We start from the raw sequence: 111,760 nt of genomic DNA on the forward strand, positions 1-111,760 counted from the left end.
TCGAAAGACTGAGCTTTTTGTTTTTGCGTTTAAAAAGAACCCCGTCCCGAAAGGTACGGGGTTTTTTGCTGTGTGGGGTATGCCTCCCCGGTGGCGCTGCGCTTACCGGGACTACGGATCCGACATGGGGCTACGCCCCTGTGGCGCGGACAAAATATGCAGCACCGACTCAGGGAAAAATATCGTCTGAAGTTCTGCTACTGCTTCGCTAATCCGCCAACCTGACGCCCTCCAGGCGGGTGGTGTCAGAAACCTGCAACACGGGTATGGTGAATAAACAACCTCTGCAACGCTGCGGAAAAAATACCTATCTTTTTGCCTCGCCAAATACTGAGAATTACGCGCGTGGTGTGGTCGATCGTATCGTGAATTTATCCAATGATACGAGTCGAAAAATAATTATCTGTAGCAACGATTAAATATCTCTCTCTATTTCCGCGCTATTATCTTGTGCTCTGCGAAATAATAGCGATGCTTCTTCTTTAGGGATATTAATGCGTTAGCGAAATTACGAAATTATTTCCGCCGCTGAGGACTTCACTCCCCATTTATTGCAACAATGGGTATGCATCTTGCCGGTTTTTGGGCTTGATGCGCTATATCATTAACACTTTGTTAACTTGATCTGGTTTATATGACAGCAAATTTGATATACAAAGAGGGATGATTGCCTGTATGGATGCTGCCCGACGTACCTTGCGCTATCTGCACTGGTTATCGGCTGGCAATATGAGAATAGAAATGAAAATCCTGCTTAACTGGTCGCCGTTGCGCCGGCTCTTCACCTACCTTCAGGAGCGCTTTACCTTTCTGGTGCTGCTCTGCTGGCCAGCGATAATCTGGCTGTTCTGCCGGGTCGGCGTGTGGCTGACGGATAACCTGTATGAACTGCTGGGGAAATCACCCGCCCAGTCCTTCACTGTCTATCTGCAGCCGTTTATGACCCCCGGCACGCTGCTGCGCATCTCCATCAGCTGGGTGGTGCTGCTGTTCATTCTCTTCAGCATGGCGATGGCCTTCACCTGGGGTCTTCGCCACTTTATGAATCGCCACAAATAAACCATTCGGGCCGCCGGGAGTCGACGGCCCTTCTTAAGCCCTTACGCCATCTGACCAATCGTTTTGCGAAAACGCAGCAGGGCGATAGTAAAGAACACCGCTCCGATAGCCAGCAAGGTTAAGAACTGCGGCCAGACGATACTGAAGCTGGCGCCGCGGTACAGAATCGCCTGCGCCAGACTGACGAAGTGGGTGGTCGGCATGGTCAACATGATATCCTGAACCAGCTGCGGCATACTTTCCCGCGGCGTGGAGCCGCCAGAGAGCATCTGCAGCGGCAGCAGCACCAGGATCATCAGCAGCCCCAGCTGCGGCATCGAGCGGGCGAGGGTGCCCATAAAAATGCCGATCGAGGTGGTGGCGAACAGGCTGAGCGCCACCCCCAGCATAAACAGTGGAATCGACCCCTCAATGGGCACCTGCAAAATCCCCTGAACCATCAGCAGCAGCGACAGCCCGGAGACCACCAGCACCACAAGCCCCATCGACCAGATCTTGGCCATCATGATCTCAAACGGCGTAACCGGCATCACCAGCAGGTGCTCGATGGTACCGTGCTCGCGCTCGCGGATCAGCGCCGAGCCTGTGAGGACAATAGCCAGCATGGTGATGTTGTTGATGATCGCCATCACCGCGCCAAAGCGCTCCTGTTCCAGGTTAGGGTTAAAGCGCATTCTTACCGCCAGCTCTACCGGCAGCACGCTGTTCTCCCGGTAGCGGGCAATGAAGCCGTTTACTTCGCCGTGAATAATATTCTGGATATAGCCGTTGCCGGTAAAGGCCTGGCTCATGCGCGTGGCGTCGACGTTGACCTGCACTTCCGGCTGGCGGCCGGCCAGTACATCGCGCTGGAAATTTGGCGGAATATTGATGGCGAAAGTGTAGCGCCCGGCATCCAGGCCGGCGTCCATCTCATCGGCGGTGATCAGCTCCGGTTCGAGAAACCAGGGGCGGTAGAAAGCGTTAATGATGCGTGAAGAGAGCTGCGACTTATCCATATCGGCAACCGCAATTGGCGCCAGGTGCAGCGAGCCGGGCATCACCGTAGCTGAGGAGTACACCGACACGGTAAAAGCAAACACGATCAGCGCCAGCATCGCTTTATCACCCAGCAGGCTGCGCAGCTCTTTGACGCCGAGGTTATAAATATTACGTAATCCGCGCATCACCCCTCCTGTTTCTTCAGCAGCAACACGCTCAGCCCGAGCACCAGCGGCACCGCAATCAGTAGGGGAATAAAGGAGCCCCACAAATCGCTGAGATTCAGCGCTTTGGAGAAGGTGCCGCGGGCGATAGTCAGGAAGTGGCTGGTCGGGTAGATTTGTCCAATCCAGCGCCCGGGGCCTTCCAGCGACGCCACCGGATCGATCATCCCGGAGAACTGGGTCGCCGGGATGAGCGTAATGATGGCGGTGCCGAAGATGGCGGCGATTTGGCTCTTCATAAAGGTTGAGATCAGCAGTCCCAGTCCGGTGGCGATGGTGACATAGAGCAGCGCCGCCAGGCTCAGCGTCAGGAAGCTGCCCTTATGTGATACGCCAAAGACGAAGACCGACAGCGCGCACAGCAAAAAGAAGTTAAACATTCCCAGTACGATGTAAGGCACCTGCTTGCCGAGCAGGAATTCGCTGCGGGTGGTCGGCGTCACGTACAGGTTGATGATCGACCCGAGCTCCTTCTCGCGTACCACGCTCAGGGCGCTGAGCATCGCCGGGATCATCATCAGCAGCAGCGGGATCACCGCCGGGACGATGGCCGGCAGGCTCTTCACGTCCGGGTTATAGCGATAGCGGGTCTCAATGGAGATGAGAGAGGTAGCGCGCTGCGGACTGCTCTGCCGGGCGGCCATCTCCTGCAGCCAGGCCAGATGCATGGCCTGCACGTAGCCGCGCACCGTTTCCGCGCGGTTTGGCATTGCGCCATCCACCCAGACACCGATTTGCACCGGCGTGCCGCGGGCGATATCGCGGCCAAAGTTCGGCGGGATCTCTATCGCCACCGCCAGCTCGCCGTCGCGCATTCGCCGGTCGAGCTCATCGTAACTGCGCAGCGGCGCCTGTTCGATAAAGTAGCGTGAGCCAGCGATATTCTGCGACCAGCCCTGACTGCTGAGGGTTTGATCGCGGTCGAGCACGGCAAAGCGCAGATCCTCGACGTCCATGCTGATCCCATAGCCCATGATAAACATCAGGATCACCGTTCCCAGCAGCGCCAGCGTCGAGCGCACCGGATCGCGGCGCAGCTCCAGCGCTTCGCGGCGGCTGTAGCTGAACAGTCGTTGCAGACTGAAGGCCCGGCGCGGGGCCGCGCGTTCTGGATGGGATGCTGCAGCTGGCGCAGGTTCCTCAGGAGCTGCGGCGGTTGGCTGCGCCTCCTGGAGCCAGGCGATAAACGCCTCTTCGAGGCTGGCGGCACCGCGCTGCTCGACCAGCGCCTGTGGCGTATCGCTGGCCAGCACCTTGCCGGCGTGCATCAGCGAGATGCGGTCGCAGCGTTCTGCCTCATTCATAAAATGGGTGGAGATAAAAATGGTCACCCGATCCTGACGCGCGAGGTCGACCATCAGCTGCCAGAACATATCCCGTGCCACCGGATCGACCCCGGAGGTGGGTTCGTCGAGGATCAGCATTTCCGGGCGATGGATGACCGCCACCGCCAGCGACAGACGCTGACGGATGCCCAGCGGCAGGGCGGTAGGCAGGGCGTCTTCCACTTCGCTGAGCATGAAACGCTCGCTCATTTCCGCCACCCGCCCGGGGATCTCGCCGTCCGGAATATGAAACAGGCGGGCGTGCAGTTCGAGGTTTTGCCGGACGGTCAGTTCGCTATAGAGCGAGAAAGCCTGCGACATATAGCCCACCCGCTGGCGGGTGGCGATATCTTTCGGGTCGACCGGCTGGCCGAACAGCCAGGCTTCGCCTTCGCTGGCGGGCAGCAGGCCGGTGAGCATCTTCATGGTGGTGGATTTGCCGCAGCCGTTGGAGCCGAGGAAGCCGAAGATTTCACCGCGGGCGATGCGGAAGTTAACGTGGTCGACGGCGACGAAGTCGCCAAAGCGCATGGTCAGCCCACGGGCTTCGATGGCGATCTCTTCCTCGCGGTCGTCGCGCGGCGGGATTACCACTGCCGTATGCGCCTGGCGCTGCGCTTCCGGCAGCAGGGCGATAAACGCCTGCTCCAGCGTCTGACTGCCGGTCTGCGCTTTCAGCTCCGTAGCGGTACCGGTCGCCAGCACCTCGCCGGCGTTCATCGCCACCAGCCAGTCAAAGCGCTCAGCCTCTTCCATGTAGGCGGTAGCCACCAGTACGCTCATCTCCGGCTGGCGCTGACGAATGCTGTCGATAAGCTCCCAGAACTGCGCCCGGGAAAGCGGGTCGACGCCGGTGGTGGGTTCATCGAGGATCAGCAGCTGCGGGTCGTGGATAAGGGCGCAACATAGCCCCAGCTTTTGCTTCATCCCGCCGGAGAGCTTACCCGCCGGGCGATCGCGAAACGGCGCCAGCCCGGTGCTCTGCAGCAGCTCGTTGATACGAGATTCGCGTTCGGCTTTATCGTGGCCAAACAGGCGGGCGAAGAAGTCGACGTTTTCATACACCGAAAGGGTGTGATAGAGGTTTTTCCCCAGCCCCTGCGGCATCCAGGCAATCTTCGGGCACACCTCGCGGCGGTGATGAACGTCACGCATATCCCCGCCGAGCACCATCACGTTACCCTGCTCAATAGCCCGCGCCCCGGCGATGAGAGAGAGCAGGCTCGATTTGCCGACGCCGTCCGGGCCAATCAGGCCGACCATGCGCCGCGCCGGGATCGCCAGACTGATATCCCGCAGCGCCACGGTGGTGCCAAAGCGCTGGCCAACGTTGTCCAGCCGGGCGACGGGGGGCGAGGTATCCTGTGGCGTCAGTATCATTGCGGCAACCTTACCGTCAGGGCTTCAGGCCAGGACAGCTGGTTATCCAGCCGCACGTAAGCCATGCCGGGCAGACCGGTTTTGACATACTCCAGGTGCTGCGCCAGCAGCTCCGGCGGGATACGCGCTTTGACGCGGAACATCAGTTTGAGACGCTCGTCGCGGGTCTCCACCGTTTTCGGCGTGAACTGGGCGACGCTGGCGACAAAGCTGATATTGGCCGGGATCACCAGATCCGGCGCGGCATCGAGGATCAAGCGCGCTTCGCTGCCGAGCGCCAGCAGGCCTGCCTGTTCGGTGGGCAGAAAGAAAGTCATATAGACGTCGGCGAGATCGACCATGTTCAGCACCCGGCCACCGGCGGCCAGGACTTCGCCGGGCTCGGCGACGCGATACTGAACGCGGCCGTCGCGGGGGGCTTTCAGCTCGCTATCGTCAATATCGGCGAGGATCCGCCGCTCGGTCGCCTGGGCGGCTTCGACGCGGGTTTGCGCCTGAATAATGCTGGTGCGGGCGGCCTCGATGGCGGCGCGGGCGGCAGAGACCTGGGCTTTCGCCGACTCCAGCGCCGCGCGAGCGCTCTCCGCCGCCGCGCGATCGTCATCCAGTTGCTGAGCGGAGACGGCGCCGCGCTGGGAGAGAGTGTGCGAGCGGACGTGACGTTTCGCCGTGGAGTCGAGCTCCGCCTGACGCTGCTTCACTACCGCTTCGCTGGCGCGCATTTCACTTTGCCGCTGATCGAGCAAGGCTCTGGCGGCCAGGACCGCGCTTTCCGCTTCCTTGATTTGCGCGGCGGCTTCAAGACGCTGCTCGTTCAGTACACGGGTATCCATTCTCGCCAGCACCTCTCCCTGGTGCACGCACTGACCCTCTTTGACCAGAATGGTGTCGATACGCCCGGCGATTTTGCTGGCAATATCCACCTCGGTGGCTTCGATTCGTCCGTTGCTACTGGCAAAACCCTCCGGGAGGCCCGGCGGGTGCAGCAGCCACCATGCTGCGGCGGCGAGTACCACCAGTAAGCCGACAAAATACCCTGTCCAACGTTTCTTTATTTTGTCCATACGCGACTCGCTTGATTCCCTGTGCGAAGTGATACGCGTGTCTTCTCCGGCGGGCGGAGCGTCCTCCTTGCGAAGGACGAATGAGTGGGGAAGGTCCGCTGACGCCGCGCTCTACCGCGTCGATGCGCAGCCGAACGCTGTACTACTTATGTGGTCATCATCAGCGATCCTGGCCTTAATGAAACACGCATAGTGAGAGCTACCGTTAACGTGATAGTAACATCCGCGGCGGTGTTGTCCACACTAAAGGAAGGGTCTTGTCGGCGCGTTAACAAAATATCCACTACCGGAAACCTTTCATCAACTCAGAACAGGACCGGCAGCCCCAGACCTCGTTTCACCTCATGCAGCGTCTGCTGCGTCAACTGGTGGGCGCGCTCGCTGCCCTGACGCAGCAGCTCCAGCAGCATCCCTTTATCCTGAATAAAGGTGGCCCGCCGTTCGCGGATCGGCGCCAGGAGCGCCTGCAGGCAGGTTTCCAGTTCATTCTTACACTGGCGATCCCCCAGCCCGCCGCGCTGATAGTGGGCTTTCATCTCAGCCACCAGTGCCTTATCGCTATGGAAAGCGTCGAGATAGGTGAACACCACGTTGCCGTCGACATGCCCCGGATCGCTGACTCTCAGGTGCGTCGGGTCGGTATACATCGCGCTGACCGCGCGGTGGATCTCCTCTTCACTGGCCGATAACGTCAGCGTATTGCCCAGCGATTTCGACATTTTGGCGTTGCCGTCGACGCCCGGCAGGCGGCTCACTTCGCTGAGTAGCGCCTTGCAGTGGCGCAGCACTGGCGCGCCGGTGAGGCTATTCATCTTGTGGACGATCTCGTTGGTCTGCTCAATCATCGGTAGCTGATCGTCGCCCACTGGCACCAGTTCGGCCTTGAAGGCGGTGATATCGGCCGCCTGGCTAATCGGATAGGCGAGAAAGCCCACCGGCAGCGAACGGGCGAATCCCTTCTGGGCAATCTCATTTTTGACCGTCGGATTACGTTCCACGCGGGCGACGGTGACGATATTCATATACAGCGCGCTGAGCTCCGCCAGCGCGGGCAGGGCGGACTGCAGGCAGATCGTGGTGAGCCTGGGGTCAATGCCGACGGCCAGATAATCGGCCATCACTTCGAGAATATGATGGCTGAATTTTTGCGGGGTGCTGCCGTTGTCAGTGAGCCCTTGCAGGTCGGCGATCAGAATAAACTGCTGGTGGTCGTGCTGCAGCGCGACGCGCTGGCGCAGCGAGCCGACGTAGTGGCCAAGATGTAGCTGGCCGGTGGGGCGGTCGCCAGTGAGGATGGTTTGCGGATGGTTCATCAGGGACTCCTTATCAGACTGTTCAGCCGAAAGACGTCCTGAAAACACCAAAGCCGCCTTCCGGCGGCTTTGAAAATGGAAACGTGTATCGTGCCGCCTGTTATGCAGGCAGCCACCAACGGCGGGGATAGGTTACGATCGCGTTTCTGTTCATCTTTTTATCCTGCCACGGAATAGGCCAAGAGCGCAATCAAAAACCATATGATTTTGCTGGTATTATTTTTTTGTTGTTTTGCGGTAAATGACCAGACGGGAAAATAGGTTTTCTCATAGACCTGATAATTATTATGGAACAATAAAGTATGTTGCAGGCTTTTTGTGAAAAAGCTCACGTCACAGGATTATAGTATTATTATCCATATTTATAGCTGGATATTACCTGTCTGCTGTTACAGCTTGTGTTTATTCTCTTCTAAATTATTAACATTATTACTATTTATATCTTTTTCCATTTTGCGTCATACCCCTGTCTGACTACAACGTATTGAGGCTAATTATTATGCATAAACGTCTGGTCGTTAATATTTTTTCATCCTTGCTGTTGGGGGCTGCGCTTATTTCCGCGCCGGTATATGCGGCGGAAAAAACGGTAGTCAATATTTCAAAAGTAGATGGCATGCCATGGTTTAACCGGATGGGTGAAGGGGTAGTCCAGGCTGGGAAAGAGTTTAACCTCAACGCCTCTCAGGTTGGGCCGTCCAGCACCGACGCGCCGCAGCAGGTGAAAATTATTGAGGACCTGATTGCACGTAAAGTGGATGCCATCACTATCGTGCCTAACGATGCCAACGTGCTGGAGCCGGTATTCAAAAAAGCCCGTGACGCCGGCATCGTCGTGCTGACCAACGAATCGCCCGGGCAGCCGAGCGCCAACTGGGATGTGGAGATCATCGATAACGAGAAGTTCGCCGCTGAATATGTGGAGCATATGGCCAAGCGGATGGGTGGCAAAGGCGGCTACGTTATCTATGTAGGTAGTCTTACGGTACCGCAGCACAACCTGTGGGCCGATCTGCTGGTGAAATACCAAAAAGAGCATTATCCGGACATGCATGAAGTCACCCGCCGCATGCCGGTAGCGGAAAGTGTTGATGATTCCCGCCGTACCACGCTCGATCTAATGAAAACTTATCCGGATTTGAAAGCGGTGGTCTCTTTTGGTTCGAATGGTCCGATTGGCGCGGGGCGCGCGGTGAAAGAGAAGCGTGCGAAAAACAAAGTTGCGGTCTACGGGATGATGATCCCATCGCAGGCGGCCTCCCTCATTAAGAGTGGTGATATTACAGAAGGCATTACCTACGATCCGGCGACAGCCGGCTATGCCCTCGCGGCCGTCGCCAGCACCCTGCTGAACGGCAAATCCATTGAGCCAGGATTTGAACTGAAAGAGCTCGGTAAAGCGGATGTCGATAGCGACAAGCATATTATCCGCTTCCATAAAGTGCTGCTGGTAAATAAAGACAATATTGATTCGCTCTACTAATCCATCTTCCGGGGCGCCTGGCGCCCCGGCTTAACCTGCCAGGGGATGCTATGGAACCTTTCCTTTCCCTTCGTCACGTCAGCAAAACCTTCCACGCCAACCGCGCGCTCAATGATATCAGCATCGATTTTATGCCCGGGGAAGTACACTGCCTGGCCGGGCAGAACGGTTGCGGGAAGTCGACGTTGATCAAAATTATCTCCGGCGTCTATCGCCCGGATGAGGGCGCGGCGATGGAGCTGGGCGGCAAGACGTGGCCCAGACTGACGCCTGCGGCCTCTGTCGCCCATGGGATCCAGGTGATTTATCAGGATCTGTCGCTGTTTCCCAATCTCAGCGTGTGGGAGAACATTGCCATCAACCACTATCACCGCGGCGTGCTGGTAAAGCGCAGCGAACTGCGGCGCAGTGCGGAGCAGGCGATGCGGAGTATTAACGTCTCGCTACCGCTTGATGCCACCGTTGAGTCGCTCTCCATCGCCCGCTGCCAGCTGGTGGCGATCTGCCGCGCGCTGGCGCAGGACGCCCGGCTTATCATTATGGATGAACCCACAGCCTCATTGACCCATCAGGAAGTGGAGGGGCTACTGAATGTCGTGCGCCAGCTACGTGAGAGGGGGATCTGCATCGTCTTCGTTAGCCACCGTCTGGAAGAGGTCATGGCCGTATCGGATCGCATCAGCGTGCTGAAGGATGGCAATCTGGTCGGCACCTTACCGGCGGCAGAGGTGACTACTCGGCGACTCGGTTTTCTGATGACGGGCCAGGAGTTTGATTATCAGGTGCGCGACCTGTGGCAAGGGAAGGGCAGCACGCCGGTACTGGAAGTGCGCAATCTCAGCCGCAAGGGGGAATATCACAACGTCTCTCTGAAGGTCGAAGCCGGAGAAGTGGTGTCGATAGTCGGCCTGCTGGGTGCGGGGCGAACAGAGTTGTGCCTGAGCCTTTTCGGCATGACCCGCCCCGACAGCGGCGAGATCCTGATAAATGGCCAACCGGTGCGGTTGCGTAGCAATCAGGACGCTATCCGCCACGGTATCGGCTATGTCTCTGAGGACCGTATGTCACGCGGCCTGGTGATGAGTCAGTCGATTGAAAATAACATCATCAGCACGGTGTTTCATAAAGTGAAAGGCACTTGCGGACTATTGAGTGACAGTAAAGCTCAGCAACTGGTCGCGAGAATGGTCAACGCGTTGACCATTAAAGCGCCGGATACGCATTTGCCGGTGAATACCCTCTCCGGCGGCAATGCCCAACGCGTCTCTATCGCCAAATGGCTGGCGATCGCCCCTAAGCTGCTGATCCTTGATAGCCCGACGGTGGGGGTGGATATCGCAAACAAAGCCGGGATCTATCATATCATCAGCGATTTGGCTGCCCATGGCATCGCCGTGCTGATGATTTGTGACGAGATCGAAGAGGCGTGGTACCAGAGTCATCGCATCCTGGTGATGAAGCAGGGCGAATTGACACATAGCTTCCTGCCGGACAGCAGTAACCAACAGCAGATAGCGGAGGTGGTTAATGGCTAATCTGTTGAAACAACATGAATTCTGGTTAGGTATGTTTATTATCGCGCTGTGCCTGATGCTGGGCTGGCGCAGTGAGGAATTTTTCACTTTCGGTAATATTTACGACCTCGCTAATAACTACGCGATGCTGACTATCCTCGCCTGTGGCCTGTTCGTGGTGCTGATCGCCGGCGGGATTGATATCTCCTTCCCGGCCATGACCATTATCGCCCAGTACGGTATGGTAGTGATGCTGCAAAAAGTGGGCGGCAACTTCGCGGTGGCCTTTGTGCTTGCCGGCGGTATCGGCGTGCTACTGGGGCTGGTTAACGCGCTGTTGGTCAATCGTCTGCGGGTCCCCTCGATCATTATCACCATTTCCACGCTCAATATTTTCTACGGTTTGCTGCTGTGGTTAAGCAAAGGTGTCTGGCTCTATGACTTCCCCCCGTGGTTTGAAAAGGGGATCATGCTGTTCAAATACACCGCTGCCGATGGTTACGATTACGGCCTGGGGCTGCCGCTGCTGACGATGATAGCGGTGGTGTTGTTGACCGCGTTTATCATGAATTTCACCACCGTTGGCCGCAAGATCTATGCCATGGGCGGCAACCGGGAATCCGCCAGCCGCGTCGGCTTCAGTGTGCTCCGCCTGCAGTTGTTCGTTTATGGCTATATGGGGCTGATGTCGGGGGCCGCAGGTGTCGTGCAGGCATGGACAGTGATGACTGTCGCGCCGGATTCATTGCTGGGCTATGAGCTGACGGTGCTGGCCGCGGTGGTGCTGGGCGGTACCAGCCTGATTGGCGGGCGCGGAACCCTCACCGGTACGCTGCTGGGGGTGATTTTACTGGCGGTGATGCAGAACGGCCTGAACCTGCTGGGGGTCTCCTCCTACTGGCAGACCCTGATTACCGGGGCGATCATCGTCGTCAGTATCAGCGTAACGGCCTGGAGCCAGCATCAGAACCGGAGCTTGTTATGAAAAAATCATGGCGCAATAACGTTGAGTTTTACCTGATCGGCCTGCTGCTGCTGACGGTTATCGCCTTTAGCATTGCCATGCCAAACATCTTCTGGTCTGTCACTAATTTCCAGTCGATTGCCTCGCAAATGCCGGTGTTGGGGATCCTGGCGCTGGCGATGGCAATGACCATGCTTTGCGGCGGCATTAATCTGTCAATTATCGCGACCGCCAACGCCTGCTCGCTGGTGATGGCCTGGGTAGCGACAAGCTATCCACCGGGTGCCGCCACTGCGCTGGCGACGCTGCTGGCCGGCGGAGGGGCGGCGATGATCATTGGCCTGTGCAACGGGATACTGATCGCCGGGATCCGTGTTTCGCCGATCCTGGCGACCCTCGGTATGATGACCCTGCTCAAAGGGATAAATATTTTGATCACCGGCGGCAGCGCCATCGCTAACTATCCTCAGTGGGTGCTGTGGCTGAATCATGCCCAGTGGTTTGGTATTCCGCTACCAATGTGGCTTTTTGCGGTGGTGGCGATCGGGCTGTGGGTGCTGCTGGAGAAAAGCCCGCTGGGTCGAGCGATCATGTTGATCGGATCCAACGAGCGGGCGACCCATTATTCCGGGATCAATACCCGACGGGTGTTGATGTGGGTATATGTCATCTCGGCCCTGCTCTGCGCTGTGGCCGCGTTTCTGATGATGTCGAAGCTGAACTCAGCCAAAGCGTCTTATGGAGAATCGTATCTGTTGGTGTCGATCCTCGCGGCGGTGCTTGGCGGCGTGAATCCGGATGGCGGCAGCGGGCGCATCGTCGGGATGGTGCTAGCGCTGTTCCTGCTGCAGATCATTGAGAGTGGGTTCAATATCCTCGGTATCAGCCCCTATCTGACGATGGCGCTGTGGGGGGTATTGCTGCTGTGCTTTATCCAGGCGCGAGGCATGCTGGGGCTGGAGAGAGTCGGATAAACTACCCATCCTCGGTGGCGAAGACGGGCAGCGTTTGTCTGCTACTCGCTACGCAGATGCACCGCCAGGCCGCTTTGCCCCGGCGCCAGCTCCGGGCGCAGCGTCAGCGATGGGATCAGATAGTCGCCATGATTTTGCCGGCGAAATGGAATGGGCTCAGTTTGCCACAGCGTGTCCAGCCGCCCGGCCAGGGTGGCGCACTGGTTGGCGAACTGCGCGGCATCGGTTTTGTCCGTGCGGTAGAACACCAGCGGCGGAAGCACCTCGAAGCCGGGATAGAACAGCATACCGTGCTGAATGGGGAACAGGATGTCGTCGATGGAGCCATTGATCCCGCGCGGTGAATAGTGTTCCGCCCAGCCGCCGGCGGTGACGATCAGCATTGCCCGCTTGCCGACGAAGGTGCCTTCCCCATAGCGATCGCCCCAGTGGCGGTCGCTGTGCTCGCCGACGCCATAGGCAAAGCCCCAGGCGTATACCCGGTCGATCCAGCCTTTCATGATCGCCGGCATCGAGAACCACCACAGCGGGAACTGAAAAATCACCGTATCGGCCCACAGCAGCTTTTCCTGCTCGGCTGCGATATCCGCGCTTTGAGTTCCTTGCGAAAAGGCCTGTTTTGAATCAAGGGTAGGACGCCAGAACTCGCCGACCGGCGGCGCGCCGCTGTCGTCGGCGTCATACCCGGCCTTCCAGCGCATGGCGTAGAGATCGGACACCTGGACTTCATGACCGGCCTGCTGCAGATGACGGATGGCGAAATCTTTGAGTCCGCCATTGAGGGAGCGCGGTTCCGGATGGGCGTAAATCAGCAGTACTTTCATAACATCACCTCTGAAGTGGGAAGATCTGCAGAGTAGGAAAGCTGGCGCTATAGTAGAAATTAATTACTTCAATCCCAGGTATAGCTGTGATTAATTTACATCGTCTGGATCTCAATCTGCTGCGCACGCTCGACGTGCTGCTCAGTGAAAACAACGTCACCCGGGCGGCGCAGCGACTGAATCTGTCGCAGCCGTCGGTGAGTATTCAGCTCGCCAGGTTGCGGGAGATGTTTGCCGACCCGCTGCTGATGCCGGGCCCGCGCGGCATGCAGCCCACCGCCCGCGCCGATGAGCTTCGCCAGCCGCTGCGCGCCGCGTTAGCCGCGCTGGAGCAAGCGGTGGCGCCGGTCAGCCCTTTTGATCCGGCGACGGCGGCGGAGACCTGGCGGGTGGCAGCGACGGACTATATGGCCTCGGCGATCCTCCTGCCGATGCTGGGCAGGCTAAGCCTGGCCTCTCCCGGCAGTCGGCTGGCGGTATTTGAGCTCCAGCCGGCGCGCCTGGAGCAGCAGGCGGCCAGCGATGAAGTGGATCTCTGCTTCCATACCCGCGAGGGCGCGCCGCCGGGGCTGCATCAGCGCCTGCTGTTTCGCGAGCGCTACGTGCTGGCGGGTCGGGCCGGGCATCCGGCGCTGCGGCAAGGGTTGAGTCTGGAAACGTTCTGTCAGCTGGAGCAAGCGATCGTCTCCCCGGACGGGGGCGGCTTCAGCGCAGCGACCGATACCGCGCTGGCGAACCTTGGCCTGACGCGGCGGGTTGTCCTCTCCGTGCCACATTTCCTGTTTATGCTGGAGACCCTGTGCAACAGCGATTTGGTGGCGATGCTGCCGGAGCGGCTGGTGCGCGGGCAGAGCGGGCTGGCGGTCGTCGAGCCGCCGCTGGCGGTCGCCGGCTTTGAGATGCTGATGCTGTGGCACGAGCGCTGGCACCGCGACCCGGCGCATCAATGGCTGCGCCAGTTCATTGTGAATTCACTGGAGGAACAGACATGCTGAGCGGACTGAATCACCTGACCCTGGCGGTCAGCCAGCTGGCGCCGAGCGTGGCGTTTTATCAGCAGCTGCTGGGTATGACGCTGCACGCCCGCTGGGAGAGCGGCGCCTATCTCTCCTGCGGCGATCTGTGGCTATGCCTGTCGCTGGATCCGCAGCGGCGCATCACCCCGCCGGAGGAGAGCGATTACACCCATTATGCGTTTAGCATCAGCGAAGCCGATTTCGCCTGCTTCGCCGCTCGCCTTGAGGTTGCCGGCGTGGCGGTGTGGAAGCTGAACCGCAGCGAAGGCGCCTCGCACTACTTCCTCGACCCCGACGGCCATAAGCTGGAGCTGCACGTCGGCAGCCTCGCCCAGCGTCTGGCCGCCTGCCGCGAACAGCCGTATAAGGGGATGGTGTTTTTTGACCAGTAAAGCGCTTTGCTGACGCGGGATCATCCGTAGCCCCGGTAAGCGCAGCGCCACCGGGGAGAACAGGTTGCACTTCACTCCATCGCCACCTTCACCGCTTCTCCCAGCTTCACCATCACCGCTTTATGTTTCTCGGTCGGCGGCAGGGCGCAGTTGATCCTGACGCAATTGCGATACTTGCCCGCCGCGGAAAACAGCGAGCCCGGCGCGACCTGGATCTTCAGCCGGCACAGCTGTTTGGCGACACAGACCATATCCACCTGCTCCGGCAGCTCCACCCACAGCATAAAACCCCCCTTCGGCCGGGTGACGCAGATCCCGCAGGGGAAAAATTCCCGCAGCCAGCAGGTATAGATCTCCATATTGCGCTGATAGATCTGCCGCATCCGCCGCACGTGACGGTGGTAGTGGCCTTCGCGAATAAAGTTACAGGCCGCCAGCTGAGTGGAGGGGACGTTGGTGCCGCTGGCGGCGTACTTCATCTGTAGCAGCTTGTCGTAGTAGCGACCGGGGGCGATCCAGCCGATGCGCAGGCCGGGGGCGATGGTTTTGGTAAAGGAGCTGCAGAGCATCACCCGACCGTCGATATCCCAGGAGTGAATGGTGCGCGGGCGCGGGTACTCGGTAGCCAGCTCGCCGTAGATATCATCCTCGAAAATAACGATATCGTGGAGCTGGGCCAGGTTCAGCACTGCGCGCTTGCGAGCGTCCGGCATGATAAAGCCCAGCGGGTTGTTGCAGTTCGGCACCAGGATCACCCCTTTGATCGGCCACTGATCCAGCGCCAGCTCCAGGGCCTCGATGCTGATCCCGGTTTCCGGATCGGTGGGGATCTCAATCGTCTTTAATCCCAGTCCGCGCAGCATCTGCATGGTGCCGTAGTAGCAGGGGGATTCCACGGCGATGATGTCCCCTGGCTGGCACACCGACAGCAGGGCCAGCGACAGCGCGCTGTGGCAGCCGCTGGTGAGCACCAGATCGTCGGCAGTCACCACCGATCCGCCGTCGAGCATCAGGCGGGCGATCTGCTCCCGCAGCTCGCGGCGCCCGGCCAGTTCGTCATAGTTCAACACCTCAGTGAGGTTGTGCTGGATCGCCCGGCTCAGTTCGCGCCAGATGGGCTTCAGGCTTGGCTGCGTCACGTCCGGCGAGCCGCCGCCGAAGGGGATGATCGTTTTATCGTAGCGGGCGTCGAGCATGGTCAGCACCTGATCCCACTGGGTGATCTCCACCGGGCGCTGCACCGGGCGCGACATCGGCGGCACCGGCGGCTGGGCCTTGCGGGGGGCGACGAAATAGCCCGATCGCGGCTGCGGCACAATCATCTGCTGCTGCTCAAGCAGCTGATAGGCCTGCTGGACGGTGCTGATGCTGACGCCGTGCTCCTGGCTCAGGCTGCGCACCGACGGCAGCTTTTCGCCGTGGCGATACAGGCCCTGTTCAATGCGTTCGGCCAGCAGCGTCGCGAGATGTTGATAGCGGGTCATGTGTATCCTTAATTGCCGCCATACAGATGGAATAACCAGTACAGATGGCCGTAAAAAGTGGGGTCTGCTGTACGTTTTAGCTAATCTGTATGTTAAAGAAAAGTGTTTTGTGAATCTGTATTCCTTACCCCCAAATCCGTGAAGATAAAGCCTCTGGCAAGGTGAGGAGGTAGAGGATGGAATTTCACGAGAACAGGGCAAGACAGCCATTTATCGGTTTCGTACTGCTGGTGCGGTTTGTCAAAAAATGGTGGCTTCAGGAGCAAACGCGCAGAGCTTTGCAGAAAATGAGCGACGAACAGCTGAAAGATATCGGCCTGCGTCGGGATCAGATCAATTAAAAAGTGCGGTTTTTTTCAGACATCATTTCTTCTTTGCCCCGGTAAGCGCTGGCGACGCCGGGGAAACATTCACGAAATTTATCAATTGATGCGACGCGACCTTCCGTTTCTTGATACTTACCCTGATAAGTATTATTTTCTTCTCAATAATGAGAGGAAAAGCTGTGACTGAAGACGAACTGTTTGCCCGCCGCCCGCTGGGGATGCGGATGGCCATGGTGGTGCGCCAGTGGCGCGCGATTATTGACTCCGCTATCACCGATACGGGACTCACCCAGTCCAGCTGGACGGTGCTGATGCAGCTGCATCAGCTGGGAGACAACGTCTCGGTCAGCGAACTGGCGGAGGTGCAGGGGATTGAACTGCCGCCGCTGACGCGCACCCTCTCATTACTGGAAAAGCAGGGCTATCTGTTGCGTTCCACATCGCCATATGACAAACGCATTCGCCTGCTGAAGCTGACCGCCGAGGGGCGGGCTATTCTGGAAAAACTGAGCCGCGTGATCGAGACCTATCAGGAGCGCGTAACCCAGACCATCCCGGAGGCCGACCTCGCCACCTTCAGCGCCACGTTAAATCAAATCGCCTGCCGTTTGCGGACTATCCGCGAAGAAGATAACAAGATCTAACACACTATGATGACGCCTGAACAAAAATTTGCCCGCTGGGTACGGGTGAGTATTGCCGCTTTTCTGGGAATATTCGCCTGGTTTATCGTTGCCGATATCTGGATCCCGCTGACGCCGGACTCCACCGTCATGCGCGTGGTGACCCCGGTTTCGTCGCGGGTCTCCGGCTATGTCTCGCACGTCTACGTGCATAACAATAGCCAGGTGAAAAAGGGCGACCTGCTGTATGAGCTCGACCCAACGCCATTCATTAATAAAGTTGAAGCGGCACAGATCGCCCTTGAACAGGCGAAGCTGAGCAACCAGCAGCTGGACGCGCAAATCGCCGCCGCCCGCGCCAACCTGCGCACCGCGCAGTACACCGCCCGTAACGATAAGGTCACGCTCGATCGCTATCAGCGCCTGAGCACCATGCAGAACGTCTCGCAGTCCGATCTCGACAAGGTGCGGACCACCTGGCAGACCAGCGAGCAGTCGGTCTCGGCGCTGAACGCGCAGATCCAGAACCTGCTGATCCAGCGCGGCGAGCGCGACGATAAGCGCAACGTCACCCTGCAGAAATACCGCAACGCGCTGGAGGAGGCGCAGCTGAACCTGGCCTGGACCAAAGTGCGTGCGGAAACTGACGGCATGGTTAGCAACCTGCAGCTTAACCCGGGGATCTACGCCACCGCGGCGACAGCCGTGCTGGCGCTGGTCAACAACAATACCGATATCGTCGCTGACTTCCGTGAGAAGAGCCTGCGCCACACCGCGGTAAACACCGATGCGGCGGTGGTTTTTGACGCCCTGCCGGGGGAAGTTTTCCCGGCGCACGTGACCAGCAGCGATGCCGGGATTCTGGCGGGGCAGGAGGCGGTTAACGGACAGCTGTCGCAGCCGGAACAGTCCACCCGCTGGGTGCGTGATGCCCAGCGAATGCGCATTCACGTCGCGCTGGATCAGCCGCTGGCGAAACCGCTGCCGACCGGCGCCCGCGCCACGGTGCAGCTGTACAATAGCGAGGGACCTTTCGCCCGTACCTTCGCCGGCCTGCAGATCCATCTGGTGAGCTGGTTGCACTATGTCTATTAATACCCTGGCGCACGTCTTTACCCCGCACGGCAATATCGTCTACACGGCGAATGATTTTCGCCAGACGGTGCGTATCGCCGTGGCCGGGACCATTGCGCTCAGCATCTCCACCTTCTACGACGTGCAGTACGGCGTATTTTTTGTGGTGTATCCGCTGATGCTGATGTCGCTGGTGCCGGTGTTCAACCGCCACGTCGCCCGCCAGTTTGTGTTCAGCGCGGCGGTGAACTGCGTCGAAATGGTGCTGATTGTCGGTTATCTGTCGCAATGGCCGGTGATCATGACGCTGGTGGTGTTCGCCCTGTACGTGATGCGTTTTCGCTTTATGAGCCAGGGGCCGCTGTTTCTGCTGGGGTCGATGGGGGTGGTGTGTCAGAGCACGATGCTCAACTTTATGAGCTACCCGACCAGTAACTGGCACACCCTGATGTTCTCCAACATGGAAGCGTGCGTGCTGGCGGTGGCGCTAAGCGCGCTGCTGCATTACCTGATCCCGGACGTCGAGCCGCGCAAGCCGCCGCCGCGCCTTGAAAAAGACGCCGCCCGCATCCGCCACGAGTCGCTGCTCTCCGGAACGGTGGCGACGATCATCTTCGTGGTGTTTCAGATCTGCGATCTCAGCGACTCGCTGTCAGCGCTGATGGCCGGGATCCTGATCCTGTTCCCGATGCACTATCGCGGGGCGGTGATCAGCTCGATCTGGCGCGTGGCGGGGGTGGTGCTGGCCTGTCTGTATATTCTGGTGGTGCAGTTGATTATCTATGACTTCAGCAACCACATGGTCCTGATGATGCCGCTGATTGGCCTCGGGCTGGCCTTCAGCGCCCGTCTGCACGTGATGGAGAAAGTGGGCGCCGGGGTGGGCTTCGCCAGCATCACCACCATCGGTATTATGTTTGGCCAGAATCTGCATCCCTATCAGGATCTGGTATTCAGCGATCTGTACCGCATCACCTCGGTAACGGTCTCGCTGGTGGTGACGCTGACCCTGGTCTTTCTGATGCACCGCCTGCTGAACTGCTTCGCGGCGACGCGCTTTGTGGTAAGCGATTAACCTGCCGATGGGAAGGTGGCGAGACAGCGCCACGCTTCCCCGTCCTGCTGATACAACGCCGCCGTCTGTTCCGGGACGATCCAGGCTCGCGCGTCGGCTTCCGTCCCCTCAAGCAGGATGCACAGCCCGCAGCCGCTGCGCAGCTGGCGGGGAATATCTTTGACCTCGAAGGTCATTCCCGCCGCCTGCAGGGCTTTGCGCGTGCGCACCACTCCCACCGTGGAATGAAATAAAAACAGAAACGTTGTCATCCGCGCCTCCGCTGGCGCTGGCCGATCAGCGCCGCGCCGATCGCCCCGGCGAACTGGGCGTCGGGATGGGTTGTCACCGCCATGCCGACATGGCTTTCCAGCATGCGGGCAAAGGCGGCGCAGTGGCTGACGCCGCCGGTAAACAGCAGCGGTCCCTGCGCCGATAAGCGGCCGATAAAGTTCGCGCTGCGCCGGGCCATGGCGTTAATCACCCCCGCCAGAATCGCCTCCGGCGCGACCCCGGCCGACCGCAGGCTGATGACTTCCGATTCGGCGAATACCGTACACATGCTGGTGATGGCGTGCGGTTCCACGCCGTCGGTAATGACGTCCAGCTGTTCGACGCTGGCGCCGAGGGTTCGTGAAATGACCTCCAGAAAGCGGCCGGTGCCGGCGGCGCATTTGTCATTCATCAGAAAGTCGCTGAGGTTGCCCCCGGCATCCAGCTGGATAACCTTGCTGTCCTGGCCGCCGATATCAATCACCGTGCGGGTGTCCGGCGCCAGCAGGCGGGCGCCGAGACCATGACAGGAAATCTCCGTCACCTGTTTATTGGCGAAATCCACCAGCTGGCGGCCATAGCCGGTGAGGGTTAAAAAGGGCGTTTCCGCGAGGCCAGCGCGCAGCGTCTCCCAGGCCTCATGGATGGCGTCGGCGGGGCGAAAGGGGGTCGGGCAGAGGAAACGACGCGTAATCACCCCGTCCGCCAGCAGGATGCCTTTCGTGGCGGTGGAGCCGGAATCAATACCAACCGTGTAGATCACGCCTGCTCCTTACAGCATTTCGATAAAGGCGGCGACGCGGGTGCTGAGCTGGCCGAGGTCCGCTGTCGAATAGTCGGTTTCAATCGCCATATAAGGAAGGTCGTGCTGCTGGCGCAGATGGCGTTTAATGGCCAGCGATTCCACGGCATAGGTATGGCAGGCCTGCAGGATGACGTCGATTACCCCGTCGGCCTGGTACTCCTCCACCATCTGGCTCAGCAGCTGCAGGCGCTGATCGTTAGGGGAAATACAGGAGCAGCCGATGGCGAGATATTTATCGGTTAAGGCGTCGTAGACGTCGCCCTCTTCCGCCACGCAGCGCTCGGTCGCCTTCGCGCCGGTGCAGTTTTCATAGCCCACCACCCAGCCGCCGTTTTCTTCGATGGCGCGAACCACTTTCTCCGCCGCCCCGCCGATCGGGCAGCCGGTGATCAGAATGCGCGGGCGTGAGGCCAGTCGTTTACCCTGCCGCCACTCCTGACGGATGCGCTCCGCCATGGCGTTGAGCTCGTCAATCAGCGCGGTTTTGTCGAAGCGGAAGGTGGCGCCATACACCACTTTCAGGATGTCGCCGCCGCTGAGCGCCGGCGGATTGAGCTGCCCGAGACGATAAAAGTGGGCCAGCGCCCGGCGTTCGCGGTTTTTCAGCACGATGGCCTCGCGCAGCGCCGCCTCGCTAATCGGCGCGCCAAACTGCGCCTCAATCACCTGCTGCAGGCGCAGGATCTCCGCTTTCCACAGGGCGCGGGAGGCCGCGTCGCTGGCGCTGTTCGGCAACTGCATCACGTGGACCGCCTTGAACTCGGCCATGTACTCGTACATTTTCTTTTTACCGTCGCAGGTGGTTTCCCCAACCACCAGGTCAGAGAAATAGAAGTAGGGGCATTTATCGGTTTTGCCGAAGCCGTAGCTGCTTTTGATTAACGGACAGAGGTTGCGCGGCAGATCTTTTTCCGCTTCCTCGATGGTTTCATCGGAGGTGGAGCACAGCGAGACCACCACGGCCCCCGCCGCCATGGCGATCTCCTGAGGCATAAAGGTGCAGTAGGTGCCCACCAGCGGCACGTTCTGCTCTTTAAGATCCATGACGGTGAGAAAGCCCTTCTGGCGAGCTTCCGAGAACTGGTCAAAAATGGCGGGTAGATCGGTGATAAGCGACATGGTTTTCCTTCCCCGTACACGGGAGATGCTGAAAGAGTCGCCATTATAACCCTGTTGTTTGTATGCTTTTATTGATCTCCTGCGTCTGCGCGCGGCGTTAATAGACCTTCTTTAAATCCATCTCTTCCTGGATCCGCTCGCTCCATGCCAGATGGGTGCGGATGGCTTCTTCGATACCGGCGTTGTAAAACAGCGGCCCCAGCTCCTGGGCGATAAAGTCGACAAAAAATTCAGCGTCAAACTGCTCCAGTTCGAGGTTAAATGTCTCTTCGCAGTACTTGCTGAGCCTGTCGCGCAGCAGGTCGCGCTGCGCCGGGCTGAGTTCAATCTCACTCATGATGGGGCTTTCTCCGTAAAAGGGGTCACGACTGCCGGGCTTCAATGACCGCTTGCGCGCACTGACGCTGGTGGCGTAACAGTCCGGCGAGGCAGCAGGCGGCGGCGAGCCCCGCGACCACCGCCAACAGGTGGAAGGGCAGTCTCCCGCCATGGAACCACAGCCAGCGCGCGCCTTCAATCGATAAGGCGCTGACGCTGAGGATCACGATATTCAGCGAGGCGGAGACCGTGCCTTTCGGCAGGTCGTTGGAAAAGAGGGTAAAGCGGAACAGCGTCGGGAAAATCAGCCCGATGCCAAAGGCGTAGAAGCAGGTGCCGAGCACCGACCACAGCCAGACGTGCGGCCAGGCCAGATTCCCGACGATCAGGATGGCCAGGCCGAGCATCTGTACCGGCACCGCGCTCAGCACAAAGCGCGGACGGGTGGGATCTTTTACCCAGCGCGCCACCGACAGGTTGGCAATGATGACGGCGCTGAAGACCGGCACCTGGCTCCAGGCGAACTCGCTGGTGGTCAGCCCGCCGGCGTCCATTAAAATCACCGGCGATACCGCCACCCAGCTCATCAGCGGAATATAGCTCAGCGACAGCGTGGCGGCGCCGAGCAAAAAGATGCGGTTGCGAAAGACGTTGCGAAAATCGCGCAGCACGCCCAGGGGGCTGAACGGCACATCGCCGCGGCGCACCGTCTCCGGCATGGTCAACAGCAGCCCCAGCCAGGCCACCAGCCCCATGGCGGCGATAATGCCGAACAGCGCTTTCCAGTGGATAAAATGCATCAGCGCCGCGCCGGAGAGCGGGCCGACGATCGGCGCCACCAGCACGACGGAGGTGATCACCGCCATCAGCCTGATCGACCTTTTTTCCTCAAAGGCTTCCTGTACGGTGACGTAGCCGACGGTGGCGATAAAGCAGATGCTGGTGCCCTGCACGAAGCGGGCGATCAGGAACTGGGTCATGGAGGTGGTGAACAGCGTCGCCAGGCAGGCGAGGGTGAAAATCAGCGCGCCGGTGAGCAGTACCGGACGCCGTCCGATCCGGTCAGAGAGCGGCCCCAGCAGCCACTGCAGCGCCATGCCGCCGGCCATATACAGGCTCACCGAGGCTGGAGCCAGCGCCACATCGGCGTTGAAATCCCGCACCACGTGCAGGATCCCCGGCTGGATCAGGTCGGTGGTGAGATAGGCGGAAAAATCATACAGAATAAGCGCCGCCGGGAAGAACAGCGCGGCGGCGTGCCGGGTTAGCCAGCGGGTCAACCGGTGCATCATCTCGCCCTCCCTGTGGAATATTTTTCAGCGCTATTGTTCAGATAGTATCATTGCTAACCAATATGCAGATGCAGCAGCGACGGGATCTGCGAGAGCAGCCACAACAACAGGCCGATGGTTCCCCCCACCAGGGTGCCGTTGATGCGGATGAACTGCAGATCTTTACCGATATTAAGCTCGATCTGCCGCGACATATCGCGGGCGTCCCAGCTCTTCACCGTGTCGCTGATATGCCGAGTGAGGAAGGCGGCGAACTCCGGCGCCACCCGGTGCGCCGCCTGCTCCAGGTGTTCGTTAAGCGATTCGCGCAGCGCATCGTCGCGGAGTAAGGTTTCACCGAACCACTGGCCAGCCTCGGCGATGCGCTGCTTGATACGCGAGTCGTCGCTGCTGATATCGTTTTTTACCCAACCGCGCAGGTCGCCCCACACTTCGCCAAGATAGCGGTTGAAGGTCTCATCATTTTTCAGCCACGCTTTGATGTTATCGGCCTTCTGCGCCAGTTCCGGGTCGGATTTCAGGTTATCGATTAGCTTTTGCGTCGCGCGGTTAAAGGTCTGGCGGATCTGGTGGGTGCGATCGTGAGTGACCTCGTCCAGCAGGGTATTCACGGCGTCGGTGACCATCTCGGCGCTGTGCTCGCCGAGCCACTCGGTGGGTAATAGCCTGGCCTTCAGCGGGTGTTCGGTCTCCAGCCAGCGCACGATGCCGCGGGCGATAAAGGCGCGGGAGCTGTCGCGCTGCAGCAGGGCGATCAACTGATTTATCAGCGAATCCAGCAGCTTTTGATGGCGGTTGTCGCGGGTCAGCCCCTCCAGCATCATGGCGCTGGTCTGCGTCAGGTCGACCTTATCGATCGCCTTATGCACCGCGCGCCGCAGCAGGCGCTGAATGCGGGCGTCATCGGTCAGTTCGAGAAAACCGCTCATCACCTGCAGCAGGTGCTGGCCGACCCGCCGGGCGTTCTCCGGCTGGCTGAACCAGTTGCCGAGCATCAGAGCTGGTTGATAGCGGCGGATCAGCGCCACCAGCGACGGGGTATCTAGGAACTTCTCTTCCACAAAGCGGCCGAGGTTGTCGGCGATGCGATCTTTGTTGCGCGGGATAATCGCGGTATGGCGGGCGACAAAGGGCAGCGGAATACGACGAAACAGGGCCACCACCGCAAACCAGTCGGCCAGCGCCCCGACCATCGCCGCTTCGGAAATGGCCTTCAGAGCGCTGACCCATGGCGTCGGCGGCAGCAGCAGGGTGGTGATAAATAGCGCGGCGGCGATCAGCAGCAGCGAAAGCGCCAGCAGTTTGGCGCGTTTCAGTTCAGCGAGTTTTTCCATAAACTTAAGCATATAACCTGACGGCGAGGTCGTGCAAAAATCGCCAGATAATCCACAGACCGAACATCATCAGGATCGCCCCCGCCGCCCGCTCGACCCGCCAGACGATGGCGCTCAGGCGGTGCTGCACCTGCGGCAGCGCAATCGCGCTCACCAGCAGTAAATCCCAGAAGAACACCACGCTGACCATCCACAGGCCACTTACCGTTTGCTGCAGCAAGGTAACCGCCGGCCCCAGCAGGGAGGTCATCAGCGCCAGATAAAACAGCGCGTTCTTCGGGTTGAGCAGCGATGACCCCAGCCCCAGCAGCAGCAGCTTGCCGAACCCCGGACACGATGCGCGAACGCTCTCCACCGCCAGCGCCGCGGGACGGCTGCGAATCAGCAGGCTGCCAATCCACAGTAAATAGCCTGCGCCCAACAGCTCGATGAGCAAAAACAGCAGCGGCGCCTGGCGCAGAAGCCCCCAGCCAACGATGGCCAGGACAATATACAACGCATTCCCGGCGGCGATACCGAGACACAGTCCGAGGCTGCCGCGGATCCGGTAGCGTACAGCGTAACCGACCAGCAGAAAAAAATCGGGGCCCGGGCTGAGCAGAGCGACAAAGTGGGACAGGGCTAACGCCGGAAAGGCGGCGGGGAAGAGAGTCGATAAGGTATGCATAGTGGCCTCGATAATGGTGCTGAGGCCACCCTACGCCAGGTGGAAAATTACTTATTGTCGGAAATTGATCGGCTTTGCGCATACTGCCGCGGCGTGGCGGCGGTATAGCTGACGAAGGTTTTATGGAAATGGCTCTGATCGGCAAAGCCGGCCTGATAGCCGACGTCGGCAATAGGGTCCCCGGCACGTAAGCGCGTTTTCGCATATTCAATGCGCGCCATATTGATCAAACTGGCGGGCGTCAGGCCGGTATCCTGTTTCACGGCGCGGATAACGGTCTCTTTACGTAGCGCGCTGTCGTGGGCCAGCTTATCCAGCGATGGCGGCGCCGGCAGATCTGTCGCCAGGCGCTGAAACAGCAGGGCGCTGGCGTGATGTGGCGCCTGCGGCGCGGCGGCGCACAGCGGCAGCGCGTGCAGGAGCTGCGCCAGCCGGGCGGGCAGTTGCTCAATGCGGCCGCGGCTCATCAGGGCGACAATCTGCTGGAAGCAGGCAAAGAGAGGGCTGTCGCGCAGCAGCGGCTGCGGCGAGGTGATACTGGCGCCAGGGGGAATATCTGGACGCTGCGCATGGCACCATGCCGCCTCCAGGTACAGCATATGATAGCTGCGCGGCCGGTCACGCAGCGGATTACAGCTATGCGGCGCGTGCGGCGGGATCACGATCAGATCCCCGGGCTGCAGGAGATATTCCTGACCATTGCACAGGCAGCGCGTTTCACCGTCGATAATCGCCCCCACCGAGAGCTGCGGGTGGCTGTGGCGCTTATAGGCCTGACGGCTGCGCCAGGTGCTGCGCAGCTCCAGCCACGGCAGGCGATCGTCTCGCCAGAAGGTTTGGGGAATATCTCGGGTATGGTTCACCGCATCGACCTTTGCTGAGGGGATAAATCGTTTATAGCATGCTGCGCCGAGGCTGTCGCCCGCCGGGATTTGCGTACCGCGTCGAAAAAGGATGTCACGCTTGCAGTCCGGGGAAATATGTTTTCGTCGCGGAATGTAAAATCCCGGTTTCCGGGGTGTCAGCGACATTCATGGGAGGTAGAGTCCCTGCAGGATAAGCAGGCAGGGATGAGCCGATGGCAAAGGGCACCACCTCGACGCCGCATGATGCGGTGTTTAAACAGTTTCTCACTCAGGCCGACATCGCGCGTGATTTCCTGGCGATCCATCTACCGCCTGCGCTGCGTCAGCGCTGCGACCTCGATACCTTACAGCTGGAGTCGGCAAGCTTTATCGAGGAGAGCCTGCGGGCCTGGTACTCCGATGTGCTGTGGTCACTCAAAACCGCGTCTGGCAAGGGATACATTTATGTGGTTATCGAACATCAGAGCTCACCGGACGTGCAAATGGCTTTTCGCCTGATGCGCTACGCCATCGCCGCGATGCAGCGCCATCTGGATAACGGTCATACCAGACTGCCGCTGGTGGTGCCGATGCTGTTCTATCACGGAGCGACCACGCCATACCCGTGGTCGCTCAGCTGGCTGGACTGCTTTGCCGATCCACAGCTGGCGAGGGAGCTTTATGCCTCGCCCTTTCCGCTGGTGGATATCACGGTGATCCCCGACGATGAGATCGTTCGTCACCGGCGGGTGGCATTACTCGAGCTGATACAGAAGCATATTCGCCAGCGTGATTTAATGGCGATTGTTGAGCAGCTGACGACGATTTTACTTAGCGGTGACGCTAATGACAGGCAGATAAAAACGCTGTTTAATTATCTACTGCAAACTGGCAACGCGCGTCGCTTTGGCCGGTTTATCCAGGAAGTGGCGCAACGGGTTCCTCAGCACAGGGAGAGATTGATGACCATCGCCGAACGATTACAGGAAGTGTGGCGCAGAAAAGGCAAGCGTGAAGGACAGCATGCCGAGGCGCTGCGCATTGCCCAGAGGATGCTGGCCGACGGCATTGCCCGCGAGACGGTGGTGAAAATCACCGGCCTGACCGCCGACGAGATCGCCGCGCTGGCGCATTGATAACGCCGGGACGGCCTGACGGTCGCCCCGGTTAGCCACCGTTATGGAATATTCCGGATATACCTAACTTTACCCGCATCGCCAGCCATCTCGACTACCCTTAATATCCTTAACGGCATTTTTGACTGCCTTAATAGCGATAACAAGGAGACATGCGATATGGCCTATCAGACGGTGAATCCTGCGAACAATCAGCTTATTAAAACGTACCCGGCGCACAGCGATGCGGACGTGGAGGCGGCGCTGCGGCAGGCGGATGCGCTCTATCATTCTGCCTGGGCGAAAGGCGATATCGAACCGCGCCTGGCGGTGCTGCATAAGCTGTCGGATCTGATCGACAGCCGGGCGGAAGATCTGGCGAAAATCGCCAGCGAGGAGATGGGGAAACTCATTAAGCAGAGCCGCGGCGAAGTGAAACTGTGCGCGCAAATCGCCCGCTATTACGCCGATAACGCCAAATCGATGCTGGCGCCGGTGAAATATCCCACCGAACTCGGCGACGCCTGGGTTGAACACCATCCCATCGGCGTATTAGTGGCGGTGGAACCGTGGAACTTCCCCTATTACCAGCTGATGCGCGTCCTGGCGCCAAACCTGGCGGCCGGGAACCCGGTTATCGCCAAACACGCCAGCATTGTGCCGCACTGCGCGGAGACCTTTGCTCATCTGGTGCGCGAGGCCGGCGCACCAGATGGGGCGTGGACCAATCTGTTTATCTCCCAGGATCAGGTGGCGAAGATTATCGCCGACGATCGTGTGCAGGGCGCGGCGCTGACCGGGTCGGAAAAAGCTGGCAGCGTGGTGGCGGCGCAGGCGGCGAAGCATATTAAAAAATCGACCCTGGAACTCGGCGGCAACGATGTGTTTGTGGTGCTCGACGATGCCGACCTCGATCGCGCGGTGAAAATCGGCGTCCAGGCGCGGCTGAACAACGCCGGCCAGGTGTGTACTGCCGCCAAGCGGTTTATCCTGCATGAGAACATCGCTGAGTCGTTTCTGACGAAATTTAGCGAGGCGTTTCGCCAGGTAAAAATAGGCGATCCGCTGGATGAAAGCACCACGCTGGGGCCGCTCTCCTCTAAAGATGCGCTGGAAACCTTAAGCAAGCAGGTTGGCGAGGCGGTCAAACACGGCGCCACGCTGCATCTGGGCGGCAAGCCCGTGGCGCGAGACGGCAACTTCTTTGAACCCACTATCCTGACCGGTATCACCCGCGACAACCCGGCGTACTTCGAAGAGTTCTTTGGCCCGGTCGCGCAGATCTACGTGGTGAAAAACGATGAGGAGGCGATTGCGCTTGCCAACGATTCTCACTATGGCCTGGGCGGCGCGGTGTTCAGTCAGGATATCGAACGCGCTAAACGGATGGCATCCGCCATTGAAACCGGGATGGTCTATATCAACTGGCTGACCGATACCGCGCCTGAACTGCCGTTTGGCGGCGTGAAGCGTTCCGGTTATGGCCGGGAGCTCTCCGATCTCGGCATCAAAGAGTTTGTGAACCAAAAGCTGGTGGTGGTTCGCCGCTAAGCCCGACCATAAAAAAACCTGCCATCCGGCAGGTTTTTTTATAATAGATTTATTGCACTTCGACTTTATCCCAGCCGCTTTTGAACATACAGCTGTCGACTAAGGTCTCCCGCTGATATTCATTCGCGTCTTCTACCGTATAACTTGTTTCAACATCCTGTTTCTTATGCTTTTTGTCGGTTTTTTCTGAACTGGACCCGGTCACCACGTTATCCGGAGGGAGATCGACCAGGGCCTGCGCTTCACATTCGGTGAGCTTTTTATGCATGTCGGCATCGCTTAAACCCGGCTTCACCCAGGTATACTGAGTGCAGCCGGTGAGCAGCAACGCCAGGCTCAGCGCAGAGAGCGCGGCGAGACGTGATTTCATCAGAAGGTAATCCCGCCGCCCACGTAGGCGCCATCAATCAGGGTGTGGTTTGGGCGGCCCTCTTTGCCGTCAACGCTCACGTGACGGTAACCGACCTTCAGGGTCAGTGGACCAACCGGGGACCAGCTCACGCCGCCGTTCGCCTCAACATAGTTTTTCACGCTGTTGTTCAGGCCGTCGGGCGCGACATACCCTTCGCCAAACACGTGGATGCTGTCGGTCAGGGCCACGTTCACTCCGCCGCCGACCGGAAACGCGACGCCGTTATCGCCTTTTTTCGGCCCGAGGTAGATAGCTTTCGCGCCAGCGTTGAGCATCACCGGGCCAACTTCCAGATTGTAACCCGCGCCAACGCCGCCGGTCTGGCTACCATCATCGGTATTCTTCAGCCAGTGGCTTTCGGCATACAGGCCGGAAGAGGATTTACCCATTTCCATATTCAGGTTGGTAAAATTCTTACCTTGTTCAACGGTAAACCCCATTGCCATGGCGGAACCAGAGACCGCGGTCAGGGCAGCAACAATCAGGATGTTAAGCTTTTTCATGGTTTGCTCCTCGTCATTAAATTTGTCTGAGGGCACCTTAACAATCGATGTTTACCTCTGCAAATGTGACTTTCGTCGATTTTTTATGCTGTGTTTGTCAGGCAAGTGTTTTGAAAATGTTGTAATGACGTTGGGTTATGGCGAGGTCAATCATCAAATTTGGTCTGTTTAGCCGCAGTTTAATGGGTGGGCTAAACAGAAACTGAACAGGGCGGGCATTAATTATTAAGCATCCTATTCATTGAATTTCTTATTATTTCCAAAAGTGTTTCTGCTGTTACTTATAAAAACGTTGATTTACATTTTTCGACGCGATGACGACGTTTTACCCCTGTCTTTGACGATGTACGGGGAGAGAAGGGGGCCTGCGCCTTAGCGCGCAGGCGGGCAGATTAGCGTCGTAGCCCGGCAAATGCCGCGCGAATCTCCTCTTCCGGCAACTGAATGCCGATAAACACCAGCGTGCTGTGCGGTGTTTCCTCGCCCCACGGGCGATCCCAGTCGGCGCTGTAGAGGCGCTGCACGCCCTGGAACAGCAGGCGATTTGGCTCGCCGTCGATCCACAGCATCCCTTTATAGCGCATCAATTGCTCGGCGAAGGAGAGCAGCAGGTTTTCCATTACTCGCGACACTTCGCTGATATCCACCGGGTAATCCATCTCAACCACGATTGATGACACGTCGTTTTGCTTCTCTGCCATAAAGTGGAAACGCGGTTTGCTGTTAACGACGTTTTCTTCCAGCATAAAGCCGCTGGTGTTAAACAACTGGCTAAGATCGATATCGCCCTGAATGACGGTATAAATCGGCGCCCGGGCATTAATGCGCGCCAGCCGTTCGCGCAATTTTTCGGTGTCGCCGGCAACATCAGTTTTGGTCAGCAAAATGCGGTCTGCGTAGCCTACCTGCGACTGGGCGATGGTGAACTGATCCATCTGCTGGTCGGCATGGACCGCATCCACCAGGGCGATCACGCCATCCAGCAGATAGCGCTCGCAAAGCACCTCGTGGGAGAAAAAGGTCTGGATGATCGGCCCCGGGTCGGCCATGCCGGTGCATTCAATCACCAGCCGGTCGAACTCGATTTCACCGCGGTCGCGGCTGTCGAGCAGATCGAGCAGGGCGTCTTCCAGTTCGTTGGAGCGCGTACAGCAGATGCAGCCGTTGGTCAGGGTTTTAATCTGCGTGGCGCGGTCGCCGATCAGCTGATCGTCAACGGCGACTTCGCCAAATTCATTTTCAATCACGGCGATTTTAAAGCCGTGCTGTTCGTTGAGAATATGGCGCAACAGGGTGGTTTTACCTGCGCCGAGAAAACCGGTGAGTAGGGTGACTGCAATCGGTGCCATTATTGCCTCCATTAACAGCAGCGGACGCCGCCTTTGCCGTCGCCGCCGTAGCGGGCCTGCTGGCGTTCGCGGAAGAATTCTTCATAAGTCATGTACGGCTGATCCGGATGGTTGGTTTGCATATGGGTGACGTAGTTGTCGTAATCCGGAATGCCAATCAGCATTTTCGCCGCCTGACCGAGATATTTTTTTGCCTGACCTAAGTTACCAAACATTGTAAGTTCCAGATAACGAATAAAGCCGGATGGCGGCTAGCGCCTTCTCCGGCCTACGTTGATGCGCTTTTTTGTAGGCCGGATAAGCGTAGCGCCATCCGGCATTGGGGTTAATGATGTGACGAGGTCTTCACGCCGCCTTCCGGTACCGGCACGTACGGGGTCTCTTTGTCGGTACGAACTTTATTGTTGCGGACAGTGAGCCAGGTTTTGATGCCGTAGAAGATGATGCTGTACACCACCACCAGGAACAGGATGCTCAGGCCGGCGTTGGTGTAGTTGTTGACCACGATATGGTTCATGTTGGCCACCTGCTGGGCGGTCAGCTCGCCGCCGGAAGCGATCTTCTCTTTATACTGCTGAGCCATAAAGAAGAAGCCTTCCATCTGCGGGTTGGTGCTGAACAGCTTCAGGCCCAGCGCCCAGGTGGTGCACAGTAGCAGCCACGCAGCCGGGATCACGGTGACCCAGATATATTTGGTGCGCTGCATTTTGACCAGCACCACGGTGCCAAGCACCAGCGCCACCGCGGCCAGCATCTGGTTAGAGATACCGAACAGCGGCCACAGGCTCTTCACGCCGCCCAGCGGGTCGACCACGCCCTGATACAGCAGGTAGCCCCACAGCCCGACGCAGCCGGCGGTACCGATAATCCCGGCGACCAGCGAGTCGGTTTTTTTCAGGAACGGCACGAAGTTACCCAGCAGATCCTGCAGCATAAAGCGGCCTGCGCGGGTCCCCGCATCCAGCGCGGTGAGGATAAACAGCGCTTCAAACAGGATACCGAAGTGGTACCAGAAGCCCATATCCGCCATCGGGATGATTTTGTGGAACACATGAGCGATACCCACGGCCAGCGTCGGCGCGCCGCCCGCGCGGTTCAGGACCGACGGTTCGCCGATATCTTTCGCCGTCTGCAGGATTTGCTCAGGTGAGATCACGAAGCCCCAGGAGCTGACGGTCGCTGCCGCGTGAGCGGTGACATCCCTCAGCTGGGCGGCAATCAGCGCCGCGTTTTCACCGCCCATTTCGTGCAGGTTCGGCATGGTGATGCCCAGACCCGCCGGCGGGGTGTTCATCGCGAAGTAGAGGCCCGGTTCGATAATCGATGCCGCTACCAGCGCCATCACCGCCACGAAGGACTCCATCAGCATTGCGCCGTAGCCGATAAAGCGGGCGTCGGTTTCGTTGGCCAGCAGCTTCGGCGTGGTGCCGGAGGCGATCAGGGCGTGGAAGCCGGAGACCGCGCCGCAGGCAATAGTGATAAACAGGAACGGGAACAGGGCGCCTTTCCACAGCGGACCGGTACCGTCAATGTACTGGGTCACCGCCGGCATTTTCAGGTCCGGGTTAAGGATCACGATACCCAGCGCCAGGCCAACGATGACGCCGATTTTCAGGAAGGTCGCCAGGTAGTCGCGCGGCGCCAGAATCAGCCATACCGGCAGCAGAGCCGAGATAAACGCGTAGCCAATCAGGGTAAAGGTGATGGTGGTGTCTTTAAAAGTCAGCGCCGGGCCCCAGTACGGGTCGTGGGCAATCACGCCGCCGAAGTAAATAGACGCCACCAGCAGGACGATACCGATGACCGATACTTCGCCTACGCGGCCCGGGCGCAGGAAGCGCATGTAGATCCCCATGAACAGGGCAATTGGCACCGTCGAGCAGACGGTGAAGACGCCCCACGGGCTTTCCGCCAGCGCTTTCACCACGATCAGCGCCAGCACCGCGAGGATGATGATCATTATCAGGAAGCAGCCGAACAGCGCGATGGAGCCCGGTACGGGACCCATCTCCTGTTTGATCATCTCGCCCAGCGAGGCGCCGTTACGCCGTGAGGAGATAAACAGCACCATAAAGTCCTGTACCGCGCCTGCCAGCACGACGCCCGCCAGCAGCCACAGGGTGCCCGGCAGGTAGCCCATCTGCGCGGCGAGCACCGGGCCCACCAGCGGACCGGCGCCGGCAATCGCGGCAAAGTGGTGGCCAAACAGCACGTAGCGGTTGGTCGGCACATAGTTCAGGCCATCGTTATTAATGACCGCTGGCGTGGAGCGCGTCGGGTCAAGCTTCATCACCTTCTGCGCGATATACAGGCTGTAATACCGGTAGGCGACGAGATACACGGAAACCGACGCCACCACGATCCACAGGGCACTGACGTGCTCACCGCGGCGCAGGGCGACGACTGAGAGGCAAAATGCCCCGATGATCCCGAGAATCACCCAGGGTATGTGCTTGAATAGTTTTTTGGTATCCATAGTAAAACCTGGCGTTAATGAGATGAATAATTGGCCGAAGCCGTCTGGTTTTAAGTAAGGGTTGATAGAGGTATTGATTAGCTAGGCTGTCTCCGATCTTGCCAGACCGGCGCGCGCGTAAAGATGAGTAAATGGGTGAGTGGTTATATAGGAGGTTAAGCGGTTACTGGAAGGGGTAAGCGGTTGGCTACGAAGTGAACAGGGCGGGATTATGTGATTGTGATCACAGGAGATTGTGGCCTGAGACGCTGTGGGTTAACGCTCCTCCCCAACCGGGGAGGAGCAGACAAGGCGATTACACTGCGACTTCCATTTCCATCATTACCGGGTGGAAGCGGCGCTTAAAGTAGATCAGCCCGTGGCCCTGCTGGCTCAGGGTTATATTCCTGATTTCTACCAGATAGACCAGGTGGGTGCCGATGGTTTGTACCTGGCTAATCTCCCCTTCGAGACTGGCCAGCGACCCCTTCAGCACCGGCTGCCCGAGCGCGCCCTGCTGCCAGCCGCTGAGGGCAAAACGCTCTTCCATCGTCACCCCGGTCATCCCGGCGAAATGACGGGCCATGATTTCCTGTTCATGGTTCAGCACGTTGATGCACAACTTGCCGTTGCCCTGAAACACCGGGTTCATCGCGCTGTTGGCGTTGATACACACCATCACCGAGGGCGGCGTATCCGTCACCGAGCACACCGCCGTGGCAGTAATCCCGCAGCGGCCGGCTTCGCCTGCGGTGGTGACCACGTTAACCGCCGCCGACAGGCTGGCCATGGCATCGCGAAAACGCAGGCGTTGTTCATCTAATTGCATTATGACCTCCCGCTGCGAATTACTTCAGCAGCTTATCCAACATGTTGATATCAGCGTTATTGTGCAGATGCGGCACCGTCCAGCCGTTCTGGTCGTACTCGGACAGGCAGCGGTCGACCATCGCCATCATCTTGTCCATATTGCCGGAGCTCTGCGCCTGGCGCAGACACTGCAGGCGAATCTCATCCTGGCTACCGGAGTAGTTGATTTCATACAGCTCGTGGCGGCCGCCGAATTCGCTGCCGATGGCGTCCCACATCAGTTTGAGGATCTTGATACGTTCAACGTGATCCATACCGTTGGAGCCGCGCACGTACTTCGCCAGATACTGGTCAATCTGCGGATTGTTCAGATCGCGGGCGCTGGACGGCAGATAAATCAGGCCGCTGGTGACGTTGCGCTCGATGATGTTCTTGATCTTGGCGTAGGCCATCGGGGCCATCACGCGATAGGTCTGCAGCGCGGCGTGATCCGGCAGCCATGCGCCGTTGACCCACGGCGTCGCTTCCGAGCACATGGAATCGCTCAGCGCCCAGAACATGTTGCGCCATGCCACCACTTCGCCGAGGTCGGCCTGCACGCCGCGGAACTCGAGGGTGCCGGTACATTCCAGCGAGCGCTTCAGCAGGGCGGTGATAAAGTCCAGTTTTACCGCCAGACGTACGCAGGCCTGCAGCGGGTACATGCGGGCGAACCCCCCTTCCATGGTCCAGCGGCGGCAGCGGTCGAAGTCGCGATAAATCAGCACGTTCTCCCATGGGATCAGCACCTTATCCATTACCAGAATCGCGTCGTTCTCGTCGAAACGGCTGGAGAGCGGATAGTCGTACGGGGAGCCGGTCGCGCCGGCGACCATCTCATAGGAGGCGCGGGAGATCAGCTTGACGCCTTCGGCGTCCATCGGCGCGACGAACATCAGCGCGAAGTCCGGGTTTTCGCCCATCACCTGCGCGGAGCCGAAGCCGATCATGTTGTAGTGGGTCAGCGCCGAGTTGGTGGCCACCACTTTCGCGCCGCTGACGATGATCCCGGCATCGGTCTCTTTTTCCAGCTTGATGTAGACGTCCTTCACTTCATCGGCCGGCTTGTGGCGGTCGATCGGCGGGTTGACGATCGCATGGTTAAAGTACAGGCCGGTTTCCTGAATGCGGGTGTACCAGTTGCGGGCGTTCTGCTCGAACTGGCCGTAAAACGCCGGGTTGGCGCCCAGCGCGCAGCCGAAGGCGGCTTTGTAGTCCGGGGTGCGGCCCATCCAGCCGTAGCTTAAGCGCGACCACTCGGCGATGGCGTCGCGCTGCTGGCGCAGATCGTCGGCGCTTTTCGCCACGCGGAAGAATTTATGGGTGTAGCCGCCGCTGCCGGTATCAGTGCCCCAGCACAGGGAATCCTGCATCTCCGGTTTGTGCAGCGCATCGTACAGTTGAGCGACGGAGGCCGCGGCGTTACGGAAGGCCGGGTGGGTAGTGACATCCTTCACGCGCTCGCCGTAGATATAAATTTCGCGGCCATCCTGCAGGCTTTTTAAATACTCTTCGCCAGTTAACGGGCGTTTCGCGTCGGCGCGGAAATCTTCAGGTTTCATAGGGGCCTCTTCAGTATTTATCGGAAAATGATGTTAAATATATGTTTTGTTTTTGTTGTTCAATTGAAGCGGTTATTGCGCTTGTCGTGAAGGGACGTTTGCGACAACGACGGGTACTTTTCAGGCGGGAGTGAATTTTGTGATCTCTGCAGCGTTTGCCGGCTGGCGCGGCGCTGAACCGACCTGTGGACCATCGCCCGGCAGGCGCAGCGCCAGCGGGGAATTACGATACCGGTACTTTTTGCGCCCGGTAGCTGCTGGGCGAGCAGCCGACCTGGCGGCTAAAAAAGCGCGCAAAATAAGCGGGGTCTTTAAACCCCAGCTGCCAGGCTATCTCATTGACGGCGCTATCGGAGAACAGCAGCAGGCGCTTCGCCTCGCGCAGCTGGCGGTCGAATATCAGCCGTTTGGGCGAACGGTTGGCAAAGCGGCGACAGATATCGGTCAGCCGCGATTCGGTCAGGTGCAGCTCCCTGGCGTAATCCGGTACCGTCCAGTGCTGATGGTAGTGGCTGTCGATCATCTGGTTAAAGCGCTGGAAAAGCTTCAGCTCGCCGCGCATGCCGCTGGCGGCGTGATCGTCGAGCTTTGCGTTACGCAATAGCAGGGTAAAGACCGCCTGCGCCAGCAGCGCCAGGGTGTGCTCGCGCCCCGGCAACTGGGCGGTGGATTCCCGGCGGATCAGCTGCCAGTAGTGGGCCAGCGCCGCCAGCTCATCGGGTTTATCCGCCAGCGACAGACAGATCCCCGGCAGGCCGAAGGTCTCCCGCGTGCCGGGATAGAGCACCTCCAGCAGCGGCCAGATGAGTTCTTCGTGCACCGTCAGTACATGGCCATCGCTATCGGACTCGGTAATAAAGGCGTGCGGCACCGAGGGCGGCGTTAACACAAACAATGGTGCCTGCACCGAATAGCGATGGTCATCAAGCTGCAGCTCAATCTGCCCGGTATCAAGATAGTGCATCTGGAAATAGCGGTCGTGGCGATGCGCCTGCATGTCGCGGCCAAAAAAGGCCGCCATGCGGGAAAACGACTGATAGTGCACCTCCTCGGTGCCCAGGCTCTCGTCGTAATCTTTATTGATATCGATATTGGCGATGGAATGCTGGCACATACCCGCTCCTTAGTGGCCTTTCTGCGCCGCTAAGCCCGGCGCGGGGGCGGCGTCCTCACGCTGGCTCATTGGAATGCGGGTGAGCACCAGCGCGCCGACAATCAGCAGCCCGGCGACAAACCACAGCCCGGAGCTAAAGCTGCCGGTGGTATCGCGCAAAATGCCGATCAACAGCGGGCTGACGGCAGAGCCGACGTTGCCGATGGCGTTGATCACCGCCAGCGCCACCGCGCGCGACTGCAGGCTGATCACCCGATCCGGGGTGGTCCAGAAAATGGCCATCGCGGTAAAGGATCCCACCGAAGCCATAATAATGCCGATCAGCTGGATCAGGCTGTGGTGAGTTGCCGAAGCCAGCAGCCAACCCGCCGCGGCGAACAGGTAGGGCAGGATGGTATGCATCTTGCGCTCTTTGCGCCGGTCGGAGCGGCGGCTCCACCAGATCATGCCGAAAATAGTGCAGAACTGCGGGATCGCCGCCAGCAGGCCAATCATGATGTTGCTACTGCCGGTGTTGAAGCTCTGCAGGATCTGCGGCGTCCAGATATTTATGGCGCTCAGGGTATTGGTCAGGCAGAAGTAGGCCAGGGTATACATCAGCACCGCTGGCGTCAGGACTTCGCGCAGCGTGGAACGCGGCGAAGCCGGAACGACCGCCGCATTTTCCCGTTCACGATCGATCATCGCCTTCAGCGCCTGTTTTTCTTCGCTATCGAGCCAGTTGGCTTTATCCGGCGTGTCGTTGAGGAAGAACCAGGTGACGACGCCGAGCACCACCGACGGCAGGCCTTCCAGCAGAAACAGCCACTGCCAGCCCTTCAGGTTCCACAGGCCGTCGAGCGCCAGAATATAGCCGGAAAGTATCGAGCCGAGCATCATGGTCACCGGCATGGCGATCATAAACAGGGCGTTGGCGCGGGCGCGATGGTAGGCCGGGAACCACCAGGTCAGATAGACGAGGATCCCTGGTAGGAAACCAGCCTCGGCGATGCCGACCAGCATGCGCAGGATGTACAGCGTATGCGGGCTGGTGGCGAACATGGTACAGGTCGAGGCGATCCCCCAGACCACCATGATCCCGGCGATCCAACGGCGCGCGCCAACTTTCGCCAGCATGATATTGCTGGGGATCCCGCACAGTACGTAGGTGACGTAGAACAGCGTCGCCGCCAGGCCGAACATGGTGGAGGTCAGACCGAGGTCTTTGCCCATCGTCAGGCCGGCGAAGCCGATATTAATGCGGTCCAAAAATGAGAAAACAAAGAGAACGAACAGGAAGGTGATCAGGCGGCGGAACAGCTTTTTGATCACCCGGTTTTCTACTTCAACGGCTTTATTATCATTGTGTTGCAGGGTAGAGGTAGTCATGTTGCGCTCCACATTATCCGTTCAATAGACGGATTTATTGTTATCGGTTGTGGTCGTTGCGGTGTGGGTAAACCGGGCCGCCAGCGCTTCTGCGCCGCGGGCCAGCAGGGTGGTATCGACGCCGACGGCGACGAACAGCGCGCCCAGTTCGAGATAGCGCTTCGCCAGCTGTTCATTGGCCATCAGGATCCCCGGCGCCTTGCCGGCCTGACGGATTTGCTGGATGGCATCTTCAATGGCGGCCTGTACTTCCGGGTGCTGCGGATTGCCGCCGTGACCCATATCGGCGCTGAGGTCCGCCGGGCCGATAAACACCCCGTCCACCCCGTCGACATCGAGGATCTGCGGCAGATTTTTCAGCGCTTCGCGGGTTTCAATCTGTACCAGGACGCACATCGCGTCGTTGGCCTGGTGAAGATAATCCGGCACCCGGTTCCAGCGCGAGGCGCGGGCCAGCGCGCTGCCGACGCCGCGAATGCCGGCGGGCGGGTAGCGGGTGGCTCTGACCGCCAGCCGCGCTTCATCGGCGTTCTGCACCATGGGCACCAGCAGGGTTTGCGCGCCGATATCCAGCAGCTGTTTGATCTGCACCGGGTCGTTCCACGACGGGCGGACCACCGGCTGGCTGGGGTAGGGGGCGATGGCCTGAAGCTGGGTCAGCACCGTTTGCACATTGTTAGGCGCGTGTTCGCCGTCGATCAGCAGCCAGTCGAAGCCGGCCCCGGCCAGCAGTTCTGCGCTGTAGCTACTGCACAGCCCCAGCCACAGGCCGATTTGCGGGCGCCCGGCCTTGAGCGCCGCTTTAAAAGCGTTGTTCATGTTGCTCTCCTCAGACAAAGCGGCAGCTGATGGCGCCCATGGTGCCGTAATCAACGTGGAAGGTATCGCCCTTGCGCGCCGGGACCGGACGGGTGAAGGAGCCGCCGAGGATGATTTGCCCGGCTTCGAGCTGGACATCGTACGGCGCCAGTTTGTTGGCCAGCCAGGCCACGCCGTTGGCCGGGTGATTGAGCACCCCCGCGGCGACGCCGGTCTCCTCAATCACGCCGTTGCGATACAGCAGGGCGGAGATCCAGCGCAGATCCAGCTCGTCGGGCTTGATCGGGCGGCCGCCGAGGATCACCCCGGCGTTGGCGGCGTTATCGGAAATGGTGTCGAACACTTTACGCGGGCGCTGGGTTTCCGGGTCGATGTTGTGGCAGCGGGCGTCAATCAGCTCCAGCGCCGGGATCACGTAGTCGGTGGCGTTGTAGACATCAAACAGGGTGCAGTTCGGGCCGCGCAGCGGTTTGGCCAGCACGAACGCCAGCTCGACTTCGATACGCGGAACGATAAAACGGTCGGTGGGGATATCGCTGCCGTCGTGGAAGAACATATCGTCAAGCAGCGCGCCGTAGTCCGGCTCGCTGATCTGCGAGCTGGCCTGCATGGCTTTCGAGGTCAGGCCGATCTTGTGGCCTTTGAGTACGCGGCCTTCGGCGATCTTCATCTCGACCCACTCGCGCTGTACGGCGTAGGCGTCCTCAATGGTGATCGACGGATAATCCAGCGAGATCGCGCGGATCTGTTCACGCTGTTTTTCGGCCTGATTCAGCCGCTGGGCAATCAGGGTTCGGGTCTGTTTATCGAGCATAGTGATTCCTGTGGCATTGTATTGCCGGATGGCGCTTCGCTTATCCGGCCTACAAATTCATGGCCGCTGTAGGCCCGGTAAGCGCAGCGCCACCGGGCAATTTGCACGTTATTTAAATAAGGCGTGCACGTTGTTCTGTTTGTAGTTCAGCGTCGGATCGAGCTCTTCCATGGCGAACGACAGCGCCAGGTAGCGGCTCTCCATCAGCGCCGCGAAGTGGGATTTGATCAGCGCGAACAGCATATCTCCCACGTCCTGACGGCTCTCCAGACTGCGCCCGGAGCCGATCTTCAGCGTCATATGGACAAAGGCGTAATCCTGCCTGCCGTCGGCCATCTGCCAGGTATCCAGCCAGTGGGCACGGCTGCGGATCCCGCCGATCGGAAAGATGCCGGTAGCGGCCAGCGCCTCGTTGACTTTGGCGAACAGACCAGGCAGATCGGCCTGCTCGCGGATGTTGTCGGTACATTCGGCGATAAAATGCGGCATGGGGCCTCCTTACGCCTGCGCCGGCAGCGGGAACACGGCGTTAACCTGGCCGGTGCCGGAGCTGGCGAACAGCTCGGTGATAAACTCCACTTTGCCGTCGTATTTATCCCAGCCCAGCAGGCCAAGCAGCATCACCGTGTCGTGCATATTGCCTTCGCCGTAGCAGTAGTCGGCGTACTCCGGCAGCATGGTGCAGAACTCTTTAAATTTGCCCTCGCGCCACAGCTTCACCACCCGCTCATCCATCTGATGATCGAACTCGCGGGTATAGCTGTTCATCCCCTCTTCGGCGCGCTGATCGTCGATAAAACGGTGCGACAGCGAGCCGCTGGCCAGCACCGCCACGGTGCCGTCATATTTCTCAATGGCTTTGAGGATCGCTTCGCCCAGCCTGCGGCTGTCGGCAAAGTCATGGACGGTACAGAACGCCGAGATAGAGACCACTTTGAAATGCTTATCGCTGTTCATGTAGCGCATCGGCACCAGGGTGCCGTACTCCAGCTTCAGGCTCGGAATATTGTGCGCTTTGGCGCGCACCCCGAGCTTCACCGCCTCGTCGGCGATGAGCTGACCCAGCTCCGGGTTGCCGTCATAGTCGTAGGTCATGTCGCGAATAAAGTGCGGCAGTTCGTTACTGGTGTAGACGCCCTGGAAATGGTCGGCGCAGTTGATGTGGTAGGCGCTGTTGACCAGCCAGTGGGTATCGAACACGATGATGGTATCGACGCCCATTTCCCGGCAGCGCTTGCCAATTTCTTTATGCCCGTCGATAGCGCCCTGGCGGCAGCCGTGGTTTTTCCCCGGCAGCTCAGACAGGTACATCGACGGCACGTGAGTGATTTTTGCTGCTAACGCTAACTTACCCATATCAGACTCCCCATTTCGGGATCGGATGGTCGCCCATCGAGATGCAGACGTTTTTCATTTCGGCGAACACTTCAAAGCTGTACTCGCCGCCTTCGCGGCCGGTGCCGGAGGCCTTCACGCCGCCGAACGGCTGACGCAGGTCGCGGACGTTCTGGGTGTTGACGAACACCATCCCGGCTTCAATACCGCGCGCCAGACGCAGCACTTTGCTGACGTCCTGGGTCCAGATATACGACGCCAGGCCGTATTCCACATCGTTCGCCAGGCGCAGCCCTTCCGCCTCGTCTTTGAACGGCAGCAGGCAGGCGACCGGGCCAAAAATCTCTTCCTGCGCGACGCGCATGCGGTTATCGACATCCGCCAGCACCGTCGGGCGCAGGAAATTGCCGGCTTTCAGATGCGCCGGCAGGTCGGACGGTTTATCCGCGCCGCCGGCCAGCAGGGTCGCCCCTTCTTCAATGCCGAGGCGGATATAGCCGGAGACTTTCTCCCAATGTTGCTGGCTAATCAGCGCGCCGACCTGGGTGTTCGGGTCGGTTGGATCGCCGACGCGCAGGCGGTTAGCGCGCTCGGCGAAGCGTTTAACGAACTCGGGGTAGATGCTCTGCTGAATGAAAATGCGCGAGCCGGCGGTGCAGCGTTCGCCGTTGATCGAGAAGATGGTGAACAGCGCGGCGTCGAGGGCGCGCTCAATATCGGCGTCTTCGAAAATCAGCACCGGCGATTTGCCGCCCAGCTCCATTGAGTACTTTTTCAGCCCGGCATTTTTCATGATGTTGCGCCCGGTGGCGGTACCGCCGGTAAACGATACCGCGCGCACGTCATGGTGGCGTACCAGCGCATCGCCCGCCGTCGCGCCGTAGCCCTGCACCACGTTCAGTACCCCCGCCGGAATACCCGCTTCCAGCGCCAGTTCGCCCAGACGGTCGGCGGTCAGCGGCGACAGCTCGGACATCTTCAGCACCGCGGTATTCCCCAAGGCCAGGCACGGCGCCACCTTCCAGGTGGCGGTCATAAACGGCACGTTCCACGGCGACACCAGCGCGCAGACGCCCACCGGCTGCACCAGGGTGTAGTTCAGCATCTTGTCGTCGACCGGATAGGTCTTACCGTTCATCTGCTGGCACACTTCGGCGAAAAACTCGAAATTGTGGGAGGCGCGCGGGATCAGCACGTTTTTGGTCTGGTGGATAGGCAGACCGGTATCGGCGGTTTCCATCGCCGCGATCTCCGGGATGTTCTGATCGATCAGATCCCCGAGGCGGCGCATCAGACGCGCGCGCTCTTTCATCGGCAGGTTAGCCCACTTTGGGAAGGCCTCTTTCGCCGCCGCTACCGCCTGATGGACTTCGGCTTCACCGCCGGCGGCGACTTCCGCCAGCACTTCGCTGGTGGCCGGGTTGGTGGTATGAAAATAGTCTGTGCCGGCAACGTTTTTACCGTTGATCCAATGGTTAATCTTTTTCATGACAGTGTCTCCTCATACGCTTGCTGGCTGATGATATGGTTGACCAGGCGGCCCACGCCCTCGACTTCAACGATCACCTCGTCGCCTGGCACCACGTCGGACAGCCCTTTCGGCGTGCCGGTGGCGATCATGTCGCCCGATTGCAGGGTCATAAATTCGCTTAAGTAAGCGATGAGAAACGGGATGCTGAAGATCAGATCGGCGGTGGTGCCCTGCTGGCGCAGCTCGCCGTTGACCCAGGTGCGCAGGGCCAGATTATGCGGATCCGGGATCGCCTCTTTGCCGACGATCCACGGGCCGATCGGCGTCAGGGTGTCGCGGCTTTTCACCCGCAGGTTTGGCCGGTAGTAGTTTTCCAGATAGTCGCGGATCGCGTAGTCGTTGCAGACGGTATAGCCGGCGACATAGTCCATGGCCTCGGCTTCGCTGACGCGGCGGGCGGTTTTACCGATCACCACCACCAGTTCAGCTTCGTAGTGCATGTATTCCACGTTATCCGGGCGTACCGACTGCTGCTGGTGGCCAGTAAAGGTGTTTGGCGCTTTGATAAATACCAGCGGCTCGGTTGGCGGCTTAAACGCCAGCTCGCTGGCGTGGTCGGCGTAGTTCAGCCCCAGCGCGAACAGCGTGCCGTCGGCGGGCGGCAGCCAGCGGAATTCACCTTCTTTCAATACCGTGCCATCGTCCAGGCGCACCTGGTCGCGTTCATCGACCACCGCATCGCGTACCTGTCCCTGCCATTCAATACGTGCCTGTTTCATGCCAGCTCTCCTTCTGCGACAACCGGGTTTTCCAGCGCCGGGAAGCCCTCGGCGAGAATGCGTACGCGATCGCCGGGACGCAGCGTAACGCGGGAGTGGGGCGTACCGATGAGGATCGCGTCGCCGGGATTGAGGGTGGCGAAATCGCTCAAGGCGCTCAGCAGCTGCGCGGCGTTACGCTGCAGATCGCCGGTATGCCAGCTATCCGCTTCGCGGCCGTTGATTTCGGTGATGATGGTCAGGTTATCGACGTTGCGCACCGGCGACAGCGCGCCGACGGGGCAGAAACCATCGCGGCACTTGGCCTTGATCGCCGGGCGATAAAAACTCTCTTCCGGCAGGCTGACGTCGTTCGCCAGCGCGTAGCCGGCGATATAGTTCGCCGCCTCTTCCGCCGCCACCTTGCGCGCGGTTTTGCCGACAATCAGCGCCACGGTGGCGCCGCTTTGCACGGTTTCGCCCTGCGGATAGGGGATCGCCTCGCCATCGCCAATCACGGTATTGCGCGGCTTGATAAACCAGACCGCGGTTTTCGGCGGCGTTTTGTAGGGGGGCTGTTGAAACGCCTCGCGCCAGGCGTCGAGCTGGCTGCGATGATTGAGCGCAACGGCGAAGATGGTACCTTTCATTCACCACTCCTCTGGGACTGATTTCGGTTCAAAGGGATTTCGTTAATATATTAATGATCATCTTTTATGCTTTGCGATGAGGTTTAGCAACTGGAAGTGAATGTTTTGTGATCGGATTAACACAATATTTACACTTCAATAACTTATTCGTTATTAATCAAATGGTTGAATATTTTTCTGGGAAAGGCTGGTACTTTTCAGGTGCAGAAACCGGTTGTACATGGCAGGATTAAAGCTAATTATTAAGTTATTAATAAGTTTTAGATGAGGCCGTTGAGGGGATACTATGCATGATTCATTAACCATTGCCTTGTTGCAGGCGCGTGAAGCGGCGATGGCCTACTTTCGACCGATCGTCAAACGACACAATCTCACCGAACAGCAGTGGCGGATCGTGCGTATCCTCGCCGAACGTCCGTCAATGGACTTTCACGATCTGGCTTTTCGCGCCTGTATTCTGCGCCCCAGTCTGACCGGGATTTTGACGCGCATGGAGCGGGATGGACTGGTGTTGCGGCTGAAGCCGGTTAACGATCAGCGCAAGCTGTACGTCTCGCTGACGCCTGCCGGAACCGCGCTGTACGAAAGCGCCCAGGCGGAGGTGGAAGAAACCTATCGCCTGCTGGAGGCTCAGTTCACTACGGAAAAGCTGCAGCAACTGACCTCGCTGCTGGAGGAGTTTATTGCGCTTGGCGTCCCTGCCGGGCGCGGTGATGAAGAAGAGTAGCGGTTACGGCTCGGCGCTCAGCCTGGCGAGGGCAATAAGCGTTTCCGCACGGGCGGGAGACAGCGGCTCTCTCGGCTGCGGCAGCGGCCAGCCATATAGCCAGCGGGCGCTGGCGGCGCAGGTGCGCCCCTGACAGGCGCCCATTCCGCAGCGCTGGGTAAGCTTGGCCTGTAGCCAGTCGTCGGCGGCTGCCACATCGCCGCAGCGCACATCTTCGCAACGGCACAGCAGGCTCTCCGGCGTCGCCGCGTTTTTCAACGACTCCGCCAGCCGGAAGGTGCGGTTGATGGCCGTGGCGAAGCGCTGCCAGCGGGCGCGACGGGCAAATAACGCCTGGGCCTGCTGGCTGGCCCCGGCGGCGGCATACCCGGCGATTTCGCCCTCCGCCAGCGCCAGCTCGCTCCCGCCGAAACCGGTGCACTCCCCGGCGGCGTAAATATCCGCGAGGCTGGTCTGCTGCCAGCGGTTAACCTGGATCGCCTCCTGCGCCGTGGCGCAACCGAACAGCAGCCCCGTCTCGATATTGGGCACCAGCCCGTAGCCGATAGCCAGCCGATCGCAGGCGACAGTCCGCTCGACGCCGCGCTGGCGCAGCGTCACGGCTTCCAGCCGCGTTGTACCGTGAGCGCGGATCGCCTGGGCGCCGCTAAGATAGCCTTTCGGGGCCAGCGTCGCTAACTGGCGCAGCTTCTGCGGCCAGCGCCACAGCCCGCTGGTGAAGCGCAGCAGCGCCGGGAGCGGTGCTTGCTCAACGATATTCGTTACCTGGCCTCCGGCCTTGTTCACCGTATCCGCCACCGCCAGCAGCAGCGGGCCACTGCCGGCAATCACTACTTTTTCGCCTTTCAGCGACAGGCCATGTTTGATCTGCGCCTGCAGGCCGCCCGCGCTGGTCACGCCGGGTAAGGTCCAGCCGGGAAAGGGCAGCGACAGCTCGCGCGCGCCGCAGCAGAGGATCAGTTTCTGCCAGTAAACCACGCCACCGCCGTCGGCGGTTTCAAACAGCACGCTGCGCGCGGAGGGGCGGGCAATCAGCCGCGCGCCGTTCACCACCCGGATGACGGCAGACGCGGCGATGGCGTCGCGGTAGCGCCGGGCCAGGGCGGGCAGCGTCGCCTGCGGGCCGGCGCGCCAGATTTGCCCTCCGGGGGCGGGGTTATCGTCGAGAATAATGACCTGTTTATCGCAGGCGGCGGCAGCGAGGGCTGCCGCCATGCCGGCGGGGCCGGCGCCGAGGATTAAAATGTCACAGCGCAGCGTGTACATAGCGGCTCCTTTCTATTTGCATGCCGGCCCGGCACAGGGTCTGGCAGGCCAGCACCCGCCGGCCGTCGACGGTGATCCGGCACTCCTGGCAGACCCCCATGCCGCAAAACGGCGCGCGGGGGTCGCCATTAACCGCTTGGCGGGTGGTGGGATCGCCGGTCAACGCCAGCGCTGCCGCCACGCTGATACCTTCCGGCACCGTCAGCGCTTCGCCATCGACAGTGATATTGAGCGTGCTATTCATGCGATCGCCTCCTGATGGTACAGACGGGCCGGGAGCCAGGCCTCAGGCGCCAGCGGGCAGCGTTCGCCGAGGATCTGCGCCGCCAGCAGCTCAGCCGTCGCCGGGGCGGTGGTGACCCCCAGTCCTTCATGGCCCAGCGCCAGCCATACACCGCGGCGCGTGGGGTGCGGGCCGATCAGCGGATTGCCATCCTGCGAGGCGGCGCGCAGGCCGCTCCAGCAGCGGATGATATTCAGCGTCGCCAGCGCCGGCACAAAATGGCGGGCGCGGTCGAGCATCTGCCCCAGCAAGGGGAGATCCAGCTGGCGCTCGCGATTATCGAACTGGCGCGAAGAGCCAATCAGCAGCTGGCCAGTGGGCCGCGGCTGCAGGTTAAACGCTACCGAGGTACCGCCGCCGTGGGCGCTGGCGCCGTAGCCCAGCTCAACCAGCTGGTGATGCACCCGCGGCCCGTAGCGATCGGTAATTGCCAGCTGACCCTTCCTGGGCCGCAGCCAGTTTTCCGCCAATAGCGTATTGGCCTCCAGGCCGCAGGCCACCACGATGGCCCGCGCCTGTAGCCGTTTGCCGCTGGCGAGCAGCACCTGCGGTTCGGTAATCGCCTGCGCGCTGTCGTGCAGGCAGGTGAGATGGTCTCCGGCATCGGCCATCAGCCAGCGGGCGACGTTTGGCGCGTAGACGATGCTGTCGCCGGGTACCCATAGCCCGCCGGCCAGCCCGCTGCGCAGCAGCGGCTCGCGCCCGGCGATCTGCTGTGGGGTCTGCAGTTCGCTGTGGATCTGATAGCCAGCCAGCCGCCGCTGTTTTTCACCCGCGACGGCCACCTCTTCTTCGCTTTCCGCCAGCCACAGCGTGCCGCAGCCGCGCCAGGCGCAAGTGGCGGGCATCCGCGGGGTGATGGCGCGCCAGCGCGCCAGCGACCACGCCGACAGCGCCAGTTCGGCGGGGTCGTCATCCATGCACACCAGATGGCCCATACCCGCCGCCGTGGCGCCGGGTTGACCGTCATCGATAATCGTCACTTTCTGCCCCCGCTTCGCCAGCTGCCACGCGCAGGCGGCGCCGATGATCCCGGCGCCGATCACGATGACATCGCACGGCTTCACGGCGCGATCCCCCAGCAGAAGGGATCGTCCGGGTTGAGGATCAACTGGTTATCGCCGCACACCCAGGCTTCGCCGCGGATCGTTGGAATGATGCCTGCGGCGGCGCGCTGGTAGCTGGCGGTAAACTGGCTGCCGATGATGCTGGCCTGGCGCCAGATCGCTCCCGGCTGGAGTTTGCCATCCTGCGCCAGGCAGGCCAGCTTGGCGCTGGTGCCGGTGCCGCACGGCGAACGATCCCAGGCCTTTCCTGGACAGAGTACGAAGCTACGGCTGTCGGCGGCATCGTCATCGGCGAACAGCTCGATATGGTCGATAACGCCGCCGTCGTCGCCGCGGATCCCCGCGGCCTCCAGCCCCTCGCGCACCGCCCAGGCGTAGTCGGTGAGCTGTGGAATGTGCGCCGGGGTAATGGCGAACGGGTGATCGTTAATCAGGAAAAACCAGTTGCCGCCCCAGGCAATATCGCCGATGACGGGACCCCGCGCGGTCTCCACGCGGACCTGCTTTTTCCAGCGGCGGGCCGGGACGTTTTGCACCGATACGCTGCCATCGTCGTGCAACGTGGCGCTTACGTCGCCGACCGGGGTTTCAATCAGATGAACGCCTGGCTGGATACGGCCAAGCCACGCCAGCGAGGCGATAAGCCCGATGGTGCCGTGGCCGCACATATTCAGAAAACCGGCGTTGTTGAAGAAAATGACGCCAGCGGTGGCCGCCGCCGAGACCGGTTTGCAAAGCAGCGCGCCGACCAGCACATCGCTGCCGCGCGGTTCGAGAATCACCGCCTGACGCCAGCGATCGAAGTCACGGGCGAAACGGTCGCGACGCTCCGCCATGCTGCCGCCGCCGAGGTCGGGGAAGCCGTCAACGATCAGGCGGGTGGGTTCGCCGCCGGTGTGTGAATCAATGGCTCTCAGCGTAATAGGGGGGCGTGGCGCGGTCATTCTGCTCTCCGGAAGTTAACAATATGTTTCATCATGCTGGCGCAACCCGTGACGGGCGGCTTGAACGCTTTCGGCAGAGATAATGACGAAATCGGCATAATAGCGCCGGGGGGATGTTCATTTGGTGCATAATTATTTCTTATTAATCATTCTGTTAATGGCGTGGTAAACCGAAAGTGGCGATTGCGCCAGTGGATAAACCAGGGGAAGGCGTAAAGCGGATCCAGGATCGCAAAACCGGCGGTTGCCGCTTGAGGTGTTAACAGGAAGTGAATAAATATCCTTCGGTCACTTACCATGAGGAAGCCCTATGATCGGTGTGTCTGAAGCGGCGCCGCCGCGCGCTGTTAATCAACCGGAGCTGGCGGTCGATGAGCTGAGCCAGATCTGCGAAGGGCTGGCGCGCCAGCGGCCGGAGAATATGGCGGCGCTGCTCAATGCCCTGGCGCTGATCGCCCCCCTGCTCAATGCCATCCCCAACGTGGTCTTTTTTATCAAAGACAGCGAAGCGCGTTATCTGCTGGCGAATCTGACGCTGGCCCGCCGCTGCGGTTTCAAAACCGTCTCCTCGCTGCTGGGGAAAACCTCCGCCGACGTCTTTCCTTCCGCGCTGGGTCAGGGTTACACCGAACAGGATCTTCGGGTATTGCGGGAGGGCGTGACCCTGCGCGACCAGCTGGAAATGCATCTCTACAATGGCCGGGAACGCGGCTGGTGCCTGACGCAGAAGCTGGCGCTGCGCGATGTCAGCGGACAGGTGATCGGCATGGCCGGGATCTCTCACGATCTGCAGGAGGCCCACGCCCGCCATCCGGCGTGGCAGCGGCTGGCGATCGTCGACGATCATATCCGCCGCCACTATTACCGGCCGATCGCCATGGAAGAGCTGACCGCCTTGAGCGGGATGTCGATTGCGCAGATCGAGCGCTACTGCAAACGGATCTTCCATCTCACGCCGCGGCAGATGATCCACAAAGTGCGTCTGGAAAAAGCCACCGAATTGCTGGCCGGCGACACGCCGATTACCGATATCGCCTTGCAGTGCGGCTATACCGATCACAGCGCCTTCAGCCGCCAGTTCAAAGCGATGACCGGCTCGACGCCGCGCGATTTTCGCCTGACGCTGCAGGGATAACGGCTGGCTCACACTTTTGTCGACTGTGCTAATTTCGTCATCGGATTAAGGGAAAACCGACAAGCCGCCGGTTCCGCGACGCGTCAATCTGTCAGTGAATATTCACCAATCATTCACCTCGACTTAACAAAATGACGACAAGGAACCGAGCATGAGCAATAAAGCGATTCACTGGAGCGGCGTATTCCCGGCGGTTAGCACGCAGTTTCGTAGCGATTACTCCCTCGATTTAGACGCCACCCACGCGGTGATGAAAAACCTAGTCAAAGATGGCGTTTCCGGGCTGGTGGTGTGCGGCAGCGTAGGGGAGAACACCTCCCTGAGCTCCGATGAAAAATTGCAGATTATCGAAGTGGCGAAGGATGCCGCCGGCGGCAAAATTCCGGTGATCGCCGGGGTGGCCGAGTTCACCACCGCCTTTGCCCAGAAGATGGCGAAAGAGGCGGAGCGCGTCGGCGTCGACGGGATCATGGTGATGCCGGCGCTGGTCTACTCCTCAAAACCGCATGAAACCGCCGCTCACTTCCGCAGCGTGGCCACCGCCACCGACCTGCCGATCATGGTCTACAACAACCCGCCGATTTACAAAAACGACGTGACGCCGGACATTCTCGCCACCCTGACCGATTGCGACAACATCGTCTGCTTTAAAGACTCCTCCGGCGATACCCGCCGCTTTATCGACCTGCGTAACACCGTTGGCGACCGCTTCGTGCTGTTTGCCGGGCTGGATGACGTGGTGGTGGAAAGCATCGCCGTCGGCGCGGAAGGGTGGATCTCCGGAATGTCCAACGCCTTCCCGCGCGAAGGGGAAACGTTATTCCGTCTCGCCCGCCAACAGCGTTACGAAGAAGCGATGGCGCTGTACCGCTGGTTCATGCCGCTGCTGCATCTCGATGCACGTCCGGATTTGGTGCAGTGCATCAAACTGTGCGAAGAGCTACTCGGACGCGGCAGCGCTGTGACCCGTCCGCCGCGTCTGGCGCTGGAAGGCGAAACGCGCCAGCAGGTGGTGGCGATCGTGGAACAGGCGCTGGCGACTCGTCCTGCCCTGCCGGACGTTGGCCTCTGAGCACAGGAGTCAGTATGAATGCATCTCAAACCACGGCGGGACGGCAGTTTATCGCCGGACGCCGCGTTGCCAGCGGCGAAGCGACGCTATTGAGCCTGCGGGCGGTGGATGGCGAGGCCACCGGCCATCGCTTTTATCCGGCTTCCCACGCGGAGGCCGCCCAGGCCGCGGAGGCGGCGCAGCAGGCGTTTGCCATTTATTCACAGACCGCGCCGCAGCAGCGGGCGCACTTTCTCTGCGCCATTGCCGATGAACTGGACGCGCTGGGGGAGGCGTTTTTTGCTATCGCCGAACAGGAGACCGCGCTGCCGCTGGCGCGGCTGCAGGGCGAGCGGGCGCGAACCAGCGGCCAGTTGCGGATGTTTGCTGGCGTGATCCTGCGCGGGGATACCTTCGCCGCCCGTATTGATACCGCCTTAGCCGACCGTCAGCCGCTGCCGCGCCCGGACCTGCGTCAATATCAGCAGGCGTTAGGGCCGGTGGCGGTGTTTGGCGCCAGCAACTTTCCGTTGGCCTTTTCCACCGCTGGCGGCGATACCGCCTCGGCGCTGGCGGCTGGCTGCCCGGTGGTGGTGAAGGCCCATGCGGGCCATATGGCCACCGCCGAGCTGACCGCTGACGCGATCGTCCGGGCGGTCGCGCGGTGTGGGTTACCCGGCGGCGTATTCAATATGATTTTCGGGACGGATATCGGCGCCGAATTAGTCCGCCATCCAGCGATTCAGGCCGTTGGCTTTACCGGCTCGCTGGCCGGCGGTAAGGCGCTATATCAGCTGGCGCAGCAGCGCCCACAGCCAATCCCGCTGTTTGCTGAAATGTCGGCGATTAACCCGCTGATTATTCTGCCGCAGGCGCTGCAGACGCGGGCCGAGGCGCTGGCGAACGAGCTGGTGGCGTCATTTACCCTCGGCGGCGGCCAGTTCTGTACCCGTCCGGGGCTGATTCTGGCGCTGCGCGGCGCCGGACTGGAACGCTTTAAGTCGGCGCTGTGCGCGGCGGTAGCGGGCTGCGCGCCGCAGGTGTTGCTCAATGCGCCGACCCTTCAGCACTACCGCCAGGGCGTGGCGGCGCTGGCGGCGCATCCGCGTATCGAGAGGCTGGCGAGCGGCCTCGCCGCCGGCGCCGGGGAGGCGCAAACCCAGCTGTGGCAGGCTCAGGTCGAGGATCTGCTGGCGCAGGATACGCTGCTGCAGACCGAAGTTTTCGGCCCGCTATCGTTGCTGGTGGAAGTGGACGACGCGGCCCAGCTGCAGGCGGTGGTGAAAGCGCTGCAAGGACAGCTCACCGCGACGCTGCACGCGGAGGCGGACGACGGCCCGCTGGCGGCGAGTCTGCTACCGCTGCTGTGTGAGAAGGCCGGACGGGTGCTGTTTAACGGTTATCCCACCGGCGTGGAAGTGTGCGATGCGATGGTCCACGGCGGCCCATGGCCGGCGACGACCGATGCGCGCGGGACGTCGGTCGGCAGTCGGGCGATTGAGCGTTTTCTGCGCCCGGTCTGCCTGCAGAATGCGCCGGCCGCCCTGTTACCGCCGGCGCTGCAGGATGCGAACCCTTTAAACCTGCTGCGCCTGGTCAACGGCCAGTGGACCCGGGAAGCGATTTCCTCCTCTCATTGACGCAAGGGCATCACCATGACCATTCACACTACGCATAACAGTCAAACCCGCGTTGCGGAGTCGGGTAAGTTTAAAAAACAGCTGACCCTGACCGACCTCACCTTTATCGGCCTGGGGGCGATCTTCGGCTCCGGATGGTTATTCGCCGCCAGCCATGTGGCATCCATTGCCGGTCCGGCCGGTATCGCGTCGTGGGTGATCGGCGGCTTTGCGGTGCTGCTGCTGGGGATTGTCTACTGCGAGCTGGGGGCGGCGCTGCCGCGCGCCGGCGGCATTATTCGTTACCCGGTCTTTTCCCACGGTGAGCTGATGGGTTATCTGCTGGGGTTCATCACCCTGATCGCCTTCTCCAGCCTGATCTCGATAGAAATTGTCGCCGCCCGGCAATATGCCGCGGCCTGGTTTCCGGCGCTGACCCAGCCGGGCTCCAGCTCGCCGACGCTGCTGGGGTGGGGGGTGCAGTTCCTGCTGCTCTGTTTCTTCTTCGCGCTGAACTACTACAGCGTCAAGACCTTCGCCCGCTCGAACAACTTCATCAGCGTGCTCAAGTTTCTGGTGCCGCTGCTGGTGGTGGTCACGCTGTTCGCCTTCTTTAAACCTGAGAACCTGCATGCTCAGGGCATTGCGCCGTTTGGTATGTCCGGGGTGGAAGCGGCGATCAGCGCCGGGGGAATTATCTTCGCCTATCTGGGACTGACGCCGATTATCTCGGTGGCCAGCGAAGTACAAAAGCCACAGCGGACTATCCCTATCGCGTTGATTTTATCAGTGGTGCTGTCGACGATTATCTACGTGCTGCTGCAGTTGGCGTTCCTTGGCAGTATTCCCACCGAGATGCTGAACGGCGGTTGGGCCGAAGTGAGCAAACAGTTCTCGCTGCCGTATCGCGATATCGCCATTACCCTCGGCATGGGCTGGCTGGCCTTTATGGTGATAAGCGATGCGATCATCTCCCCGAGCGGCACCGGCAATATCTATATGAACGCGACGCCGCGGGTGATCTACGGCTGGGCGAAGGCGGGTACTTTCTTTAAAGCCTTTACCCATATTGATAAAGCGTCCGGTATTCCGCGCCCGGCGCTGTGGCTGACCTTTGGGCTGTCGATTTTCTGGACGCTGCCGTTCCCCTCCTGGGAACAGCTGATAAGCGTGGTGTCGGCGGCCCTGGTGCTGAGCTACGCCATCGCCCCGGTGACCGCCGCCGGGCTGCGCCGCAACGCCCCGGATCTGCCGCGGCCGTTCCGCGTGCGCGCCTTCGGCATCATCGGCCCGGTGTCGTTTATGGTCTCGGCGCTGATCGTCTACTGGTCCGGCTGGAATACGCTCTCGTGGCTGCTGGGGCTGCAGATCGTGATGTTTGTGGCGTATGTGATGTGCAAAGGCAAGGTGCCGGAACATACCGTGAGCCTGGCGCAGCAGGTGAAGTCTTCGCTGTGGCTGATCGCTTTTTATGCGTTGATTATCCTCTTTTCCTGGCTGGGCAGTTTCGGCGGGCTTAATGTTATTGGTCACCCCTGGGATACGGTGCTGGTGGCGGCGATGTCGCTGGGGATTTATTACTGGGGCGCGCGCAGCTGTCTGCCGCAGGCTAATTTTAGCGGAGACGAAGAAGAGTAAAGGAGAACAGTATGGGGTCGGTAACTCTATCGTTACCAGAAGCTTATGACCTGGCGCTGGCGGTGCTCAGCGCCAATGGATTCAGCGCCGACCACGCGGCGGCCATCGCCCGTAACGTGGCTGCCGGGGAGCGCGACGGCTGCGCTTCCCACGGCCTGTGGCGGCTGTTGGGCATTGTCGATACCTTGCGTAAAGGTAAGGTTTCGCCTGATGCCGAGCCGCAGATCCACGACCAGGCGCCGGCGATTGTGCGGGCGGATGCCGGGGGCGCCTTTTCGCTGCTGGCCTACGAACGCGCGCTGCCGCTGCTGCTGGAGAAAGCGCGGCACAGCGGTATTGCGGCGCTGGCGATTAACCGTTGCGTCCATTTTTCCGCGCTGTTTGCCGATATTGAGCCGTTGACTGAGGCAGGGCTGGTGGGGCTGGCCTGTACGCCAAGCCATGCCTGGGTCGCCCCGGCGGGCGGCACCCGTCCGCTGTTCGGCACCAACCCTATCGCCTTTGGCTGGCCGCGGCGGGAGGAGCCGCCGTTTATTGTGGATATGGCGACCAGCGCCGCGGCGCGAGGCGAGATCCAGCTGCATCAGCGCGCCGGCAAAGCGCTACCGGAAGGGTGGGGAATCGACAGCCAGGGGCAGCCGACTACCGATGCCACAGAGGTACTGAACGGCGCGATGTTAACCTTCGGCGGCCATAAGGGCTCGGCGCTGGCGGCAATGGTTGAGCTGCTGGCCGGGCCGCTTATCGGCGATATGACCAGCGCCGAATCGCTGGCGTGGGATAACGGCGCGGGCGGTTTACCCTACGGCGGAGAACTGATTCTGGCGCTGGATCCGCAGCGCTTTCTCGGCGCGCAGGCACAGGAGCAGCTGGAGCGCGCCGAAACGCTGTTCAATGCGATGCAGGATCAGGGCGCGCGGCTGCCGGGCGAGCGGCGTTTCGCCTGCCGCCAGCAGAGTGAGCGGCAGGGGGTCGCCATCAGCCGTTCATTGCATGATGAGATTTGCGCCTTGCGCCAGGGCGGGTAAGGCACGAATCGCCGTCCCCCGGGACATCCCCCGGCTTGCGCTACGCTTAGCCGGGCTACCGAACGTCGCGGGTTGTGTAGCCCGGGCAAGGCGCGAAGCGCCGCCACCCGGGATGCCTGTCAAAACAGCGTCTCGAGCTCGTCCAGCACGTTGTAGTCGTCATCGACCAGCAGCAACGTCTTCCACTTATCAAAGGTCAGACACGGATGCGAGGTGCCGAACAGCAGAATATCGCCAACCTGGACATCGCTGCCCGGCGCCAGGCGCAGCATACAGTGCTGATCCATGATGTCGATGCTGACGATCGACTCAGCGCGCAGCGCTAACTCCCTGCCGTGACGATAATGGGCGATCGGCTGCGGCAGCCCGGCGTCGAAAGCGCAGTCGCGCTTGCCGAAATTCACCACCGCGCGATCTGCCTCCGGCACCGATTGCACCATTGCCATCAGCTCCAGCGCTGAAGTGAGATCGCCGGCGAGATCGCAGGCAATCGGATCGCGGGCGATCAGCGCTTGTTGGGCGAGATCGTAGATCCCGCGATCGTGGGTGATATAACAGCCAGGGCGAATGACGATACGGCAGCGGCGCGGTTTTGCCGCCGCCAGCCAGATGTTGCACACCACGTCATACCAGACGGTGCCCGCGCCGGTGAGAATAAATTCGCCGTCAACCAGCGGCTCCATGCGGCAGGCTAGCGCTGCAGCCTGTTGTAATAGCGCTTCCACCTGTGGTTGCGGATCGTCGCCGTGCAGGACCCCTTCATACAATTCCAGACCGCGTAGCCGTAGCCCCGGCAGGTCGCTGACCCGCTGCGCCAATGCCAGCGCGTCATCCACGCTACGACAGCCGCAGCGCCCGCCCGGCACGCCAAGTTCAATCAGCACATCCAGCGTTTGCCCCTGAGCGGCGAAGAACGCGGAGAGGGCGCACACGTTGGCCTCGCTATCGACACAGCAGATAAAATCCACTGCCCGGTAGTGGGCTTTTAGCTGCGCGACCACCTGCATATTGGCCTTACCGACCAGCTGATTGACCATCAGGACGCGCTGGATGCCGCTGGCCATCGCCGCGCTGGCCTGCCAGGCGCTGCCCACACCGATCCCCCACGCTCCCGCTCGCTGCTGCGCCTGAAATATCCATGGCGTCATTGTCGTTTTACCATGCGGCGCCAGCGATACGCCGCGGGCATCGGCGTAGCGCTGCATCCATGAAATATTATTTTCCAGCGCCGATTTTTTTAGCAGCGCGGCAGGCAGACAGCCCTCTTCCGCCAGCAGATTAGCCGGCGCGGACATGAGGGCGGATTTGTGCGGAATGAGCGGTGCTGAATGGTATTTCATAACACTATCCTTTCAGGGTTTATAATCGGTGAGTTGCTGGGTATCAGTTATAACTGTTTGATAATAATGATTTTAATTAATAATTATTGTTTCTTTTGAATAAAAGTATCACAAAATGATCTGGTTTTTGCGTAGTTTTCCACTGTTTTTTGCACTTGTAAATGGTTAACTTGTCGGTATGTCGAAAGGGAGTAATTGCTATGAAAGTTGACTGGCTTTTCAAAAACGTCACGGTGATCGACGGGAGCGGTGGGCCGCAATACCGTGCCGATGTGGCGGTGAAGGGCGACCGAATAATGGCTATCGCTCCGGCGCTTGACGTCGCGGCGGAGCAGGAGATAGATGGTCAAGGGCGGGTACTGGCGCCTGGCTTTATCGATGTTCACACCCATGACGATATCAACGTCATCCGCATGCCGGAGTACCTGCCTAAGCTCAGCCAGGGGGTGACAACCGTGATCGTCGGCAACTGTGGGATCAGCGCGGCAACCGCCACCATGCGCGGCGAGGTGCCGGACCCGATGAATCTTCTCGGCGAACGACAGCACTTTATCTATCCCACCGTCGAAGCCTATGCCCATGCGGTAGAGGCCGCGCGACCCTCGCTTAACGTCGGGACGCTGATTGGGCACACCGCGCTGCGTAATAACCATATGGATGACCTGTTCCGCCCGGCGAGCGAGACGGAAATCGCCGGCATGCGCATACAGTTGCGCGATGCGCTGCGGCAGGGCGCTTTAGGACTGAGCACGGGACTTGCCTACGCCAGCGCCTTCCAGTCGACCACCGAAGAAGTGATGGCGCTCGCTGAGGAGTTGACGGCAGAGGGGGGAATTTACACCACCCACCTGCGTTCGGAGTTCGAGCCGATTCTGGAGGCGCTCGACGAGGCGTTCCGCATTGGTCGCCACGGCAACGTGCCGGTGGTGGTCTCGCACCATAAGTGCGCCGGCGCGAAAAACTGGGGTCGCACGAAGGAGACGCTGGCTTTCTTCGATGAGATGCGCCAGCGCCAGGAGATCGCCTGCGACTGTTACCCCTATTCCGCCAGCTCGTCGACGCTGGATATGAAGCAGGTCACCGATGAGTTCGATATCGTCATCACCTGGTCGGAAGCACAGCCCGAGCAGGCCGGAAAAACGCTGCAGCAGATCGCCGATGAATGGCAGGTGAGCCTGCACGACGCCGCGGCGCGGCTGATGCCGGCAGGCGCTATTTATTACAACATGGACGAGCAGGACGTACGGCGGGTGCTGGGTTATCCGGTGACCATGATTGGCTCCGACGGGCTGCCGAACGACCCGATGCCGCATCCGCGGCTGTGGGGGGCGTTTCCGCGGGTCCTGGGCCACTACTGCCGCGATGAACGCCTGTTTCCGCTGACTACCGCGATCCACAAAATGACCGGGCTGTCGTCGGCGCGCTTCCAGCTGGCGGATCGTGGGCTGGTAAAAGTGGGCTACTACGCCGACCTGGTGCTGTTTGACCCGCTGACGGTGCGCGATGTCGCCAGTTTCTCCGACCCGAAACGTCCGGCGGACGGTATTGAGGCGGTGATGGTTAACGGCGTGATGAGCTACGGCAGCGACAAAAAGATTATCGGGCGCGCGGGGCGTTTCCTGCGCCGCCGAATGAACTGAGGAGTGAAAAATGAGTATTAAACGTTATGGCGTAGAGGGCGGTACCGGTACCGGCGGGCAGCACCTGCCGTTCGCGCGGGCGGTGGAAGCGGGAGGCTGGCTGTACGTCTCCGGCCAGACGCCGATGAAGGACGGGGAAGTGGTGGAAGGCGGGATTGTCGACCAGTCGCGTCTGGCGATTCAGAACTGCGTAGATATCATGACCGAAGCGGGCTACACCCTGGCCGACGTGGTGCATGTTAAAGTGATCCTCACCGATGCGCGCTATTTTCAGTCTTTCAATAAAGTCTTCCGCGAGTTCTTTGGCGACAACCCGCCTGCCCGCATCTGCTGCGTAGCGGACCTGGTGGTGGATTGTAAAGTCGAAGTGGATGTGACCTGTTATAACGCTTCTCGCGCATAAAAAGTTAGTAACCAGAAATATAAACAGTCATTTTGAGCGCTGAAATAATTCAGCGCTTCGTAGCCTTTTACCTTTACAAAATTAACTGGCAGGATGTGAATTATGAATAGTCATGTCTTTTTAGTCGGCTTTATTATTTACGCGTTGGCCATGATTTGGCTTGGCTGGTACGTGTCCCGTCATCAAAAAAGCGGTGAGGATTTTTTACTCGGCGGCCGTTCTTTGCCGCTGTTCCTGACGCTGGGGTCTACCGTGGCGACCATGGTGGGAACCGGTTCAAGCATGGGCGCTGTCGGCTTCGGCTACAGCAATGGATGGGCCGGGATGCTCTACGGCGTGGGCGGCGCCATCGGTATTTTACTGGTGGCCTGGCTGTTTGCGCCGGTGCGCAAGCTGCGCTTTATGACCATGAGCGAAGAGCTTTCTTATTACACTGGTGGCAGCCATTTAATTAAAAACCTCGTCGGGATAATGATATTTATTGCCTCAATTGGCTGGCTGGGGGCGCATATTCTTGGCGGGAGTATGTATTTAGCCTGGGCGACAGGAATTAATCTGACGGTGGCAAAAATTATTATTGCCATGGCGTTTGCGATTTACGTCATTATCGGCGGTTATTCTGCTGTGGTGTGGACAGACACCATTCAGGCATTAATTCTGTTTTTCGGTTTTATCCTGATGGCGATTCTGGCGGTGGTTCACGTCGGGGGATGGGATGCCATCGTTCAGGCAATGGATCCCAAGGCGATGAGCCTGTTTGCGGTCGATAAGTTGGGGACCATTCCGGCGCTATCGCTGGCGATGGTCATCGGCGTCGGCGTGCTGGCGACCCCTTCCTATCGCCAGCGTATTTACTCGGGAAAAGACGTCTCTTCGGTGCGGCGCTCGTTTGTCTATACCGGCGTGCTGTATCTGTTTTTCTCGGTGCTGCCGGCGATCATCGGCATGGCGGCCTGGACGATGAACCCCAATCTTGAGAACAGTAACTACGCCTTCCTGTTCGCCACCAGCTTCTTACCGGCGATCCTCGGGCTGGTGGTCCTGATTGCCGGACTTTCCGCCACCATGTCTTCGGCCAGCTCCGATGCGATAGCCGCCGTGGCCATCATGATGCGGGATGTCTATACCCTCGTGACCGGAAAAATGCCGCCGGCGCATAAGGCGATAACGCTCTCTCGCTGGATGCTGGCGTTCGTCATCGGCCTGGCGATGATCTTCGCCCTGACCTCGAACGATATCATCAGCTATATCACCAAAATGATCTCCATGCTGATGTCCGGGCTCTTCGTCTGTTCGATTCTCGGCCGCTTCTGGCTGCGCTTTAACTGGCAGGGGGCGCTCACCGCGCTGCTGAGCGGCATGCTGGTGTCTATTGTGGTTCTGGTTAAGGCCGACTGGCTGGCTTACTGGGGCAATCCGTGCATTCCGTCGGTCGTTGGCAGCTTTGTTTCCGCTATTTTTGTCACCGTCATGACGCCAGCCAGCAAAATCAGCCGTCAGCAGGCGCTGGAAATGATTACACAGGAGCGGGAAGGGGAGGCGATCCCGGCGAAGACGGCGATGCAGGTCTCAGGAGAAGCACAATGAAGGATTATATTGCCGTCGACTGGGGCTCTACCCAGCTGCGCGGCTGGCTGATTCGCAACGGCCAGTGCGTCGAAACGAAGCAGCTGCCGCTGGGTATTACCCGCCTGAACGGACGATCGCCTGCCGATGTATTCGCGGAGCATTTGGCCCCCTGGCGCGGCGCACAGGCGCTGCCGGTGCTGATGGCCGGGATGATCGGCAGCGACGCGGGCTGGCAGGCGGTGCCGTATCTGGACTGTCCGGCGGCGATCGACGCGCCCGGGCGGCAGCTATGCGCCGTTGCTGAAGGCGTGTGGATTATTCCCGGCCTCAAGATTGAACAGGATGGGGATTTCAACGTGATGCGCGGCGAAGAGACGCAGCTGCTGGGGGCCTGCCAGCTGGCGCCGGCGGAGTGTTACGTGCTGCCGGGCACCCACTGCAAATGGGTCCAGGTGGCGGGCGGCGCGGTGCGTCATTTTGCCACGGCGATGACCGGCGAACTGCATCATCTGCTGATGACGCAATCGCTGATCGGCAAAGGGCTGCCTGCCCAGCAGCCGGACGAGGCGGCGTTTGAACGGGGGCTGGAAAAAGGGCTGGCGCAGCCGTCGCTGATTAGCGAACTGTTTGTCGCCAGGGCCGCCCGGGTGCTGGGCGGTCTGGCGGCGAGCTCGGTCAGCGATTACCTCTCCGGGCTGCTGATTGGCGCGGAGGTGGCGACCCTGGGGCAGCGTTTCCGTGCTTCTGCCGTCACGCTGGTTGGCGACCCGGCGCTGAATGCCCGCTACGGTCGGGCGATGAAGGCGCGCGGAATGACGGTTAACAGCTGCAGTGGCGATGAGGCATTGCTGGCTGGCATGGCGAGGATAATGCATGAACAAGATTAAGCTGGTGGCGATTTTACGCGGTATTCAACCCGCTGAGGCGGCAGATCATATTGAGACGCTAATCAATGCAGGCTTTCGCTATATCGAAATCCCGCTCAATTCGCCAGACTGGCAGCAGAGTATTCCGCAGATGGTTGCGCGGTTTGGCGAGCAGGCGATGATAGGCGCGGGAACGGTACTGCGCGTGGAACAGGTCGATTTTCTCGCTGAGGCCGGGGCGAAGCTTATCGTGACGCCGAATACCCAGCCTGCGGTGATCCGTCAGGCAGTGGCGCACGGAATGCAGGTTTGTGCCGGATGCGCCACCGCGACTGAGGCGTTTAACGCGCTGGATGCCGGGGCGCAGTGGCTGAAGATATTTCCGTCTTCTGCTTTCGGTCCGGACTACATTCGGGCGCTGAAAGCGGTGCTGCCGTCGGAGGTGCCGGTGCTGGCGGTGGGCGGCGTGACGCCGGAAAATCTGGCAACCTGGATGCGGGCTGGGTGCGCCGGAGCCGGCCTGGGCAGCGATCTTTATCGCGCCGGACAGGCCGTGGAACGTACCCGCCTGCAGGCGGAGAGGTTTATCGCCGCTGCCGGTGGCTAGTCGCCAAGAGGCTGGCGATCGACACCGCCGCGGTGGCTGTCGAGGGCCAGCTTAATACGACGTAATTTGCCTTTTGCCTGAGTTTTGTTGGCCATCGCCAGTTCGGTGGCCAGCACATCGACCATCGCCAGCATCGCATAACGCGAAGTGCTGGGCTTGAAGATATAGTCGTTTTCCCGCACCAGCAGCGGCAGCACCAGATCCGCCTGCTCAGCCAGCGGCGTCCCGGCGGGGGTAATCGCAATGACCTTCGCGCCGTACTGGCTGGCAATCGCCGCGCTCTCGATGATCTCCGGGGTATAGCCGCCCAGAGACAGCACAATCACCACATCCTGCGGCGTCACCGCCGAGCTCATCATGCGTACCAGCAGACCGTCGCTCTGACTGACGACCGGAAGTCCAAGACGAAACAGGCGATATTGAATCTCCTGAGCGCAGATGGTTGACCCGCCGCCCATTCCAAGGGCGAGGATCTGCCGCGCTGCACTCAACCAGCTCACCGCACGCTTCAACGCCTCGATATCCAGCGCCCGGCGATTGGTCTCCAGCACGCTGATGATTGACTCATAGATCCCCTGTACGCCTTCGAGGTCCGGAACATCGAGGATAAACCGCTGGCCGACCGCAAGGGATTGCGCAAGCTTCATCTTCAGCTCACGGACGTCTTTACAGCCGAGCGCCCGGGCAAAACGGGTGACCGACGCCTGGCTGGTCTGAGTCAGACGCGCTATCTCGGCGATGGGTAGCTCCGCCGCCGCCGCGACATCATCGAGAATAAACTGCGCGATGCGCTTTTCGGTCGCCGTGAGTTCCACAAAGCGATCGGTAATGCAGGAAATGATATCGATTGACCAGGACATACGGGTATCAACGGGTAAGTTGTGAATGGTACTTTGTACCATATTCCGCCGCTGAAATCAGCGCCGGAGGCTACAGCGCTAAGCGCATGGCGCAGCGCGTTTCCGGCGGCAGGCCATGTTCCGTTTCCAGCTCCCTTTTCGCCGCCAGCCCGGCGGGCAGGGTCAGCTCATCGAGTATGGCGAATCCCAGGCGGGTATAAAACGGCGCATTCCACGGCACTTCGCGGAAGGTGGTGAGGGTCACCGCCGGGTAAGCCATTTGCCGGGCGCGCTCGATAACCTGCTCCAGCAGCATCCGCCCGATGCCCTGATGCTGCCAGGCCTGGTGGACGGCGATTTCGGCGATAAATAAGGCATCGTCGAGCGGTTCGGTAAGAATAAAACCAACCGGCTGCCCGGCGGCCACCGCCAGCAGACTATGTTCCGTTTCCAGATAATCATGATGGCGCGCAACGCTAATCACCTCGCTGTCCGCCAGCCAGGCGAGAGCGGGGATCTGACGAAATGCCTGAGCGGCGGAACGTTCAATGGCCGGCAGAAGGGCGATATCACTCTCCTCGGTCAGGCGTAATCCGGCGCCGGCAGTTATAGTGTTAGTTTTCATCACCTGAGCATAGCAGCCTTCGGGAGAAAAATATGGAGCTGACCGCCGTTCCCGCCACGCAGTTCAGCAGCGTGCAGTTAACGGATATTCTTAACGCCTGTTTTGAAGCCTATCTGGTACCGGTGACCCAGTCGGTGGAGGGATTTGTTCAGCGCTTTAGCGCCGAGGGGATGAGCCTGATCGATTCCCGCGTCTGGCTGGCCGGAGATGAACCGGCGGCGATCGCGATCGTCGCGCGTCGGGGGAATATGGCTCGCCTGGCGGCCTTTGCCCTGCGCCCGGCCTGGCGCGGCAAAGGTCTTGGGCGGAAATTGATGCAGGAGCTGCTGACGTTTCTGCAGCAGCAGGAGATCGAGACGGTTTCCCTGGAGGTGATCCGCGATAACCACGCGGCCGTCGCGCTGTATCAGTCGTTAGGCTTTACGCGGCGATATGGTCTCTGCGGCTACCTGAGCGCAGAGCCTCTGGCTGCGACGCCTGGCGTGTTACAGCCTTATCCGATCCTGGCACTGCTTCGACGCGCCGTTGAGGAGAGTAACAGTCAGCTCCCCTGGCTGATGGATCCGCTTACCTTCACCACCCTGCCATGCCGCGTCGTGACCCTGGAACAGCGCGCCTTCGCGGTACTGAGCACCTCGGGCTCACGGCCTGTACTGCAGTTTTTATGGGTTGAACCCGCCGCCCGTCGCCAGGGGCTGGCGCAAGCGCTGCTGATGGCGCTGGCGCAGCAGTTCCCGGGGATCGGCACGTCGGTGACGGTCCCGGAAACCTTTACGCCGCTGTTTGCCGCGGCGGGGTATGCGCCGCTATCGCTGCAGCAGTATGAAATGACGATGGAGTGTGCGGCAGCGAAGTCCGCTTAGGCGGGAGTGTGCGCTGGGCCGCAAAAAACAGCACGGGGCGTCGATAAGCCTCTCTTTTGCCGCATCATATCTCTTCGTAATGGCGACGAGGGGGATGTAATGCGTAAAACGGAACTGTTGGCTTTTTTGCAAAATCAGACCGATTTTTTCGATCCGGATAACCTGAGCGACGTTTTTACCGCCAGCTGGCTGGCTCAGCGTTTCGCGATGCAAAGAAATACCGCCAGCCACTATCTCAATCAGCTGGTCGCCCAGGACGTGCTGGTGAAGATCAACACCCGGCCGGTCTATTTTCTGCATAAAAAAGCCTTCTGCCAGCAGTTCTTCCCCCTTTCCCGCAGCGAGTACGCCAGCATGGTGGAGCTGCTCGCGGAGAGTGACCGCCAGCCGGAACAGGCGGACCATTTTTCGTTGCTGACCGGGCATGACGGCAGCCTGCGTAAACCGATCGAGCAGATGAAAACCGCGCTGTTTTATCCCAACGGCGGCCTGCCGCTACTGATCGTCGGCGACAGCGGAACCGGCAAAAGCTATATGGCGGAGCTGATGCACGAGTTCGCGATCGCCCAGGGCCTGCTGGCGCCCGATGCGCCCTTTGTCAGCTTCAACTGCGCGCAATATGCCAGTAACCCGGAGCTGCTGGCCGCCAACCTGTTTGGCTATGTCAAAGGCGCGTTTACCGGCGCGCAGAGCGATAAAGCCGGGGCGTTCGAGGCGGCAAACGGCGGGATGCTGTTTCTTGACGAGGTCCATCGGCTGGATGCTCAGGGGCAGGAGAAGCTCTTCACCTGGCTGGACCGCAAAGAGATCTACCGGGTGGGAGAGACCGCCCATGGCCTGCCGATATCCCTGCGGCTGGTGTTTGCCACCACCGAAGATATTCACAGCACGTTTCTGACCACCTTTCTTCGTCGTATTCCGATCCTGGTCAGCTTGCCCGATCTTCAACACCGCAGCCGCGAGGAGAAGGAGGCGCTAACGCTGCAGTTTTTCTGGCAGGAGGCGCGGACGCTTGCCGCCAGGCTGCAGCTCACGCCGCGGCTTTTGCAGGTTCTGACGCAGTACGTTTATCGAGGCAACGTCGGCGAGCTGAAGAATGTGGTGAAGTACGCCGTTGCATCGGCCTGGGCCAGGTCTCCGGGCAGCGAGATGCTGACCGTGACGCTGCACGATCTGCCGGAAAATATCATGGCGGCGACGCCGGCGCTCAGTGAAGCCATGGGCCAGAAGGAGCCGCTGCTTATCGAGCCGCAGACCAGCCTGGTCTGGCTGCTGCGGGCGCGCGATCCGGTTCAGGGGCTGATCCATGACGTTCAGTGTCGGATTCTGGCGCTGTATGAAGCAGTGCTAAATAAAAAAACGGTCTGGGAAGAGGCGCAAAGAAGCATGGGGGAGGAGATTGAAACCCTCTTCGATCGGCTGATCTTTGATAACCAGGATGCCAGTAGCTCGCAGATGTTGCTGCTGATCGCCCATCAGGTGCGGGAGGAGTATTATCGCCTGGAAAAACGCTTCAATATCCAGTTTAACGGCAACTGTCTCTACGCCCTGAGCCACTACCTGATCCATCGCTCCCGTCAGGCGCAGTCGACGATGAGCAATGAGAAAATCCGTCTGCTGGCGGATTTTCTGGCAAACAAATTCCCGCTGCTGTATCGCTTTTGCGAAGCGATCCTCGACGCGCTGGCGCTGAAGCTGGATATTGAGCCCCGGCGTATTGACCTGCTGTTGCTGGTGCTATGGTTCCAGAAAAACGGCGCAATCAGCCAGCAGCAGGTGACCCGCGCGATTATTCTTGCTCACGGTTACGCCACCGCCAGCAGCATCGCCAGCGTGGCGAACCGCTTGCTGAAAAGCCCGCTGTTTGAGTCATTCGACATGCCGCTCGACGTGACGCCGGAGGCTATCGCTAATCAGGTGATGGCGTATATTGAGCGCCACGCGCTGGCGTCAGGGCTGATCATTCTGGTCGATATGGGATCGCTGAACGCTATTCACAGCCATTTTAATCGTCGCCTGAATACGCCGGTGGCGATTATTAACAATGTCTCCACCGGCATGGCGATGTACGTCGGGGAGCGGATTTTACACGGCGATATGCTGGAAGATATCGTCCGCGAGATCGGCGACGATCTGGCGGTTGAGCACCAGCTCTATTACCCGCAGACCGATAAACCGCGGGCGATTTTGACCACCTGCGCCACCGGTCTGGGCGCTGCGGCGAACCTGTCGGCGCTGTTAAAAGCCAGCATCCCTGAAGCGCTCGGCGTTGATATTGTGGCCTGCGATGTGGAGACCCTGGCCGACCCCGCGCGGCGGGAGCCGATGCTCAGCCGCTACGACGTGCTGGCGATCGTCGGCACCCTCGATCCGCATCTTGCCGATCTCCCGTGGATCTCGCTGGATTCGCTGATCTCGGGGGAGGGAAGTCGCCCGCTAATGCGTATCTTCGGCGAACTGGCGACAGCGGAGCAGGTCAGCGAGATCAACAACCTGATCCTGAAAAACTTCTCGCTGCGGCGGGTGATCGAGTCGGTGACGATCCTCGATACCGCGAAGGTGATCAACCAGGTTGAGCAGTTTTTGCTGCGCTATGAGCATTTGGCCGGGTACGAGGTGCCCAACGAACGTAAGGTGGCGCTGTATGTGCATATCAGCTGTCTGATAGAGCGGTTAATTCGCCACGCTTCCCCAACCCATTATGCGGGAAGGCAGTGTCCGGAGCGCGAGCTGGCGACGCTGCGCGAGGCCTTTAGTGTCATAGAGAGCGGATATAGTGTCAAAATCCCCGCCGTAGAACTGTACTACATTCACGATATTCTGACGCGCGAAACGGAATTTATTCAGGAAGATCAAGAGTTTTAACGCTTCTCTCCCTTTTGTCCTTACGTTAGCCGACGCGCCACTGTTTCTGGCACGTCGGTTGCAATTAAGAAAGCAGTGGAATGCGCTTTCGAGGTAAGGATGAAACGACACTATATTTTTGCCAGCCACGGCACCTTTGCTAACGGTTTGTTGAACTCTGTGGAGCTGATCCTCGGTAAACAGCCGGATATTCATACTCTGTGCGCCTATGTAGAAGAGGAGGTCGATCTGACGCAGCAGGTGGAGGCGCTGCTGGCGCGTTTCCCGGCGCAGGATGAGCTGATAGTGATTACGGATATTTTCGCCGGTAGCGTAAATAATGAGTTTGTGCGTTTTTTATCACGCCCGCACTTCCATTTATTGTCCGGGTTAAATCTACCATTAATTATTGATCTGCTTATTTCTGCAGCGGAAGAGAATACCGAAAAATTAATTTCTGAAGCATTAATCAACGCCAAAGAGAGCATTCAGTACTGCAATCAGACTATTGCCGGGGCGATGACTATGGATAAAGACTTCTGAAATGAGGATGCATGATGATTACGTTATTAAGGGTTGACCATCGATTACTTCACGGCCAGGTAGCCTTTTCCTGGACCCAATATGTCGGCGCCGATTGTATTTTAATCGCCAACGACAGTGTCCCTGAGGATGAACTGCGGAAAACCACCATTAAGCTTGCTAAACCACCCTCGGTGAAGCTGGTGATTAAAAATATAAATGATTCTATTGAGGCGATAAAAAGCGGGGTTACCGATAAATATAATTTATTTATTGTTGTGGAATCGGTCAATGACGCCTGGCGTATTGCCAGCGCCGTTGAGGACATAAAAAGTATTAATCTCGGCGGGATTAAGGCCAAAGAGGGCAGTAAAAATATCTCTAAGGCGATTAATTTATTGCCGGAGGAAATAGAGCAGTTGCAACAACTGGTGGGCAAAGGCGTCGAGGTGGAGATTCGCCAGGTCCCGAACGATCGCAAACAGCTTTTTACGGAATGCGTGTGATTCCGGAGGACAGATTATGGTAGAGGCTCTCTTACTGGGTCTGGTGGCGTTTATCGCGCAATCGGAATATGCCTTAGGAACGTCGCTGATTTCCCGGCCTATCGTCACCGGGCTACTGACCGGTCTGGTGCTGGGGGATGTGCAGACCGGCGTCATTATGGGCGCGACGCTGGAGCTGGCGTTTATCGGTTCGTTCTCCGTTGGCGCCTCGATCCCGCCCGACGTGGTGACCGGCGGTATTCTCGGCGTGGCGTTCGCCATCACCTCCGGCGCGGGCACGGAAACGGCGCTGTTGCTCGGCCTGCCTATCGCCACCCTGACCCTGATCCTGAAAAACGTTTATCTGGGGATGTTTATTCCGCTGCTCAGCCAGAAAGCGGACGGCTATGCGGAACGGGCGGATACGCGCGGCATTGAGCGGATGCATCTGATTGCCGGATTCGGCCTGTCGCTGATGCTTGCCACGGTGGTGACCGTCTCATTCCTGGTGGGCAGCAACGCGGTGAAATCCCTGCTCGATACGATCCCGGAATTTATTAAACACGGACTCAGCGTGGCCACCGGGATCATTCCGGCTCTCGGCTTCGCGATGCTCGCCAGGTTGCTGATTAACAAGAAGGTGGCGCCGTACTTTTTCCTCGGCTTTGTACTGATGGCCTATTTGAAAATCCCGGTAACCGGTATCGCCATTCTCGGCGCCATCGTGGCGGTGGTGATGGTAAACGTCACCGCATTGAGCGCACCTCGTACCACGACAGAACAAGGAGTCAGCGATGACGACGAAGATGATTTCTGAAGAGACCCTGCAGCCGCAGGAGCAGGAAGAAGCGCGAATTACGCCGCGTGATTTACGCCGGGTGTTCTGGCGCTCCTTCCAGATGGAGTTCTCGTGGAACTATGAGCGACAGATGAATCTCGCCTTTGTTTACGCGCTGATCCCGGTGCTGAAGAAGCTCTATCCGCGCAAAGAGGAGCTGGCCGGGGCGCTGAAACGCCATCTGGTGTTCTTCAATACCACGCCGCATATCGTCACCCTGCTGCTGGGGATCACGACGGCGATGGAGGAGAAAAACAGCCAGCAGAAAAATATGGATGCCAACGCGATTGATAACGTCAAAGCCTCGCTGATGGGCCCGCTGGCCGGGCTGGGAGACTCCTTCTTCTGGGGAACGCTGCGCCTGATCGCCACCGGCATCGGCACCAGCCTGGCGCTAAAGGGCAATATTCTCGGGCCGATCCTGTTTCTGCTGGTGTTTAACGTGCCGCACATTCTGGTGCGCTGGTGCTTTACCCGCTGGGGCTACGTGCTGGGCACCGGGGTGCTGCAGCGGATCCAGAAGAGCGGAATGATGGAGAGCCTGACCTACGGGGCGTCGATTATCGGCCTGATGGTGGTCGGGGCGATGACCGCCTCAATGATCGATATCACCATCCCTGTCTCCTTCGGGGCCGGGGAGGCCAAAACTCAGGTGCAGGACATCATCAACGACATTCTGCCCTGCATGCTGCCGCTGGTGAGTTTCGGTATCGTCTACTGGCTGCTGGGGCGGAAGGTTAAACCGCTCTCTATTATCGGCGGAATGGCGCTGGTGGGCATTCTGGGTTCGTGGATCGGATTGTTTTAACGGGAGTGAGCTATGCGACCAACAATGATGACCTATATCAGCGAAGAGCCGGCCTGTCTGGCGCAGATCCTGCGCGACTACCGGCGCAAGCTGGCGGCGATTGAGACCTTCGCCCGCCAGCAGCCGGTGCGGCGTATTTTGCTACTGGCGACCGGATCGTCGCTGAATGCCGCGCTTTGCGCGCGCTATTTCTTTGAACAACGCTTTGACGTGCTGGTGGACATTAAAGAGCCGTACAACTTTACCCATTACGAAACTATCGACCCGCATACCGATCTGGTGGTGGCGATTTCACAGAGCGGAAAAAGCGCGTCGACGCTGGAGGCGATGCGTAAGGTACAGGCCTCAGGACTGCCGGTATTTGCTCTGACCTCCGACCCGCAAAGCCCGACCGGGCGGGCCTGCGATGGCGTTCTGGATATCAATACCGGGATCGAGAGCGTAGGGTTTGTCACCCGCGGCTTTAGCGCGACAGTGCTCAATCTGCTGCTGATAGCGCTGATGATTGCTCGCAGCCAGGGGAAGGCCAGTGAAGCCGAGGAGCAGCACTATCTTGCCGAATTCCAGCGACTGGCGGCGGCGATCCCGGAGGTCATCGCCCGCACTTCGCGCTTTATCGACCGGCATAGCGAAACGCTGCGGCGCGGCGAGCGCTTTGTCGCCACCGGCTATGGCGCGCTGGTTGGCGTGGCGAAAGAGTTCGAAACCAAATTTACCGAGACGGTGCGGGTACCTTCCAGCGGCTTTGAGCTGGAAGCCTATATGCACGGCCCCTATCTGGAAGCCAATGCCCGCCATGTGATGCTGTTTATGGAGGACTCGCCGGACGCGCGAACCCGGGCGCTGCGCGACTATATGGCGCCGTCGATTGCCCGCGCCTTTACGCTGACGCTGGGGGACGAAGAGGATGAACAAACGCTGGCGCTTAACTGCCCGTGCGAGCATCACCTGGCGCCGCTGCTGCTGATTGTCCCCGTGCAGATGCTCGCCTGGCATACCGCCGGGCTAAAAGGCATCGATCTGGCGATACGTATTTTCGACGATTTTGACCGCGTATTAAAAAGTAAAATCTGATTATTCAGGAGAAAACTATGTTGGGTTTTAATCAGGACGAGTACCTGACCAGTGCTCGCGAGATCATCGCTGCGCGTAAACAGGCGGAAACCGTGGCCGACGCTATTTATGACAGCGGCTGCAGCGCGTTATTTTTCGCCTCGGTAGGCGGTTCTTTAGCTCCGATGATGGCAATTAATGAGTTTGCCAAAGAATTAACCAGCGTGCCGGTTTATCTTGAGCAGGCGGCGGAATTAATTCATCGCGGGCATAAAAAATTAAATAAAGAGGCGGTGGTGGTGACGTTATCCAAATCCGGCGATACCAAAGAGTCGGTGGCCATTGCCGAATGGTGCAAGGCGCAGGGGATACGCGTGGTAGCCATTACCCGTCATGCCGATTCGCCATTGGCTGCCGCCGCCAGCTGGCATATTCCGATGTGCCACAAAAATGGCGTGGAATATGAATATATGCTGCTGTACTGGTTATTCTTCCGTGTCATTTATCGTCACGGCGAGTTTGCGGATTATGCGCGTTTTGCCAGCCAGCTCGAGTTGCTGCCGGAAAATCTTCTGCAGGCCAAACGCCAGTTCGATCCCCAGGCGGACAGCATTGCCGCGCAGTACCATGACAGCGACTATATGATGTGGATTGGCGGCGCGGAAATGTGGGGTGAGGTCTACCTGTTCTCGATGTGTATTCTCGAAGAGATGCAGTGGAAGCGGACCAAGTCGGTAAGCTCGGCTGAATTTTTCCACGGCACTCTGGAGCTGCTGGAAAAAGAGGTCCCGCTGTTTCTGGTGAAGGGCGAGGGGAAATGCCGGGCGCTGGACGAGCGCGTCGAACGCTTTGCCGAAAAGATAACTGACCATCTGGTGGTGATCGACCCGCGCGACTATCCGCTGAACGGCATTGATGATGCGTTCCGCTGGATTATGGCGCCGTGCGTGGTGTCCACTCTGCTGGTGGACCGGCTGGCGGCCCACTTTGAGCACCATACCGGCCACGACCTGAATATCCGCCGTTATTATCGGCAGTTTGATTACTAAATCTTGCCTATGGCGGCCAGTCAGACTGGCCGCTCCGCTATTCTCCGAGGCGCTTCCCAGAAAATCATCGTCAAAACCAACCGGTTAAAAACCGGTGGTAGAGTCCGGCTTTCCTTCTCTTTCAGGCAAGCGGATGGCCATGAAAAAACGAATAACCGCCACGCCGCATGATGCGGTGTTTAAACGATTTCTTCGCCACCCGGAGACGGCGAATGATTTTCTCATGCTCTATCTTCCCGAAGCGATCCGCCAGCGGTGCGATTTCGCTACTCTGAGGCTGCAATCGGCGAGCTTTATCGATGAGGATCTACGCGCCTGGTATTCGGACGTGCTGTGGTCGGTGCAAACCACCTGCGGGGAGGGATATATTTACGTGGTGATAGAGCATCAGAGCTCGCCGGATAATCATATGGCTTTTCGTCTAATGCGCTATGCGATTGCCGCGATGCAGCGACACCTCGACGCCGGGCACAAAACGCTGCCGCTGGTGGTGCCGATGCTTTTTTATCATGGCGCAACCAGTCCGTATCCTTTTTCCCTCAACTGGCTGGATGAATTTGCCGACCCGCAGCTGGCGAAGAGGCTGTACGGCAGTCAGTTTCCATTGATCGACGTCACGGTCATGCCGGACGATGAAATCGTGCAGCATCGGCGGGTCGCCCTGCTGGAGCTGATGCAAAAGCATATTCGCCAGCGCGATCTCAGCGGCATAACGGAGTCGTTGGCGGCCGTGGTGATGCTGGGATACACTAACCCCCGGCAGTTGAGAATGCTGTTTCACTATATGCTGCAGTACGGTAACACGGCCGAGCCGGGCGTGTTTCTCCGCCGGCTGGCCCGCCGTCTGCCACAGTATGAGGAGACATTGATGTCTATCGCGCAAAAGCTTAAGCAGGAAGGTCGACAGGAAGGTCGGCATGAGGGCCGACAGGAGGGGCGCCTGGAAGGGCGCCTTGAGGGCTTACAGGAAGGGAGCCGGCGTGAGGCGCTGCGCATTGCCGGCAGCATGTTACAGAATGGCCTCGACAAAGAGACGGTACAGAAAATTACCGGACTGTCGGCTGACGACCTCAAGCCGCTGTATTGTTAACATCCTGCCAAGGAAACCGTTGCCCGGCGCCAAAAACCGCCGGGCAAGGTGGCTTTAACCTTCGCTTTTCACCACTTTGATCTCCACCATACCGATCCCCAGCTGACGCGGGGAGTGGCCGAGGATATTGCCCTCGTTGGTGGACTGCGGGTCCGGCGGAGTGATGGTCAGCGTATTGCTGCGCGTTGGGTTGTCGAAATGCAGCGTCGTGGTGGTCACATCATTGACCAGTGTAAGTACTTGCTCACTTTGACCAACCCGCACCGGGATCGGCTTATTGGCATTGGGACCGTAGGCTTTGGCGGTGATCACCAGATCAAATTTCTCCGGCAGCGGCTCTTTATATTCAATCTTCACGTCGCTGCCCAGCTGGGCATTGGACCACCGACCCCAGGACTCGGGGCGCGAAATGCCGCTAAACTGTTTCACCTCTTCCGGCGCGCCGGCAACGTTAAACACGAAGCTGTCGGCCTTATAGCGAATATCGTTGTCGACAACTTTCAGCGTATCGACGTTGCCCTTATAGCGCTCCATATCGATAAGAGTGTCCCTGAAGGCGGTCTTACCTTGCCACTGTGGCTTATCAACGTGCTGGACCTTCTGCTCACCCCCCAGCTGTCCCTGCGAGACGCACCAGTCGGTGGAGAGCGCCAGCTCAGGAGACCACAGCTGGCCCATTTTATAGCAGCGATCGACCCACACGAAATTATCCCGCGGCGCGAAATCGGCCAGCTGGAAGCGCAGCGGCGCCGAGTATTCGCTCTCCGGCAGCGGTTCAACGCGCTGGTTCGACACCCGGAGCAGCAGCGGCAGACGGAAATGGCTGCCGGAGAAGGCGATCATGTTCTTCTGCGAGTCGATGGTGAAGTTTTTCATCTCTTTCGGGAAGTTCCACAGGCGGATCACGTCGGGTTTCCAGGCCAGGACCTTCTCTTTCATATTCATGAAAATACCGGAGAGCGACTGGCCAGAGAGACTGCTGCGCCCGAGGCCGATATAGTTATCGCCACCGAGAATATCCAGCACCGTCGCGCCGTTATCCATGGTGTTGCGTTTCACCGCCAGGGTCTCCTGCTGCGGCCGATCGCCGCGCAGGACAAAGAACAAATTGCTGCGATCGTGCTTGTTGAGGTAATCCCAGGCGCTGTTCTTCATGGCCAGGTGATCGGAAGAGACCACGATGACCGTGTTTTTGAAATAGGGAGAGGCTTTGATCTTCTCGATCAGCGCGGCGATATGTTCCTGGCTGCAGCTAACGGCGCTGAAGGAGAGGTTTTTCTTGCCGTCCACGTCATAACGTTTACGCTCGCAGGTACGCGAGATAAAACCGTCGGGATGGTGAGTGTCCACCGTCAGGGCGAACAGTGAAAAGCGTTTTCCGGACTGCGACAGTTCTTCGAATTTTTTCCACGTCTCGTCGAGTACCGTGTCGTCATAGAAGCCCCAGTCGTTGCGGTAGGTTGGATCGGCTACCGTGGTTTTGAGCTCTTCCGCCCCGAACAGGTGATCGAAGCCGTGGGATTTGAGAAACACGTCTTTGCCGGCAAAGCGCAGGTTAGCTCCCTGCACAAAATAGTTTTCGTAACCGGAGTTTTTCAGGATATCGCCAAGGCAGATATTCTGCGGAAAGAAGCTGGAGACCGAGGCCGAAGCGTTGCCTTCAAACGGGGCAAACAGCGGAATGCCGCACTGTGATGCGACCATGCCGGCGATGGTGTAATCGGTCCCCGGCAGCTGCATAGTATTGCTGAAATCAATGCCCTCATCTTTTATTCTGCCAAGCTCAGGGGTGAGGTTGGGGAAAGCATCGTTATCAAAATAGGTGCGCTCAAGGCTTTCGCCATAGATATAGACCAGATTCAGCTGCGGATTGTCGATACGCTTCGACGGTTCTTTGTAGTACGCGGCAAAGTCCGGGTCTCCTTCCCGCGACTGCGATTTCACCAGCTCGCTGATTTGATGGAAGGCCGGGCTGGCGTCGACCGAAGCCAGCGCCAGCAGCAGCGCCGCCAGGCTGTAGCCGACGTGATGAGGATGATGTCGACGGCGGCGCAGCACCCATCCCAGGGCGCCAAAGACGGCAACCAGCGCGACGGCCACGCCGACGCCCGGCAGAATGTATTTACCGATCCCGGCGCCGGTCAGGCTGTTGGTCAGAGTGTAGAGTACCGCGTCGTTGATGCCGTCGCCGGTAAAGTAGTCGCTGGCGTAGAGGGTGATATTCAGCACCACGAACAGACCTAACACCGTGAGCGTGGCGGCAAACCACCAGGTGTTACGACCCGCTTTCCAGGCATAAAGCACCACCGAAGCTAAAAATAAGGCGATGGATAACAACTCTGACACAGCTCATCCTCATTAACGCCAGTTATCGGCTGGCAGAACAGATTACTTTTCAAGCCACACTGTAATTGCAGCGCCATCTTGCTGCAATTCTAGCGTCATGAAAGTGTGCAGTTATTCAGAATTGGTTTAGAAGTTGCCTTTTTTGATCGGCGTCGCAACGGGCGGGGCGGGGAAGCGCAAGGAGAAAAAGGCGAAAAAAGCCGTTTCAGGCCGCGCTGCCGTCGCGAAGGCGACAAACGCGGCATTGGCCCTCTGCGTCAGGAGAGAAAGTTAACGCCCTGTTTTAAGACCAGATCGCAGGCTTTGGTTTTCACCTGTTTCGCCAGCGAACTGTTGCCGAGGGTATTCAGGTCAAGCTGCTGGCCATTATTGCTGTTGAGCAGCCCCTGCAGGCCATCAAGATAGCTGGTGTCCTGTTTTTGTTTTTCCGGCGTGCTAAGCCCCAGCTTATCCAGCACCTGGTTTTTGACGTTATCAGCGCTGGTCGCCGAGGCGAGCTTCTGTTTGGCGCAATATGACATGATCCCGGCGGCGTTATTCATGCTGCTGGCGGTCAGCGACTGGCTGCTGCCGTTGAGCAGGCTGGTCAGAGAGGAGATGGACATTCCGCCGCCGCTGGCCTGGGTGCTGCTGCCGCTGAGCTGGCTGGCGGCGCTGTTGAGAGAATCCTGCCAGGAGGCGGCGTGGGCGCCGGAGAGGGTAAATGCGCTGAGGGTAAGCGCGGCAAGTAAGCCATTTTTTAACGATTTCATAGACGGACTCATAAGCGTGACTGAAGAATCGCTTTAGTATAACGCCGTCGTCGTCCGGAAATCTCTTAATACTCCTTGCCGGTGACGCGGTGCCGGTAACTTTCCCAGTTGAAGATAACCCACAGGCTGTTGCCCAGGCGCATACGGTCCATCACCCGTTCGCCGAGCAGCTTATTCATCTCTTCCATATTACTGTTGGTCAGCATACCGGTGGGCCGTTTGGATGAAGATCGGCGGTCAACGATCTGATTGATAATGACCTTTTCATAGCGAGACTCTGTCTGCATACCAATTTCATCAATGACCAGAAGATCGACCTTGCTGAGGTCGCTCAGTAACTGCTCTTCGCTCGTCTCCCGGTTGCCGAAAGTATCTTTCATCGCCGACATAATATCGGCCACGGTGATGATTAAGACCGACTTCCCGCGCAGCAGCAGTTCGTTGCAGATAGCCGCCGCGAGGTGGTTTTTGCCGGTGCCCGGTTTGCCGGAGAAGATAAAGCTGGCGATATTGCCATCGAACTCCTCCACGTACTGACGCGCGCGGGCGAGGGCGTTCATCTGCCCCTCGCACTCGACGCGATAGTTATCAAAGGAGCAGTTCTGATGAAGGGGGCGGATCCCCGAGCGGTTAAAGGTGCGCTGCATTTTCATCGCGCGGTTCTCCCGCTCCAGCGCTTCGGAACGCAGCTTGCCTTGCTCTTTTTGCCAGGCCAGCAGCTCTTCGCCGGTTTTAAACGCCGGTTCGATATGAGCCGGCATCATTTTCTGCAGGCGCTTCATCAGATCGCCAACGTTTTTCATGCTCATCCTCGGAAACCTCGCGGAATATGACTGTCGGGTTCGCTAACGCTGTTCACATCGCGCTTCGGCTGCCCGCCGTTGCTGGCGCGGCTGATTTGCACGCTGCGAGCCAGTTTCTGCTGCCACTGCACGTGGTGAAACACTTTACCTTCCGCCTGCCAGTAAGCGACGAAAGCGGCCAGCTCTTCCGGGGTGACCGGCTGGCTCAGCGCGATGCCCCACAGCGCGGCCAGACGCTGAAAGTCGGCGTCCGGCTGCCAGGCCGCATACATGGCAAATTTGCCCATCGGCACCGCAACCGGCGCCGCGGCGGGCTCGTCGAAAAACTGCGGGTCAAGCGCGATGTCGCTGCCGGGGCGCGCCAGCCTGGCTTCCAGCTCCAGCAGCTGCGCCAGCCGGGCTGGGGTCAGCGCATAGAACGCCGGGGCGTTGTTGGCAAAAACGGCGACGGTGCCGTCAGTCGATTTCGCCAGCAGCGCCGCGTGCTGCTGGAGGAACTCTTCCAGGCCGCTAAAATGGGAGGTTAAAATTCGCGAAGACATAACTCTATCTCAACTCTGAACTGCAAAGAGTGGGGTGATCTGCACATAGTAGCACAGAGCCCGTCGCGGAAGGAGCGTGGCGCGCTCTGCCGCGACGCCGGGGTTAGACGCGAGGGCGCTTACGATACAGCCACAGACCGGGTATCGACAGGCCAATGGAGAGGGCGCCCACGATCGAAGAGGCCTTTAAAAAATTGCTCAGCAGCAAAATCATCATCTCTTCAGAATAGCCAAAATGGCTGATTTTTACCGCGGAGATCATCGCGGTGTAAGCGGAAATACCGGGAAACATCGGGATCACGGCGGCGACGGTAAAAATCTTCGGATGCGCCAGATACCAGCGCGACCACTGGATGCCGATGCAGCCCACCAGCAGGGCGGCGAGAAACGTGGCCCATTCAATGTTAAAACCAGCGCTCATCATGACCATGCGCGAACCATGGCCGATGGCTCCCAGCAGCGCGCACCAGCGCAGGGCGCGCTGCGGGACATTAAAGACCATCGCAAACCCGACGGCAGGGATCGCCGCCAGCAGCATGTCTTCCGCCAGTGCGAAAATAAACGAAATTATGCCCATCCCCGCAGCCCCCATACGGTCATTGCCATCACTACGCCAATGCAGGTGGCAAGGGTTAACAGGCTGGCGATCGCCCAGCGGGCGAGGCCAGTATTTATATGCCCTTTAAACATATCGGCGACGGCATTGATCAGCGGAAAGCCCGGGACCAGCAGCAGGACGCTGGCGGCCATGGCAATGGTCGGGGTGCTGGCAAAGGTCGGGAGGCGCAGCAGTAGCCCGGAGATCGTGGTGGCCACAAAGGCGGTGATGCAGAAGTTGATCTGCGGATGCATAGAACGGTGGGTCAGCACCTGGCGAATGTACATGGCCACCGTGCTGGCGCAGAAGCTGACCAGCGCTCCATCCCAGCCGCCGTTATTCAGTTTACAGAAACAAGCGCAGGAGAGGCCCACCATGATCACCAGCAACCAGCGGGGATAGCGCAGGGGCCTAATCTGCGCGAAGCGCTTCTCGACGTCGCGATAGTCCAGCAGCTTATGCTCGGCGAGGATCACGATATGCTGCACTTCCGTCACCACATGCATATTAATGCCGCGGTCGACATTCTTACGCGTTGAGGTAAGACATTCGCCATCCTTAATGGTGGTCAGGACGATAGCGTTGGAGGAGATGGCGCTTTCGACGCTGTCCATCCCCAGCGCCAGCCCGAGACGTGTTGAAAGCTCTTCCACCAGCGCGCTTTCGGCGCCGTGCTGTAACAAAAAAAGACCACACTGGATGCATAATCGTGTGATTGCCCGCTGCTGTGCCCGATCAACCTGCATATTTCCTCTGCTGTCCGCGACGCCTGGTATCTGCCGATACTTTAACCTGAAGCGCCGGGGCGGCTGAGGGGGGTGGGATCAAATAATGTGCAAAAATCTCCCGTCCGCTGGGGTGGCGGAATTTGAAGCGTCCCACACTTTTGCCAGTTTGGTGAAAAGTGCAATTTTTGTCGCCATTCATCCCTTCTTTTTCCCGTCTGACTTATCAAAAATGCAGGAAAGCACTTTTATTAAACAAAAATTATACAAATAATTAACCCTACAAAAGTGAGACAATCCTATGAAAACACAGGTCGCGATTATTGGCGCTGGCCCTTCCGGGCTGCTGCTGGGGCAGCTACTGCACAACGCCGGGATCCACACGGTCATTCTTGAGCGTCAAACGCCGCAGTATGTGCTGGGGCGCATCCGTGCGGGAATTCTGGAAAGCGGTACCGTCGATCTGCTCCGTGAAGCGGGCGTGGCGCAGCGGATGGATGTCGAAGGCCTGGTGCATCATGGGGTGGAGTTTCTCTTTGACGGCCAGCGGGTGCCCGTCTCACTGAGCGAGCTGACCGACGGCAAGAGCGTGATGGTTTACGGCCAGACTGAAGTGACCCGCGATCTGATGGCTGCCCGGGCCGCCAGCGACGCGCCGATCGTGTACGGCGTCAGCGAAGTGACTATCCATGACGCAAAAAGCGACCGGCCGACGATCACCTATCTTAGCGAAGGTGAATTCTGCCGCCTGGAGTGTGACTTTATCGCCGGTTGCGACGGGTTCCATGGCGTGTCGCGGCAAAGTATTCCCGCTGACATCCTCAAGACTTACGAGAGCATCTGGCCGTTCGGCTGGTTAGGCTTGCTGGCGGATACGCCGCCGGTCAATCCGGAGCTTATCTATGCGCATCATCAGCGGGGATTCGTTTTATGTAGTCAGCGCTCACTTACTCGCAGCCGCTACTATCTGCAGGTTCCGCTGAGCGATAAGGTGGAGGACTGGTCGGATGAACGCTTCTGGCAGGAGTTGAAATGCCGATTGCCGGAGGATCTGTCATCAAAGTTAGTGACTGGTCACTCACTTGAGAAAAGCATCGCTCCCTTGCGCAGCTTCGTCGTCGAGCCAATGCAATATGGGCGATTGTTCCTGGTGGGGGATGCCGCGCATATCGTACCGCCGACCGGCGCTAAAGGGTTGAACCTGGCGGCATCGGACGTGAACTATCTGTGGCGGATCCTGCGTGAATACTACCATCACGGCCGGAGCGATCTGCTGGCGACCTATTCGCGACTGGCGCTGGATCGGGTCTGGAAAGGGGAACGCTTTAGCTGGTTCATGACCCGCCTGCTGCACGATTTTCCGCAGCAGAGCGAGTTCGACGCCAAAATGCAGGCGGCCGATCGCCGCTACTATCTGGGCTCGCGCGCCGGGCTGACCACTATCGCGGAAAACTACGTGGGCCTGCCCATGGAGCGTGTCGTCTGACTGAACAGGAGTCACTATGCCCCCCGTCCAAACTGTTCCGGTATTTAAGCTGTATGGCGAGGAGCGCGGCTGGCCGACGCCGGACCTGCTGCACTGCGAGTCGATTTTGCAGCGCAGCAGCCTGTATCAGTGGCATATTCGCGTCCACCAGCACGCCGAAATGGTCCAGCTCCTCTATCTGCACAAAGGTCGGGCGGAGATCGAAATTGAAGGCACCACCTCGGTGATGACGGAGTCCTGCATCCAGGTGGTGCCCGCCCTCTGCATTCATGGCTTTCATTTCTCACCCGGAACGCACGGATTTGTGCTCTCCCTGGCGCTGCCGCTGCTGAGCCGTTTTGAAAATCAGTTCGGCCGACCGCTGGATGTGCTTAGCGTTGCGCAGTGTCTGCCGGTGGGGCGTTCCCGGGGGCGTATGCATACGCTGTTTTCAGCGCTTCGCGAGGAGTACAGTGCCGATCATGATGCCCGGGAAATGATGCTTTATTCGCTGCTGGGGACGCTGCTGGCCTGGCTGAACCGGCAGTGCCGCCCCGCACCGCCCGCGGAAGATAAAGCGGAGCGAAAGCGCAGTATGATGCGTCATTTTTCCCGGCTTATTGAGAGCCACTACCGGCAGCACCTCCCGCTGGCGGAGTATGCGAAGTTGATTGGGCTGTCGGTCACGCATTTAAACTATTTATGTCGCGAGTTCTATGGCTGTAGCGCCCTTGGGGTATTGCATCAGCGACTGATGCTTGAGGCGCGGCGTAATCTGCAATACACCCGCATGACGATAACGCAACTCTCTGATTATTTGGGCTTTAGCGACGCCGCCTATTTTTCTCGCTTTTTCCGCCGCTATAGCGGTATGTCGCCTAAAGCATTTAGAGAAGCAATTAAAGAGAATGCTTCATAATGTTCATGCCTGAAATTATTTTTGCTAAATAATGGTTTTATCTTTTCTAATTTATTAGCGCAGGGCGTCTGTGCTAATATTCATCGCAAGTATACACAGGAATAATATTTACTTGATATGACCACGGTTCGGTCATGCAGTATATCGTGTACGCGGGCCATGAATATGCTTTTAATATTCATCCAGTAAATGGTATGGCGATCGAGTCACTCGCCGATCGTTTGCGGGCAAGCGAAGAAACTTCGACAGGAAGCGGAGGTGTTATGTTACCAGGACAAGGTAAGTTTGGCGTCGTTATTAGTAAAATCCCCGTCATGCAGTCAGGGTTAAAGGTGATCTTCAATGAGAACCTCCCGGATTACGAACTCAGTTTTTGTCGCACTCATGATGAGCTCACCCTTTTACAACTGCGGCGAGCGGTGCTGGTCGTTGCGGATATCTCCGGCGAGATTGCGCAGCCCCGGGCCGTCTGCGAGCGTTATTACTCCCTCATGACCCAGTATCGAGATATTCACTGGGTTTTTATGGTCGGCGACAGCCTCTATCCATTAGCCGTTGAGCTTTTAATTCGTCCCGAAAGCTCGCTGATCTCAGAGAACGAGCCGGTTGACCGGCTGATTGAGGTGATTTGCGCCGGTAGCCGTGCGGCTGAGCAGATTAGCCGTACGTTGTTTACCGGGGATGTGGACAGCGATTTCGCTAGCTACCACTCAGCGGCGATGCTGACCCTGTCAGAGCGGAAAGTTCTGCGCCTTCTGGCGAAGGGATGGGGAATTAACCAGATCGCCGCGCTGTTGAAAAAGAGTAATAAGACGATTAGCGCGCAGAAAAATAGCGCAATGCGTCGTTTATCGCTACGCAGCAACGCTGAAATGTATGCCTGGATCAACAGTGCGCAGGGAATGCAAGAGCTGAATATCAATTCAGCTTACGGGGAACAAATGGAATGGAAAAAAATAGCACAACCCGTCATGTCGCCATCGTAGAAAAATGTGTGATGACGGAAATGGCCTGGCGCTATACCTTTAGCCGTGAAGAGAGCAGCCAATACCGCATTCATTTTTTTAAAAATATCAATTTGCTCAGGGCGGTGGAAACGTCGTTCCCATGGTCAGCAATCATCTTTTCACTTTCGGGGAGTCGTTCGTCCAGAGCCGAGAGCCTGCTTTTTCTTCACGAAATGGCGAGGATCCGACCGGAAGTTCAAACGATTATTCTGGCTAATAATGAAAGCGAAATGCGTCTGATCGGCCATTTAATGCCGGCCTGCCTGCAGGGTATATTAAATAAATCCGCGCCGCGACGCGGATTGCAGGAGCATTTGTTACAGCTGCTGGATAATCATTCCCTCGCCGGCAAAGAGCACTTTTGCGGCAGAGAGGCATGCAACGATCCGCTAAGCCCAACGGAGCACGCCATTCTTCGGTATATGTCGTGGGGATATTCGCTTGCGGAAATTGCGGTGCAGCTGAACCGGAACATTAAAACCATCCGCGCGCATAAATTCAACGCCATGACCAAGCTCGGGGTTCGCTCTGACATTGGTTTATTAAACGCGGCGGATATCTTGCTGCATTTACCGATAAGCGGCCCGACCAGCGCCGTTAAACAGGTGGCATAACGCGGCTATATGCATACGTCTACCCATGTTGCATCGGTGAGCTGCGCCATTCGTTCTGGTTCAATGCGAACGGCGCTGTGAATAGCTCCCGCTGCGGGTAGCACCTCCTGATAGTGCCTGAGCGAGACGTCACAGAAGACGGCCAGCGGATTTTCCAGACCAAACGGGCACACGCCGCCAACCGGATGGCCGGTCCAGGTTACCACCTCGTCGCTGCTCAACATACGCGCTTTAGCGCCAAAGGTCTCTTTCAGCTTTTTATTATCCAGCCGCGCATCGCCCCTGGCGACGATCAGTACAATCTTATCTTTGATCTTGAGCGACAGCGTTTTGGCTATTTGTCCCGGCTCAACGTTGTGCGCGGCAGCGGCAAGCGCCACAGTGGCGGTACTCTGGTTTAACTCAATAATTTCGATATCGGGGGCGTGTTCGGCAAAAAACTGCCGTACAGACTGCAGACTCATTGGATTCTCCTGATTTAAGGCTGGTTAAATCTGTCACAAGCCTGGCGGAGTGTAAATATCAGCGCGGACAATCCAGATTCTTTCTATTTTGTCGATCTCCTTCACATTCACCGTAACCGGTTACAGTAACCGGTTGCGGTTATCTGCATTGAGATGAATACTGGAACAGTCACTTCTCCTTTTATTTATAACAAAAGAGCCGTGTATGAATCGTTGTGTTATGGGCAGTATAGCCGGTAATCCACCCGCGGCCTGCTGCATCAATAAGCGGTCATCGTAACGGCAGGGTAATCGTTGTTGGGCCAGTATCAATAGCCTGTCAGGAGGGCTACTATGTCTGCTAACCATGCTGCGTTTAATTTGATATTTCGCTTTGTAGAAAATTACATAAGCCCCATAGCAGGGCGGATCTCATCGCAGCGTCACGTCATGGCTATCCGTGACGGTTTTATCTCCGCGATGCCGTTTATGATCGTCGGATCGTTCCTGCTGGTGTTTGCTTATCCTCCTTTCTCCCCGGATACCACCTGGGGTTTTGCCCGCGCCTGGCTGGATCTGGCAAAAGAGTTTGAGGGGCGCATTCTGACCCCCTTTGATATGACGATGGGGATCATGTCGATCTACATCTGCGCGGCAATCTCTTACAACCTCGGTAAGCACTACGAGAAATCCAATCAGCTCGATCCCTTTATGTGCGCGATGCTGTCGATCATGGCCTTTTTACTGATTGCCGCGCCGAAGACGAATGGCACGCTGCCGGTGGATAGCCTCGGCGGAACAGGGATCTTTACCGCCATTCTGGTGGCGATCTACTGTGTGGAGATGATGCGTTTTCTCAAGGCGCATAATATCGGTATCCGTCTACCGGATCAGGTCCCACCGATGATCAAAAATTCCTTTGATCTGTTGATCCCGGTGCTTGTGGTTGTGCTGACGCTCTATCCGCTGAGCCTGTTTATTCAGCACCATTTTGACATGCTGATCCCGCAGGCCATTATGGCAATTTTCAAACCGCTGGTTTCGGCAGCCGATTCCCTGCCGGCGATCCTGCTGGCGGTCCTCATCGGCCACCTGCTGTGGTTTGCCGGGATCCACGGTGCGGCGATCGTTTCCGGGATGCTGCAGATGTTCTGGCTGACCAACCTTGGTATGAACCAGCAGGCGCTGGCCCAGGGCGCGCCTCTGCCGCATATTTTTATGGAGGCGTTCTGGACCTTCTTTATCGTGGTCGGAGGTTCCGGTGCCACCATGGGGCTGGTGTTCTGCTATCTGCGCAGCCGCTCAGCGCATTTGCGCTCCATTGGGCGTTTAAGCGTGGTGCCAAGCCTGTTTAACATTAACGAGCCGGTCATCTTTGGGACGCCTATCGTCATGAACCCGGTGTTCTTTATTCCGTTCCTGCTGGCGCCGATGGTGAATGCGGTGTTGGCCTGGGCGGCAATGAAGCTGGATCTGATTGGCCGCGTCATCTCCGTGGTACCGTGGACGGCGCCGGCGCCGATTGGCGGTGCCTGGGCGCTGGGCTGGGATTTCCGGGCGGCGATTCTGGTCATCGTTCTGGCCTGCGTGTCGGCGATTATCTACTTCCCGTTCTTTAAGGTGTATGAGAAGCAGCTGCTTGCTCAGGAAGCGGAAGAGGCTGAACGGGCGGAGCAGGAGAGTCAGCAGACCGCATAATAAATAGTGACCGGGCGGCCACAGACCGCCCGTTGCTTATTGTAGACAGGGCGTTATTTTAACGTGCAGTCGCCGCACTGTTGGACGTCCGGCAGGCGATAGCGCTGGCAGCAGGTGCGTCGGACTAACTGTCCTTCACGCAGCACAACCGTTCGCCATAGTGGGTTATCCTGACCATCGGCGAGTTGTTTTTCGAAGAAACAGTGCTGGCGCAGGGCGGCAAGCTGCTCATCCCCCAACAGCGCGCGCATTTCCCCAAGATACCAGTTAATCAGATAGCCAGTATTGCTCCAGATAAGTTTGCCATTGATCTCGCCCGTGGCTTCCAGCGCCTCAATAACCGGCTGCAGGGTGCGCGTCACCAGGGCATCCATTCGCGACAGCGGTGACAGTCTCTCAATACCGGCATCGCTATGGACATCAATCCAGAAACAGGCCGCCCTGCCGCTTTCGTGAAATTCGACGTGGAAATGTTCCGGCGCCAGGCTGAGACCCTGTGGTTCATTGAGCAACGCCAGCATCAGCGGCGGCACCAGCAGACCGATATACCATTGCGCCCAGAGCGAGAGCAGAGGTTTTGCTTCCCGTGTCAGCGTTGGCTGATGACGATAGATATGATCGGAATAAGTGGCCAGCAGAGAGCGTAAGGCGGTGGGTTGCGACCACTCGGCAAGCGTCAAAGCGTGCCCTGGAGCGGATTCATCCAGGCGCAGGAAATCGAGCAGATGGGTGCGAAGGGTGGCGATTTTTTCCCGAATACTCTCCGCCAGGGCGCGCTCAGCCGTCGGCAAAGGGGCCCGCCAGATAAGTTCATCGCTGAGAGGAAGGGAACGCCAGGCCATTCGATTTCCAGATACAAATCTAAATGATAATGATTCCTGATATTAGTTGTTTGCAGGCGGCATGGCAAGAATTTTGTCGGCGCCACGATGCCGCGGCGCGCGCAGGTTAACTGGCCAGAATAATGTTGCGGCCTTTATTCTTAGCGTCATAGAGTGCGCCGTCGGCGCGCGCCAGCGCTTGCTCAATATTGTCATCAATGAGCGGCGTCAGGCCAATACTGATGGTCACGTTGGTGGCGACGCTCTCATTAAACATATGCGGGATTTTCAGGTCATAGACCCGCTGCCGAATACGTTCGGCAGCCTGCCAGGCCGTTTCTTCGCTGCTGTTGGTCAGCAGCACCATAAACTCCTCTCCGCCAAAGCGGGCGACAATATCGCGCGAGCGTACGGCGTTGCGAATGGCAGCAGAGACGCGAATGAGCGCCTGGTCGCCCATCATATGACCATAGTGATCGTTATAGGCTTTGAAATGATCGATATCGAGGAGCAGCACGAAGTGGTTGTCGCCGTCCAGCGCCAGCAGGGTATCGAGGCGATTCTGCAGTCCGCGGCGGTTATACAAACCGGTCAGAGGATCCAGCATACTGAGATCGTTGAGGGTGTTGCGTTCCTGCATGAGTTTATCCATTAATCCTTGTGTGAAGGCATCGCTGCGCTTCTGGATAATATTTTGCAGGGTAATACCGGCAATAGGCAGCATAAAACAGTAAGTCATGCGCAACCATTGTTCCCCCTCCGCCATTATCAGGCAGGCAAGGAAAGTCGGTAAAGAGTGGAGGGTAAAGGCAGTGATATTATTGGAAAAAGCGATGGTGCCGATAAACAGAATGCTTAATAGGGCGATCACCAGAAAGTTAAAATGCGGCGGTGTCAATAGCATCGCCTTTGTCACTACGTGCCATGCCCATAGCATGCCAAATAACAACGAGATAGCGGGAATATTTATTTTCGATTGCGGCCATTTCCAGTGCCAGAGCAACAGCAACCCGCTGCAGGCCACGATGAGGGCGCAAGGCAGCGTAAAACGAACTACCGTAAATAGGGGGGTGACCAGCGACAGAGAGGATGAAATGAAATTAAGCAGTAAAAAAAGCCGTAAGGAATATTGATATTTTTGTGCGTAGTGTGCTCGCCAGGTTTGTGCAGTCATATCGGAAGAATCATTATTAGTCGTTAAATTTCAAAATGATGAAAGCCAAAAATGAAGAGTCTGATAACAATGTGCAAAAAAAGGTTATTTGCAAAATAAGAAAAATATTTAATATATATCGATAATCCGCTTAATTTATCACCTTCATGAATGTATGTCATTACCGCGAACGTAAAGAATAAGGCGCAGAGCACATCGCAAATGACAAATGATAAAAATTATCATATGATATTGGTTATCATTATCGTTGTGAGAGGTGAAACCATGCTGCAGCGAGCATTAGGAAGCGGTTGGGGAGTCATCGTTCCCGGCGCGCTGATTGTCGCTCTCGGGTATGCCGGGGTGTCGGCTGACGTATGGCGGACGCTGGTCGCGGTGGGCATGCTGATGTCCGCGGCGATGATATGGCATCGTCAACTGCGCCATTTTATTCTGCTGCCATCGTGCGTTGCACTGATTGGTGGAATAATGCTGATGATTGTGGATATCAAACTGAGGGGATAACGCCGGGAGAGGGAAGAATATTGGTGCGAGGGGGGGGACTTGAACCCCCACGTCCGTAAGGACACTAACACCTGAAGCTAGCGCGTCTACCAATTCCGCCACCTTCGCATACCATCGACACTATGAAAGTATCGTTACCACGGAGGCGCATTCTAGTGGTTTTCGGCGACACGTCAATAGTTAATTATGCAGGTTGTATCGATTGCTGCAAAAATGGGCGGATTTGCCCGCAGGAAGCGCCAGCGGTACCAGAAACGGGCCGCCGGCGTGAGAAGGCGACTATTTTTTCGCCTGACGGGTCATGATGGTGCGATAGACCTTAAAACGTCCGGTCTGGGCGATCACCTCATGGAAGCCGAACGTCTCATCCAGCACCTGCGGATACGGCAGGAAGGCGTTGGCGACAATGCGCAGCTCGCCGCCGCTGTTCAGATGGCGAACCGCGCCGCGGATCAGCGCCTGGGCGGCTTCGAGGCTGGTCTGCAGCCCGTCATGGAATGGCGGGTTGGAGATGATCATGTCGAAGCGACCATTGACCTCGGAGAAGACGTTGCTGGCAAACACATCGCCAGCCAGGCCGTTGGCGGCAAGCGTCGCGCGGCTGGCTTCGACCGCAGGGGCGCTGACGTCGCACAGGGTCAGGCGCACTTTCGGCGAATGGCTGGCCAGCGCGGCGGCCAGCACGCCTGCGCCGCAGCCGACGTCCAGCACTTTCCCTTTGGTATGCGGCTCGAGGGTGGAGAGCAGCAGCTGGCTGCCGACGTCCAGCCCGTCGCGGCTAAAGACGCCAGGCAGGGTTTTAATCGTCAGATTATCCAGTGTGTATTCGCCCCAGAAGGCATCGGCGTCGAAGGCGGGCTGCTTTTCCAGTCGGCCATGATAGAGGCCACAGCGGCGGGCGCTATCCACTTTGTTTAATGGCGCGTATTCAGCCAGCATCTGCTCCGCGCTGCGGACGCCGCTGCGGTTTTCACCGACGACGAAAATGTCGCTTCCCACCGGCAGCAGAGAGAGCAGGTTCATCAGCTGGAACTGTGCCTCTGGTTTATTTTTTGGCCAGTAGTAGATCAGGGTGTCGCATTCGGCGACGTCAGCGGCCTCAGCCACTAAGCTAAAACGGACGTTGTCACCCATCTGGCGGTTGAGGACCTGCCAGTGGTGGAACTGTTGGGTGTGGGCGCGGCTGGCCGCGGTATCCAGACGCGCAGGCAGGTCATCCTGCAAGTCACCGGCAAACAGAACGCGGGCGGACTCGAAATCATCACTGTGGCGCAGCAAGACTTCACTTGCCGGGGTAAAAGCGGACATGAAACACTCCTTCATTAAGACTGGCGCCGATTATAGTAGTTTGTTGGCGCAGATACGACGGATTTGCTATATTGCGCGCTTGTTTAACAGGAGTGTTTCGCTATGACATCCCGACGAGACTGGCAACTACAGCAGCTGGGCATTACCCAGTGGTCGCTGCGCCGACCGGGGGCGTTGCAGGGCGAAATCGCTATCTCGCTTCCTGAACATATTCGTCTGGTGATGGTGGCGGAAACCCCGCCGTCGCTGACAGAGCCGCTGATTGGCGACGTATTGCGCGCGCTGGCCGTGACGCCAGATCAGGTCCTGCAGCTGACCCCGGAGCGGGTGGCGATGCTGCCGCAGGACAGCCGCTGCAACAGCTGGCGGTTGGGCACAGAGGCGTCGCTGCCGCTGGCGGGCGCCCAGGTGTCCACCCCCGCTTTTGATGAACTCCAGACCAGCGCGCCGGCTCGCAGGGCGCTCTGGCAACAAATCTGCGCACATGAACACGATTTCTATCCTCAGCACGGCTGATTTAACCCGAGCCTGGCAAATCGAAACCCGCGCCCACGCTTTCCCGTGGAGCGAACAGACCCTGGCCAGTAACCAGGGGGAACGCTATCGCAACTATCAGCTGTCGGTGGATGGCGAAATGGCGGCGTTCGCCATTACGCAAGTGGTGCTGGATGAGGCGACGTTGTTCAATATCGCGGTCGATCCCGCTTACCAGCGCCGTGGCCTGGGGCGAGCGCTGCTGGAACACGTCATTGACGAAGTCGAAAGGCTCGGCGTCGTCACGCTATGGCTGGAGGTGCGCGCCTCCAACGTTGCCGCTATCGCGCTGTATGAAAGCTTAGGCTTCAATGAGGCGACGATTCGCCGCAACTACTACCCGACGGCCGACGGGCGCGAAGACGCCATTATTATGGCTCTGCCAATCAGTATGTAAGACAAGGTGATACGATGAAATGGGACTGGATTTTCTTTGATGCCGATGAAACGCTGTTTACGTTTGATTCTTTCAGTGGCTTGCAGCGGATGTTTCTCGACTACAGCGTGACCTTTACCGCCGAAGATTTTCAGGACTATCAGGCCGTGAATAAGCCGCTATGGGTGGATTACCAGAACGGCGCCATCACCTCGCTGCAGCTGCAGCACCAGCGCTTTGACAGCTGGGCGGAACGTTTGAATGTGCCGCCGGGGGAACTCAACGACGCGTTTATGAATGCGATGGCGGAAATCTGTGCGCCGCTGCCGGGCGCGGTCTCTCTGCTCAACGCGCTGCAGGGCAAGGTCAAGATGGGCATCATCACCAACGGCTTTACCTCGCTGCAGCAGACTCGTCTGGAGCGGACCGGTTTACGCGATCACTTTGATTTGCTGATTATTTCTGAAGAAGTGGGCGTCGCCAAACCGGACGCGCGCATTTTCGATTACGCGCTGGCGCAGGCGGGTAACCCACCGCGCTCGCGGGTGCTGATGGTCGGCGATACCGCCGAGTCGGATATTCGCGGCGGCGTGAATGCCGGACTGGCGACCTGCTGGCTCAATGCGCATCAGCGCGAGCTGCCGGCGGACCTCGAGCCGGACTGGACGGTGACCTCGTTAAGCGAACTGGAGCAGCTCCTGTGTAAACACTGATTGCCTCCCCCCCGTTGATGGGTAAAATAGCCGCAATTTTTCGTATTCCACATGCGTGGCTCATGGCCGCGTTTACTTAGAAGATTAATTATGACGTTGTCTCCTTATCTGCAAGAGGTGGCCAAACGCCGCACTTTTGCCATTATTTCTCACCCGGATGCCGGTAAGACCACCATCACCGAAAAGGTGCTGCTGTTCGGACAGGCGATTCAGACCGCCGGTACCGTAAAAGGTCGTGGCTCCAGCCAGCACGCGAAATCCGACTGGATGGAAATGGAAAAGCAGCGTGGTATCTCGATCACCACCTCGGTGATGCAGTTCCCCTATCATAACTGTCTGGTGAACCTGCTGGATACCCCGGGGCACGAAGACTTCTCGGAAGATACCTACCGTACCCTGACGGCGGTGGACTGCTGCCTGATGGTGATTGACGCGGCAAAAGGCGTCGAAGATCGGACCCGTAAGCTGATGGAAGTCACCCGTCTGCGCGATACGCCGATCCTCACCTTTATGAACAAACTCGACCGTGATATCCGCGATCCGATGGAGCTGCTGGATGAAGTGGAGAACGAGCTGAAAATCGGCTGCGCGCCGATTACCTGGCCTATCGGCTGCGGTAAGCTGTTCAAGGGCGTCTATCATCTCTACAAAGATGAAACCTACCTGTATCAGACCGGTAAAGGCCATACCATCCAGGAAGTGCGCATCGTGAAGGGGCTCAACAACCCGGATCTCGACGCGGCGGTGGGGGAAGATCTGGCGCAGCAGCTGCGCGACGAGCTGGAGCTGGTGCAGGGCGCGTCGAACGAGTTCGATAAAGATCTGTTCCTGGCCGGGGAAATCACCCCGGTGTTCTTCGGAACCGCGTTAGGTAACTTCGGCGTTGACCATATGCTGGATGGCCTGGTGGAGTGGGCGCCGGCCCCGATGCCGCGTAACACCGACACCCGTGAAGTCACCGCGACGGAAGAGAAGTTCACCGGCTTCGTGTTTAAAATTCAGGCCAATATGGACCCGAAACACCGCGACCGCGTGGCTTTCATGCGCGTGGTGTCAGGTAAATATGAGAAAGGCATGAAGCTGCGTCAGGTGCGCATCGGTAAAGACGTGGTGATCTCCGACGCGCTGACCTTTATGGCCGGCGACCGTTCGCACGTTGAAGAAGCCTATCCTGGGGATATCATCGGCCTGCATAACCACGGCACCATTCAGATTGGCGATACCTTCACCCAGGGCGAGATGATGAAGTTCACCGGTATTCCGAACTTCGCACCGGAACTGTTCCGTCGTATTCGCCTGAAGGATCCGCTGAAGCAGAAACAGCTGCTGAAAGGGCTGGTTCAGCTCTCTGAAGAGGGCGCGGTGCAGGTCTTCCGTCCGATCGCCAATAACGATCTGATCGTCGGCGCCGTGGGTGTGCTGCAGTTTGACGTCGTCGTGGCGCGCCTGAAAAGCGAATACAACGTGGAAGCGATTTACGAATCGGTCAACGTGGCCACCGCGCGCTGGGTTGAATCCACTGACGTGAAGAAATTCGAAGAGTTCAAACGTAAAAACGAAGTTCAGCTGGCGCTGGATGGCGGCGATAACCTGACCTACATCGCCCCGACGATGGTCAACCTGAACCTGACGCAGGAGCGTTATCCTGACGTGGTGTTCCGCAAAACGCGCGAGCACTAATCCCTGACGAAGCGCGGCGCAGGCCGCGCTTTTTTCTTCTTCCGCCCGCGCTTCCCTCCTTCTGGAAAGTTCTTAAAACGCCGCTAATTCGTCTGTTTTTTATCCATATCCTCCGCAACCCCTTCGCCTGTCTACTATATTTAATTCGTGTTTTTAAAAATGCTGGCGTAATTCACTGCGATAAGACGCCAGCGCTGGTGAAAAAACGAGGACATCACGATGACCAGACTAAAGAATGCCAATATGTTGCTGGCGCTCTTCTTAGGCTTAGCCGCGTTGAACGCCTCGGCAGAGACGGAAAAAACAACGGTAGACAGTGCGAAGTCAGCTGCCAGCAATGCGGGAGAGGCGGTAGACAATTCGATTAATAAAGTCGGCGATTTTATGGACGACAGCACTATTACCGCACGGGTAAAGGCGGCGCTGATCGACCATAAAGATATTAACTCCGGCGATATTTCGGTGAAAACGGAAAACAAAGTGGTCACCCTCAGCGGCGACGTCACCAGTGCTGAACAGAAAAGTCAGGCGCTGAGCGTGGCAAAAGCGGTCGAAGGCGTCTCTCAGGTCAACGACAAGCTGACGGTGCAGCACAAATCGTCGAGTGAGACGGCGACGCTGAAAGGCTATGCCGGGGACACCGCTATTACCAGCGAAGTGAAGGCTAAGCTGCTGGCGGATGACATTGTCCCTTCGCGCAATGTGAAAGTCGAAACTAACGCCGGCGCAGTGCATCTGACCGGTACGGTGGCTTCCGCGGCGCAGGCTGAGCGCGCCGCAGAGATTGCGAAAGCGGTTTCCGGTGTGAAAAGCGTCCGCAACGATCTTAGCGTGAAGTAAATCGAGTTATTAACAAAAGTGTTGTCTGGCCAAGGTTGCCGAACGAATAGCAGCACCCACTGAGCGATGAGCTTTCCAGAAAGGGTGCGCAAACCGCTGTTCACCGTCCATTATGGTAAGGAGAAAAGTATGTTTCGATGGGGAATTATTTTTCTGGTCATTGCATTAATTGCTGCGGCCCTGGGCTTTGGTGGTCTGGCGGGTACTGCCGCTGGCGCCGCGAAAATCGTCTTTGTCGTCGGGATTATCCTGTTCCTGGTGAGCCTGTTTACAGGACGCAGACGTCCGTAGAGGGACAACAATCCGGGCGATGCTGAAGCCTGAGCGTTTTTACTGACACGTCGTCTTACACAAAGCCAGTCCTGCGGACTGGCTTTCGCGGTTTAAGCGATGGGCAAATTGCGTTACCTTGTCAGGAGAAGACTAATCGAACAGGAAAGCAGGGTGGGGCAACGCATTCCCGTTACGCTGGGCAATATCGCCCCGCTGGCGGTTAAACCCTTCCGACCAGGCAAGCTGGCGCTGGTGTGTGAAGGCGGGGGACAGCGAGGGATTTTCACCGCCGGGGTTCTGGACGAATTCATGCGCGCCGGATTTAACCCCTTTGACCTGATGCTGGGGACCTCAGCGGGGGCGCAAAACCTCTCCGCTTACATGTGTAATCAGCAAGGCTATGCCCGCAAAGTCATCACACGCTACACCACCTCACGCCAGTTTTTCGATCCGATGCGCTTTGTGCGCGGCGGCAACCTTATCGATCTCGACTGGCTGGTGGAGGCCACCTCGCAGCAGATGCCGCTGGCCATGAACTATGCCGAAACGCAATTCGCGCTGGGCAAAGAGCTGTGGATGTGCGCCTGTCGCGGCGACGATTACTCCGCCAGCTATTTTTCACCGACGCCGCAAACCTGGCTGGATCTGATCCGCGCCTCCAGCGCCATCCCCGGATTTTACCGCAGCGGCGTGCTGCTTGACGGCGTTAGCTACCTTGACGGCGGCGTCAGCGATGCGATACCGGTACAGGAGGCGGCCCGCCGCGGCGCTCAGACCATCGTGGTGATCCGCACTGTCCCTTCGCAGATGTTTTACACCCCGGAGTGGTTTAAGCGGATGGAGCGCTGGCTGGGGGAGAGCAGCCTGCAGCCGCTGGTCAATCTGGTGCATCATCACGAAACCACCTATCGCGCCATCCAGCAGTTCATCGAAAAACCGCCCGGCAAACTGCGGATCTTCGAAATCTATCCCCAGCGGCCGCTGCGCAGCATGGCGCTTGGCAGCCGACTGCCGGCGCTGCTGGAGGACTACAAAACCGGACGCCAGTGCGGCCGTTATTTCCTGGCCACCGTGGGTAAACTGCTGGCCGACCGGCCGCCGCTGTTGCGCCACGCGCCGCGTATCGCCCGGCCTGCGCCGGTGGTGGTGCCGCCGGTGCCGGTGGCCAATGAAGCGCCGCAGGCGACCATCATCGCTGCGCCGCAGGCCAATGACGCAAGCTTTAATCATGAGGATCTGGCGTGACGCACCGTTTTATCGATACCCACTGCCACTTCGATTTTCCCCCCTTCGCGGAAGATGAGGTCGCCAGCCTGGCGCGTGCGGCGCAGGCCGGCGTCGGGCGAATTATCGTTCCGGCCATCTCCGCTGAGCGTTTTAGCCGCGTGCTGGCGCTGGCGGCGCAGCACGAGGCGCTGTATGCCGCGCTGGGCCTGCATCCGATTGTCATCGAGCAGCACACCGATGAGGGGCTGGCGCAACTGGAGGCGTCGCTGGCGCAGCGCCCGCCAAAACTGGTGGCGGTGGGGGAGATTGGTCTCGATCTCTATCGCGACGAGCCGCAGTTCGATCGTCAGCAGGCGCTGCTGGAAGCGCAGCTGCGTCTGGCGAAGCGTTACGATCTGCCGGTGATCCTCCACTCCCGACGCACCCACGATAAGCTGGCGATGCTGCTGAAAAAACATGCCCTACCGCGTACCGGGGTGGTACATGGCTTCGCCGGCAGCCTGCAGCAGGCCGAGCGTTTCGTGCAGCTTGGCTATAAGATCGGCGTTGGCGGCACCATTACCTATCCCCGCGCCAGCAAAACCCGCGAGGTGATGGCGCGTCTGCCGCTTTCAGCCCTGCTGCTGGAGACCGATGCCCCGGATATGCCGCTCAATGGCTTCCAGGGACAGCCCAATCGCCCGGAGCAAGCTGCGCGGGTATTTGACGCCCTGTGCGAACTGCGGTCGGAGCCGCCGGCAGCCATAGCCGAAGGGATAATGCGCAACACGCTCGCCTTGTTTTCCCTGCCCTCCGGCACTGTATGGTGATCGAATTCTCATAATTGTTCATCCATATCATTGATTTGCGTAAAATGTGTGAAGCCTGGCAGGCAGGATAGTTTCATGCCGATATAATCACGCCGTTAGTGCTGGACTATCAAAACACAGGGAATCTGTATGCAAATCCTCATGGGACTTATCGGCATGGTGGCGCTGTTGGCCATTGCTGTGCTGCTCTCCAATAATCGAAAAGCCATTAACCTGCGTACTGTGCTCGGCGCCTGGATAATCCAGGTGGGTATCGGCGCGTTGATATTGTATGTACCGGCCGGGCGCTCGGCGCTGTTAGCGATGTCGAACGGCGTCGCCCGCGTAATTGCCTATGGCAATGAAGGGATCGGTTTCATCTTCGGCGGGCTGGTCTCCGATAAAATGTTCGAGGTGTTTGGCGGCGGCGGCTTTGTCTTTGCCCTGCGCGTGCTGCCGGTGATCGTCTTCTTCTCGTCGCTGATTGCCGTGCTTTATTACCTGGGCATTATGCAGCTGGTCATTCGCATTCTCGGCGGCGCGCTGCGGGCGGTACTGAAGACCTCGCGTACCGAATCGCTGTCGGCCACGGCGAACATCTTCGTTGGTCAGACCGAAGCGCCGCTGGTGGTGCGTCCTTATATCGCCACTATGACCCGCTCGGAGCTGTTTGCGGTCATGTGCGGCGGCCTGGCCTCGGTGGCAGGTTCCGTGCTGGCGGGCTATGCGCAGATGGGCGTTCCGCTGGAGTACCTGATTGCCGCGTCGTTTATGGCGGCGCCGGGTGGATTGCTGTTTGCCAAAATTATCGTACCGGAAACGGAAACGCCGGACGATAACCCGGCTCATGACCGCCAGAGCGCTGACGCGGATAAACCGGCCAACCTGCTGGACGCCGCCGCCTCCGGCGCCGCGTCTGGTATGCAGCTGGCGCTCAATGTCGGCGCGATGCTGCTGGCGTTTATCGCGCTGATCGCCCTGCTGAACGGCATTCTGTCCGGCGTCGGCGGCTGGTTTAACCATCCGGAGCTGTCGCTGCAGATGATCCTCGGCTGGGTCTTCTCACCGCTGGCATGGGTGATCGGCGTGCCGTGGCACGAAGCGACGGTCGCGGGGTCGTTTATCGGCCAGAAGCTGATCATTAACGAGTTCGTGGCCTATATGAACTTTGGCGAGTATCTGAAGGCGGACGCCGAGGTGGCGGCGGCCGGGCTGCAGGTTATTTCAGATCACACTAAAGCCATTATCTCTTTCGCGCTGTGCGGATTCGCTAACCTGTCATCGATCGCCATCCTGATTGGCGGCCTCGGGGGGATGGCGCCCAACCGGCGTCAGGATATCGCCCAGCTTGGGCTGCGTGCGGTGGCGGCGGGGACGCTATCTAACCTGATGAGCGCCACCATCGCCGGGGTTTTCCTCGCCCTCTAAGCCAGTTCCCTCAACCAGCGGCCGCCGCGTCGCTGGTTTTATTGAATTTGTGAAAATCCCATCATTTCTGGCTTTTGGAAAAATAGCATATATTTCAAAACATAATAATTTCATCACCGGCTGGGTGGGCAAAATGTGCGCCACGGTGTCGAGAGTCTCTGTCATTGTGTGTTAGAATTATCACATCCTCATTGGGTGCGGAGTTTCGATTATGCTTAAGAGGGGCGTGAGGATAATTGCCGCGGTATGCGCTGATATTTTGTGATTAAAGTCACATTACAGTAATGCAAATTAGTAAGTAGTTTTCATTAACTGTGATGAATGTCGAAGTGTAGCGGCGAGTGAATGTTACAATAGTAACAGACTCGCAAGGTGAACAAACTATTGAACCGGCACTGCGCCGGCGGAGTATGAAATGACTGATTTAAAAGCAAGCAGCCTGCGCGCGTTAAAACTGATGGACCTGACCACCCTGAACGACGACGACACCAATGAGAAGGTGATTGCCCTGTGTCATCAGGCGAAAACCCCGGTGGGTAACACCGCGGCGGTCTGCATCTATCCGCGCTTCATCCCGATTGCCCGTAAAACGCTGAACGAGCAGGGAACGCCGGAGATCCGCATCGCTACGGTCACCAACTTCCCGCACGGTAATGACGATATCGACATTGCGCTGGCGGAAACCCGCGCGGCGATCGCTTACGGCGCCGATGAAGTGGACGTGGTGTTCCCGTACCGCGCGCTGATTGCCGGTAACGAGCAGGTCGGCTTCGAGCTGGTGAAAGCCTGTAAAGAGGCCTGCGCGGCTGCCAACGTGCTGCTGAAAGTGATCATCGAAACCGGTGAGCTGAAAGAAGAAGCGCTGATCCGTAAAGCGTCTGAAATCTCTATCAAAGCCGGGGCCGATTTCATCAAAACCTCGACCGGTAAAGTGCCGGTGAATGCTACGCCGGAAAGCGCGCGCATCATGATGGAAGTCATCCGCGATATGGGCGTTGAGAAAACCGTTGGTTTCAAACCGGCGGGCGGCGTGCGCAGCGCGGAAGATGCGCAGCAGTTCCTGGCGATCGCCGATGAGCTGTTTGGCGCCGACTGGGCCGATGCCCGTCACTACCGCTTTGGTGCCTCCAGCCTGCTGGCCAGCCTGTTGAAAGCCCTGGGTCACGGCGACGGCAAGAGCGCCAGCAGCTACTGATTGTCAGACATTGCCGGATGACGCTTCGCTTATCCGGCCTACAGGATCGTAGGGCGGGTAAGCGTAGCGCCACCCGCCACCATTCACCCGATTCCTCATGGGGGTTACCGTGTTTCTCGCACAAGAAATTATTCGTAAAAAACGTGATGGTCAGGCATTAAGCGATGAAGAGATCCGCTTTTTCATCAACGGCATCCGCGACAATACTATCTCAGAAGGGCAGATCGCCGCGCTGGCGATGACCATCTTCTTCCACGATATGTCTATGCCGGAGCGCGTTTCGCTGACCATGGCGATGCGGGATTCCGGTACCGTTCTGGACTGGAAAAGCCTCAACCTTAACGGCCCGATCGTCGATAAACACTCCACCGGCGGCGTCGGGGATGTCACTTCGCTGATGCTGGGGCCGATGGTGGCCGCCTGCGGCGGTTATGTGCCGATGATTTCCGGCCGCGGACTCGGCCATACCGGCGGTACCCTGGATAAACTGGAAGCGATCCCGGGCTTCGATATCTTCCCGGACGACAACCGCTTCCGCGAGATTATTAAAGATGTCGGCGTGGCGATTATCGGGCAGACCAGCTCCCTCGCTCCGGCGGACAAACGTTTCTATGCCACCCGCGATATTACCGCGACGGTGGACTCCATCCCGCTGATCACCGCCTCGATCCTTGCCAAGAAGCTGGCGGAAGGGCTGGATGCGCTGGTGATGGACGTCAAAGTCGGCAGCGGCGCGTTTATGCCGACTTATGAACTTTCCGCCGCGCTGGCGGAAGCGATCGTCGGGGTCGCCAACGGCGCCGGCGTGCGCACCACCGCGCTGCTGACCGATATGAACCAGGTGCTGGCTTCCAGCGCCGGGAACGCCGTTGAAGTTCGCGAAGCGGTCCAGTTCCTGACCGGCGAATACCGCAATCCGCGTCTGTTCGACGTGACGATGGCGCTGTGTGTGGAGATGCTGATTTCCGGCAAGCTGGCGGCGGACGATGCCGACGCGCGCGCGAAGCTGCAGGCGGTACTGGATAATGGTAAAGCGGCGGAAGTTTTTGGCCGTATGGTCGCGGCGCAGAAAGGACCGAGCGACTTTGTCGAGAATTATGATCATTATCTGCCGACGGCGATGCTGAGCAAAGCAGTCTATGCTGATACCGAAGGTTTTGTCAGCGCGATGGATACTCGCGCGCTGGGTATGGCAGTGGTTTCTATGGGCGGCGGCCGCCGTCAGGCATCAGACACCATTGACTATAGCGTTGGCTTTACCGAGATGGCGCGTCTGGGTGACCGCGTGGACGGACAGCGTCCGCTGGCGGTGATCCATGCCAAAGACGAGAACAGCTGGCAGGAGGCCGCGAAAGCGGTCAAAGCGGCCATTAAACTGGACGATAAAGCTCCAGAAATTACACCGACAGTCTATCGCCGTATCACCGAATAGCGATATACTGATCTGATCGCTTTTTTGCAGCGCAAGATGTATGGAGAACAAGATGAAACGTGCATTTATCATGGTGCTGGACTCCTTTGGGATTGGCGCAACGGAAGACGCAGACCGCTTTGGCGACGTCGGCGCCGATACCCTGGGACACATTGCGGAAGCCTGCGCCAAAGGCGAGGCTGACCACGGCCGCAAAGGCCCGCTGAATTTACCGAACCTGACCCGTCTGGGGCTGGTGAAAGCGCATGAAGGCTCTACCGGTAAAATTGCCGCCGGAATGGATGGCAATGCCGAAGTGATTGGCGCCTGGGCCTGGGCGCATGAACTCTCTTCTGGTAAAGATACGCCGTCCGGCCACTGGGAAATCGCCGGCGTGCCGGTGCTGTTTGACTGGGGCTACTTCAGCGATCATGAAAACAGCTTCCCGCAGGAGCTGCTGGATAAGCTGGTGAAACGCGCCAACCTGCCGGGCTACCTCGGCAACTGCCACTCTTCCGGGACGGTGATCCTCGATCAGCTCGGCGAAGAGCATATGAAAACCGGGAAACCGATTTTCTATACCTCCGCTGACTCCGTGTTCCAGATCGCCTGTCACGAAGAGACCTTTGGCCTCGACAAGCTGTATGAGCTGTGCGAAATCGCCCGTGAAGAGCTGACCGAAGGCGGCTACAACATTGGCCGCGTCATCGCTCGTCCGTTTATCGGCGATAAAGCCGGTAACTTCCAGCGTACCGGCAACCGTCACGATCTGGCGGTCGAACCGCCGGCGCCGACCGTGCTGCAGAAGCTGGTTGACGAGAAGAACGGCCACGTGGTGTCTGTCGGTAAGATAGCGGACATCTACGCAAACTGCGGCATCACCAAAAAAGTGAAAGCCACCGGGCTGGACGCGCTGTTCGACGCGACCATCAAAGAGATGAAGGAAGCCGGCGACGAGACTATCGTCTTCACCAACTTCGTCGACTTTGACTCCTCCTGGGGCCACCGTCGCGATGTCGCCGGCTACGCGGCGGGTCTGGAACTGTTTGACCGCCGTCTGCCGGAGCTGATGGAGCTGGTAGGGGAAGACGACATCCTGATCCTCACCGCCGACCACGGCTGCGACCCGACCTGGACCGGTACCGACCACACCCGCGAGCATATTCCGGTGCTGGTGTACGGCCCGAAAGTGAAACCAGGATCGTTAGGCCACCGCGAAACTTTCGCGGACATCGGCCAGACGCTGGCGACATACTTTGGTACCTCGCCAATGGCCTACGGTAAAAACATGCTGTGATGCAATTGCCCGGTGGCGCTCAGCGATCCGGGCCTACGGTTTTGTCGGCCGGGTCAGGCGTAGCCGCCCGGCAAAAACAACAATGTAAAAGGAACTGAAGATGGCAACTCCTCACATTAACGCAGAAATGGGCGATTTCGCTGACGTAGTCTTGATGCCGGGCGACCCGCTGCGCGCCAAGCACATTGCAGAAACCTTTCTCGAAGACGTGCGTGAAGTGAACAACGTGCGCGGCATGCTGGGCTTCACTGGCACCTATAAAGGCCGCAAAATCTCCGTCATGGGCCACGGGATGGGTATTCCGTCCTGCTCTATCTACACCAAAGAGCTGATCACCGATTTCGGCGTCAAGAAAATCATCCGCGTCGGCTCCTGCGGCGCGGTGCGCGAAGACGTCAAACTGCGCGACGTGGTGATCGGTATGGGCGCCTGCACCGACTCCAAAGTGAACCGTCTGCGTTTTAAAGACCACGACTTCGCGGCGATTGCCGATTTCGGCATGGTGCGTAACGCGGTAGACGCGGCGAAAGCGCTGGGCGTTGACGCGCGCGTCGGCAACATCTTCTCTGCAGACCTGTTCTATACCCCGGACCCGTCCATGTTCGACGTGATGGAAAAATACGGCATCCTGGGCGTGGAAATGGAAGCGGCGGGTATCTACGGCGTGGCGGCGGAATTCGGGGCGAAAGCGCTGACCATCTGCACCGTGTCTGACCATATTCGTACCCACGAGCAGACCACTGCCGCGGAGCGTCAGACCACGTTCAACGACATGATTAAAATCGCGCTGGAATCCGTGCTGCTGGGCGATAAAGAGTAAAAGCTGTTGTGCCGGGCGGCGGCTTCGCCTGACCCGGCCTGCGGTTTTCCAGGCCCGCTAAGCGCTACGCCAGCGGGCTTTTTTTTTAGCGTACCGCGCCGGCAATCCACACCGACAGCGCTTTGAGTTCCGCTTCCTGCTCCGGGAAGTCCTCCATCAGCGCCTCACACTGCTGTTGCAAAACCTCAGCCCGATACTGACAGCCGATTAAGCGTTCCGCCAGCGCCTCCAGCGGCGCCGGATTCAGGCTATCGGTAAAGGCCTGCGCGCGGGTGATATGGCCCTTCTCAACGTCAAAATGCAGCTCGACGCCGCCCCAGGGGAAGCGCTCGTCCAGCAGGTGGGAAAAGGCGGGCGCCTGGCCGAAGTTCCACTCCCAGCTGCTCTGGCGAGCGAAAGTGTCGGCAAAGTTCGGCAGGTCCGGCGTGTTGTCCGGGGAGATCACCTCGGCGTCTACCCGTTCGGCGTAATGGCTGAAGAACGCCTCCTGGATCGCCTCGCAAACTTGCTGATGGGTAATGCCCGGCAGCAGCTCAACCAGGTTCGCCACCCGCCCGCGCACCGAGGTAATGCCTTTAGCCTGCAGCTTTTTCTGGTCCGGGTTGAGGTAGTTGGCGAGACGGCTTAAATCGGCGTTGAGCAGCAGGGTGCCGTGGTGAAAACCGCGGTCCATGGTTTCACGATAGGCTGAGCCGGAGACTTTGCGGTCGCCGCTGTCGGTTTTGACCACCAGATCGTTGCGCCCGGAGGCGTCGGCGGTTACGCCAAGTGAATTGAGCGCCGCCAGCACAATAGCGGTGGAGACGGTTTTGTCGTACTCCGGTTTGCCTGCCATAAAGGTAAAGCAGGTATTGCCGAGGTCGTGGAACACCGCGCCGCCGCCGCTGCTGCGACGGGCCAGCCGCACATGATCTTCCTCCATGCGGCGGGTATTACACTCCTTCCACGGGTTCTGCGCGCGGCCGATGACCACGGTATCGGCATTGCGCCACAGGAACAGCACCCGCTGGGTGGCGGGCATCTGGCGGAAAATGCACTCCTCGACCGCCAGGTTGAACCACGGGTCGTAAGAGTCAGAAAGCAGGAGGCGCAGTGTGGACATTATAGATTTCCTTTCTTTTCATCGTCTTCATCCTCAACCGGCTTGTTGGCGGTGAGCAGGAAGGGCGATTGCTGCCAGCGGGTGCGTTTGCCCTGCAGCAGCGTGCGGGTCAGTACCACGCCGATGGCCAGGGACAGCAACAGCATCAGGCGTAAAATATTGGTGGTATTATCCACCTGCTTCGCCTCGGTCGCCAGCGTATGGGTATCGAGGGTCAGACGCAGGTAGCCCAGCGGGCCGTTTTTTCCCGGCACCGGCTCGACAATCTGCTGGTTGAAGTAGCCACCGGCTTTCTTACCATCCAGCGCCAGCCGGTCGCGAACCTCGACGCTTTCGCCAGAGCGCGCCACCAGGTCGCCCTGGTCGTCATATACCCCGGCGTCCAGTACGCGGCTGTTGTGGGTGAGCTGCGTCAACAGCTGATTGATGCGCTTTTCGTCCGGCGTTTCGCTGCGCATCAGCGGCGTGAGATTCAGCACCACCTGCTGCGCCAGCGTGCGGGCCAGCTCTTCCAGCTGCGGATTGCGTTGTTTCTGACTGTTCTGACTGAACCACGAGGCGCCCTGCATCAGCGCGACGAGCAGGGCGAGACAGATAAGGACAATGACCGCACGATGCAGCCGGAATTTCAGTTTTGCGCGAACCATATTCCACCTTTGAAAATTTGCAGCTTAATGTTGCCAGAAGCGCTGGTTACAAGGTAGCCTCATGCGTTATTTTCCTCGCCTGAATGAAGAGATGTGGAGCCGTAATGCCTAACAGTTTGACCTGGTGCGACCTGCCTGAAGACGTTTCCCTGTGGCCTGGGTTGCCGCTTTCCCTGAGCGGTGACGAGGTCATGCCGCTGGATTATCACGCCGGGCGCAGCGGCTGGCTGCTGTACGGGCGTGGGCTGGATAAACGCCGTCTGACGGACTGGCAGCGTGAGCTGGGCGCCGCGTTAGTGATCGTCGCCTCCTGGGTGGTCGAAGATTACCAGGTGATCCGCCTGGCCGGTTCGCTGACCCCCCGTGCGACGCGGCTGGCGCATGAGGCGGGGCTGGACGTCGCGCCATTGGGTAAAATCCCTCATCTGCGCACCCCGGGACTGCTGGTGATGGATATGGACTCCACGGCGATCCAGATCGAATGCATCGATGAGATCGCGAAACTGGCCGGCACCGGCGAGCTGGTATCGGAAGTGACCGAGCGGGCGATGCGCGGGGAGCTGGACTTCACCGCCAGCCTGCGCCAGCGCGTGGCGACGCTGAAAGACGCTGATGCCAGCATTCTGCTGCAGGTTCGCGACGCGCTGCCGCTGATGCCGGGCCTGGCGCAGCTGGTGCTCAAGCTGGAAACGCTGGGCTGGAAGGTGGCGATCGCCTCCGGCGGCTTCACCTTCTTCGCCGAGTATCTGCGCGATAAGCTGCATCTCGACGCGGTGTTCGCCAACGAACTGGAGATCCGCGACGGCAAGCTCACCGGCAACGTGCTCGGCGATATCGTCGATGCCAAATACAAAGCCAATACGCTGCGCAAGCTGGCGGAAAAGTATGCGATCCCAACGGCGCAGACCGTGGCCATCGGCGATGGCGCCAACGACCTGCCGATGATTAAGGCTGCCGGGCTTGGCATCGCGTATCATGCGAAGCCTAAAGTGAATGAACAGGCGGAAGTGACTATCCGCCACGCTGACCTGATGGGGGTATTCTGTATTCTCTCGGGCAGCATGAACCAAAAGTAAGAGGTAAACGTGGCGAAAGCTCCAAAACGCGCATTTGTCTGTAATGAATGTGGTGCGGATTACCCGCGCTGGCAGGGGCAGTGCAGCGCCTGCCATGCCTGGAATACCATCACCGAGATGCGCATCGCCGCGTCGCCGCAGGTGGCGAGAAACGAGCGTTTGTCAGGCTACGCCGGTCACGCCGGCGTCTCGAAGGTGCAGAAGCTGTCAGACATCAGCCTGGAGGCGCTGCCGCGTTTTTCCACCGGTTTTAAAGAGTTTGACCGCGTACTCGGCGGCGGCGTGGTGCCGGGCAGCGCGATCCTGATTGGCGGTAACCCCGGCGCGGGGAAATCGACGCTGCTGCTGCAGACGTTGTGCAAGCTGGCGGAAGGGATGAAAACCCTGTACGTCACCGGCGAGGAGTCCCTTCAGCAGGTGGCGATGCGCGCCCATCGCCTTGGGCTGCCGACGGCGAACCTGAACATGCTGTCGGAAACCAGCATTGAGCAGATCTGTCAGATTGCCGAGGAAGAAAAACCGCAGCTGATGGTGATCGACTCTATCCAGGTGATGCATATGGCCGACGTTCAGTCGTCGCCGGGCAGCGTCGCCCAGGTACGTGAAACGGCGGCCTACCTGACGCGCTTTGCCAAAACACGCGGCGTGGCGATCGTCATGGTCGGCCACGTCACCAAAGACGGTTCGCTGGCCGGCCCGAAGGTGCTGGAGCACTGTATTGACTGCTCGGTGCTGCTGGACGGCGATGCCGACTCCCGCTTCCGCACTCTGCGCAGCCACAAAAACCGCTTTGGCGCGGTGAACGAGCTGGGCGTCTTCGCCATGACCGAGCAGGGGCTGCGCGAAGTGAGCAACCCATCCGCTATCTTCCTCAGCCGGGGAGATGAAATCACCTCCGGCAGCTCGGTGATGGTGGTCTGGGAAGGGACCCGCCCGCTGCTGGTGGAGATCCAGGCGCTGGTGGATCACTCGATGATGTCCAACCCGCGCCGCGTGGCGGTGGGGCTGGAACAGAACCGTCTGGCGATCCTGCTGGCGGTGCTGCATCGCCACGGCGGCCTGCAGATGGCCGATCAGGACGTTTTCGTCAACGTGGTCGGTGGGGTGAAGGTCACGGAAACCAGCGCCGATCTGGCGCTGCTGCTGGCGATGGTCTCCAGCTTGCGCGATCGCCCGCTGCCGCAGGACCTGGTGGTCTTTGGCGAAGTGGGGTTGGCTGGCGAAATTCGCCCGGTGCCGAGCGGACAGGAGCGTATCTCCGAAGCGGCGAAGCATGGCTTCCGCCGCGCCATCGTCCCGGCGGCCAATGTGCCGAAAAAAGTGCCGGAAGGCATGCAAATCTTTGGTGTGAAAAAGCTTTCAGACGCGCTAAGCGTTTTTGACGACTTATAATAAGTTAAAAGGAGATTAGCGATGTCGTCATTTGACTATTTAAAAAGCGCCATAAAGCAGAAAGGCTGTACCCTGCAGCAGGTGGCGGAAGCCAGCGGGATGACCAAAGGGTATCTCAGCCAACTGTTGAATGCCAAAATCAAAAGCCCGAGCGCGCAGAAGCTAGAAGCGCTGCATCGTTTCCTCGGGCTGGAGTTTCCCCGCCGACAGAAAAGCGTCGGCGTGGTGTTTGGTAAATTTTACCCGCTGCATACCGGGCACATCTATTTGATTCAACGCGCCTGTAGCCAGGTCGATGAGCTGCATATCATCATGGGCTATGACGACACTCGCGACCGCGAGCTGTTTGAAGAGAGCGCCATGTCGCAGCAGCCGACGGTGCCTGACCGCCTGCGCTGGCTGCTGCAAACCTTTAAATATCAGAAGAATATTCGCATCCACGCCTTCAATGAAGAAGGAATGGAGCCCTATCCGCACGGCTGGGACGTCTGGAGCCATGGGATCCGCGCTTTTATGAGCGAAAAAGGGATCGAACCGAACCGGATCTATACCTCGGAAGAGGCCGATGCGCCGCAGTACCTTGAGCATCTGGGAATCGAGACGGTGCTTATCGATCCTAAGCGGACCTTTATGAATATTAGCGGCGGCCAGATCCGCGAGAACCCGTTCCGTTACTGGGAATATATTCCGACGGAAGTGAAACCGTTCTTTGTGCGGACGGTGGCGATCCTCGGCGGCGAGTCGAGCGGGAAATCAACGCTGGTCAATAAGCTCGCCAATATCTTCAATACCACCAGCGCCTGGGAATATGGCCGGGATTATGTCTTTTCGCATCTCGGCGGCGATGAGATGGCGCTCCAGTATTCGGATTACGATAAAATAGCCCTCGGGCATGCCCAGTATATTGATTTCGCAGTGAAATATGCCAACAAGGTGGCGTTTATCGATACCGACTTCGTCAGCACTCAGGCGTTCTGCCTGAAGTACGAGGGGCGAGAGCACCCGTTCGTGCAGGCGCTGATTGATGAATACCGCTTCGATCTGGTGATCCTGCTGGAGAACAATACCCCGTGGGTGGCCGATGGGTTACGCAGCCTTGGGAGTTCGGTGGATCGTAAAGAGTTTCAGTCGCTGCTGGTGTCGCTGCTGAAAGAGAATGAGATCGAGTTCGTCCATGTTAAGGAGTCGGACTACGATACGCGCTTCCTGCGCTGCGTCGAGCTGGTGAAGCAGCTGATGGGGGAGCAGGGGTAGATCCTCTGCGGGCTGATGCCCTCACCCCGGCCCTCTCCCGGTGGGAGAGGGAGCAAACATTAAAAAAGACAACTTGCGTTGCCTTTTTGCATTTTATTTTGAGATCCGTTTGTACTTGATTCGCTTCGGCTCCAGCGCGTCGGCGCCGAGGGTGCGTTTCTTGTACTCTTCGTACTCGGTAAAGTTACCTTCAAAGAACTCCACCTTACCTTCATCCTGGTAATCCAGAATGTGGGTGGCGATACGGTCAAGGAACCAACGGTCGTGCGAGATAACCATCGCGCAGCCCGGGAACTCCAGCAGGGCGTTTTCCAGCGCGCGCAGGGTTTCGATATCCAGGTCGTTGGTCGGTTCATCGAGCAGCAGTACGTTACCGCCAACCTGCAGCAGCTTCGCCAGGTGCAGACGACCGCGTTCACCGCCGGACAACTCGCCAACGCGTTTGCCCTGGTCTACGCCTTTGAAGTTAAAGCGGCCCACGTAGGCGCGGCTCGGCATCTCGGTGTTACCGATCTTCATGATATCCAGGCCGCCGGAGACCTCTTCCCACACGGTCTTGCTGTTGTCCATCGCGTCGCGGAACTGATCGACGGAGGCCAGCTTAACGGTTTCGCCCAGGGTGATGGTGCCGGAATCTGGCTGTTCCTGGCCGGACATCATGCGGAACAGCGTTGATTTACCCGCGCCGTTAGGGCCGATGATGCCGACGATAGCGCCCTTCGGTACCGAGAAGCTCAGATCGTCGATCAGCACGCGGTCGCCGTAGGATTTACGCAAGTTGCTGACTTCCAGAACTTTATCGCCCAGACGCGCGCCTGGCGGAATGAACAGTTCGTTGGTCTCGTTACGTTTTTGGTATTCAACGTTGTTGAGCTCTTCAAAGCGCGCCAGACGGGCTTTGCCCTTGGACTGACGGCCTTTCGCGCCCTGGCGAACCCACTCGAGCTCTTTCTCGATGGATTTGCGACGCGCGGCTTCCTGAGAGGCTTCCTGCGCCAGACGCTGATCTTTCTGCTCCAGCCAGGAGGAGTAGTTGCCTTCCCACGGAATACCTTCGCCGCGGTCAAGTTCGAGGATCCAACCGGCGACGTTATCGAGGAAGTAACGGTCGTGGGTAATTGCCACCACGGTGCCTTCGAAGTCGTGCAGGAAGCGTTCCAGCCAGGCGACGGACTCGGCGTCCAGGTGGTTGGTCGGTTCGTCGAGCAGCAGCATGTCTGGTTTTTCCAGCAGCAGGCGGCACAGCGCGACGCGGCGGCGTTCACCACCGGAAAGATTGGCGATTTTCGCATCCCAGTCCGGCAGGCGCAGGGCGTCGGCCGCGCGCTCCAGCTGCACGTTCAGATTGTGGCCGTCGTGCGCCTGGATAATCTCTTCGAACTTGCCTTGCTGTGCGGCAAGCTTATCGAAGTCTGCATCCGGCTCGGCGTACTTGGCATAGACTTCGTCCAGACCCTTCAGCGCGTTAACCACTTCGGCGACCGCTTCTTCAACGGACTCGCGCACGGTGTGCTCCGGGTTGAGCTGCGGCTCCTGCGGCAGGTAGCCGATTTTAATGCCAGGCTGCGGACGCGCTTCACCTTCGATCTCGGTGTCGATACCGGCCATGATGCGCAGCAGGGTAGATTTACCGGCGCCGTTCAGACCGAGCACACCGATTTTTGCGCCAGGGAAAAAGCTGAGGGAGATATTTTTCAAAATATGACGTTTCGGCGGAACCACTTTGCCGACACGATGCATGGTATAAACGAATTGAGCCACGTTGGACTTCGCCTCTTTCTATTTTGATAGATAGTTCAAAGCCGAAGTGTAGCCTTTTTCGCGCGCTAATCCCAGCGAGGCGACAGGATTCACAGAAGCGTAAAAAAATGTTCAGGACATGGCGCGTTTAGCGTTGTCTGATTAGCATAAGTAAAGCCGCCTGCCGAACCGGCAGGGGCTTTTAAGCGGCACGATGCTGCGAAAATGCACCTGAAAGAGGAAGAGCTTGTGGAAAAAGCCAAAAAAATGGCGTGGCATCTTTTGGCTGCCAGCGTTGGTCTGTTGGCGTTGAGTCAGCTGGCGCATGCGGATTCACTGGATGAACAGCGCAGCCGCTACGCACAAATTAAGCAGGCGTGGGATAACCGGCAGATGGATGTGGTTGACCAGCTGATGCCCACGTTAAGCACCTATCCCCTGTATCCCTATTTGCAGTACCGGCAGATTACCGACGATCTGATGAACCAGCCGGCGCTGGTGGTGAAAAACTTTATTGACGCCAACCCGACGCTGCCCCCCGCGCGTTCATTACGTTCGCGCTTCGTGAATGAACTGGCCCGGCGCAGCGACTGGCGCGGCTTGCTGGCGTTTAGTCCCGATAAGCCGACCAGCACCGAGGCGCAGTGCAACTACTACTACGCCAAACTGAGCGTGGGGCAGTCGCAGGAGGCCTGGAGCGGAGCGAAAGACCTCTGGCTGACGGGCAAGAACCAGCCCGGCGCCTGTGAACCGCTGTTCAGCGCCTGGCGCGACTCCGGCCAGCAGGATCCGCTGGCTTATCTCGAACGGATCCGCCTGGCGATGAAGGCCGGCAATATCGGGCTGGTGAAATCGCTGGCCCAGCAGATGCCCGCCAACTACCAGAGCATCGCCAGCGCCGTGGTCGCTCTGGCTAACGATCCTAACAGCGTCCTGACCTTTGCCCGCACCACCGGGGCGACGGACTTTACCCGCCAGATGGCCGCCGTCGCCTTCGCCAGCGTCGCCCGTCAGGATGTGGAAAATGCCCGTTTGATGATCCCTTCGCTGGTGCAGGCCCAGCAGCTCAATGAGGATCAGACCCAGGAGCTACGCGATATTGTCGCCTGGCGCCTGATGGGGAACGATGTGACCGAAGAGCAGGCCATCTGGCGCGACGATGCGATTATGCGATCGCAGTCCACGCCTCTGGTGGAGCGGCGGGTGCGGATGGCGCTGGGGACGGGCGATCGCCATGGCCTGAATACCTGGCTGGCGCGCCTGCCGATGGAGGCGAAAGAGAAAGACGAATGGCGCTACTGGCAGGCGGATCTGTTGCTGGAGCGCGGCAGGGACGAGGAGGCGCAGGCGATCCTCCGGTCGTTGATGCAGCAGCGCGGTTTCTACCCGATGGTCGCCGCGCAGCGTCTCGGCGAGGAGTATACCTTCCGCATCGATAAAGCGACTGGCACGCTCGATCCGGCGCTGGCCTCCGGTCCGGAGATGGCCCGGGTACGCGAGCTGATGTACTGGAATATGGATAACACCGCGCGCACCGAATGGGCGAATCTGGTCACCAGCCGCACGAAATCTCAGCAGGCGCAGCTGGCGCGCTATGCCTTCGATCAACACTGGTGGGATCTGAGCGTGCAGGCGACGATCGCCGGCAAGCTGTGGGATCAGCTGGAGGAGCGCTTCCCGCTGGCCTATAACGATCTGTTTGCCCGCTATATCAGCGGTAAAGATATTCCGCAGAGCTACGCGATGGCCATTGCCCGCCAGGAGAGCGCCTGGAACCCGAAAGTGCGTTCGCCGGTCGGCGCCAGCGGGCTGATGCAGATTATGCCGGGCACCGCGACGCATACCGTCAGCATGTTCCGCATTCCCGGCTACAGCGGCCCGTCGCAGCTATTGGATCCGGAAACCAACATCAACATCGGCACCAGCTATCTGCAGTACGTTTACCAGCAGTTCGGCAATAACCGCATCTACGCCTCGGCGGCCTATAACGCCGGGCCGGGTCGGGTACGCACCTGGCAGGGGAACAGCGCCGGACGGATCGACGCCGTGGCGTTTGTCGAGAGTATTCCGTTCTCGGAAACCCGCGGCTACGTGAAGAATGTCCTCTCCTATGACGCCTACTACCGCTACTTTATGGGACAGCAGGATAAGCTCTTCAGCGATGCGGAGTGGCGGCAGCGTTACTGATCGCCGGGAAGTATGTTATGCTTTGTACTCGTTGAAGAGTACATTCGACGGGCAGCGTAAGCTGCCCGTCTCAATATGGTGGCGCGATATGACCCAACAATCTCCCTATTCCGCGGCCGTTGCCGAACAACGTCATCAGGAGTGGCTGCGCTTTGTGGCGCTGCTACAGCAGGCCTATGCGCAGGATCTGCATCTGCCGCTGCTGCAGCTAATGCTAACCCCTGATGAGCGCGAAGCGCTGGGAACCCGGGTGCGCATTATCGAAGAGCTGCTGCGCGGCGAGATGAGCCAGCGCGAGCTGAAAAATGAGCTCGGCGCCGGTATTGCGACCATTACCCGCGGGTCGAACAGCCTGAAGTCGGCGCCGGTTGAGCTGCGCCAGTGGCTGGAGCAGACGCTGCTGGCTAGCGATAAATAGCGTTGTGGAACGGGCTTAACGCCAGCACGACCGCCTGATGGTAAACGCTGCTGCGGGTTAATTTGCCGCCGGTGAAAACCCCAATCGCCCCCTCTTTACGACCGATCTGATCGATGCCGGTATACTGCGACATGACCGGCCCGAGGGCTTCGCCAGCGCGAACCTGCTCAAGAATAACGTCAGGCAACGGCAGCGTGGCTGAGCGCGCTTCTCCGCGCTGGCTGGCGCTTTCGATGACCACCCAGCTAAAGGTACTGCCATCGTCAATTCCGGCTTCGATGGCGACCCAGAAATCGGCATGGGGCTGGGCGAGGCGCGCATTAGCGACGCGATTTCGTGCGCCAGCGCGCGTTTCCTCGCTGCCGAAGGGCTGTTCCGGCACGCCGCTCTCGACGGATACGGACTCAATGTGGCAGGATCCTTCGCCGAAAATCTCGTCAAAAGCCTGCAGAATTGCCTGAATTTTGGCGGGATTAGTGGTCGCTGAGACAACATGGTGCATAATCAAAACAACTCAGAATAAACTAACGTCATCGCAGTATACTCTAAATCACCCCCAGGGCAGGCGGTAATGCCCGAAAGCGGTCGATAACGAGTTCAGAACGGAAAAAAAGCATGTTACAGGTATACCTTGTTCGCCACGGTGAAACGCAGTGGAACGCCGAGCGACGTATTCAGGGTCAGTCCGACAGCCCGCTGACCGCACACGGTGAGCGCCAGGCCTGGCAGGTTGGCGAGCGCGCCAGAACGCTGGGGATCACCCATATCATTACCAGCGATCTGGGACGAACCCGCCGCACAGCAGAGATTATCGCCGAAGCCTGCGGCTGCAGCGTGATCGCCGATGCGCGCCTGCGCGAGCTGGATATGGGGGTGCTGGAGAAGCGCCATATCGACTCGCTCAGCGAAGAAGAAGAGGGCTGGCGCCGCCAGCTGGTCAACGGCACGCCGGATGGTCGTATTCCTCAGGGCGAATCGATGCAGGAGCTTAGCGAACGCATGCATGCGGCGCTGGCAGCCTGTCTGGAATTACCGGCCGGTAGTCGACCACTGCTGGTGAGTCATGGTATCGCGCTGGGCTGCCTGGTGAGCACGATTTTAGGGCTGCCGGCGTACGCAGAGCGTCGTCTGCGCCTGCGCAACTGCTCTATCTCGCGCGTCGATTATCAGCAGAGCCCGTGGCTGGCTTCCGGCTGGGTGGTGGAAACGGCGGGCGACGTCTCGCATCTTGACGCCCCCGCGATGGACGAGCTGCAGCGTTAACGGCGGATCGGGATCAGATATTCGCAGCGCAACTGAATCGGCGTGGCCTGATCCCGGCTTTCATCTTCAGGATAGAAGCGTTCAATATCCAGCCCCTTGCGACGCGTCAGGTTCAGCATCGGCATGCAGGTGCCGTAGACCGTCAGGATGAATTCCTGCAGGCCGGTACCCAGCCCTTCATACGTAAACATGACATACTCGCCGCCCTCCAGCGTCACCGGATGGGCGTTCTGCAGGTGGCCGTTAGCCATCTCCGGCGTCAGCGCGGTGGTATAGAACACTTCCTGTTCATCGTCTTTCTCCAGGCTCGGACGCGGTTCATGCAGCCC

Annotated in this window: 112 protein-coding genes, 1 tRNA gene and 1 pseudogene (1 of these 114 cut by a window edge); 58 read left to right on the plus strand and 56 right to left on the minus strand. The window is 58.8% G+C overall.

The window, feature by feature from the left end; all coding sequences use genetic code 11:
- Positions 1-741 precede the first annotated feature (741 nt).
- The gene (locus ABLU95_RS14490) at positions 742-1,059 is read left to right on the plus strand and encodes a hypothetical protein (RefSeq protein WP_004204117.1); all 318 of its coding nucleotides are present in this window, start codon (positions 742-744) and stop codon (positions 1,057-1,059) included.
- Between the two features lie 41 nt (positions 1,060-1,100).
- Here the strand turns inward: ABLU95_RS14490 and ABLU95_RS14495 are convergent, their stop codons facing one another.
- The 4 genes from ABLU95_RS14495 to trpS all read right to left on the minus strand — a co-directional run bounded on the left by ABLU95_RS14495 (position 1,101) and on the right by trpS (position 7,346).
- Positions 1,101-2,225: an ABC transporter permease gene (locus tag ABLU95_RS14495; RefSeq protein WP_032454731.1), complete on the minus strand. Its 1,125-nt coding sequence runs from the start codon at positions 2,223-2,225 to the stop codon at positions 1,101-1,103.
- Entirely contained in the window at positions 2,225-4,969 is a 2,745-nt protein-coding gene (rbbA, locus tag ABLU95_RS14500) for a ribosome-associated ATPase/putative transporter RbbA (RefSeq protein ID WP_243806041.1), read from the minus strand. The genes ABLU95_RS14495 and rbbA overlap by 1 nt, the downstream gene beginning before the upstream one ends.
- Positions 4,966-6,033 carry an HlyD family efflux transporter periplasmic adaptor subunit gene (locus ABLU95_RS14505; RefSeq protein ID WP_218810412.1) on the minus strand — a complete coding sequence of 356 codons (1,068 nt, stop codon included), beginning with the start codon at positions 6,031-6,033 and terminating at the stop codon, positions 4,966-4,968. Before ABLU95_RS14505 ends, rbbA begins: the two co-directional genes overlap by 4 nt.
- A gap of 305 nt (positions 6,034-6,338) precedes the next feature.
- Complete coding sequence (trpS, locus tag ABLU95_RS14510) at positions 6,339-7,346, minus strand: tryptophan--tRNA ligase (RefSeq protein WP_348879844.1); 1,008 nt, start codon at positions 7,344-7,346, stop codon at positions 6,339-6,341.
- Between the two features lie 499 nt (positions 7,347-7,845).
- Between trpS and ABLU95_RS14515 the strand changes: the two genes are divergently transcribed.
- Genes ABLU95_RS14515 through ABLU95_RS14530 form a run of 4 tightly spaced genes read left to right on the plus strand, consistent with a single transcriptional unit; the run spans position 7,846 to position 12,281 of the window.
- Entirely contained in the window at positions 7,846-8,829 is a 984-nt protein-coding gene (locus tag ABLU95_RS14515; RefSeq protein ID WP_023291822.1) for an autoinducer 2 ABC transporter substrate-binding protein, read from the plus strand.
- Positions 8,830-8,879: 50 nt separating this feature from the next.
- Positions 8,880-10,364 carry a sugar ABC transporter ATP-binding protein gene (locus ABLU95_RS14520; RefSeq protein ID WP_049014154.1) on the plus strand — a complete coding sequence of 495 codons (1,485 nt, stop codon included), beginning with the start codon at positions 8,880-8,882 and terminating at the stop codon, positions 10,362-10,364.
- A complete protein-coding gene (locus ABLU95_RS14525; protein ID WP_065883221.1) occupies positions 10,357-11,328 on the plus strand; it encodes an ABC transporter permease in 972 nt (323 codons plus the stop codon). Before ABLU95_RS14520 ends, ABLU95_RS14525 begins: the two co-directional genes overlap by 8 nt.
- Positions 11,325-12,281, plus strand: coding sequence for an ABC transporter permease (locus ABLU95_RS14530; protein ID WP_023291825.1), 957 nt, complete (start codon positions 11,325-11,327; stop codon positions 12,279-12,281). The genes ABLU95_RS14525 and ABLU95_RS14530 overlap by 4 nt, the downstream gene beginning before the upstream one ends.
- Before the next feature lie 41 nt (positions 12,282-12,322).
- Here the strand turns inward: ABLU95_RS14530 and ABLU95_RS14535 are convergent, their stop codons facing one another.
- Positions 12,323-13,105, minus strand: coding sequence for an NAD(P)H-dependent oxidoreductase (locus tag ABLU95_RS14535; RefSeq protein WP_348879845.1), 783 nt, complete (start codon positions 13,103-13,105; stop codon positions 12,323-12,325).
- An 86-nt stretch (positions 13,106-13,191) separates the two neighbouring features.
- On the opposite strand from ABLU95_RS14535, the gene ABLU95_RS14540 reads away from it, so the two are divergent.
- Both ABLU95_RS14540 and fosA read left to right on the plus strand, forming a co-directional pair.
- A complete protein-coding gene (locus ABLU95_RS14540) occupies positions 13,192-14,100 on the plus strand; it encodes a LysR family transcriptional regulator (protein WP_218810409.1) in 909 nt (302 codons plus the stop codon).
- Positions 14,094-14,513, plus strand: a complete 420-nt coding sequence (fosA, locus tag ABLU95_RS14545; RefSeq protein WP_072421092.1) for a FosA5 family fosfomycin resistance glutathione transferase — start codon at positions 14,094-14,096, stop codon at positions 14,511-14,513. Before ABLU95_RS14540 ends, fosA begins: the two co-directional genes overlap by 7 nt.
- A gap of 71 nt (positions 14,514-14,584) precedes the next feature.
- Here fosA and ABLU95_RS14550 read toward each other — a convergent pair whose 3' ends face one another.
- Entirely contained in the window at positions 14,585-15,997 is a 1,413-nt protein-coding gene (locus ABLU95_RS14550; RefSeq protein ID WP_348879847.1) for a PLP-dependent aminotransferase family protein, read from the minus strand.
- A gap of 176 nt (positions 15,998-16,173) precedes the next feature.
- Between ABLU95_RS14550 and ABLU95_RS14555 the strand changes: the two genes are divergently transcribed.
- From ABLU95_RS14555 to ABLU95_RS14570, 4 genes are all read left to right on the plus strand, one after another.
- Positions 16,174-16,338 (plus strand): DUF1127 domain-containing protein, encoded by a 165-nt coding sequence (locus ABLU95_RS14555; RefSeq protein ID WP_023319656.1) that lies wholly within the window; start codon positions 16,174-16,176, stop codon positions 16,336-16,338.
- Between the two features lie 164 nt (positions 16,339-16,502).
- Positions 16,503-16,967, plus strand: coding sequence for a MarR family transcriptional regulator (locus ABLU95_RS14560; protein WP_348879848.1), 465 nt, complete (start codon positions 16,503-16,505; stop codon positions 16,965-16,967).
- Between the two features lie 6 nt (positions 16,968-16,973).
- Positions 16,974-18,041, plus strand: coding sequence for an HlyD family secretion protein (locus ABLU95_RS14565; RefSeq protein WP_004204152.1), 1,068 nt, complete (start codon positions 16,974-16,976; stop codon positions 18,039-18,041).
- On the plus strand, positions 18,031-19,095 hold the full coding sequence (locus ABLU95_RS14570; RefSeq protein WP_023291832.1) for a DUF2955 domain-containing protein: 1,065 nt from the start codon (positions 18,031-18,033) through the stop codon (positions 19,093-19,095). Before ABLU95_RS14565 ends, ABLU95_RS14570 begins: the two co-directional genes overlap by 11 nt.
- On the opposite strand, the gene ABLU95_RS14575 is transcribed toward ABLU95_RS14570, so the two are convergent.
- From ABLU95_RS14575 to ABLU95_RS14610, 8 genes are all read right to left on the minus strand, one after another.
- Complete coding sequence (locus ABLU95_RS14575) at positions 19,092-19,346, minus strand: DUF3343 domain-containing protein (protein ID WP_348879849.1); 255 nt, start codon at positions 19,344-19,346, stop codon at positions 19,092-19,094. The two genes, ABLU95_RS14570 and ABLU95_RS14575, sit on opposite strands and share 4 nt — an antisense overlap.
- Positions 19,343-20,110: a putative 2-hydroxyacyl-CoA dehydratase activator YjiL gene (yjiL, locus tag ABLU95_RS14580; protein ID WP_086075160.1), complete on the minus strand. Its 768-nt coding sequence runs from the start codon at positions 20,108-20,110 to the stop codon at positions 19,343-19,345. Before yjiL ends, ABLU95_RS14575 begins: the two co-directional genes overlap by 4 nt.
- 9 nt (positions 20,111-20,119) lie before the next feature.
- On the minus strand, positions 20,120-21,271 hold the full coding sequence (locus tag ABLU95_RS14585) for a double-cubane-cluster-containing anaerobic reductase (protein ID WP_032454751.1): 1,152 nt from the start codon (positions 21,269-21,271) through the stop codon (positions 20,120-20,122).
- Positions 21,272-21,368: 97 nt separating this feature from the next.
- Positions 21,369-21,608, minus strand: coding sequence for a DUF2164 domain-containing protein (locus ABLU95_RS14590; protein WP_004204157.1), 240 nt, complete (start codon positions 21,606-21,608; stop codon positions 21,369-21,371).
- A gap of 25 nt (positions 21,609-21,633) precedes the next feature.
- Positions 21,634-22,881 carry a multidrug efflux MFS transporter MdtM gene (gene mdtM, locus ABLU95_RS14595; protein WP_192870701.1) on the minus strand — a complete coding sequence of 416 codons (1,248 nt, stop codon included), beginning with the start codon at positions 22,879-22,881 and terminating at the stop codon, positions 21,634-21,636.
- 53 nt (positions 22,882-22,934) lie between these two features.
- Entirely contained in the window at positions 22,935-24,227 is a 1,293-nt protein-coding gene (locus ABLU95_RS14600) for a DUF445 domain-containing protein (RefSeq protein ID WP_348879851.1), read from the minus strand.
- A complete protein-coding gene (locus tag ABLU95_RS14605; RefSeq protein WP_277476033.1) occupies positions 24,220-24,882 on the minus strand; it encodes a LysE family translocator in 663 nt (220 codons plus the stop codon). The genes ABLU95_RS14600 and ABLU95_RS14605 overlap by 8 nt, the downstream gene beginning before the upstream one ends.
- A gap of 47 nt (positions 24,883-24,929) precedes the next feature.
- Complete coding sequence (locus ABLU95_RS14610) at positions 24,930-25,745, minus strand: AraC family transcriptional regulator (RefSeq protein WP_065883234.1); 816 nt, start codon at positions 25,743-25,745, stop codon at positions 24,930-24,932.
- 215 nt (positions 25,746-25,960) lie between these two features.
- Between ABLU95_RS14610 and ABLU95_RS14615 the strand changes: the two genes are divergently transcribed.
- Positions 25,961-26,863 carry an Rpn family recombination-promoting nuclease/putative transposase gene (locus tag ABLU95_RS14615; protein ID WP_044525279.1) on the plus strand — a complete coding sequence of 301 codons (903 nt, stop codon included), beginning with the start codon at positions 25,961-25,963 and terminating at the stop codon, positions 26,861-26,863.
- Between the two features lie 159 nt (positions 26,864-27,022).
- On the plus strand, positions 27,023-28,393 hold the full coding sequence (locus tag ABLU95_RS14620) for an NAD-dependent succinate-semialdehyde dehydrogenase (RefSeq protein ID WP_277476032.1): 1,371 nt from the start codon (positions 27,023-27,025) through the stop codon (positions 28,391-28,393).
- A 49-nt stretch (positions 28,394-28,442) separates the two neighbouring features.
- Here ABLU95_RS14620 and ABLU95_RS14625 read toward each other — a convergent pair whose 3' ends face one another.
- The 17 genes and pseudogenes from ABLU95_RS14625 to ABLU95_RS14705 form a co-directional block, all read right to left on the minus strand.
- Positions 28,443-28,763, minus strand: coding sequence for a hypothetical protein (locus tag ABLU95_RS14625; protein WP_023291842.1), 321 nt, complete (start codon positions 28,761-28,763; stop codon positions 28,443-28,445).
- Positions 28,763-29,308, minus strand: coding sequence for a YfaZ family outer membrane protein (locus ABLU95_RS14630; protein ID WP_023291843.1), 546 nt, complete (start codon positions 29,306-29,308; stop codon positions 28,763-28,765). The genes ABLU95_RS14625 and ABLU95_RS14630 overlap by 1 nt, the downstream gene beginning before the upstream one ends.
- Before the next feature lie 392 nt (positions 29,309-29,700).
- Entirely contained in the window at positions 29,701-30,657 is a 957-nt protein-coding gene (yjiA, locus tag ABLU95_RS14635) for a GTPase (protein WP_348879854.1), read from the minus strand.
- Positions 30,658-30,668: 11 nt separating this feature from the next.
- Complete coding sequence (locus ABLU95_RS14640; protein ID WP_002887451.1) at positions 30,669-30,872, minus strand: YbdD/YjiX family protein; 204 nt, start codon at positions 30,870-30,872, stop codon at positions 30,669-30,671.
- Positions 30,873-30,982: 110 nt separating this feature from the next.
- The gene (btsT, locus tag ABLU95_RS14645; RefSeq protein ID WP_032454758.1) at positions 30,983-33,133 is read right to left on the minus strand and encodes a pyruvate/proton symporter BtsT; all 2,151 of its coding nucleotides are present in this window, start codon (positions 33,131-33,133) and stop codon (positions 30,983-30,985) included.
- A 295-nt stretch (positions 33,134-33,428) separates the two neighbouring features.
- Entirely contained in the window at positions 33,429-33,941 is a 513-nt protein-coding gene (locus ABLU95_RS14650) for a 4-hydroxyphenylacetate 3-monooxygenase reductase subunit (protein ID WP_023291846.1), read from the minus strand.
- Between the two features lie 19 nt (positions 33,942-33,960).
- Positions 33,961-35,523, minus strand: coding sequence for a 4-hydroxyphenylacetate 3-monooxygenase, oxygenase component (gene hpaB / locus ABLU95_RS14655; RefSeq protein WP_002887473.1), 1,563 nt, complete (start codon positions 35,521-35,523; stop codon positions 33,961-33,963).
- Positions 35,524-35,746: 223 nt separating this feature from the next.
- Positions 35,747-36,637: a 4-hydroxyphenylacetate catabolism regulatory protein HpaA gene (gene hpaA / locus ABLU95_RS14660; protein ID WP_023291847.1), complete on the minus strand. Its 891-nt coding sequence runs from the start codon at positions 36,635-36,637 to the stop codon at positions 35,747-35,749.
- A gap of 9 nt (positions 36,638-36,646) precedes the next feature.
- Positions 36,647-38,005 (minus strand): 4-hydroxyphenylacetate permease, encoded by a 1,359-nt coding sequence (gene hpaX, locus ABLU95_RS14665; protein WP_348879858.1) that lies wholly within the window; start codon positions 38,003-38,005, stop codon positions 36,647-36,649.
- A 21-nt stretch (positions 38,006-38,026) separates the two neighbouring features.
- Positions 38,027-38,824, minus strand: a complete 798-nt coding sequence (gene hpaI / locus ABLU95_RS14670; RefSeq protein WP_205608872.1) for a 4-hydroxy-2-oxoheptanedioate aldolase — start codon at positions 38,822-38,824, stop codon at positions 38,027-38,029.
- A gap of 10 nt (positions 38,825-38,834) precedes the next feature.
- The gene (gene hpaH / locus ABLU95_RS14675; protein WP_087849132.1) at positions 38,835-39,638 is read right to left on the minus strand and encodes a 2-oxo-hept-4-ene-1,7-dioate hydratase; all 804 of its coding nucleotides are present in this window, start codon (positions 39,636-39,638) and stop codon (positions 38,835-38,837) included.
- Between the two features lie 108 nt (positions 39,639-39,746).
- Positions 39,747-40,127: a 5-carboxymethyl-2-hydroxymuconate Delta-isomerase gene (locus ABLU95_RS14680; RefSeq protein ID WP_064158449.1), complete on the minus strand. Its 381-nt coding sequence runs from the start codon at positions 40,125-40,127 to the stop codon at positions 39,747-39,749.
- A gap of 9 nt (positions 40,128-40,136) precedes the next feature.
- Positions 40,137-40,994, minus strand: a complete 858-nt coding sequence (hpaD, locus tag ABLU95_RS14685; protein WP_002887492.1) for a 3,4-dihydroxyphenylacetate 2,3-dioxygenase — start codon at positions 40,992-40,994, stop codon at positions 40,137-40,139.
- A gap of 1 nt (position 40,995) precedes the next feature.
- Positions 40,996-42,462, minus strand: coding sequence for a 5-carboxymethyl-2-hydroxymuconate semialdehyde dehydrogenase (hpaE, locus tag ABLU95_RS14690; RefSeq protein ID WP_348879860.1), 1,467 nt, complete (start codon positions 42,460-42,462; stop codon positions 40,996-40,998).
- Complete coding sequence (locus ABLU95_RS14695) at positions 42,459-43,223, minus strand: fumarylacetoacetate hydrolase family protein (protein ID WP_348879862.1); 765 nt, start codon at positions 43,221-43,223, stop codon at positions 42,459-42,461. Before ABLU95_RS14695 ends, hpaE begins: the two co-directional genes overlap by 4 nt.
- Positions 43,220-43,852 carry a fumarylacetoacetate hydrolase family protein gene (locus ABLU95_RS14700; protein WP_348879863.1) on the minus strand — a complete coding sequence of 211 codons (633 nt, stop codon included), beginning with the start codon at positions 43,850-43,852 and terminating at the stop codon, positions 43,220-43,222. The genes ABLU95_RS14695 and ABLU95_RS14700 overlap by 4 nt, the downstream gene beginning before the upstream one ends.
- Before the next feature lie 57 nt (positions 43,853-43,909).
- A pseudogene (locus ABLU95_RS14705) lies at positions 43,910-44,074 on the minus strand (hypothetical protein).
- Between the two features lie 64 nt (positions 44,075-44,138).
- On the opposite strand from ABLU95_RS14705, the gene hpaR reads away from it, so the two are divergent.
- Positions 44,139-44,579, plus strand: coding sequence for a homoprotocatechuate degradation operon regulator HpaR (hpaR, locus tag ABLU95_RS14710; RefSeq protein ID WP_002887503.1), 441 nt, complete (start codon positions 44,139-44,141; stop codon positions 44,577-44,579).
- Positions 44,580-44,582: 3 nt separating this feature from the next.
- Here the strand turns inward: hpaR and ABLU95_RS14715 are convergent, their stop codons facing one another.
- From ABLU95_RS14715 to ABLU95_RS14730, 4 genes are read right to left on the minus strand one after another with little or no spacing between them, the layout of a single operon-like run.
- A complete protein-coding gene (locus ABLU95_RS14715) occupies positions 44,583-45,845 on the minus strand; it encodes an FAD-dependent oxidoreductase (RefSeq protein WP_348879867.1) in 1,263 nt (420 codons plus the stop codon).
- Complete coding sequence (locus tag ABLU95_RS14720; RefSeq protein ID WP_032455020.1) at positions 45,826-46,089, minus strand: (2Fe-2S)-binding protein; 264 nt, start codon at positions 46,087-46,089, stop codon at positions 45,826-45,828. The genes ABLU95_RS14715 and ABLU95_RS14720 overlap by 20 nt, the downstream gene beginning before the upstream one ends.
- Entirely contained in the window at positions 46,086-47,195 is a 1,110-nt protein-coding gene (locus ABLU95_RS14725) for an FAD-dependent oxidoreductase (RefSeq protein ID WP_348879868.1), read from the minus strand. Before ABLU95_RS14725 ends, ABLU95_RS14720 begins: the two co-directional genes overlap by 4 nt.
- Positions 47,192-48,139, minus strand: a complete 948-nt coding sequence (locus ABLU95_RS14730) for a 4-hydroxyproline epimerase (protein WP_086075170.1) — start codon at positions 48,137-48,139, stop codon at positions 47,192-47,194. The genes ABLU95_RS14725 and ABLU95_RS14730 overlap by 4 nt, the downstream gene beginning before the upstream one ends.
- Positions 48,140-48,449: 310 nt before the next feature.
- Between ABLU95_RS14730 and ABLU95_RS14735 the strand changes: the two genes are divergently transcribed.
- From ABLU95_RS14735 to ABLU95_RS14755, 5 genes are all read left to right on the plus strand, one after another.
- Positions 48,450-49,274 carry an AraC family transcriptional regulator gene (locus tag ABLU95_RS14735; RefSeq protein ID WP_065883247.1) on the plus strand — a complete coding sequence of 275 codons (825 nt, stop codon included), beginning with the start codon at positions 48,450-48,452 and terminating at the stop codon, positions 49,272-49,274.
- 151 nt (positions 49,275-49,425) lie between these two features.
- Positions 49,426-50,346, plus strand: a complete 921-nt coding sequence (locus ABLU95_RS14740; RefSeq protein ID WP_065883249.1) for a dihydrodipicolinate synthase family protein — start codon at positions 49,426-49,428, stop codon at positions 50,344-50,346.
- 14 nt (positions 50,347-50,360) lie between these two features.
- Positions 50,361-51,965 (plus strand): aldehyde dehydrogenase (NADP(+)), encoded by a 1,605-nt coding sequence (locus ABLU95_RS14745; RefSeq protein ID WP_218810400.1) that lies wholly within the window; start codon positions 50,361-50,363, stop codon positions 51,963-51,965.
- Positions 51,966-51,980: 15 nt separating this feature from the next.
- The gene (locus ABLU95_RS14750; RefSeq protein ID WP_087849133.1) at positions 51,981-53,582 is read left to right on the plus strand and encodes an APC family permease; all 1,602 of its coding nucleotides are present in this window, start codon (positions 51,981-51,983) and stop codon (positions 53,580-53,582) included.
- Between the two features lie 11 nt (positions 53,583-53,593).
- A complete protein-coding gene (locus tag ABLU95_RS14755; RefSeq protein WP_348879870.1) occupies positions 53,594-54,610 on the plus strand; it encodes an Ldh family oxidoreductase in 1,017 nt (338 codons plus the stop codon).
- 119 nt (positions 54,611-54,729) lie between these two features.
- Here the strand turns inward: ABLU95_RS14755 and ABLU95_RS14760 are convergent, their stop codons facing one another.
- Complete coding sequence (locus tag ABLU95_RS14760) at positions 54,730-55,950, minus strand: amino acid deaminase (protein ID WP_348879871.1); 1,221 nt, start codon at positions 55,948-55,950, stop codon at positions 54,730-54,732.
- Positions 55,951-56,026: 76 nt separating this feature from the next.
- Positions 56,027-56,173, minus strand: a complete 147-nt coding sequence (locus ABLU95_RS14765) for a hypothetical protein (protein ID WP_048296605.1) — start codon at positions 56,171-56,173, stop codon at positions 56,027-56,029.
- On the opposite strand from ABLU95_RS14765, the gene ABLU95_RS14770 reads away from it, so the two are divergent.
- The 5 genes from ABLU95_RS14770 to ABLU95_RS14790 all read left to right on the plus strand — a co-directional run bounded on the left by ABLU95_RS14770 (position 56,151) and on the right by ABLU95_RS14790 (position 61,035).
- The gene (locus ABLU95_RS14770; protein WP_023291858.1) at positions 56,151-57,590 is read left to right on the plus strand and encodes a D-aminoacylase; all 1,440 of its coding nucleotides are present in this window, start codon (positions 56,151-56,153) and stop codon (positions 57,588-57,590) included. The genes ABLU95_RS14765 and ABLU95_RS14770 overlap by 23 nt on opposite strands.
- A gap of 10 nt (positions 57,591-57,600) precedes the next feature.
- Positions 57,601-57,993 (plus strand): RidA family protein, encoded by a 393-nt coding sequence (locus tag ABLU95_RS14775; RefSeq protein WP_004204205.1) that lies wholly within the window; start codon positions 57,601-57,603, stop codon positions 57,991-57,993.
- A 102-nt stretch (positions 57,994-58,095) separates the two neighbouring features.
- Positions 58,096-59,580 (plus strand): sodium:solute symporter family protein, encoded by a 1,485-nt coding sequence (locus ABLU95_RS14780; RefSeq protein ID WP_322254532.1) that lies wholly within the window; start codon positions 58,096-58,098, stop codon positions 59,578-59,580.
- Positions 59,577-60,449 carry a 2-dehydro-3-deoxygalactonokinase gene (locus ABLU95_RS14785; protein ID WP_087827562.1) on the plus strand — a complete coding sequence of 291 codons (873 nt, stop codon included), beginning with the start codon at positions 59,577-59,579 and terminating at the stop codon, positions 60,447-60,449. Before ABLU95_RS14780 ends, ABLU95_RS14785 begins: the two co-directional genes overlap by 4 nt.
- On the plus strand, positions 60,436-61,035 hold the full coding sequence (locus ABLU95_RS14790; RefSeq protein ID WP_023291861.1) for a 2-dehydro-3-deoxy-6-phosphogalactonate aldolase: 600 nt from the start codon (positions 60,436-60,438) through the stop codon (positions 61,033-61,035). Before ABLU95_RS14785 ends, ABLU95_RS14790 begins: the two co-directional genes overlap by 14 nt.
- Here ABLU95_RS14790 and ABLU95_RS14795 read toward each other — a convergent pair.
- Together ABLU95_RS14795 and ABLU95_RS14800 are read right to left on the minus strand one after the other, a co-directional pair.
- The gene (locus tag ABLU95_RS14795) at positions 61,032-61,895 is read right to left on the minus strand and encodes a MurR/RpiR family transcriptional regulator (protein ID WP_032429092.1); all 864 of its coding nucleotides are present in this window, start codon (positions 61,893-61,895) and stop codon (positions 61,032-61,034) included. The genes ABLU95_RS14790 and ABLU95_RS14795 overlap by 4 nt on opposite strands.
- Positions 61,896-61,965: 70 nt before the next feature.
- Positions 61,966-62,499 (minus strand): GNAT family N-acetyltransferase, encoded by a 534-nt coding sequence (locus ABLU95_RS14800; protein WP_023291863.1) that lies wholly within the window; start codon positions 62,497-62,499, stop codon positions 61,966-61,968.
- Between the two features lie 32 nt (positions 62,500-62,531).
- Between ABLU95_RS14800 and ABLU95_RS14805 the strand changes: the two genes are divergently transcribed.
- The 9 genes from ABLU95_RS14805 (at position 62,532) to ABLU95_RS14845 (ending at position 72,051) form a co-directional block, all read left to right on the plus strand.
- Positions 62,532-63,362, plus strand: coding sequence for a GNAT family N-acetyltransferase (locus ABLU95_RS14805; RefSeq protein WP_241508492.1), 831 nt, complete (start codon positions 62,532-62,534; stop codon positions 63,360-63,362).
- Between the two features lie 99 nt (positions 63,363-63,461).
- On the plus strand, positions 63,462-66,227 hold the full coding sequence (locus ABLU95_RS14810; protein WP_348879875.1) for a sigma 54-interacting transcriptional regulator: 2,766 nt from the start codon (positions 63,462-63,464) through the stop codon (positions 66,225-66,227).
- Positions 66,228-66,326: 99 nt separating this feature from the next.
- Positions 66,327-66,749 carry a PTS sugar transporter subunit IIA gene (locus ABLU95_RS14815; protein ID WP_044525295.1) on the plus strand — a complete coding sequence of 141 codons (423 nt, stop codon included), beginning with the start codon at positions 66,327-66,329 and terminating at the stop codon, positions 66,747-66,749.
- 14 nt (positions 66,750-66,763) lie between these two features.
- Entirely contained in the window at positions 66,764-67,234 is a 471-nt protein-coding gene (locus ABLU95_RS14820) for a PTS sugar transporter subunit IIB (protein ID WP_023291867.1), read from the plus strand.
- A gap of 16 nt (positions 67,235-67,250) precedes the next feature.
- The gene (locus tag ABLU95_RS14825; RefSeq protein WP_023291868.1) at positions 67,251-68,030 is read left to right on the plus strand and encodes a PTS mannose/fructose/sorbose/N-acetylgalactosamine transporter subunit IIC; all 780 of its coding nucleotides are present in this window, start codon (positions 67,251-67,253) and stop codon (positions 68,028-68,030) included.
- The gene (locus ABLU95_RS14830) at positions 68,008-68,859 is read left to right on the plus strand and encodes a PTS system mannose/fructose/sorbose family transporter subunit IID (RefSeq protein WP_023291869.1); all 852 of its coding nucleotides are present in this window, start codon (positions 68,008-68,010) and stop codon (positions 68,857-68,859) included. The genes ABLU95_RS14825 and ABLU95_RS14830 overlap by 23 nt, the downstream gene beginning before the upstream one ends.
- A gap of 12 nt (positions 68,860-68,871) precedes the next feature.
- Positions 68,872-69,933, plus strand: coding sequence for an SIS domain-containing protein (locus tag ABLU95_RS14835; RefSeq protein WP_087849140.1), 1,062 nt, complete (start codon positions 68,872-68,874; stop codon positions 69,931-69,933).
- 17 nt (positions 69,934-69,950) lie between these two features.
- Positions 69,951-70,961 (plus strand): SIS domain-containing protein, encoded by a 1,011-nt coding sequence (locus ABLU95_RS14840; RefSeq protein ID WP_044525297.1) that lies wholly within the window; start codon positions 69,951-69,953, stop codon positions 70,959-70,961.
- A 133-nt stretch (positions 70,962-71,094) separates the two neighbouring features.
- Positions 71,095-72,051 (plus strand): Rpn family recombination-promoting nuclease/putative transposase, encoded by a 957-nt coding sequence (locus ABLU95_RS14845; RefSeq protein ID WP_180263679.1) that lies wholly within the window; start codon positions 71,095-71,097, stop codon positions 72,049-72,051.
- Between the two features lie 54 nt (positions 72,052-72,105).
- Here the strand turns inward: ABLU95_RS14845 and opgB are convergent, their stop codons facing one another.
- The 6 genes from opgB to ABLU95_RS14875 form a co-directional block, all read right to left on the minus strand.
- Positions 72,106-74,397, minus strand: coding sequence for a phosphatidylglycerol--membrane-oligosaccharide glycerophosphotransferase (opgB, locus tag ABLU95_RS14850; protein WP_023291873.1), 2,292 nt, complete (start codon positions 74,395-74,397; stop codon positions 72,106-72,108).
- A gap of 257 nt (positions 74,398-74,654) precedes the next feature.
- Positions 74,655-75,149 (minus strand): DUF2501 domain-containing protein, encoded by a 495-nt coding sequence (locus tag ABLU95_RS14855; protein WP_023291874.1) that lies wholly within the window; start codon positions 75,147-75,149, stop codon positions 74,655-74,657.
- 65 nt (positions 75,150-75,214) lie between these two features.
- Positions 75,215-75,952 (minus strand): DNA replication protein DnaC, encoded by a 738-nt coding sequence (gene dnaC, locus ABLU95_RS14860; RefSeq protein WP_025999144.1) that lies wholly within the window; start codon positions 75,950-75,952, stop codon positions 75,215-75,217.
- Positions 75,953-75,954: 2 nt separating this feature from the next.
- The gene (gene dnaT / locus ABLU95_RS14865; RefSeq protein WP_032454787.1) at positions 75,955-76,494 is read right to left on the minus strand and encodes a primosomal protein DnaT; all 540 of its coding nucleotides are present in this window, start codon (positions 76,492-76,494) and stop codon (positions 75,955-75,957) included.
- A 103-nt stretch (positions 76,495-76,597) separates the two neighbouring features.
- A complete protein-coding gene (locus tag ABLU95_RS14870; RefSeq protein ID WP_004886472.1) occupies positions 76,598-77,071 on the minus strand; it encodes a threonine/serine exporter in 474 nt (157 codons plus the stop codon).
- Entirely contained in the window at positions 77,062-77,838 is a 777-nt protein-coding gene (locus ABLU95_RS14875; protein ID WP_004886474.1) for a threonine/serine exporter ThrE family protein, read from the minus strand. Before ABLU95_RS14875 ends, ABLU95_RS14870 begins: the two co-directional genes overlap by 10 nt.
- Before the next feature lie 280 nt (positions 77,839-78,118).
- Here ABLU95_RS14875 and pobA point away from each other — a divergent pair, with 280 nt between their 5' ends.
- From pobA to bglJ, 4 genes are all read left to right on the plus strand, one after another.
- The gene (pobA, locus tag ABLU95_RS14880) at positions 78,119-79,303 is read left to right on the plus strand and encodes a 4-hydroxybenzoate 3-monooxygenase (RefSeq protein WP_172740220.1); all 1,185 of its coding nucleotides are present in this window, start codon (positions 78,119-78,121) and stop codon (positions 79,301-79,303) included.
- A gap of 16 nt (positions 79,304-79,319) precedes the next feature.
- Positions 79,320-80,201 carry a helix-turn-helix domain-containing protein gene (locus ABLU95_RS14885; protein WP_023291878.1) on the plus strand — a complete coding sequence of 294 codons (882 nt, stop codon included), beginning with the start codon at positions 79,320-79,322 and terminating at the stop codon, positions 80,199-80,201.
- 263 nt (positions 80,202-80,464) lie between these two features.
- Positions 80,465-81,187 (plus strand): LuxR C-terminal-related transcriptional regulator, encoded by a 723-nt coding sequence (locus ABLU95_RS14890; RefSeq protein ID WP_072421172.1) that lies wholly within the window; start codon positions 80,465-80,467, stop codon positions 81,185-81,187.
- Positions 81,148-81,822 carry a DNA-binding transcriptional activator BglJ gene (bglJ, locus tag ABLU95_RS14895; RefSeq protein WP_032454790.1) on the plus strand — a complete coding sequence of 225 codons (675 nt, stop codon included), beginning with the start codon at positions 81,148-81,150 and terminating at the stop codon, positions 81,820-81,822. The genes ABLU95_RS14890 and bglJ overlap by 40 nt, the downstream gene beginning before the upstream one ends.
- 5 nt (positions 81,823-81,827) lie before the next feature.
- On the opposite strand, the gene ABLU95_RS14900 is transcribed toward bglJ, so the two are convergent.
- On the minus strand, positions 81,828-82,286 hold the full coding sequence (locus ABLU95_RS14900) for a YbaK/EbsC family protein (protein ID WP_023291881.1): 459 nt from the start codon (positions 82,284-82,286) through the stop codon (positions 81,828-81,830).
- Between the two features lie 333 nt (positions 82,287-82,619).
- Here ABLU95_RS14900 and ABLU95_RS14905 point away from each other — a divergent pair, with 333 nt between their 5' ends.
- Positions 82,620-83,963, plus strand: coding sequence for a PTS cellobiose transporter subunit IIC (locus ABLU95_RS14905; RefSeq protein WP_002887650.1), 1,344 nt, complete (start codon positions 82,620-82,622; stop codon positions 83,961-83,963).
- 53 nt (positions 83,964-84,016) lie between these two features.
- Here ABLU95_RS14905 and fhuF read toward each other — a convergent pair whose 3' ends face one another.
- The 3 genes from fhuF to ABLU95_RS14920 all read right to left on the minus strand — a co-directional run bounded on the left by fhuF (position 84,017) and on the right by ABLU95_RS14920 (position 86,152).
- Positions 84,017-84,805 carry a siderophore-iron reductase FhuF gene (fhuF, locus tag ABLU95_RS14910; protein ID WP_348879878.1) on the minus strand — a complete coding sequence of 263 codons (789 nt, stop codon included), beginning with the start codon at positions 84,803-84,805 and terminating at the stop codon, positions 84,017-84,019.
- A 106-nt stretch (positions 84,806-84,911) separates the two neighbouring features.
- Positions 84,912-85,958 carry a GGDEF domain-containing protein gene (locus ABLU95_RS14915; protein WP_023291883.1) on the minus strand — a complete coding sequence of 349 codons (1,047 nt, stop codon included), beginning with the start codon at positions 85,956-85,958 and terminating at the stop codon, positions 84,912-84,914.
- 23 nt (positions 85,959-85,981) lie between these two features.
- Positions 85,982-86,152 carry a hypothetical protein gene (locus ABLU95_RS14920; RefSeq protein WP_072096669.1) on the minus strand — a complete coding sequence of 57 codons (171 nt, stop codon included), beginning with the start codon at positions 86,150-86,152 and terminating at the stop codon, positions 85,982-85,984.
- 70 nt (positions 86,153-86,222) lie between these two features.
- Between ABLU95_RS14920 and ABLU95_RS14925 the strand changes: the two genes are divergently transcribed.
- Positions 86,223-86,462 (plus strand): DUF1435 domain-containing protein, encoded by a 240-nt coding sequence (locus tag ABLU95_RS14925; protein WP_065883327.1) that lies wholly within the window; start codon positions 86,223-86,225, stop codon positions 86,460-86,462.
- Positions 86,463-86,483: 21 nt separating this feature from the next.
- Here ABLU95_RS14925 and ABLU95_RS14930 read toward each other — a convergent pair.
- Positions 86,484-86,570, minus strand: a tRNA-Leu gene (locus ABLU95_RS14930).
- Between the two features lie 171 nt (positions 86,571-86,741).
- Entirely contained in the window at positions 86,742-87,770 is a 1,029-nt protein-coding gene (rsmC, locus tag ABLU95_RS14935) for a 16S rRNA (guanine(1207)-N(2))-methyltransferase RsmC (protein WP_101993060.1), read from the minus strand.
- Between the two features lie 102 nt (positions 87,771-87,872).
- On the opposite strand from rsmC, the gene ABLU95_RS14940 reads away from it, so the two are divergent.
- From ABLU95_RS14940 to deoD, 13 genes are all read left to right on the plus strand, one after another.
- A complete protein-coding gene (locus tag ABLU95_RS14940; protein WP_004886506.1) occupies positions 87,873-88,286 on the plus strand; it encodes a DNA polymerase III subunit psi in 414 nt (137 codons plus the stop codon).
- A complete protein-coding gene (gene rimI, locus ABLU95_RS14945; RefSeq protein ID WP_044525302.1) occupies positions 88,255-88,701 on the plus strand; it encodes a ribosomal protein S18-alanine N-acetyltransferase in 447 nt (148 codons plus the stop codon). The genes ABLU95_RS14940 and rimI overlap by 32 nt, the downstream gene beginning before the upstream one ends.
- Before the next feature lie 14 nt (positions 88,702-88,715).
- Entirely contained in the window at positions 88,716-89,393 is a 678-nt protein-coding gene (yjjG, locus tag ABLU95_RS14950; RefSeq protein ID WP_023291888.1) for a pyrimidine 5'-nucleotidase, read from the plus strand.
- A gap of 90 nt (positions 89,394-89,483) precedes the next feature.
- On the plus strand, positions 89,484-91,073 hold the full coding sequence (prfC, locus tag ABLU95_RS14955; RefSeq protein WP_218810392.1) for a peptide chain release factor 3: 1,590 nt from the start codon (positions 89,484-89,486) through the stop codon (positions 91,071-91,073).
- 219 nt (positions 91,074-91,292) lie between these two features.
- Positions 91,293-91,913, plus strand: a complete 621-nt coding sequence (osmY, locus tag ABLU95_RS14960; protein WP_017901234.1) for a molecular chaperone OsmY — start codon at positions 91,293-91,295, stop codon at positions 91,911-91,913.
- Between the two features lie 129 nt (positions 91,914-92,042).
- Complete coding sequence (locus ABLU95_RS14965) at positions 92,043-92,204, plus strand: DUF1328 family protein (RefSeq protein ID WP_002887716.1); 162 nt, start codon at positions 92,043-92,045, stop codon at positions 92,202-92,204.
- A gap of 153 nt (positions 92,205-92,357) precedes the next feature.
- On the plus strand, positions 92,358-93,431 hold the full coding sequence (locus tag ABLU95_RS14970; RefSeq protein ID WP_023291890.1) for a patatin family protein: 1,074 nt from the start codon (positions 92,358-92,360) through the stop codon (positions 93,429-93,431).
- Positions 93,428-94,222, plus strand: a complete 795-nt coding sequence (locus ABLU95_RS14975; protein ID WP_218810391.1) for a metal-dependent hydrolase — start codon at positions 93,428-93,430, stop codon at positions 94,220-94,222. The genes ABLU95_RS14970 and ABLU95_RS14975 overlap by 4 nt, the downstream gene beginning before the upstream one ends.
- Before the next feature lie 129 nt (positions 94,223-94,351).
- On the plus strand, positions 94,352-95,629 hold the full coding sequence (locus tag ABLU95_RS14980) for a NupC/NupG family nucleoside CNT transporter (protein ID WP_218810390.1): 1,278 nt from the start codon (positions 94,352-94,354) through the stop codon (positions 95,627-95,629).
- Positions 95,630-96,044: 415 nt separating this feature from the next.
- Positions 96,045-96,824 (plus strand): deoxyribose-phosphate aldolase, encoded by a 780-nt coding sequence (gene deoC / locus ABLU95_RS14985; protein ID WP_032452384.1) that lies wholly within the window; start codon positions 96,045-96,047, stop codon positions 96,822-96,824.
- Between the two features lie 109 nt (positions 96,825-96,933).
- On the plus strand, positions 96,934-98,256 hold the full coding sequence (deoA, locus tag ABLU95_RS14990; RefSeq protein WP_032429093.1) for a thymidine phosphorylase: 1,323 nt from the start codon (positions 96,934-96,936) through the stop codon (positions 98,254-98,256).
- Between the two features lie 52 nt (positions 98,257-98,308).
- Entirely contained in the window at positions 98,309-99,532 is a 1,224-nt protein-coding gene (deoB, locus tag ABLU95_RS14995) for a phosphopentomutase (RefSeq protein WP_023291895.1), read from the plus strand.
- 100 nt (positions 99,533-99,632) lie between these two features.
- Positions 99,633-100,352: a purine-nucleoside phosphorylase gene (gene deoD, locus ABLU95_RS15000; RefSeq protein ID WP_002887789.1), complete on the plus strand. Its 720-nt coding sequence runs from the start codon at positions 99,633-99,635 to the stop codon at positions 100,350-100,352.
- 85 nt (positions 100,353-100,437) lie between these two features.
- Here the strand turns inward: deoD and lplA are convergent, their stop codons facing one another.
- Both lplA and ABLU95_RS15010 read right to left on the minus strand, forming a co-directional pair.
- Entirely contained in the window at positions 100,438-101,454 is a 1,017-nt protein-coding gene (gene lplA, locus ABLU95_RS15005; RefSeq protein ID WP_087848854.1) for a lipoate--protein ligase LplA, read from the minus strand.
- Entirely contained in the window at positions 101,454-102,101 is a 648-nt protein-coding gene (locus tag ABLU95_RS15010) for a YtjB family periplasmic protein (RefSeq protein WP_087848855.1), read from the minus strand. The genes lplA and ABLU95_RS15010 overlap by 1 nt, the downstream gene beginning before the upstream one ends.
- Before the next feature lie 104 nt (positions 102,102-102,205).
- Between ABLU95_RS15010 and serB the strand changes: the two genes are divergently transcribed.
- Genes serB through nadR form a run of 3 tightly spaced genes read left to right on the plus strand, consistent with a single transcriptional unit; the run spans position 102,206 to position 105,823 of the window.
- Positions 102,206-103,177, plus strand: coding sequence for a phosphoserine phosphatase (gene serB, locus ABLU95_RS15015; protein WP_023291898.1), 972 nt, complete (start codon positions 102,206-102,208; stop codon positions 103,175-103,177).
- Between the two features lie 9 nt (positions 103,178-103,186).
- Positions 103,187-104,569: a DNA repair protein RadA gene (gene radA / locus ABLU95_RS15020; protein WP_023291899.1), complete on the plus strand. Its 1,383-nt coding sequence runs from the start codon at positions 103,187-103,189 to the stop codon at positions 104,567-104,569.
- A 21-nt stretch (positions 104,570-104,590) separates the two neighbouring features.
- Complete coding sequence (nadR, locus tag ABLU95_RS15025) at positions 104,591-105,823, plus strand: multifunctional transcriptional regulator/nicotinamide-nucleotide adenylyltransferase/ribosylnicotinamide kinase NadR (protein ID WP_004886547.1); 1,233 nt, start codon at positions 104,591-104,593, stop codon at positions 105,821-105,823.
- Positions 105,824-105,916: 93 nt separating this feature from the next.
- On the opposite strand, the gene ettA is transcribed toward nadR, so the two are convergent.
- Complete coding sequence (gene ettA / locus ABLU95_RS15030; RefSeq protein WP_023291900.1) at positions 105,917-107,584, minus strand: energy-dependent translational throttle protein EttA; 1,668 nt, start codon at positions 107,582-107,584, stop codon at positions 105,917-105,919.
- Between the two features lie 228 nt (positions 107,585-107,812).
- Here ettA and sltY point away from each other — a divergent pair, with 228 nt between their 5' ends.
- Entirely contained in the window at positions 107,813-109,750 is a 1,938-nt protein-coding gene (gene sltY, locus ABLU95_RS15035) for a murein transglycosylase (RefSeq protein ID WP_044525328.1), read from the plus strand.
- Between the two features lie 88 nt (positions 109,751-109,838).
- Positions 109,839-110,168, plus strand: a complete 330-nt coding sequence (gene trpR, locus ABLU95_RS15040; RefSeq protein ID WP_004204213.1) for a trp operon repressor — start codon at positions 109,839-109,841, stop codon at positions 110,166-110,168.
- On the opposite strand, the gene yjjX is transcribed toward trpR, so the two are convergent.
- Positions 110,155-110,670 (minus strand): inosine/xanthosine triphosphatase, encoded by a 516-nt coding sequence (gene yjjX / locus ABLU95_RS15045; protein WP_032452387.1) that lies wholly within the window; start codon positions 110,668-110,670, stop codon positions 110,155-110,157. The genes trpR and yjjX overlap by 14 nt on opposite strands.
- Positions 110,671-110,783: 113 nt before the next feature.
- Here yjjX and gpmB point away from each other — a divergent pair, with 113 nt between their 5' ends.
- Positions 110,784-111,431, plus strand: coding sequence for a 2,3-diphosphoglycerate-dependent phosphoglycerate mutase GpmB (gpmB, locus tag ABLU95_RS15050; protein WP_004204216.1), 648 nt, complete (start codon positions 110,784-110,786; stop codon positions 111,429-111,431).
- On the opposite strand, the gene robA is transcribed toward gpmB, so the two are convergent.
- On the minus strand, positions 111,428-111,760 hold the 3' portion of the coding sequence (robA, locus tag ABLU95_RS15055) for an MDR efflux pump AcrAB transcriptional activator RobA (RefSeq protein WP_004204217.1). Its footprint extends 537 nt past the window's final position; only the last 333 of its 870 coding nucleotides appear in the window; its start codon lies off the right edge, out of view; it ends in the stop codon at positions 111,428-111,430. The two genes, gpmB and robA, sit on opposite strands and share 4 nt — an antisense overlap.

The organism is Klebsiella sp. GG_Kp146, assembly GCF_040061975.1.
Lineage (GTDB): Bacteria > Pseudomonadota > Gammaproteobacteria > Enterobacterales > Enterobacteriaceae > Klebsiella > Klebsiella quasipneumoniae.

Excerpts from the sequence above, each read along its gene's own strand:
- hpaB (WP_002887473.1), bottom strand. The coding sequence starts at position 35,523 with ATGAAACCTGAAGATTTCCGCGCCGACGCGAAACGCCCGTTAACTGGC.
- ABLU95_RS14900 (WP_023291881.1), bottom strand. The coding sequence starts at position 82,286 with ATGAGTCTGCAGTCTGTACGGCAGTTTTTTGCCGAACACGCCCCCGAT.
- bglJ (WP_032454790.1), top strand. The coding sequence starts at position 81,148 with ATGGAAAAAAATAGCACAACCCGTCATGTCGCCATCGTAGAAAAATGT.
- ABLU95_RS14925 (WP_065883327.1), top strand. The coding sequence starts at position 86,223 with ATGCTGCAGCGAGCATTAGGAAGCGGTTGGGGAGTCATCGTTCCCGGC.
- yjjG (WP_023291888.1), top strand. The coding sequence starts at position 88,716 with ATGAAATGGGACTGGATTTTCTTTGATGCCGATGAAACGCTGTTTACG.
- rimI (WP_044525302.1), top strand. The coding sequence starts at position 88,255 with ATGAACACGATTTCTATCCTCAGCACGGCTGATTTAACCCGAGCCTGG.
- hpaI (WP_205608872.1), bottom strand. The coding sequence starts at position 38,824 with ATGAACAACGCTTTTAAAGCGGCGCTCAAGGCCGGGCGCCCGCAAATC.
- ABLU95_RS14780 (WP_322254532.1), top strand. The coding sequence starts at position 58,096 with ATGAATAGTCATGTCTTTTTAGTCGGCTTTATTATTTACGCGTTGGCC.
- ABLU95_RS14720 (WP_032455020.1), bottom strand. The coding sequence starts at position 46,089 with ATGAATAGCACGCTCAATATCACTGTCGATGGCGAAGCGCTGACGGTG.
- ABLU95_RS14495 (WP_032454731.1), bottom strand. The coding sequence starts at position 2,225 with ATGCGCGGATTACGTAATATTTATAACCTCGGCGTCAAAGAGCTGCGC.
- deoD (WP_002887789.1), top strand. The coding sequence starts at position 99,633 with ATGGCAACTCCTCACATTAACGCAGAAATGGGCGATTTCGCTGACGTA.
- yjiA (WP_348879854.1), bottom strand. The coding sequence starts at position 30,657 with ATGGCACCGATTGCAGTCACCCTACTCACCGGTTTTCTCGGCGCAGGT.
- serB (WP_023291898.1), top strand. The coding sequence starts at position 102,206 with ATGCCTAACAGTTTGACCTGGTGCGACCTGCCTGAAGACGTTTCCCTG.
- ABLU95_RS14840 (WP_044525297.1), top strand. The coding sequence starts at position 69,951 with ATGTTGGGTTTTAATCAGGACGAGTACCTGACCAGTGCTCGCGAGATC.
- deoB (WP_023291895.1), top strand. The coding sequence starts at position 98,309 with ATGAAACGTGCATTTATCATGGTGCTGGACTCCTTTGGGATTGGCGCA.
- ABLU95_RS14630 (WP_023291843.1), bottom strand. The coding sequence starts at position 29,308 with ATGAAAAAGCTTAACATCCTGATTGTTGCTGCCCTGACCGCGGTCTCT.
- deoC (WP_032452384.1), top strand. The coding sequence starts at position 96,045 with ATGACTGATTTAAAAGCAAGCAGCCTGCGCGCGTTAAAACTGATGGAC.
- pobA (WP_172740220.1), top strand. The coding sequence starts at position 78,119 with ATGAAAACACAGGTCGCGATTATTGGCGCTGGCCCTTCCGGGCTGCTG.
- ABLU95_RS14600 (WP_348879851.1), bottom strand. The coding sequence starts at position 24,227 with ATGCTTAAGTTTATGGAAAAACTCGCTGAACTGAAACGCGCCAAACTG.
- ABLU95_RS14745 (WP_218810400.1), top strand. The coding sequence starts at position 50,361 with ATGAATGCATCTCAAACCACGGCGGGACGGCAGTTTATCGCCGGACGC.
- hpaA (WP_023291847.1), bottom strand. The coding sequence starts at position 36,637 with ATGTGCCAGCATTCCATCGCCAATATCGATATCAATAAAGATTACGAC.
- ABLU95_RS14890 (WP_072421172.1), top strand. The coding sequence starts at position 80,465 with ATGTTACCAGGACAAGGTAAGTTTGGCGTCGTTATTAGTAAAATCCCC.
- ABLU95_RS14525 (WP_065883221.1), top strand. The coding sequence starts at position 10,357 with ATGGCTAATCTGTTGAAACAACATGAATTCTGGTTAGGTATGTTTATT.
- ABLU95_RS14700 (WP_348879863.1), bottom strand. The coding sequence starts at position 43,852 with ATGAAAGGTACCATCTTCGCCGTTGCGCTCAATCATCGCAGCCAGCTC.
- ABLU95_RS14570 (WP_023291832.1), top strand. The coding sequence starts at position 18,031 with ATGTCTATTAATACCCTGGCGCACGTCTTTACCCCGCACGGCAATATC.
- ABLU95_RS14870 (WP_004886472.1), bottom strand. The coding sequence starts at position 77,071 with ATGGGCATAATTTCGTTTATTTTCGCACTGGCGGAAGACATGCTGCTG.
- hpaD (WP_002887492.1), bottom strand. The coding sequence starts at position 40,994 with ATGGGTAAGTTAGCGTTAGCAGCAAAAATCACTCACGTGCCGTCGATG.
- ABLU95_RS14620 (WP_277476032.1), top strand. The coding sequence starts at position 27,023 with ATGGCCTATCAGACGGTGAATCCTGCGAACAATCAGCTTATTAAAACG.
- ABLU95_RS14825 (WP_023291868.1), top strand. The coding sequence starts at position 67,251 with ATGGTAGAGGCTCTCTTACTGGGTCTGGTGGCGTTTATCGCGCAATCG.
- btsT (WP_032454758.1), bottom strand. The coding sequence starts at position 33,133 with ATGGATACCAAAAAACTATTCAAGCACATACCCTGGGTGATTCTCGGG.
- ABLU95_RS14770 (WP_023291858.1), top strand. The coding sequence starts at position 56,151 with ATGAAAGTTGACTGGCTTTTCAAAAACGTCACGGTGATCGACGGGAGC.
- ABLU95_RS14820 (WP_023291867.1), top strand. The coding sequence starts at position 66,764 with ATGATTACGTTATTAAGGGTTGACCATCGATTACTTCACGGCCAGGTA.
- ABLU95_RS14815 (WP_044525295.1), top strand. The coding sequence starts at position 66,327 with ATGAAACGACACTATATTTTTGCCAGCCACGGCACCTTTGCTAACGGT.
- ABLU95_RS14625 (WP_023291842.1), bottom strand. The coding sequence starts at position 28,763 with ATGAAATCACGTCTCGCCGCGCTCTCTGCGCTGAGCCTGGCGTTGCTG.
- ABLU95_RS14785 (WP_087827562.1), top strand. The coding sequence starts at position 59,577 with ATGAAGGATTATATTGCCGTCGACTGGGGCTCTACCCAGCTGCGCGGC.
- ABLU95_RS14555 (WP_023319656.1), top strand. The coding sequence starts at position 16,174 with ATGGAATTTCACGAGAACAGGGCAAGACAGCCATTTATCGGTTTCGTA.
- ABLU95_RS14575 (WP_348879849.1), bottom strand. The coding sequence starts at position 19,346 with ATGACAACGTTTCTGTTTTTATTTCATTCCACGGTGGGAGTGGTGCGC.
- prfC (WP_218810392.1), top strand. The coding sequence starts at position 89,484 with ATGACGTTGTCTCCTTATCTGCAAGAGGTGGCCAAACGCCGCACTTTT.
- ABLU95_RS14695 (WP_348879862.1), bottom strand. The coding sequence starts at position 43,223 with ATGAAACAGGCACGTATTGAATGGCAGGGACAGGTACGCGATGCGGTG.
- ABLU95_RS14835 (WP_087849140.1), top strand. The coding sequence starts at position 68,872 with ATGCGACCAACAATGATGACCTATATCAGCGAAGAGCCGGCCTGTCTG.
- ABLU95_RS14515 (WP_023291822.1), top strand. The coding sequence starts at position 7,846 with ATGCATAAACGTCTGGTCGTTAATATTTTTTCATCCTTGCTGTTGGGG.
- ABLU95_RS14615 (WP_044525279.1), top strand. The coding sequence starts at position 25,961 with ATGGCAAAGGGCACCACCTCGACGCCGCATGATGCGGTGTTTAAACAG.
- fhuF (WP_348879878.1), bottom strand. The coding sequence starts at position 84,805 with ATGGCCTGGCGTTCCCTTCCTCTCAGCGATGAACTTATCTGGCGGGCC.
- ABLU95_RS14810 (WP_348879875.1), top strand. The coding sequence starts at position 63,462 with ATGCGTAAAACGGAACTGTTGGCTTTTTTGCAAAATCAGACCGATTTT.
- rsmC (WP_101993060.1), bottom strand. The coding sequence starts at position 87,770 with ATGTCCGCTTTTACCCCGGCAAGTGAAGTCTTGCTGCGCCACAGTGAT.
- nadR (WP_004886547.1), top strand. The coding sequence starts at position 104,591 with ATGTCGTCATTTGACTATTTAAAAAGCGCCATAAAGCAGAAAGGCTGT.
- ABLU95_RS14845 (WP_180263679.1), top strand. The coding sequence starts at position 71,095 with ATGGCCATGAAAAAACGAATAACCGCCACGCCGCATGATGCGGTGTTT.
- trpR (WP_004204213.1), top strand. The coding sequence starts at position 109,839 with ATGACCCAACAATCTCCCTATTCCGCGGCCGTTGCCGAACAACGTCAT.
- dnaC (WP_025999144.1), bottom strand. The coding sequence starts at position 75,952 with ATGAAAAACGTTGGCGATCTGATGAAGCGCCTGCAGAAAATGATGCCG.
- ABLU95_RS14505 (WP_218810412.1), bottom strand. The coding sequence starts at position 6,033 with ATGGACAAAATAAAGAAACGTTGGACAGGGTATTTTGTCGGCTTACTG.
- ABLU95_RS14775 (WP_004204205.1), top strand. The coding sequence starts at position 57,601 with ATGAGTATTAAACGTTATGGCGTAGAGGGCGGTACCGGTACCGGCGGG.
- ABLU95_RS14490 (WP_004204117.1), top strand. The coding sequence starts at position 742 with ATGAAAATCCTGCTTAACTGGTCGCCGTTGCGCCGGCTCTTCACCTAC.
- ABLU95_RS15010 (WP_087848855.1), bottom strand. The coding sequence starts at position 102,101 with ATGGTTCGCGCAAAACTGAAATTCCGGCTGCATCGTGCGGTCATTGTC.
- ABLU95_RS14730 (WP_086075170.1), bottom strand. The coding sequence starts at position 48,139 with ATGACCGCGCCACGCCCCCCTATTACGCTGAGAGCCATTGATTCACAC.
- ABLU95_RS14640 (WP_002887451.1), bottom strand. The coding sequence starts at position 30,872 with ATGTTTGGTAACTTAGGTCAGGCAAAAAAATATCTCGGTCAGGCGGCG.
- ABLU95_RS14760 (WP_348879871.1), bottom strand. The coding sequence starts at position 55,950 with ATGAAATACCATTCAGCACCGCTCATTCCGCACAAATCCGCCCTCATG.
- fosA (WP_072421092.1), top strand. The coding sequence starts at position 14,094 with ATGCTGAGCGGACTGAATCACCTGACCCTGGCGGTCAGCCAGCTGGCG.
- ABLU95_RS14790 (WP_023291861.1), top strand. The coding sequence starts at position 60,436 with ATGAACAAGATTAAGCTGGTGGCGATTTTACGCGGTATTCAACCCGCT.
- rbbA (WP_243806041.1), bottom strand. The coding sequence starts at position 4,969 with ATGATACTGACGCCACAGGATACCTCGCCCCCCGTCGCCCGGCTGGAC.
- ABLU95_RS14755 (WP_348879870.1), top strand. The coding sequence starts at position 53,594 with ATGGGGTCGGTAACTCTATCGTTACCAGAAGCTTATGACCTGGCGCTG.
- ABLU95_RS14885 (WP_023291878.1), top strand. The coding sequence starts at position 79,320 with ATGCCCCCCGTCCAAACTGTTCCGGTATTTAAGCTGTATGGCGAGGAG.
- lplA (WP_087848854.1), bottom strand. The coding sequence starts at position 101,454 with ATGTCCACACTGCGCCTCCTGCTTTCTGACTCTTACGACCCGTGGTTC.
- ABLU95_RS14680 (WP_064158449.1), bottom strand. The coding sequence starts at position 40,127 with ATGCCGCATTTTATCGCCGAATGTACCGACAACATCCGCGAGCAGGCC.
- ABLU95_RS14520 (WP_049014154.1), top strand. The coding sequence starts at position 8,880 with ATGGAACCTTTCCTTTCCCTTCGTCACGTCAGCAAAACCTTCCACGCC.
- hpaR (WP_002887503.1), top strand. The coding sequence starts at position 44,139 with ATGCATGATTCATTAACCATTGCCTTGTTGCAGGCGCGTGAAGCGGCG.
- ABLU95_RS14740 (WP_065883249.1), top strand. The coding sequence starts at position 49,426 with ATGAGCAATAAAGCGATTCACTGGAGCGGCGTATTCCCGGCGGTTAGC.
- gpmB (WP_004204216.1), top strand. The coding sequence starts at position 110,784 with ATGTTACAGGTATACCTTGTTCGCCACGGTGAAACGCAGTGGAACGCC.
- ABLU95_RS14715 (WP_348879867.1), bottom strand. The coding sequence starts at position 45,845 with ATGTACACGCTGCGCTGTGACATTTTAATCCTCGGCGCCGGCCCCGCC.
- ABLU95_RS14535 (WP_348879845.1), bottom strand. The coding sequence starts at position 13,105 with ATGAAAGTACTGCTGATTTACGCCCATCCGGAACCGCGCTCCCTCAAT.
- ABLU95_RS14605 (WP_277476033.1), bottom strand. The coding sequence starts at position 24,882 with ATGCATACCTTATCGACTCTCTTCCCCGCCGCCTTTCCGGCGTTAGCC.
- osmY (WP_017901234.1), top strand. The coding sequence starts at position 91,293 with ATGACCAGACTAAAGAATGCCAATATGTTGCTGGCGCTCTTCTTAGGC.
- ABLU95_RS14915 (WP_023291883.1), bottom strand. The coding sequence starts at position 85,958 with ATGACTGCACAAACCTGGCGAGCACACTACGCACAAAAATATCAATAT.
- ABLU95_RS14590 (WP_004204157.1), bottom strand. The coding sequence starts at position 21,608 with ATGAGTGAGATTGAACTCAGCCCGGCGCAGCGCGACCTGCTGCGCGAC.
- hpaX (WP_348879858.1), bottom strand. The coding sequence starts at position 38,005 with ATGACTACCTCTACCCTGCAACACAATGATAATAAAGCCGTTGAAGTA.
- mdtM (WP_192870701.1), bottom strand. The coding sequence starts at position 22,881 with ATGATGCACCGGTTGACCCGCTGGCTAACCCGGCACGCCGCCGCGCTG.
- ABLU95_RS14530 (WP_023291825.1), top strand. The coding sequence starts at position 11,325 with ATGAAAAAATCATGGCGCAATAACGTTGAGTTTTACCTGATCGGCCTG.
- ABLU95_RS14800 (WP_023291863.1), bottom strand. The coding sequence starts at position 62,499 with ATGAAAACTAACACTATAACTGCCGGCGCCGGATTACGCCTGACCGAG.
- yjjX (WP_032452387.1), bottom strand. The coding sequence starts at position 110,670 with ATGCACCATGTTGTCTCAGCGACCACTAATCCCGCCAAAATTCAGGCA.
- ABLU95_RS14855 (WP_023291874.1), bottom strand. The coding sequence starts at position 75,149 with ATGAAATCGTTAAAAAATGGCTTACTTGCCGCGCTTACCCTCAGCGCA.
- ABLU95_RS14585 (WP_032454751.1), bottom strand. The coding sequence starts at position 21,271 with ATGTCGCTTATCACCGATCTACCCGCCATTTTTGACCAGTTCTCGGAA.
- ABLU95_RS14565 (WP_004204152.1), top strand. The coding sequence starts at position 16,974 with ATGATGACGCCTGAACAAAAATTTGCCCGCTGGGTACGGGTGAGTATT.
- ABLU95_RS14830 (WP_023291869.1), top strand. The coding sequence starts at position 68,008 with ATGACGACGAAGATGATTTCTGAAGAGACCCTGCAGCCGCAGGAGCAG.
- ABLU95_RS14805 (WP_241508492.1), top strand. The coding sequence starts at position 62,532 with ATGGAGCTGACCGCCGTTCCCGCCACGCAGTTCAGCAGCGTGCAGTTA.
- ABLU95_RS14965 (WP_002887716.1), top strand. The coding sequence starts at position 92,043 with ATGTTTCGATGGGGAATTATTTTTCTGGTCATTGCATTAATTGCTGCG.
- ABLU95_RS14550 (WP_348879847.1), bottom strand. The coding sequence starts at position 15,997 with ATGACCCGCTATCAACATCTCGCGACGCTGCTGGCCGAACGCATTGAA.
- ABLU95_RS14735 (WP_065883247.1), top strand. The coding sequence starts at position 48,450 with ATGATCGGTGTGTCTGAAGCGGCGCCGCCGCGCGCTGTTAATCAACCG.
- hpaE (WP_348879860.1), bottom strand. The coding sequence starts at position 42,462 with ATGAAAAAGATTAACCATTGGATCAACGGTAAAAACGTTGCCGGCACA.
- ABLU95_RS14650 (WP_023291846.1), bottom strand. The coding sequence starts at position 33,941 with ATGCAATTAGATGAACAACGCCTGCGTTTTCGCGATGCCATGGCCAGC.
- ABLU95_RS14980 (WP_218810390.1), top strand. The coding sequence starts at position 94,352 with ATGCAAATCCTCATGGGACTTATCGGCATGGTGGCGCTGTTGGCCATT.
- ABLU95_RS14795 (WP_032429092.1), bottom strand. The coding sequence starts at position 61,895 with ATGTCCTGGTCAATCGATATCATTTCCTGCATTACCGATCGCTTTGTG.
- ABLU95_RS14940 (WP_004886506.1), top strand. The coding sequence starts at position 87,873 with ATGACATCCCGACGAGACTGGCAACTACAGCAGCTGGGCATTACCCAG.
- ABLU95_RS14875 (WP_004886474.1), bottom strand. The coding sequence starts at position 77,838 with ATGCAGGTTGATCGGGCACAGCAGCGGGCAATCACACGATTATGCATC.
- ABLU95_RS14750 (WP_087849133.1), top strand. The coding sequence starts at position 51,981 with ATGACCATTCACACTACGCATAACAGTCAAACCCGCGTTGCGGAGTCG.
- ABLU95_RS14905 (WP_002887650.1), top strand. The coding sequence starts at position 82,620 with ATGTCTGCTAACCATGCTGCGTTTAATTTGATATTTCGCTTTGTAGAA.
- trpS (WP_348879844.1), bottom strand. The coding sequence starts at position 7,346 with ATGAACCATCCGCAAACCATCCTCACTGGCGACCGCCCCACCGGCCAG.
- hpaH (WP_087849132.1), bottom strand. The coding sequence starts at position 39,638 with ATGCTCGATAAACAGACCCGAACCCTGATTGCCCAGCGGCTGAATCAG.
- dnaT (WP_032454787.1), bottom strand. The coding sequence starts at position 76,494 with ATGTCTTCGCGAATTTTAACCTCCCATTTTAGCGGCCTGGAAGAGTTC.